Below are 85,162 nucleotides of genomic sequence, written 5' to 3'. Positions count from 1 at the left end.
GCCCGAGATATCCAGTTTGCCGATGATTTCATCTACGAGGAGCTGGAACGCCCCATGGACAAGCGTACGGTGCCCATTGTGCCACTACTACGCGACGAGGCGCTACACACCTTCCGACTGTGGACTGAGAAGACAGATAAGACGGAGTATTAGTTACGAGGAAGGAGGAAGGAGGAAGGACGAAGGAGGAAGGACGAAGGAGGAAGGACGAAGGAGGAAGGACGAAGGAGGAAGGACGAAGGAGGAAGGGAAACAAAAAAGAGACCTGCGTTGCAGATCTCTTTTTTTTGTGGGTGCTGATGGATTCGAACCACCGAAGTCGAAAGACAGCAGATTTACAGTCTGCCCCATTTGGCCACTCTGGAAAACACCCATCGCTCAAATGCGGGTGCAAAGGTACTAAGATTTTTTGAGCTGTGCAAATTTTAGGGCAAGAAATTTTAGAAATAATGCATAAAGAGCTAAAAAAACAAGAATGGAGAGCTTGCATAGACAAACTCTCCATTGTTTTTGTTAGGCGAAAAGAAGTTTTTTACTTCTTCTCAGCAGGAGTCTCAGCAGCGGGAGCCTCGGTAGCAGGAGCTGCAGGAGCAGCTGCGTCCTTCTGCTGACTGGCACCGAAACCAGGCAGGTTGTTAGGATTGGTAGCAGGAGCCTGATAGTTCTCCATCACAGAGGTGTCGCCACCAGCCTGTGGAGCTACATAAGCGCAACATACGCTAACGAGTACCATAAAACCAGCGAGGAACCAAGTGGCCTTCTCGATAAAGTCGGTAGTTTTACGAACACCGCCAATCTGGTTATAACCTGAGAACTGAGAAGCCAGACCGCCTCCCTTTGACTCCTGGATGAGCACAATGCCAATCATAAGCAGTGCTGCAACCACAATGAGAATTACAAATAATGTGTACATTTTTTTATTTATTTTTTTTGTTACTATTTACTATTAATTTCTCTAAGAAACGTATTTGATCTGCAAAGTAAGCATTTTTTTTCGGAATTTGCAAACTTAATCGCTGAATTATTTCTAAAGCTTTCGAATATCTACCCTGTTTGATATAAATTCGTGCCAGTGTTTCGGTAAAGTACTCACTTTCAACCCCATTTTCGTCCTCAGAAGGCTCTGGCTGGGGCTCAGGACGGTACTCAGGCACCTCACGCAACTGGAAGCCACCTTTGTCATCATTTATGAACGAATCGATCAGGTCCTGACCAAACATTTTTGGCATCTCGCCAGGCATCTCCTGACCGCCATCAGGCTCGATATCCATCAGGTAGGCCACATAATCCACAGCGGCATCGGCAGGCGTAGGCTTGCGCTTGGGCTTCTGTGTATCAGTCTTGGCCTCCTCGGGGATACTGTCCAGGAAGTTATCAATCAGCGAGATGGTACGATCTTCGGCAGGCTCAGCTGACTGCTGAACAGGTTTTGCTGCAGGTGCAGGCTTAGCCACAGGATGGTACTCGTAATGGCGTCCCTCGATCATCTGAAACAGCACGCGACGATCGGTGATATAGGCCGATGCGCGGCGCAGCTCCTCGTCGAATGTAGGATCGTGCAGCAGATACAGATTCTGCAGCATCAACAGGCGGGCCGTCTGGAAATAGGGATACAGAGCCAGCAGCGAACGCAGCTCGTAGAGCGTTTCGCGGTCCATCTGTTCTGGATGCTTAATGAGTTCTGTAATCTCCATTACGCTATTATCTTAACTTTAAATTACCAGTTGGCTACGGTACGGTTGAAGATCTGGTCGCAGAGGTCCTTGACCATGAGCGTTACCAGTTCCTCCTGCACGGCGTTCAGACTCTGTGTGGTCTCGTAGCTCTGCGAGGCAGTAAACTGCTGCTCAAAATCTTCGTTGTGGTTCTTGTTATTCGTAAATCGTACGTTCACAGTCATGGTGAGCTCGGTCATAGCCGAATAGCCCTCGGCGCTCACGCTCTTGTTACGCTGTTCGTAGCGTATAATCTCACCCTCAATCTTCAGGTCGCCATTACGTTTCACCTGCTCCAAACGGGTGTGGTTAGCAAACTGATCCTTGAGCTGATTGTTGAACATCGGGCCCATAGGTCCCCACACATAGCTACTGCGGATGGGGAACTCGGCAATGGTGATGGTCTTGGTCTGCGAATAGTCGATGCTGGCACCGTTGAACTTATAGCTCACGGAGCAGCTTGTTACAACTGCGATGGCAGCAACAAACACGATTATTTTTATCTTATTGATCCAAGCCATACTGTTTCAATCTGCGATAAAGGGTTCTATCACTAATACCCAGTTCCTGGGCGGCTTTCTTACGATTACCATGGTTGCGCTCCAAGGCCTTCTCAAGCATCTGCTTACCCATGTCGTTGAGGTTCAGACTCTCGAATTCCTTCTCGGGCTCGATATACTCCTCGGCGATGGCATCCTCTACAGAAGCCACGGGTGCTGGATGCTGGGTGATTGGTGTTGGGAATGTGGTGGCTGGCATATGCTCAACCTGAGGTGCAACAGGCGATGCTGTCTGCACATCGTCGAGCTGCTTTTTCAGCGCACTCATCTCGCGACGCATGTCGTTCACGTTACCACGAAGCTCGAACAGGATCTTATACAGAATCTCGCGTTCGTTCTCAAAGCTGTGATCGCCACTACCCTCGCGATGGATGGGGGCCAGCTGTGTGGTTTCGTGATCCTGAGGGATGAACTGACTGAGCACCTGGGCGGTGATGGTACGTTCGGGCGAGAGCACACTGATCTGCTCGGTGATATTCTTCAGCTGACGAACATTGCCTGGCCACTTATAGTGCAACAGTATCTGCTTGGCACCCTCGTCGAGTACCACGCGGTCCATCTTATATTTCTCGGCCATCTGCAAAGCAAACAAACGGAACAACAGGATGATATCCTCGCCACGCTCACGAAGAGGGGGCATCTGGATGGGTATCGAGTTGAGGCGATAGTAGAGGTCTTCGCGGAAGCGACCCTCACTGATAGCCTGACGGATATTCACATTGGTAGCAGCTACAATACGCACATCGGTTTTACGAATCTCGGTGCCTCCCACAGGGATATACTCACCTGTTTCGAGCACACGCAGCAATCGAGCCTGAGTGGCCAGAGGCAGTTCGCCTACCTCGTCGAGGAAGAGCGTACCCTTGTTGGCCACGCCAAAGTAACCTGGCGAATCGTTGATGGCACCCGTGTACGAACCCTTTACGTGTCCAAAGAGTTCAGAGTCGATGGTACCCTCGGGGATAGAGCCACAGTTAATGGCAAAATACTTTTCGCGTCGGCGTGGCGAGTTGTCGTGAATCACCCTTGGGATGATTTCCTTACCCACTCCACTCTCGCCTACGATAAGTACACTGAGGTCGGTGGGCGCAACCTGCAAGGCTACGTCGAGCACGTGGTTCAATGCGTCGCAATTGCCAACGATATTGTACCGCTGTTTGATGTTTTGAAGTTCGGAAGTCTTCATTGAGCTGACAAAATTACATATTTTTTCTGAAACATCTGCAATTTTGGCAGATTTTTAACGCTTATTACTTATCTTTCTTATCCAACTTGATTAAAAGCAGACCGATAGCCGTCCATATCAGTTCGCGCAGGCGCACCAGCAGGGCTACGAAAATACCTGCATTAGCCGTCATGCTCAAGCCCTCGGTACTCATCAGGAAGCCACCTTCGCGACCACCCAACTGCAGGGGCATGAAAAACAGCATATTGGCAAACAGCGTGGTGAAAGCGTAGATCAGGATACACTGTGGAATGGTTACCCCAGGCATGATTACCAGTAGGATAAAATAGATTTCGAACGTAGAGGCCAAACGGCACAGCAACTCGAGCACCACAGCCAGCTTAAACGTACGCGGGTTCTGGTTGTGCAGGGCAGCAATCTGCTGATCCACCTCGGCCAGTTTCTCACGGTTGCGCTCGATAAAGGGACCTGCCCACTTCTTGACCATGGGGAAATGACTCAGGATGGTCATACCCGTCATGGCGATGCCTCGCTTATAGCCACGCAGGAAGAACCAGATGGCCAACGAAGCCACACCTGCAATGATTGGCAGCAGGATGTAGGTCAGCGGCGTCATCTTCTGCGTGATAATATAAAGAGGTACGCTGAGCAACCAGAACCAGAAGTGACTATAGATATGCGTCATGACATAGAGTATGACTGACGATGAGGCACGCTGGGTGCCCACCTTGGGCGACAGCGACATGATGCGGTAGGGCTCGCCACCCATCAGTCCACCTGGGGTGGCATAATTCAAGGCAAAGGCCGAGATGGTGATCTTATAGAGCCACCAGAAGCCCACCTTGCACTTGCGGCACACACCCTGCTCATTACCGATGGTATTGATAATGAGATACCACGAGGCGGTGTTCATCATATACAGGAATGCCCAGAGCACCAGCACACCTACGAACCAGTAGCCCGCATGCTGTATGCCCTTCCAAGCCTGACGGAAGTCGAGCTGCGAGGCCATGATAATCAGTACCAATAATCCGAACAGGAAGAATCCGTTCTGATATTTTTTATTCATTTGTCTAGTTTCTTGTGAATTCATTTAAAGATATCCTTAGCACGAGGCATCTGGAAACGTGCCTTGTCGCCATCCTCACGCTTCTCGTGATACAGCTTTGGCAGCGGATTAGCCAATGGCTCATCGTACTCGGCACGATGGCGGAACATATCTACAGCCGTATAGATGGCATGGCGCAACGAGGTGGCATCGGCAATACCCTTACCGGCTATCTCGAACTCAGGACCGTGAACGGCAGTGGTGCAGATGGCCGTCATGCCAGCCTTCAGCTTAACGCCATACTCGGTGGCCAGCGCATTGAATGGCAGTGTGCCCTGATCGTCGTACATGGCCAGCACACCATCAAACTGCTCGTACTGGTTGTTGGCAAAGAACTCCTCGGCCGCATAAGGACCAAAGGCCATCATGTTCTGCTTCTCCAGTTCGGCAATGGCAGGAGCGATGATCTGCTCCTCCTCGATGCCTGGCTGTGGATTCAGTGCCAGCACGGCGATACGGGGATTGTTTACACGGAAATCACGCTTCAGACTCTTGAAGAAGATGGTGCCCTTCTCAACGATTTTCTCAACACTGATGCTCTGAGCCACCTCCTTGATAGGCAGATGGTTGGTAAGCAAGCCGATACGGATACGCTCGCTGAGCATGATGGTGAGCGGCTTTTCGTCGCGGTTGGGATTGGCATTTGGCACCACAGGGCCAAGCACCAGCACATCAAACAGGTGCTTCTGCATATCCTCTTTGACGCGCTGCATCACAGCCTTGGCAGCCTTATCCGACTCGTCGGTGGGCTGTCCGAACTCCACCTTCACCTCCTCGTCGTAGGCAGCCAGCAGGTTCACACGCCCGTCCTTGGCCTCGGCAGCGTCGTTAATAATGCTATACTGGGTTTCTATCTCCATAGCCTTACGATGGAAGGCTGCGGCTTTAGGCGAACCATAGATAACAGGGGTGCACATATCCAGCATCATGGGGTCTTCGAAAGCACGAAGAATCACCTCATAACCAATGCCGTTGGTGTCGCCATGCGTGATGGCCACGCGAATTTTCTTATCCATTTTCTTGTTGTTTTTTGGCGGTTGATAACAGGCCGCAAGCGGCAAAAATATCTTGTCCACGACTGGCGCGGATGGTGGTAAACACACCGTGGGCGGTGAGATAATCGCGCAGGGCTTCCATGCGCTTCTCGTCGGCACCAGGCAAATCCACACCAGGTATCTCGTGGAATCGAATCAAGTTCACACGACAGTCCAATCCACGCACCAGCTTCACAATCTCGCGGGCATGCATGGTGGTGTCGTTCAGTCCGGCAAAGCAGATGTACTCGAACGAACAACGGCGCTGGTGCGAGAAGTCGTACTGCTTCAGCAGATCGACCACCTCGGTAATCGACATCTGCTTCTCGGCAGGCATCAGCATCTGGCGCTGTTCGGGCAATGGCGAGTGCATGGATATTGCCACGTGACACTCGCTCTCGTCGAGGAAACGCTTCAGCTTGTTCTTCACGCCCACACTTGATACGGTGATGCGGCGCGGACTCCAGGCATAGCCCCAATCGGCAGTCAGCACCTGGGTGGCCTGCAGGATAGCATCGAGGTTATCCATGGGCTCGCCCTGACCCATAAACACAATATTGGTGAGTGTGTCGCGCTCGGGCAGCGCATATATCTGGTTCAGGATGTCAGCAGCCGTCAGACTGCCCTCGAAACCCTGTTTACCAGTCTGACAGAACAAGCAATTCATTTTACAACCCACCTGGCACGATACACACAGCGTGGCACGATCATGATCGGGAATATATACCGTCTCTACAAACTTACCACTACGGGTTGGGAACAGATATTTGATGGTTCCATCCACCGAACGCTGACAGTCGATGGGCGCCATATAGCCCACCTCGTACTGTTCGGACAGTTTTTCACGGTTTGCCTTCGACAGGTTGGTCATATCGGCAATGCTACCAACATGCTGCTGGTAGAGCCACTTGGCAATCTGTGCAGCCGTAAACTTGGGCATTCCCAGTTCGGTTACCACCTGCTGCAATTCGCCAGGCTGCATGCCTAATAATACCTTCTTTTCGTCGTACATCTTTACTTTTTGGGTGCAAAGGTAGAAAATTTTCTTGAATTATTTGGTTTTCTCGGAAAATATTACGAATTTTGCGCTTTATAAATCACTAATTACACGTAATGAGAGAAAAAATTGACTGTTTTTTGCCTTGCAATGACCTTGAGACAGCACGCCAATTGGTAGCGCAAATCAAGGGTAGCAAGACTATTCAACATATCTGTTTGCTGGTAAACCAACCCCTTGGGGCCACCGACGAGGCCCTGGGCGATTGCGAGCAAATAGTAGTTAACGACCTGACAAGCAGCACCACCCTACAGGCTATTTCAGAACACGCCAAGGCCGATTACGCCCTGTTGCAGATTCGTCCACGACAGATACAGATGCCTAAGGGCACACTCGATCGCATGCTGCGTATCGCATCTGATTCGGATGCTGCCATGATCTATGCCGACCACAACGACCTGATTGATGGCAAGCTGCAGCCACACCCTGTTATCGACTATCAGATAGGTAGTATCCGCGACGATTTTGATCTGGGCTCGCTCATCCTGGTTAAAACCAGTTTGCTGCACTGCTTTACCATGCAGTGCAACGAGCATCCCTACCAGTATGCCGCTGTTTATGCCCTGCGCCTGTTCCTGAGTCGTAAGGGTCGCATCTTCCACATTAACGAGAAGCTTTATACCGAGCAGGAGACCGACACCCGTGCCTCGGGCGAGAAGCAGTTCGACTATGTGAACCCACGCAATCGCGAAGTGCAGATTGAGATGGAACATGCAGCTACCGCCCACCTGGCTGCCATCGGCGCCAAGATCGACCCTACGTTCTATCGTCGTCCCGACTTCAATGAGCAGGAGTTTGATGTAGAGGCATCGGTGGTGATTCCTGTTTACAATCGCGAGAAAACCATCTGCGATGCCGTGAACAGCGCCCTGAGTCAGAAAACCAAGTTTAAGTATAATGTGATTGTGGTTGACAACCACTCTACCGATAAGACGACCGAATTGCTGCGTGGTTTCCACGACGAGCGACTCATCCATATCATCCCCGAGCGTAACGACCTGGGTATTGGAGGCTGCTGGAACACGGCTATCCACGACGACCGTTGCGGACGTTTTGCCGTGCAGCTGGATAGCGACGACCTGTACTCGTCGCCCAAAACCCTGCAGCAGATTGTAGATACCTTCTACAAGCAGAATGCCGCCATGGTGATTGGTTCGTATCGCATGTGCGACTTCGACCTGAACACCCTGCCACCAGGACTGATCGACCACGCCGAGTGGACGGATGAGAACGGTGCCAACAATGCGCTGCGTATCAATGGTCTGGGTGCGCCACGCGCCTTCTTTACCCCACTGCTGCGCCAGGTAGGATTCCCTAACACCTCGTATGGCGAGGATTATGCGTTGGGCCTGATTTTCTCGCGCCACTACCGTATCGGCCGTATCTTCAGCGAACTTTATCTCTGTCGCCGCTGGGGTGGCAACAGCGATGCTGCCCTCTCTATCGAAAAGGTAAATGCCAACAACCTGTATAAGGACCAGTTGCGCTCGTTAGAGATTATGGCGCGCCAGCAGATGCTGCAGGGCAAGCAGGAAATGCTGAACGACTCGCCATTGATGCGATTCTTCAATCGCCAGCTTGAGAAGTGGGACGATGCCCGCAGGCGCTATCACGACCTGCGCAATGTGAAGACCCGAGAGTTGTCGGTAGGCACCTCGACTATGAAGGTGCAGTATAACCCTGCCCGTATCGTATCTACAGGTGCAAAGATCGACAAGCAGACACTGGCCGAGCGCCCCTGTTTCCTGTGCGAGCAGAATCGCCCCAAGGAGCAGGTCAAGAAATCTATCGACGGACAGTTCGACCTGCTGGTCAACCCCTTCCCCATCCTGCCCATCCACTTTACCATCCCATCGGTTAAGCACGAGCCACAGCTGATTCGTAATGCCTATGGCGAGATTCATAAGCTGCTGACCGAGTACCCACAGATGATGGTATTCTATAACGGACCTAAGTGCGGTGCTTCGGCTCCCGATCACGCCCACTTCCAGGGTGGTACATCGGGCGTGTTACCCCTGCAGATGGCCTGGGGCCGATTGTCGCGCAGTTTGAAGCCCATCCTGAATCTGAATAACGAGGAGGGCATCTCGCTCATCGAGGAGTATCCCTGCCCAGCCTTGCTCATCCACAGCAAAACGCAGTATGGCGACGAACAGCTGTTCCGTCGTTTGTACGAGTCGCTGCCCATTAAGGAGGGCGAGCCCGAGCCTATGCTCAACATCGTCAGCTGGCGACACGATACCGACTACTATTCGGTAGTATTCCCACGCGAAAAGCATCGTCCCGACTGCTATTACAAGGAAGGCTGCGAGCAGTATATCATTTCGCCAGGCGCCCTGGATATGGCAGGTTTCATTGTTACCCCACGTAAGGAGGATTTCGATCGCCTTACCCCCGAGATAGCCCTGGGTATCTTGAACGAGGTATCGCTGCCGGCCGACCAGCTCCAGCAGGTGATCAATAAGCTGCAAGCCACCCAAAATTCAATGGTCAATGGTCAATGTTCAATGAAAAAGGAGCCAAACGTTACCGTGGGTATCGTCAGTGGCGAAAAGATATCGTTCAGCCTTAACAAGCCTTACATGGCCAAGGGCGAGGTGATTACCGGCGACCAGGTAGTTGAGTTCAGCGATGGCGGTATCCTGTGGCGTGGCAACCAGTATCGTAACCTCACGTTCACCCCACAAACCGACGATGCCTCGTTCTCGCTCAACGATGTAACTATTGGCGTTAACTTCCACTGGGAGCGCAAGGAAACACAGACCTTCGAGGGCACCCTGCGCATTGTGGTCGAGGCCGATAAGATTGTGGCCATCAACGAGTTGCCCGTAGAGAAATACCTTACCAGCGTGATTTCGAGCGAGATGAGCAGCACCTCGAGTGTAGAGTTCCTCAAGGCCCACGCTGTTATCTCGCGTTCATGGCTGTTGGCACAGATTGAGAAGCGCAAGCAGCACGAGAGCGGTGGCGACAACTTCTTCTCGTTCACCAAGAGCGATCAGGAGTTTATCCGCTGGTACGATCGCGAAGATCATACTATTTTTGATGTGTGTGCCGACGACCACTGCCAGCGCTATCAGGGCATTACCCGCGCCAACAACACCCATGTTGAGGAGGCTATCAGCCAGACTCGCGGACAGGTGCTGATGTATGGCGATGAGATTTGTGATGCCCGTTTCTCAAAGTGCTGCGGAGGCGAGACCGAGGAGTTCCAGTACTGCTGGGAGAACACCCCCAAGCCCTATCTGGTATCGTTCCACGATCCTTACTGTAACACCAACGATAAGCACATCCTCTCGCAGGTGCTCAACGATTTCGATCAGGAAACCCCCGATTTCTATCGTTGGACGGTAAGCTACACCCAGCAGGAACTGTCGGAGTTGGTAAACCGCAAGCTAAAGGACGACTTTGGTACTATTACCGACCTTATCCCCGTTGAGCGTGGCAAGAGCGGTCGTATCTGGAAACTCAAGATTGTAGGTACCAAGAAAACCCTCACCATCGGTAAGGAGTTGGAGATCCGCCGTGCCCTCAGCGAAAGCCACCTCTACTCATCAGCCTTTGATGTAGAGAAGGATGGTGATAAATTCATCTTACACGGCAAGGGCTGGGGCCACGGTGTTGGTCTGTGCCAGATAGGTGCCGCTGTAATGGGCGAGCAAGGCCACCCCTACGATGATATCCTACTGTTCTACTATCGCGGTGCCCAAATCAAGCGCCTCTACGATTAATGTTCAATGGTCAATGTTCAATGTTCAATGAAAAATGAAAAATAAGAATCCTTGGGCCTGGGTGCCCACCTTATATTTCGCAGAGGGCGTTCCCTACGTAGCAGTGATGACCATCTCGGTTATCATCTACAAGCGCCTTGGTTTGTCGAATACCGACATCACCCTGTACACCTCGTGGCTCTATCTGCCTTGGGTTATCAAGCCCCTTTGGAGCCCGTTTGTTGATATGCTACGCACCAAGCGTTGGTGGATACTGGCCATGCAGGTGCTGATAGCTGCCGCCTTGGCAGGTGTGGCATTCACCATCCCCGGTCCGCTGTGGCTGCAAGGCTCGCTCAGCTTCTTCTGGCTGTTGGCTTTTAGCAGCGCCACCCACGATATTGCTGCCGATGGTTTTTACATGCTGGGACTTGAGCAACACGAGCAGGCCTATTTTGTGGGCATTCGTTCCACGTTCTATCGTATAGCCACCATTTTCTCGTCGGGCTTACTTGTAGGTTTGGCAGGTGTGCTGCAGGTGCTCACCCGTAGCATCAGCTATGCCTGGAGCCTGGTGTTCTATCTCATTGCCGGCTTGTTCATCGCCCTGTGGCTCTACCACAGCTGGGCACTGCCCCGCCCCACCGAGGATGCCCATCGTGTACAGAAGACCGCTGCCGATATCATCAGCGAGTTTTGGAACACCCTGGTAACCTTCTTCCAGAAACCACAGGTATGGGTAGGCATCTGCTTCATGCTGTTCTACCGTATGCCAGAGGGACTGCTGGCCAAGGTATCGGCCCTGTTCCTGGTGGACAAGATGGCCAATGGCGGACTGGGCCTGAGCGATGTAGAGTTTGGTATGGTACAAGGCACCGTAGGTGTTATCGGTCTTACCTTGGGTGGTATCCTGGGCGGTATTGCTGCCAGTCGCGATGGTCTTAAGCGTTGGCTCTGGCCGATGGTGATGGCCATCACCATCCCCGATCTGGTTTACGTGTATCTCTCGTGCGCCCTGCCATCCAGTCTGCTCGTCATTAATATCTGTATTTTCTTAGAGCAGTTTGGTTATGGTTTTGGTTTCTCGGCCTATATGCTATACCTTATCTATTATAGTCAGGGCGAGCACAAAACGGCCCACTATGCGCTGTGTACCGCTTTCATGGCCCTGTCGATGATGATACCAGGCTTGTTTGCCGGCGCCCTGCAGGAGGCTGTAGGTTATCGAGCCTTCTTCGTAATAGTGGTCGTCTGCTGCGTGATGACCTACATCGTAGCCAGTCTGCTACAGATTGACCCTGACTTCGGAAAAAAGAAAAAAGAGAACGCCTAAGCGCTCTCTTTTTTTATATCCCGGCTCCATCCTGAAAAGCCACATCCACAGCTTTACTCTGCTGGATGCGCGAGTAAGGCGGCACGCTGTGAGTTACCCAGATGTTACCACCTATCACCGAATGATGGCCGATGGTGATACGTCCAAGGATCGAGGCATTCGAATATACCGTTACGTTGTCCTCCAGTATCGGGTGGCGAGGTATGTTCAGCATGTTTCCGTTCTCGTCGTACTTAAAACTCTTGGCACCCAGTGTTACACCCTGATACAGCGTTACGTGGTTGCCAATGATGGCTGTTTCGCCGATAACCACACCCGTACCATGGTCGATGGCAAAGTACTCGCCAATCGTGGCGCCTGGGTGAATGTCGATACCCGTTTTGCTGTGTGCCTGCTCGGTAATGATACGTGGGATGACAGGCACCTGCAGCTCGTGCAACTTATGTGCTATGCGATAGTGCGTCATCGTGTTCATCGATGGGTAGCAGAATATCACCTCGCCAAAGTTAGGTGCAGCAGGGTCGTTATCAAACATCGCCTGTATGTCGGTATAAAGCAGACGTTTAATCTCGGGCAGCGCATCAATAAATGCCAGTGTCTTCTCCTCGGCTATGCCATATACCTCGGCTTTGGTGCTGTTAGCCTCACAGTCCTCACAGAACTGCAGTCCGTGGGCAATCTGCTTGGTGAGCAGTGTTGTCAACTCCTCCATCCACACACCTATATGATAGGCGCGGATAGCCTCATCGGGCTGTCGCTTTTCAAAATAATCAGGAAAGATAATGCTCTTTACCAACGTTACGATACGCTTCACCTGCTCTACCGATGGCAGCGGTGCCACCGTGGCTGGCATCATACCCAGCTCTCTTTCCGATTGCTTCGACAGCAGCGCCACATTCCTGCGCAATGTCTCGTTTATCTTTGTCTTGTCCATACTATATATAAATATAATTATTTATGGTTTGCGGTGTAATCAAGGGCGGCGCCGATGGCGGTGCAGTACTGTGAGTACTTGGGGATGTGGAAACGGATGTTGTAAAGCGTTTCCAGGGCGGGGAACACCTCTTTACACTGGGGAAGCAGTGAGAGGTTGCCGATGAGCACAAAATCGCGTATATCGCTGCCAATAGAGGCGAGCCAGGCGGCTGAACCTATCGACTGCAGTACCATGTGAATCAAGCCTGCTGCAATATCCTCCTTTGACGCATCGCTCTGGGCGTTGGCAAAGTTACTGGCCGTGGTGTCCATCGTAAGTCCTGGCACAGGAATGGCACTGATATCGCCAATAGTCAAGTCGATATTACGAATATTGCCGTGCTTGGCCATGGTGGCCACCTGCTTGATATCGCTGGTGTTAAGCATAATGCGGGCTAAGCCTGCCAAGGTTCCACCACCCACACCAATACCGCCTATATGACGCATATCGTTGCCATCGCAGCGCACAAACGAGGTACCTGTACCCATTGACACCACAATGGTATGATCGAGCTTCGACTCGAAACGGGCACCCAGGCCATCGGCAACGAACTCCTGACTCTTGGCCGTGGGCAAGCCGTAGATGGGCTGATCGATATAAGCAGCACCTACGCCTGTGAGCATGACCTGATCGACATCCTGCAGATTGATATCATTATCGTGCAGATACTTGCCAAAGGCACCAAAAAGTGACGTGATAGGATCGGCAGCGGTGATACTGATTGGAGCTGACACCTTGCCATTCTTGATTCCAACAATCTTTGTAGTTGAAATACCAACATCGATACCAATTACAATTCCCATATTACATTGAAGATTGAAAATTGAACATTGACCATTAAATACGAAAAAACCCGGCTGCATTACTGCAAGACCGGGCTAATGAAAGGAGGAGTGGTACCTCCAGGAATCGAACCGGGGACACACGGATTTTCAGTCCGATGCTCTACCAACTGAGCTAAGGCACCAACATTTCAAATTCGTTTTGCAAACATCCTTTCGTTGTTTTGCGGGTGCAAAGGTACGACTATTTTTTGAACCCGCCAAACTTTTAAACACCTTTTAACAAATAAATTTGCTAAGATAACGGGTTCCAGCCTTGCGCTTTTAACGCAAACTCCTGATTATCACGGGTTACGAGAATTTGACCGAATTTTGCGTCGGTAATGTGACCAATGAGCTTAATGCCATCAATCTGCTGAATCTTCTCGTGATCGCCGATGGGCACGGTGAACAATAATTCGTAATCCTCGCCACCATTCATGGCGCAAGTAGTAACGTTCATGTTCATCTCTTCGGCCATAACGGCTGTCTGATAGTCGATAGGAATATTCTTTTCGTAGATACGGCAGCCTACCCCACTCTGCTTGCAGATGTGCATGAGCTCGCTTGAGAGGCCATCGCTGATATCCATCATAGCGGTAGGACGGATGCCTGCCTCGCGCAGCTTCTGGATGATATCGCCACGAGCCTCGGTCTGCAACTGGCGCTGCAACAGATACTCCTTACCGCTGAAATCGGGCTGGAAGTGCGACAGCTCTTCGAGAGCGCGCTTATCATTCTTTTTACGTGCCTCCTCTACCTGCTGGTAGTAAACGCTCTTTTCGCGCTCAAGGAGCTGCAGGCCCATATAGGCTGCGCCCAAATCGCCACTGACACACACCAGGTCGGTGTCCTTAGCGCCGTTGCGGTACACAATGTCCTCCTTGGCAGCCTCGCCAATACAGGTGATGCTGATGGCCATGCCGGTATACGACGAGGTGGTGTCGCCACCTACCACATCTACATTCCACTTTTCGCAAGCCAGGCGCAGACCGCTGTAGAACTCTTCGATATCCTCGACACTGAAACGCTTGCTGATGGCAAGCGAGACGGTGAGCTGACGGGGTGTGCCATTCATGGCGAAGATATCGCTGATGTTCACCATGGCCGACTTGTAGCCCAGGTGCTTGAGGTCGATATAAGTAAGGTCGAAGTGTACGCCCTCCATCAGCATATCGGTGGTAACGAGAACCTGCTTATCGGGGTAGCTGAGTACGGCGCAATCATCGCCAATACCTTTTACGGTGCTGGCGTTCTTGATTTCAATATCTTTTGTTAAACGGTCGATGAGACCGAATTCTCCTAATTTTGCTATTTCCATCCTTCAGTTGGGTGATCGGTATTAAACTTATCTTGGTTGTGAGCCTGGATACGCTCGGCTCGGATAATCATCTCGCGCATAATGGCAGTCATCTTAGGCTGTGCCATGTTGGCAGCCTCCTGCACCTCCTCGTGACTAACCTCGACAGGCACATCGAAGCCACCCAGGTCGGTGATGACCGAGATACCAAAGGTTTTAATGCCACAGTGGTGAGCCACAATCACCTCGGGTACGGTACTCATACCTACGGCGTCGCCACCAAAAATGCGATACATCTTATATTCGGCAGGGGTCTCGAAGGTAGGGCCCTGAACGCCTACATACACACCATGCTGCACGGGGATATCCAGATCCTTGGCGATACTGTCGGCCTCGGCAATGAGGTTGTGATCGTAGGTCTCGTGCATATCCGGGAATCGGGGACCTGTGGGGAAGTTCTTACCACGCAGCGGATGCTCGGGGAAGAGGTTGATATGATCGGTGATAATCATCAGGTCGCCAATCTTAAACTGGGGGTTCATACCGCCTGCTGCGTTTGACACATACAGGGTGGTGATGCCCAGCTCGTACATGACGCGAACGGGGAAGGTGACATCCTTCATAGAGTAGCCCTCGTAGAAGTGGAAACGGCCCTGCATGGCCATGATGTCAACACCGCCTAACTTACCAAAGATGAGCTTACCCTTGTGACCCTCGACGGTTGACACAGGGAAATTGGGAATATCTTGATAAGGAAACTCGTAAGTATCAGTTATTTCTGAAGCTAATTGTCCGAGGCCTGTCCCCAGTACTATCGCTGTTTTGGGACTTGTGGTCATCCTTTCTTTTAACCAGGATGCTGTTTCTTGAATTTTTGTATACATATCCTATTATTTTTTGATTAAACTCTTTCTGCTGGCCTTGCATGATAGCAATACGCAGCGGTAACGCATAAAGATGGCGCTTCACGTCGTCGGTAAGTCCATCAACCACCATCAGGCGCGTGGCATCCTTCTCGGTGGTGAGCACCAGTCGCGGTTCGGGCAGCTGGGCAAAGGCCTCGTTGATGGCCTGGATATCCTTACGTTTAAAGTCGTGATGATCGCCAAAGGTGAGAGGGGTAATCTGCGAGTGATACTGCTGCAGATCGTGCATCAACTGCTCGGGCGAGGCAATGCCTGTGAGGAGCAGAATATTTTTGCCTGCGAGCGCCTCTAAACTATCTACAGGAGCCATATTGGGCTCGTTGGTAAACACGGGGCGCGGGGCATCGTACTCTAAGGTTGAGAAGAACAGCTGCTGATAGGGATACAGATTCATAGCCTTGGTGATGACACGGAATTCCATGGGTTTGAGATCCTTGGGACACTTGGTGATAATCACGATATCGGCCCTATCCTTGGCCTTGACGGGTTCGCGCAAACGACCTGCAGGCAGCAGGCGATCGTAGATAACCAGGCGATGGTAGTCAACCAGCAGGATATTGATGCCGGGCTTGACATAACGGTGCTGGAAAGCATCGTCGAGCAGTACCACATCGATATCCAGCCCGCTCTCGTCGGCAGTGAGCTTGCTGATACCACGGGTGCGCTTGCGATCGACAGCCACAGTGATATCGGGGAACTTCTGTTTCATCTGGAATGGCTCGTCGCCAATCATGGGCATGGGGGTATCCTTATCGGAGAGCACAAACCCGCTGCTTTTACGCTTGTAGCCACGACTGAGCACAGCTACGTTATGTTTACCCTTAAGCAACCGGATGAGATACTCAACATGTGGGGTTTTTCCTGTGCCCCCCACAGTGATATTGCCCACAGAGATAACGGGGGTACTGAAGGAACGGCTCTTCAAGATGCCCATCTCGAACAGCAGATTCCTGATACCCACGCCCAGACCATAGAACCAAGCCAGGCCCAGCAGCTTATTATTGATTTTGATGAAATCGCCTTCCAAAACTATTTTTCTTTTTTACTTCACACGGATGTCGTCGAGCATACGTGCCTGCATACGACTATTGTTCTTGAGATCGTTGCGAATCTGCATGAGTGGCAGATAGGCATCGCCCAACAGCTCGCGGATCTGACCATCTAGGTAAGAACCCTTGCTTTCCTTGCTCATGAGCTTCTCGAACCAACCAGGCTCGGCAGGATAAGTGGCGGTGTGATACTCCTTGAGCTTAGCCAGCTCGGCTGCCTTCTTAACAGCATCGTCGAGGCTACCCAGCTTATCAACCAGCTTGATGCCAAGCGCATCGCTGGCCAACCATACACGTCCCTGAGCTATCTCGTTAACCTGCTCGGGCTTAAGACCACGACCCTCGGCTACGACATTCAGGAAGTCCTGATAACCGCGATTGATGTAGTTCTGCATCTGACGCATAATCTCCTGAGTATCCTTACCTGCTACCAACTCGGTTTCGTAACCGGCAAACTGGTGGGTCTTCACACCATCGAAGGTAACGCCTAACTTATCGGTAACCAGGCCGCTGAAATTAGGAATCAAGCCGAAGATACCAATGCTACCAGTGATAGTGGTAGGTTCAGCAAAGATATAGTTGGCGGGTGAGCTAATCCAGTAACCACCAGAGGCTGCGGCACCACCCATAGATACTACAACGGGTTTCTTGGCCTTGATGAGCTTAACGGCATGGCGGATATACTCGGAAGCCACAGCACTACCACCACCTGAGTTAACACGGAACACAACAGCCTTCACATCATCGTCGTCGGCCAGCTTGCGCAGGTCGTCGGCTACGGTCTTGCCTACAATGCAATGACCACCGCCATCGAGCATGTTCATGGCCTCGCTATCTACAATGCTACCATAGGCATAGTAAACAGCAATCTTCTCGCCATTCTCCTTCTGTGCACTCTTGACGTTGAGCATGTCGCTCAAGGTGAGCTGGTTAATCTCATCGTCCTTACCCAACTTGAGGCGGGTCTTAATCTCGGCCTTCATCTCCTCGGGGAAGAGCACCTTATCAACGAGCTTGCTCTTGATGAGCTGCTCGGCAGGTGTGAATGCCAGCAGGCTATCGTTAACCAGTTTGTCGAGCTCGTCGGCCTTTACCTTGCGGCCCTCGGCCATCTCCTTGAGCCAGTATTTCCAGATACCACCCAGGTAAGCCTGGCGCTGCTCGCGATCGTAATCGCTCATGCCAGTGAGGGTGTTGCTCTCGACATAGCTCTTATATTTTCCAACCTTGGCCACCTGGTACTTGATGCCAAGCTTATCGTACAATCCCTTATAATACTCGCTCTTACCACCCAGACCACGCAGATCGACCGAGCCCTGACCATTGAGATAGATCTTATCGGCAACGGTGGCTACATAATACGAAGCCTGCGAATAATTATTGGCATAAGCTACAATCCACTTGCCACTGGTCTTAAAGTCCTTGAGTGCATCGCGCAACTGCTGGGCTGTGGCAGGACTATCGAAACCAGCCGAACCACCCTGGATATAGATACCCTTGATATCATCGTTGTCCTTAGCCTTGCGGATGCTGGCAATGAGATCGTCGAGGCCCATAGAGCCTGTATCGCCCAAGCCTAAGAAATCGTCGAACGGTGTACCCTCTTCGGAACGCTCGTTGACAGAACCACTGAGTTTAAGCACAAACACAGAGTTTTCCTTTACCTTAGTTGCAGCCGAATCGCTGGCAACCATGCCTACCAAAGAAATAACGAAGAACAGTCCGGTAATCAGACTGAGGATAACAATACCACAGATAGTGGCCAGTGTCATTTTCAGGAATTGCTTCATAAAATGTCTTTTATTGGTTACGTAACAGTTTGCAAAGATAGCAACTTTTTTGCATACGGCCAACAAATAAACGAAAAATAACACAAAAAACCGGCTGTCATCACGACACCCGGTTCTCGAAAAACAAACTACTTAAAAACTAATCTACTAAAACAAATCAAAAAAATTATTATTTGCGGTTGCAAAATTAGCGTGTTTTTATGTAACCCGCAAAAGTTTTTGGATTAAAAACCGCATTTTTTGGCTAAAATAACTAAAAAAGAGGATGGATTGCAGAATCCATCCCCTAATTTGTTATGCTAAGTTTACAAAATTACATCATGCCACCCATGCCTGGGGCACCAGCCATTGGCATAGCGGGTTCCTTCTCGGGTTTGTCGCAAATAATGCACTCGGTTGTCAGGAACATACCGGCGATTGAAGCGGCATTCTCGAGTGCAACACGAGCCACCTTAGCAGGATCGATAACTCCTGCCTCGCGCAGATCCTCGTACTTGTCGAGACGGGCATTGTAACCGAAGTCGCCCTTACCCTCGCGAACCTTCTGAACTACTACGGCACCCTCGCCACCAGCGTTGGTAACAATCTGGCGCAGAGGCTCCTCGATAGCACGGCAGATGATGTTGATACCTGTCTGCTCGTCGGCATTGTCGCCCTTCACGTTCTTCAGAGCCTCCTGAGCGCGGATGTAGGTTGTACCACCACCAGCTACAACACCTTCCTCGATGGCAGCACGGGTAGCGCAGAGCGCATCATCAACGCGATCCTTCTTCTCCTTCATCTCAACCTCAGAGTTAGCACCTACGTAGAGTACTGCTACGCCACCAGCCAGCTTAGCCAGGCGCTCCTGCAGCTTCTCCTTGTCGTAAGATGAGGTAGTATTCTCAATCTCCTTCTTAATCTGAGCGATACGATCCTGAATGGCCTGCTTGTCGCCAGCACCGTTAACGATAGTGGTGTTATCCTTGCTTACAGTTACCTTATCGCAAGTACCCAGCATCTCGAGTGTAGCCTGCTCAAGTTTCAAGCCCTTCTCCTCGCTGATAACTACGCCACCAGTAAGTGTAGCGATATCCTCGAGCATAGCCTTACGGCGATCGCCAAAACCAGGAGCCTTAACAGCACAGATCTTCAGACCACCACGCAGACGGTTTACTACCAGTGTGGTAAGAGCCTCAGAATCAACATCCTCAGCGATTACCAACAAGGGGCGTCCGCTCTCGGCAGCTGGCTGCAGAATGGGCAGGAAATCCTTGATGTTTGAAATCTTCTTATCGTAAATCAGGATGTATGGGTTCTCCATTACGCACTCCATCTTCTCGCTATCGGTGATGAAGTAAGCTGAGAGGTAACCACGATCGAACTGCATACCCTCAACAACACCAATGTGTGTGTCGCGGCTCTTGCTCTCCTCGATAGTGATGACACCATCCTTAGATACCTTACGCATAGCCTCGGCCAGCAGCTCACCAATCTCCTTATCGTTGTTGGCAGATACGGTAGCTACCTGCTCGATCTTATCGTAGTTGTCGCCAACCTGCTCAGCGCTCTTAGCAATGTGCTCAGTAACAGCCTTAACAGCCTTGTCGATACCACGCTTCAGGTCCATGGGGTTAGCACCAGCGGTAACGTTCTTCAAGCCCTCTGATACGATAGCCTGAGCCAGGATGGTAGCTGTAGTTGTACCGTCACCAGCGTCGTCGCCAGTCTTTGAAGCTACGCTCTTAACGAGCTGAGCACCTGTGTTCTCGAACTTATCCTCAAGCTCAATCTCCTTAGCTACAGATACACCATCCTTAGTGATCTGAGGAGCACCGAACTTCTTCTCGATAACCACGTTGCGACCCTTAGGACCAAGTGTTACCTTTACTGCATTTGCCAACTGGTCCACACCCTGCTTCATAGCATCGCGGGCCTCAATATTGAATTTGATATCTTTTGCCATAATGTTTCAAAATTAAAAAATTAAATAATTAAAAAATGTAACAATTGATTTTTTACATTTTATCATTTTTACATTTTTGCATTTGCGATTATTTTTCAATAATCGCCAAGACGTCGCTCTGGCGCATCATCAGATACTTGGTTCCCTCGAACTCAAGCTCTGTGCCACTATACTTACCATAGAGTACCTCGTCGCCCTCTTTCAGAATCATAACCTCATCCTTTGTGCCCTGACCTACGGCCTTGATGGTTCCGTGGAGTGGCTTCTCTTTTGCGGTGTCGGGAATGATAATACCGCCAATCTTCTCTTCTGCAGGTGCTGGCAATACCAACACACGGTCTGCTAATGGTTTGATGTTCATAATACTACTTTATTTTTTATGTTATACTTTTTTATTTCTGCCATGATTGCTGCCAAAACCGTGCCAACTACGGGTAACGGCACGGGTAATGTGACACATTGGCAGAAAAGAACACCTATTTCTTGCGGCGAGAGCCGTCGAGGCTATTAATCTTCATGGCATAGGTGGCAATCTCGATGACACCACCATACTCGCTGACGGCATAGTAGAGGAACCAGAACACCAGCATGCCTCCACCTGACAGCAGCGTGTAAGGCCAAACCTGGGTAGGAAAGGCTGCTGTAATGGCGATACTGCCCAAACCAAAAATAACGATGAGAACGCAACCTGTGATAAACGAGTGGTGCTTGCTAAGCAAACGGCGTTTGGTTTCGGGCGTCCACCAAGTGGGAGCATTACCCTCAACAGTGGTCTGCTCAATGCTGTTCTGTGTTTTATAATAATTGCTCAGGAACATATACGACAGATACACGCCATGCAGGAAGAAGATGGCAAACGGCCACTCGCTATAGGGTCTGAGTAAAGGGATAACAATTGGCAGCCAATAGGTAATGATGCCAACGCCTAAGATACAGATGTCGCGAATGGCAATCCGGCGGGTAAGATAATTAGGGCACATCAACGGGGTGTGGCTCCAGCTGAACATAACGGCACCAACGTGAAAATACGACACGCTGAGGGCCGAGGCTGCTACCGGGTTCTGAAAACGCAACGTAAGATAGCCATGAATAAAGAAACCTATGGCAAAGTTGATATAGTTGATGGCTGTAATCTTACAACTACGATGATAGATATCGTACTTACGATACTCGTAGTTATTAAACAATAGCAAGAGTGCTAACAGAAAATTTACCAGGCATGCTGCGTAAAGTACAGTTTGATATAAAACCAAATCCATAAATTTACAGTTGAATGTATAGTTAATTGAAGAATCCCCGCCACAGATTGGCGAGGATTCGAAATCATATTTAATAATGTATTATTGCATATCGTAAACCACCTGCATGAGCTGCTTACCAAGGTCGTCGGCCTGCTCCATGGTCTGGGCCTCGCTATACACGCGGATGATAGGCTCGGTGTTAGACTTGCGCAGGTGTACCCAACGATCGGGGAAGTCGATCTTTACACCGTCGATATCGTTAACCACAGCGCTGCTGTCCTTAGCAAACATCTCCTTAACCTTAACCAGGATGGCATCAACATCTGTCTCAGGGGTCAGGTCGATGCGGTTCTTGGCAATCTGATAGTCGGGGAAGGTGGCACGAAGCTCGCTCACCTTGCAACCCTTCTGGGCCAGACTCGACAGGAACAGAGCGATACCCACGAGAGCATCACGACCGTAGTGACTCTCGGGATAGATAACTCCACCGTTACCCTCGCCACCAATCACGGCACCTACCTCTTTCATCTTGGTAGTTACATTCACCTCGCCTACAGCTGCAGCGGTGTACTGGCCACCATGCTGCTCGGTAACGTCGCGCAAAGCACGGGTTGAGCTGAGGTTAGAAACGGTATTTCCTACAGTGTGGCTCAGCACATAATCGGCTACTGATACAAGTGTGTACTCCTCGCCGAACATAGTGCCATCCTCGCAGATAAAGGCCAGACGGTCGACATCGGGATCAACTACGATACCCAGGTCGAAACCACCCTGCTTCATCTTATCCATGATACCATGCAGGTTCTTCTCCAATGGCTCGGGGTTGTGGGCAAAGTCGCCTGTGCACTCGCCATTCAGAATCTCGAAATCTACACCCAGCGCCTTAAACAGGTCGGGCAGGATAATACCACCTACAGAATTGATGGTATCTACACACACACGGAACTTGCGCTTGCTGATAGCCTCGCGATCAACCAACTTCAGTGCCAGCACTGAGTCGATATGACGCTGGTTGAAGCTATCGTCGATGGTGCAAGAACCTAACTTATCAACTTCGGCATAATCAAAATCCTCGGCCTCGGCCAGACGGAGCACCTCGGCGCCATCGGCAGCTGTAAGGAATTCGCCCTCGCTATTGAGCAGCTTCAGGGCATTCCACTGACGGGGATTATGCGATGCGGTAATGATAATACCACCATCGGCACCTGCCATACGTACAGCCAACTCGGTGGTTGGTGTAGTGGCATAACCAATATCGATGACGTCGTAGCCCATACCCATCAAGGTTCCAACTACTACGTTACGAACCATCAGGCCTGAAATACGACCATCGCGACCCACCACGATCTTCTTGCCACCAATAAACTGGGCATAAGCAGTGGTAAACTTTACTATGTCTAAAGGATTAAGCGTGTCACCTGTGCGTCCGCCGATTGTACCACGGATGCCGGAAATAGATTTGATTAATGTCATAATATGTTTATAATTCTCTTAAGATTCACGTTGGAATGTGAGCTCATAATAATAGGGCGTTACATAGCTCGAAGCTGTGGCATGGCCCTGAGAATGAGGCACAATCAAGCGCACCTTGGCACACTCATCAGTAAACGACTGAGGGCGACCCACCTTAATATACGTCAGGGGAACCAACCAGCCTGAAGGTACCGACGCACTCGAATAAGCCTTATACATTAGTCCGCTCTCAAACGATGCTGTGAAAGAGCTGCCTGAACGAGATACTGATATTATATCGGGCAACGTTGCCACTGAAATACCATTATAAGACAAACGAGGATTATTGTTACAGATAGTTGCGGTATCCTGAAGGATATCATACTCGGCGAAGCGGGCCACCAGACGAGTGCTCTCGCCATCCTGCAGCTGGGTGCCACAGCCCGAGCGAACAATCTGCATATACACACCACTCTTATCGAGCTTAACATACTGGTTGCTAAGCGTATCGGTGGTGTAGCCCTGCTGGTTAAACTGATCTTCGCTAATAACAACAATCGAGCGGTCGGAAATGAACTTTGCAATGGCATTACGTTCCTTTTCCTTCTTATCGCCGTAGGTCTCATAGTCGTTACAACTGCTGAGAACAGCGGCCATGGCTATCATGATAAACAGTATCTTCTTCATCTTATATTTACAATTGACGGTGCAAAAATACGAATATTTTCGTAAACACCAACAATATTAGGCTACTTTAACTTGTTTTCATAGGCAGAAATTGCCTTTTTGGTAATTTCTATCGCCTCATCGATGGTTCCTTCTACCTTTCCACCCGATGCATTCAGGTGTCCGCCACCATTAAAGAACTCCTCGGCCATCAGGTTGCAGGGGAAGTCATCCACAGAGCGCAGACTAACCCAAACGATGTTTTTCTCGGTATCCTCGCGCAACGAGATAGACAGTTTAAGCCCCTTAATCTGCTGGGGCATGTTTACCAAACCTTCGGTATCGCCCTTGATATAGTTGAAACGCTTCAACTCGTCGCGGGTCAACGAATAGTAGGCGGCATGATACTCGGGCATATAAACCAGCTTCTCGTACATCACATAGCCCATCAGACGGATGCGATCCTCGGAGTAGTTATGATAAACATTGCGATAGATACGGTCCTTATCGATGCGCTTGGTGAGCAGCTCGCTGATAATCTGGAAGATCTCGGGACGGGTGCTGTTGAAGGTAAAGCCACCAGTATCGGTCATCATTCCGCAATATACGGGCACAGCAAAGGCCTTATCGAGCTGGGCAAAAGCGCCCATCTGCCATACGATGCGGAACACCAATTCGCAAGTGCTCGAAGCCTCGGGCTGCGACACTACCAAGTCGGCAGGTACATCGGGGTTCAGGTGGTGATCGATGAGCACCTTCTTGGCCTTGCTGCTTACCAGGGCCTGTCCCATCTCATCGACACGACTTGGGGTATTGAAGTCGAGACAGAATACCAGGTCGGCAATCTTAAACAGCATATCGCACTTTTCGCGATGCTTATCGTAACGCACAATCTTATCAGTATTGGGCAACCACATCAGGAAGTCGGGATACTGATCGGGCACAATCACGGTAACATCCTTTCCGCGCAGGCGCATATACTCGGCCCATCCTAACGACGAGCCGATAGCATCGCCATCAGGACTCTTGTGGCAAACCACAAGTACCGTATTTGCATCAGAAATCAGCTGGTCCATCAGGGCCAGCTGATTAGTATCTAAAATGTTTATATTCATTTAGAACAATTTGTTAGGATATACACCCTCGTCGACCAGCTGCTTGATACGAGCAACAGTAGCGTCGCGATCGGCTGCATAGGTTACACCGAACCACTTGCTGGTGGTATCGAGTACCTCGACGGTAGCTGTACCCTCGTTGATGAGTTTGTTAACCATGAGGGGGATAAAGAACTCGGCCTTGAGGTTCTCGAGGTTCTTCGGATCGCTCAGGAACTCCTTGAAGTACTCCTCAGAATACTGGAAGTAATCGGGTGTAAAGCCCCACATATTCATTGATACTGGGGTGTTATCCTCGACAGCCACCCACTTGCCGTCTTCGTCCTTATAACGAACAGGCTCGCTAGCAGCACCAGCGTTTGAACCATCCTCAGCGCAACGTACAATCTCAGTGCGCTCTACTACGGTTGTGAGGTGTCCCTTTTCGTTCTTTGAACATACACCACGTGCTACAGTACCATTCTCAGAGAGGGTATTGCCTACACGGAAACCTACCATAGCATACTGGTTCTTAGCACCCTCGGGCAGATTTGCCAGATACTTACCAATAACCATGAAGGCATCGCGATTGTAGAAATCGTCGCAGTTAATTACACAGAAAGGCTCCTTGATGACGTCCTTACCCATGAGTACAGCGTGGTTGGTACCCCATGGCTTCTGACGACCTTCAGGAACGCTGAAGCCCTCGGGCAGTGCGTCGAGTGCCTGGAAACAGAGCTCGCACTTTACCTTACCCTCGTACTTAGCGAGAATCTGGGTGCGGAACTGCTCTTCGAAATCCTTACGGATAACCCATACAATTTTGCCAAAGCCAGCCTGGATGGCATCGTAAATACTATAATCCATAATGGTCTCGCCATTTGGGCCCAGACCGTCGAGCTGCTTCAAACCGCCGTAACGGCTACCCATACCAGCTGCGAGCAAAAACAAAGTCGGTTTCATTTTTTTCTTAAAATTTTTGAGTTATATCAATTTTCTGCGTGCAAAGGTACAAAATATTTTGGACTTAAGCACAAAAGAATCGAAAAAAAATGAGTTAGAACGGATAACCTACAGCAAAATGCAACGTATGGGCACCACCAAAGCTGGGCACATTAAAATAGCCCGACTTACCCGTATCGTACGGACAGTGGATGGCCAAGCCCCAGTCTAAGCGGATAACCAGGAAGCCCAGATCGTATCGCAAACCCACACCAGTGCCAAGGGCCGTGGTCTTTACCAACTGCTTGAGCGATGTGGGAAATTTGCCACCATCAACATACTCGTCGGTAAAGTCCCACACGTTACCAGCATCCAGGAACACGGCACCATTCAAATCGCCAAACAGTTTGGTGCGATACTCCAAGTTACCCACCAGCTTGGCCTCGCCATTCTGAATCAGATAGTCGAGCTGGCGACCTAACCCACGACCATCAAAGGAACCTGGACCAATGGAACGTACGCCAAAAGCACGGATGGTATTGGCACCACCCACATAGAAATACTCGCTATAAGGTGCCTCGCTACTATTACCATAGCAATAGATAACGCCACCATTGAAATGACCTATCAGCTGTGAGGTTGGTGTGAGATTCCACGTTTTTGAGAAATCGGCCTCTAAACGCAGGAACTGCGAATATGGGGTTTTGAAAAGCTCTTTATCCTTCTCGCTGAAAGAGCGCCCAAAAGCATAATCCCAAAGCGACACGAGATTACCCGACTCTTCGAGCGTTACCTCCCAACGGATGGGATGGCGCAACGACGACGGACTGGTGTACATATAGGTATAGCGCATCTTGGGTATAAAGCAATCCTCCATCGAGGCTGCCAGATAGGGATTCTCGACAATTACCGAGTCGAACTTATCGGTATGGCTGTTTACATACTGATACTTGAGCGTGAGGGGCGAGAACTCGTGACGACTATTGGCCGACGACTGCCAGCGATAGGTCCACTCGCCACTTACGATATGCATCTTATAATAATCCGGGCGACGAATCACATCGCTCGACACCTTGGCATAGGTGGTAGGTGTAGAATAGAAATGGCGGCGGATGACACGACCATTCTTATCGCGGCGCACACGATCGCTATGAATAAAAGGTGCAATGATACGTGGGAACTCTATCGACACATCGGCACCATACTGATAGCTGTTCATATCCGAGTCGGCCCCCTTCTGCCACTCGTAGGCACCATGCAGGTTCAAATCAAGCTTCTCGCCAGCATGGAAAGCATTACGACGGGTAAGACCGATTCGGGCCTGAGGACCATAACGACCACTGGTACGGCCGATGGCATTACACTCTATATAGAAATCATAGGGTTTATCGAAGGTGCAGTTCAAACGCAGGTCGAGGGTATCAGAATCGGGACGAGGCGTGAACTGGAAGTCGGTACTGCTGAACACACCTGTGGCATTGATCCTACTGGCCGACTCCATATACTTCTCGTAGCTGTACTCCTGACGTGGGCGCAGACTGAGGTTACGCAGCACCACGCGAGGCATGATGGGCGACTTTTTTCCATTAAAATGAATGGTAAGATAACGGCGCTGTACGGAGTCGGTAAGCACCTCGCGGGCCGACTTACGGAAGTTAACATCCAGCTTGCCGATATACCACTTGCGCAGGGCCACATCGGGCAGTCCGTGCGCCAGCTGGAATCGTAGCTGCGCCTTGTTATCCACAGCAAATGTATCAGCCAGGTACGAGGCATAGCTGGGACTGTAATAATAGTAGCCATTGTTACGCAGCAGTGTGCTGATACGTGTACGCTCGGCATCAAGGTTATTGATACTGAAAAGCGACTGACTCTTGATGAGACTCTCGTCGCGGGTTGAATCGATGAGTGCCTGAATGGGCGCTGGGAAGTTGACATAGCTCACTGAGTCGAGCGTAAACAGCGAGTCGAGATGGATGGTATAGCCAATCTTGCACTTCTTGGCATTCTTCTGTGGCACCAGCTCGTAAGTTACATCGCCACGGAAATAGCCGTTATTGCGCAATACTGAGCGTGCCACACTACTGCGAAGCTCGGGGTTGACCTGACTCATCAGCACAGGTGGCTTACCAAACGTCTTGGTCATCCAGCGTGCAAAGCCCGAGTCCTTACCCGCGTACTTATTATATACCCACAGATGCCACGACCAAGGCACGGTGTAATAGCTACTGCCAAACAGCGATCCGTTGGGCTCGGTAGCCAGGGCGGCCTCGAGCTCAACCTTGGTATTCTCCAAGTGGGTGTCGTAAGCCTCTACATCGTAATCCTTCGCATCTTCGTAGGCTATCTTGGTAAGTCCCGTAAAGAGCTGCTCGCCTTCAGGGATATTCTTTGTCATTGAGCACGAAGCCAGACAAAGCACTAGGGGTATATACTTGATATTACTGCGCATGACGTTCTGTGTTTATGGGTCTGACGCTTTCCTGACGTATAGTATCGCGAGGCGTGGTGGTTCGTGGCATCAGCAAGGGCTGCTCCTTCTTCCGGAAGTTAAACACATCCAGCAGCGAGTTCAGCTTCTTGCGCCAAACAAAACCTATACCATATTCGCCTGTGTAACCCTCCAGCCAATCGTAAACGTTCTGGCTATAGAACAGCTTCAGATTCTTGGTGGCATCCTGATTCAGGCGATACTCCATCGTGACATTATCGAAGAACGACTGGTTCTGCCCACCCATCGCATCGCTGGCGCCCGATGATACTTTTCCTCCCAATTCTATGCGCAGGCGATTGTTGAAGAATCGCTTGGCAAACTTAAACGAGTAGTCGGTATGCATCGCACCCGAGGCATCGGTAGTGTTATCGATACCCAAGCTCAGGTCGAGCGTCTTCAGGGCCGAACCTGCTATCGTGTTAATCTCGCTCTGCAGGAACGAACTCAAGGCAGAGTTCATCGAGAAGGCACTGGTGTTGGTATCAGCCAGATACATACCGGTGGTAAGCATCGCCACAGCCATTTTTCCACGTTCCTCCTTCGACATGGTGGTCAACTCGCCATTCACCGTCTGATCCTCAGGTGCCTCGATGATAAACTCCAGACCCATATCGTTCAGTGTCTTGGTAATAATCACACCACAATCAAACAGTACAGAACGGGTACCACCAGACTCGTTGGTTACATTTGCCTTGGTACGCTCGGTAGCCGTGATGTTCAGTTTAGGATTCATCGGATCGCCTGTAAACTCCACGTAGCTGCCCTCCTTAACGGTAAACGTCTTAAGTGGGATAACAGGCAACGAGTATTTCATCTCGCCACTCGACAGGGTATAACGACCCGTGAGGTTGATACCTTCGGCATTGTACTTCATACGCAGGTCGCCACCACCCATCAAATCTACGTAGTTGCTCTCATCTACATTCAGGGCGCAAACCACATGGGCACCTTGCGACACATTGATGGTAAGATCAACATTCAGGCCCGATGGTGTAGGACGGGTAACCACCGTAGTGGTAGAATCGCTGAAGTCGGTAAACTTAACCAGCTCGTCTAAACGGTTATCAGTTGAGAGTGGCGAATCGAGCAGCATATAGGTCATATCGGTAGAACCCAGCACATCCAGTCGACCACGCATGTTCAACGCTTCGAGCGGACCTTGCAAGCGACTCATAAAGTTAACGTATGCCTTACCCCATGCCACACTCTTGGCCTGACGCTTAGAGTTGATGAGCAGGAAATTATTGGCACGCATACGCATATCCATCATGATATGTTCGGTATCCGAGAAGTCGATGTTACCCATCAGGTTCAGCAGGTCGTTATTGCTCGAGTAGAGTCCGAAGTTCTCCAACATCAGCTTAGAACCCACGATACGTACGGGGTCGTTATCAAAACGCATGCGGATGCCATAAGGAATGCTGACCAGATAGGCCGAATCTACATACATCTCGCCATTCACCTCAGGATGAGTGGTGGTGCCACGAATGGTTACACTACCCTCGCCATAGCCCTCTAAGCCAACCAACTGGTCGGGCACAAATCCATTTACCAACGACAAAGGCAAGCGCGTCATCGTAAAGTTGGCATCGATAAAGCCTTCGCCCTGACTCTTGTAGATACCACTCAGCAGACCAAACTCCTCGTCGTCGAGCATCAGGCGAGCCTCAACGGCATGGGTATCGTCCTCCTTCATCAGATAAACCAACTCGGTACTGATATTACCGATGGGCGAACCCTCGTAGGTCATCTGGCGTACAGCCATATCGCTGGCCACCGAGATATTCTCGTTCTTATCCTGCAGGATATGATAATCGCCATTCAGCTTACCCGTAATGCGGGGCAGATATGGAATCACCGAGGTGAGCTCGCCCAAATCAAAGCTGTTCACACTCAGGGTGATGTCCTGCAGCATGGTGGAATCCTGATTCTCGGTATAGAGTTTGATACCCGTCTTATCGTCGGCAATCAGATCCACCTTAGCCTGCAGGCGTTTGTTGCGGCCCATAAACAGGAAGTTATCCTTGTTCAGGTTAAACTCCTTATAACCAATGGTGGGGCGCTCGGGCAACAGTTTAAAGCGGATGCCATCGCTCTCCATCTCGGCAGTAACGCCTAAGCGCAAGCCCATTTTATCGTGCTGGTCGAAAAAGCGCAAGCCTACCAATGCACCATGCTGGTGGACGGTACCATCAATCAGGGCATTGAAGATAAACTGCGGATTACGCTTGTTGTTGCGCACCTGACCCTGGTAGGTTAAGCGGTCGCCCTTCTGTGTGAGGTTCAAACGGATGGTATCGATACGGGTACTATCGTAAACCATCGAGTAGAGATAGCTTTGACCATTGATACCTGTTACAGGCGAGGTGTTCACATCCAGCATCAGCTCCTTGAACTGCACGTCGAGCGCCTTCAGCAAGCCAGCCAACGGGTTGTCGCGCTTACTCTCGACATGCAGTTTCATCTCGGGCAACAGACGCTTGATGGCAGGCTGGTCGATGATGCGCTTATCAATCTGCGCCATCGTCGAGTCGCCTAAGATGCTGAGTTTCTTCAACAGGCGCTCGTAGTTGCCCTGAGCATCCAGCTTCACAATAAAGTCGCCACTCTGAATACGGGCAATCACCGTATCAACAGTGGTATTGATATGCAGTCCGATAAAATCGGGGCGCAGGGTTTCGTTTTTACCTTTGATGTAGATTTCATCTACCAATCCTGTTACACGGTGCGTGAGCTTCATATCCGATACCACATCAACCGATCCGCACATACCTATGGCCAAAGGCATGTCTACCAGGCGCATACGGTACAAGTCGGCCTTATCCAGATCGGCACTGATGGTGGCCATTAGCTTTTTGGTATTCAGCATGGCGTCGACACCTATGGTGCCTTGCAGCAACTGGTTATGCCCCGTGATAGATGCCAGTGCATGTCCGTTAACCAAGGTGGCTTCGGCATTCATCTGCTTCAAGTCCCAACTGCCATACTGCAACTGGTGTATCTTGGCACTGGCTGTCAATTTGCTCTTGTTCGAGAGGAAATCGGTACCATATCCCTTGGCCTTCACATCGGCTGTGATGGTATAGATAGAGTCGCGTGGCATAAAATGGTGCAGATTCAGGCGGTTGATGCTCATATCGGCATCGTAGCTTATGCCAGCCATCAGCAAATCACCTTTAGCATTGGTTGGAATGCTGGCACTACCCTTCAGTTTTACTATGCCAGTACCCTCGCGCAGTGTCAGATTGGTGGCATAGCGGGTGCCATCGGCCTTCAGCTTACCATCTATCGCCATACCTGGCAAGCGATAATTACGCATCAAGGCAGGATCGGCCAAAGCCAAGGCAAAGTTCAGATTCTCGGTCTTGGCATTCAGGGCGATATCAGCCTTCAGCTTGGTGATATCAGTTACGTTATCAGCCGTACCGGTAGCTGTGATGCGGAAGGCGGTTGGCAGATGGATGTTAAGCCCCGTAAACGCCATGTGCTGCATATTTCCGTTTACCGAACCCTTGATGCTGATGGGATGATTAGGATAGTTGCGCACAAAGGCCTGTGGCATATCGCCGGCAAAGCGCATCACATCCTGCTTACCTATCTGCGCATTCAAACGCAGCTTCATCGCACCAGGCTGCTGGGTGTCGAAGGTGTTAAAGTCCATCGCCAGCTCGGTCTCGATATCTGTATCAGGCGTTTGCAATCTCAGTTGGGGGATGGTCAGTCGCTTGTCGTCCATCGTTACGCGGGCCGACAGGTGGTTTACCTGCAGACCGCTTTTCTCCTTCGCCCTCAGGTCTCTAATAATAAGAGAGGTGTTAGGCTCTACGTATTCAATCGAATCGATACGCAGATTGATATCCGTGAGTGCCAGATGATTATAATCCAGTCCGCTCACCTCTGGCTCGTAGCGGTTATCGTAGTTCAGGCGTCCCTGGTTCCAGTCCAGACTGCCCACTTTATAAATCTTGTTACCAAGGTCGGCCAGCACCTCGCGTGCCACTGCCCTACCCATATAGGCCTGGGCATTCAGCGTGTCGCCTGGCAGGTGGACCATGAAATTACTCTTCAGGATACTCACCGAATCGGCATTTACTATCCATTTCATTGTCGATTCTGTGGTGTCGACAGCCGCTGTATCGCTCAGGGCGATATCCAGTTGAGCTTCTGAGAGTCGGGCACCATTCACTTCTACGGTTTCCTGATCAAGGTCGATACCATTCGACGACAGCCAAAGCTCCTGCAGATTGCCTTTGATACGCAGGTCGCCAATAAAGCCATTGGTATTCAGTTTGGCATCAGTCAACGATAGCTCATCTATCACCACGCGCTTGCTAAACAAGGGGATCAAGCGCACATCGCACACCATCTTGCGCACATCGGCAATGGTGTCGGTCTGATCAGCTATCGAATCATTCTTAGACGAGCTAAGCGGCAAAGCCGAGCGTTGATGTAAAGCACGAAAGCCCTCGATGCCTAAGTCGAGCGGGAACTCCAGGCATACCCTTTCTACTGTGATGTCCATGCCCGTTTTCTCCGAGGCGATGGCGGCCACCTTCTTTACCGCCCAATTTTGCACAGGCGGCAAATAAAGTAGCGCGGTTAGAATCACAATAAGCAGTATGGGTGTCAAAACCGCTATCCCCAACCACTTCAGGACTTTCTTCATTTGTTTATTTGGTTGATGCAGCCTGCCACAACGGGTCGTTGGGCAACGGTGCCTCTACGATAATGGTTTCTTTCGAAACAGGATGCACGAACTCCACCCTACGCGACATGAGCGAGATACTGCCATCGGGATTGCTGCGAGGCGCACCATATTTCAAGTCGCCCTTAATGGGACAGCCCATGGCAGCCAACTGACAGCGTATCTGGTGATGACGACCCGTCATCAGGTTCACCTCAAGCACCGTATAGTTATCTGTCTGTCCTATCACACGATATTTCAACAGGGCTTTCTTGGCATTGGGGCGCTCCTTATCGTAGGCATAGCTCTTGTTCTGTTTCTCGTTACGCACCAGCCAGTTCTCGAGCGTTCCCTCGAGGGCCTTAGGACGATTTTTTACTATCGCCCAGTAGGTTTTATGCACCTGTCCCTCGGCAAACATCTTGTTCAGTCGGGTAAGCGCTTTCGAGGTTCGGGCAAACACCACCAGACCTGAAACAGGACGATCCAGGCGGTGCACCACACCCAGGAAAACGGCACCTGGCTTGGCGTACTTTTCTTTGATATAGTCTTTCACCAATTCAGAAAGGGGGCGATCGCCAGTCTTATCGCCCTGTACGATCTCCCCACTCTGTTTGTTGACTATGATGATATGGTTGTCTTCGTAAACGACCTCCATAATGTTCAATAATCAATGTTCAATGAACTACATGTTCATACCACCATCAACCTGGATAACCTGACCGCTTACATAGCTTGAGAGGTCAGAAGCCAGGAAGGTAGCAACATTAGCGATATCCTCAACCTGACCACCACGACGCAGAGGAATCTTGTTGATCCACTCCTTACGGATATCGTCGGGCAGAGCCTGAGTCATAGCTGTATCGATGAAACCAGGAGCGATGGCGTTAGCACGGATACCCTTAGGACCCATCTCCTGACCGATACTCTTAGCCAGAGCAATCAAACCAGCCTTTGAGGCAGCATAGTTAGCCTGACCAGCGTTACCATGAACACCTACTACTGATGCCATGTTGATGATAGAACCACCACGCTGACGCATCATAACGGGTACACAAGCGTGAATGAAGTTGAAGGCCGACTTCAGGTTTACTGCGATAACAGCATCCCACTGCTGCTCAGTCATACGCAGCATCAGTCCGTCCTTTGTGATACCAGCATTGTTAACCAGAATATCGATTGATCCGAACTCTTCCTTTACAGCCTTAACTACTTCCTCAGTCTGAGCAAAGTCGGCAGCGTTCGAAGCATAGCTCTTAGCCTTTACACCCAGAGCAGCAATTTCCTTTTCGGTCTCCTCGTTCACCTGCAGATCGGTGAATGCGATGTTACAGCCTTCAGAGGCATACTTCAGTGCGATAGCCTTTCCGATACCGCGTGCAGCACCTGTAATCAGCGCTGTCTTACCTTCTAATAATCCCATAATTGTTTTCTATTATTAATAATGTGTAATGTTTATCTTTTCTGAATTTTTCCCAACGCACCATAAACCACCTTGGCCACCTGGGGCTTGGTATCCTCCTCCTTCATACCATGGGCAATACGTCCATATATATAAGGAACTTCGAGGCCCTTGATACAATAGTGTGTAATATCAGCCACAAGATCCACGTTGTCGATATCAAACTCGCCATCGTCCTTTCCCTCGGCATAAACCTTACGGAACAGCTCAATCTCGGCATCATCGAAATGGCGACGCACTTTCTCTACCATCCAGATGTTACGGAAGAACTCAGCACGCAGGTTACCATTACGAACCACCGTTTCGCGAATCATACTGAGATGAGTATAGATCAGCTCGATAATCTTGTCCTGTGGACGGATTTTTCGGGCAGCCACCTCATCGAGTTTATCGCTCAATCGCTCCAACTCGCTCTCGATAACAGCATAGTAGATTTCCTCTTTCGACTTAAAATAGGTATATAGCGTACGGCGACCCTTACCCGATTGCAGGGCAATATCGTTCATCGTCGTATTCTCCAGTCCGTTCTTGGCGAACAGCTGGCGTGCTACATCTACCAGTTTCTGTCTTGTCTTGGATATAGACATGTCTGTTTCCTCCTAAAGTTTAAAATTGCACACTATTCTACGATGTGCAAAAGTAAGCCTTTTATTTGAAACTGACAAGAAAAACGAGGAAAAATATTACAAAAACAACAAATTTATAAAAAAATGGCCGAAAAATTTGGCGAATTCAAAAAATAGTCGTACCTTTGCACCCGCAAATCAGGAAACGCCCTGAAATGCAGCGAAAAAATAACATCGCGGAGTGGAGCAGTTGGTAGCTCGCCAGGCTCATAACCTGGAGGTCGCACGTTCGAATCCTGCCTCCGCAACTAAATAGGAGATGCAAGCTTTTCAGCTTGCATTTTTTTGTTTATCCTCCCACGCCAACTTACTGCAAGATTAAACTGCATACAAAAAAATGATCCGATCGTCAGGGCTAAGGCCCTCGACAATCGGATTATCAGATTTACTTTTTCATTCTTGCTATAACCTTTCGGTAGTAACTGTTAGTAGCTTTTACTCCGTAGCTCATACCACCATTCCAAGAACGTATAGCCTTCTCGACGTTGTTCTCCGGGTTAAAATAGCTTTGAATCAGAAGGAACATCTCTTTCGATTTTTCTACACTATAACGGTCGTCCAAAGTGTATCGTTTCTTACTCTTGCGTTTACTCAGGATGTTATTACATTCCTTAACGAGTACTGGAGTAATCTGCATCGCGCCAACTGAGTTTCCACTCACGGCCTTAGGATTTCCTTCGCTTTCCACTTTAATAATTGCATCCATTACTGGATTCCAGTCAAAGCCTAACGTTTTGTTGCTCCATGTACCGAAACCTTCGGCCGAAACCGACAGAGTTACCAAGAACAGAGCCATTAAGCTCAAAACTGTCTTCTTAATAAAACCAATCATAAATCTCTATACTTTAGGCGGAGGGTTCTCGCGAACAAACCGCGTTATCCTTTAGATAAATTCATTGAAATTGAGAGTCCGACTTCACGTCGGAAAAAGCGTTCATATTAGCGCTTAGTTTCGCTTAACCGGTGCAAAGATACGACGAATGACCCTATTGCCCAAAAATTTTTAGGATTTTTAAGCATTATTGGGAAGTTTCACGATATAAATCAAGTATTGTTTTTTTATTCTAAATCCACCACCGTTATGCCTGCGCCACCAAACTGCACATGCTCATCGCGGTAGTGCGAAACGTTAGGAATAGTACCCAAATACTGTCTGATTAACTGTCGCAGAATACCTGTTCCCGTACCATGCAGGATGCGCACTCTGCTCACACCTACCAGTATAGCATCGTCTATAAAATAGGTAATGGCATTAATAGCCTCATCGCCACGCATACCACGTACATCTATATCCTGTTTAAAGTTCAGTTTGCGATTATCAATCACATTACGGGTATCCTTCGATACCACACCATACGAGCCAGCAATATTGCTGTTACGTTCCTCGGCCTTGGTCAGCTGCTCCTTGGGTTTCTCAGCATGCTCCAGACGCTCCAAACGCATCTTGGTTTTCATGCCACCAAATACAACCACTGCCTTTCCGCCATCGATACTGTCGATAACACCCACACTGGTAAGTCCCTTGATGCGTACGGTATCGCCAACTGCCAATGGCGCCTGGATAGTGCTAGCATTACTAGAAATACTAGTATCTCTAGTGCTGGCCGCGGCCGATTCGGCCGCTTTACTAGATTTTTCCTGCTTACGCTTCTCTCTGCGCTCCTTACGTTCCAGAATCTGGCGCATTTTCTTGGCAATGGCCTCATCAGTAGCACGGGTATCAACCTGTGCCAACTCCTCCTTAAAGGTATCCAGCTCCTCGCGAATCTTGCGGGTGCGTTCCTTCTCGGCCTGAGCCTCACGTATCTCACGGATGGCGTTTTCAATCTTCTTATTACTCTCGCGCAAAAGCTCCTCGGCCTGCTCTCTGGCTTTACGCAGAATAGCTTTGCGCTCTGCTTCAATCTCCTCTACAGCAGCCTCCAGACGCTCGCCACTGGCCTGCAGTTTCTTCTCGTGCTGGTGAATGGTCTGTCGCTTACCCTCCCAGTAACGCTTATCGCGCACAATATCCTGCAGGTATTTATCGCTTTGGATATAATCCTGACCCACGATATCACTGGCATCCTTGATTACCTCTTCGGGAATACCCGTCTTGCGGGCAATCTCGATGGCAAAGCTCGAACCAGGCTGACCAATCGACAGCTGGAACAAGGCCTGCATCTCATGTCGGTCGTACAGCATGGCACCATTCACCACACCCTCGTGATCGTCGGCAAAATGCTTCAGGTTCTGATAGTGGGTGGTAATCACGCCAAAAGTACGTTTCTTCCAGAACTGCTTCAGCATGGCCTCGGCAATAGCACCACCAATGGCGGGCTCGGTACCGCTACCAAACTCATCAATCAGCAACAACGAGCGCTCGCCAGCCTGTTTCATCATCTGCTTCATATTCATCAGATGGCTCGAGTAGGTAGAGAGATCGTTCTCGATGCTCTGCTCATCGCCGATATCAATCATAATACTCTCGAAGATACCTGCGGTAGAGCGATCGCCGATAGGAACAGGCAAGCCGCACTGCAACATATACTGCAGCAAGCCAACCGTTTTCAAGCATACCGACTTACCACCAGCATTAGGTCCGCTGATAAGCAGCAGACGTTTTGCACGATTCAGCATAATATCCAGAGGTACCACATGCCCCCCCTTCTTCTCAAGCGAGAGCTGCAGCAAGGGATGGATGGCACGAATCCAGTCGATAACAGGTTCGGCCTTTACGGTTGGTTCGAAAGCCTGTGTCAGCTCAGCCCACTTGGCCTTGGCCTGAATCAGGTCGATCATAGCCAGCAGCTGATACGAGTCGATTATCTCGCGCACGTGCGGGCGTACCTCATCAGTAAATACCGTCAGAATACGAATCACCTCACGGCGTTCCTCAGCCTCCAGCTGTCGTACCTTATTGTTTGCCTCAACCACTTCGGTTGGCTCAATAAATACCGTTTTACCAGTGGCACTCTCATCGTGCACAATACCATTAATACGGCGCTTTACCTGTGGAGCCACCGGTATCACCAGTCGTCCGTCACGCATAGCGGGGGCAGCATCCTTATCTACCAACCCATCGCGCTGGGCCGCATGCAATATAGTATATAATGTACGCGAGATGCTACCTTGTGTTTTCTCTAAGTCGTGACGGATACCAGCCAGCGTCATCGAGGCCGAATCCTTTACCTTACCAAACTTATCCAGAATAGAGTCGATACGACGAATCATAGCGGGGAAGGTAGTCACGCCATCAGTTAAACGGTACAAGGCCGGATACGGATACACCACCTCGCCATTAGGTTTCTCGTCGCCATCGCGCTGTAAGAAGCGCACGATATTAGCGATTGTTTCCAGCGAGCGACGCAAATCCCACACCTCATCCTCTTCCAGATGGGTATTCTCCAATCGTATGCGCGCAACACTCTCGCGCACATCAAAGAAGTACTGCATGGGAAAATCATCGTGTTCGGCAGTCAACCTACGGAACTCGCGCACCTGCGTTAACCATTCATTTACTATATCGGCATCAACCGAGAAAGCCATTTCATCGACTTTCTCCTGCCCCAAGGTGCTCTGGCAACGTGCCTTCAGCAACCTACGAATCTCATCGAATCCGAGCTTACGCTCAAAGTTATTTGGATAAATCACGGGTGCAAAGGTAGTAAAAATGGAGCAAAAATGCGCAAAATCACAAATATTTTATAAAAAGTTGGCGAAAAATTTGTTTATTCCAAAAAATCTCCTTACCTTTGCACCCGCTTTCGAGACAGAAGAGCACTGGAGAGATGGTAGAGTGGTCGATTACAGTAGTCTTGAAAACTACCGTGCTGAGAGGCACCGGGGGTTCGAATCCCTCTCTCTCCGCTAAGAGCTTAGCTTAAACGCTGAGCTCTTTTTTTGTGTCCGAGCAGAAAACCCGATTTTCGCTTGCGGGTTTCGTTCTTTTTTTGTAACTTTGCGCCATAAAAATTAACTTAACGATGACAAAACTCTGTATCAGACTGATATTCATTACTTTAGCGCTGGTAACTCTTGGTAGTTGCGAGCAAAAGAAACAAAATAATAATTTTGAGTCAGCTGAAGGTTATGGGATAGCCGACTCGATTGTTTCGGCTATTAGCGACGAACGCGACTGGCCCAAATTCCTGGCTACCTGCGACAGTTTCCAGCAGACAGGCGATATTTCGAGGGTAAAAGCCATATTCTATAAAACCGTAGCGTTTAACCTGATGGGCAAATACCGTGCCTCGTTGAGTCTTTACAACCAGTTGGCCGATGTGAACGTGAGCGAGCTGATTACCGAGGCCGACCTCGAATCATATATCTACTCTAGTAAGGACTATATACGCATGCTGTGCGATATGCGTCGTTACGATCGTGCCCTGCGACAGGCTCGTAATGCCGACCGCAAACTCCGTGCTGCAGGCTATAATGCGTTTACCGACCATCAGGACATCGCCCAGATGATTGGCGAGTGCCAGCTCTGTCTAGGACAGAATGCCGATGCTATGCGCAACTTCGACAAGTCGCTGAAAGCCATTAAGGAACGCCTGAAGACCAACAACGGCGACCTGGACCTGCGCGAGTGCCAGAAAACCATGAATGCTATTGCCACCGTTTATATGCGTCGTGGTCATTTTAGCGAGGTTACTCCATGGATTCTGCGCCAGGACACCCTATATGCGCAAGCCTTGAAACTCCCCAAAGCCGACCCGGTTTATCTGGATGAGATGAAAGCCGAAATAAGCTACACCCGCGCCATGCAGGCGCATGCGATGGGACGTATCGACGATGCCGAAAAAGCGTTTGCCGACTACTCATCTACAGACACCTCAAAAAAGCCAAGCAGTCTGATTAACAGCTGCCGATACCTGATGGCCACCCACCGATACGAAGAGGCAGCCAACAATATGACTCAGCTTGATAAGTTTATGGCCGAAGGTGCTTACGAAGAGGCCGACCTTGAGAATATCGGCAGATTTATGATACCCAAATTCCATGTCAACCTGATGGCAGGTCATCGCGACTCTGCACTCCAAGTGGCCACCAAGATTGCTAATCTGTACGATTCGGCTCTGGTACGCCAGAAGATTATCGATGCCGATTTGCTTTCTACCGTTTACGATACCGAAGGCAAAGAGCGCGAGATAGCCGAGCAGCGTGCCAAACTGAGTCATCAGCGCATGCTTTGGGTAATTGGCGTAAGCCTGGTATTCATCATCCTGCTGCACCTGCATCTGGTACAGCGCCGCAAAGCCTTCAAGAAGCTGAGCGACACCAATAAGCAGCTCATCGAGGCCAACGAGCGTGCCGAAGAATCGGAGCGCATGAAGAGTAAATTTATCCATCAGATATCACACGAGGTTCGCACACCGCTTAATGTACTTTCGGGCTTTACGCAGGTACTGGCAGCACCCGATATCGAGATCAGTGCCGACGAACTGCAGTCGATCAGCAAGAAGATTGTAGAAAACAGCGAGCGCATCACCCGTTTGGTTGACAAGATGCTTGATTTGAGTATGGTTAACGCTCATACCTGTGCCGAGTGTAACGATAAGGTATGTCCTGCCGATATAGCCTATCAGGCTGCACAGCAGGCAGGCATTACGCAGGCCACACACCTCGACTTTAATCTTAAGCTTGGCGCACGCACCAGTCAGATTATCATGACCACCCATCTCAAGTCGGCTGTCAAGGCCTTGGCCCTGCTGCTCGACAATGCGCAGAAGTTTACCCAGCCCATTGCTTTTAAGGGCAAGGCGCCCAAAGGCAAGGCCAGTGTAGTGCTCAATGTAAACATCGACGGACAGAACGTGATTTTCAGCATAGAAGATACAGGTATTGGTGTGCCAGCTGATCAGGCCGAGAATATCTTTACCGAGTTTGTACAGCTTGATGAGTACACCGATGGTACAGGTATCGGTCTTTCGATAGCACGCTCACTGGCCAGACATTTAAAAGGTGATATCAAACTTGATACCACCTATACTGCCGGCGCACGATTTATCATGCAGCTGCCGATTTAATAATCAAATATTGTTTTAATCGTATACCTCTATCTCAATGCGATAAAAGTCGCCTTCCTTTGTTATTGGGTACACGGCAAACTGTGTTTCATAATTGCCGTCGCCCCAAGGGTTGGTAATATACAGGCGCTTATCGTCGGGCTTGGTAATCACGTTAAAAGTCTTACCGTTAAACTGCACCGTTTTCTCCTGAGCAATACGTGCCAGGAAACGTTCGGCATCGCCCTTGTCTACGTAATAAAGACCTGCTGTTACTGACGAATCGAATGTCATGCAGAAGAAATAGGCATGAGGCGATGAGGTAGTAATCTCGTAGCCCACATCTTTCTTGTCGCCCTTCTTCACGCCGTGACCATAAACCACTTCGGCATAGTGTTTGTCGCCTTCCTGTACATCGTCTCTACAGATAAACTGCAGAGGTGTATTAGGCCTCCTGCCTGTGCCCTCGTAGTTGTACAGCAAGTCGAGCAGATTGGTAAGAGAAATCTCCTGTCCCGTGTCATCCGACGATGACGATAGCGAGAAAACGCCCGCTGCTATAACAGCCAGAACCACGATTGTTGTTATAACCTTTTTCATTTTACCTTTTGACTTGTTAATTGGTTTTATTGAATTGCGGCACAAAAGTACTAAATTAAACTTAATCTACCAACATTTTTGGTATTTATATGCTTAAATTATTTTTTTTTAGTACCTTTGCACCGCATTTGGCAACACATGCACCCGTAGTTTAAAGGATAGAATAACGGATTCCGGTTCCGTTGGTCACGGTTCGATTCCGTGCGGGTGTACTGGTTTATCAAGCACAATGCTAATTAATGCTACCGCAAACATTCCAAGCAGTAACACATATCCAATCAGATGCACTATCACCCCTAAAATCTGTTTCATTTTGTTTTTTGTTTATTTGTTTAATTACGCTGCAAAAGTAAAACAACTTATTATTTTACCCAAATAAATTCAGCCAACTGGCTTTTTTAATCAACAAAATGCTACGCACAAAAAAAAACAACATAAGTTCTAAACTTTCCTAATATTCGCTGAAAAGGCACGTTTTATCGTAGAATTATGAGTATCTTTGCCCCTGATTTTAATATGTTATGTAATATGATGAAGAAGATTATTTTTGCGTTGCTGGCTGGAATATTGGTTTGCCAGCCCGCCGATGCACAGTTTTTGAAGAAAATTTTCAAGAAGAAGGCCAAGACCGAGAAAAAGGCCAAGAAGAGTGCCGATGGAATCGATGACGCAGCACAGATTGCTATGGCCGATATAGCCACACTGACCGATAACACAAATAATCGCAATGCTTTTATGGGCATCCCCTTGGGCATCAAGGCCAGCCTGTTCGAGAGGCAGCTGCTTGAGAAAGAATTTACCGAGCGCGCACTCGAAGGCAAGCACACTGCCAAGTCGTATATCTACGATGGCCAGGTGTATGGTGCCAAGTGTACCGTTACACTGGCCGTATCCGACGAGACCGACCGCGTATATGCCGTTGATGTTACCGAAGATACCATCTACCCCTCGTTAAAAGAGGTAAAGGCACGATTTGCCAAAGTAAAGGCCGAACTGGTTAAGGTTTATGGTCGTGGCTTTGTAGATAATCAGGGCGAGGCCTACACCATTCAGACCCAGTTAGGCACCGTTAGCCTACATTACGAGCGTGGTTCGCTCACCAGCAGCTACACCTTCGGTTTTGCACTCGACGATGCCAAGGCCTACCAGATGGCCTATAACGAGATGGACGACAAGGAGTACGAAACAGCTCCACGCACCATCGCCAGTGGACTGGCCTCAGCCTGCAACCATACCGACTTGGTTGGTTTGGGCGTGCTGCTGTATCAGAACCGCACCCTGAAAGGCGTGCAGTCAGTACTCTCCAGCTACGATTACACCGTAGGCAAGGCCACAGCCAAAGTGCTGCCTGCCTCGTTTAAGATGGATGGCTATCAGGCCACAGCCTCGCTCGCCCGTCGCAAGCAGGCCATCACCGCCATCACCCTCACCGCTACCGACGATGCCGAAGCCCTTTGCAAAGACCTCAAAACCTACGGCTTCACTAGCACCGATCAGAAAAACTGGCGTCAGGGCAAGATGACAGCCATCGTAACCACCAACACCCAGGGTCAAGTAGTGCTTACATTTAAATAATTCAATATATTTTTAAAACTAAAAACTAAGCGGATATGAAAAAATTAATGATCTGCCTGATGGCAATGATGGGCACACTCGCCCTTTCAGCACAGAAAGTGTATGATTTCAAGGTTACCGACGATGCCGGCAAAGAGGTATCGCTGTCGCAGTACAAAGGCAAGGTGCTGCTGATTGTAAACACCGCTACCCGTTGCGGATTCACCCCGCAGTACAAAGAGCTCGAAGAGCTGTACCAAAAGTACCAGGCCGAAGGCTTGGAGATTCTTGATTTCCCCTGCAACCAGTTTGGCCAGCAGGCCCCTGGCACCATTCAGGAAATCAAGCAGTTCTGCACTGCCAACTTCGGCATCCAGTTCCCACAGTTCGACAAGATCGAGGTGAATGGCGCAGACGAACATCCCCTTTACACCTATCTCAAGTCGCAGAAACCATTCGGCGGTTTCGACCTCAACGACAATCTTGGCAAACTGCTCGACGACATGCTGCGTAAACGCGATGCCAACTACGATAAGAATGCCGACATCAAATGGAACTTCACCAAATTCCTCGTTAGTCGCGATGGACGTGTGGTAAAGCGTTACGAGCCCACCGATAAGATGCCCGATATCGACATTGATGTGCAGCTGGAGCTCAACCCCACCCTCGCAACACGGAAAAGGTAAAGTTTATTAAGTAATACCCACATAAATTTGATATAATGCGCGTAAAAAGATTATTAGATTTCCTGGATGCTTCGCCAGTAAACTTCCTGGCAGCACAAAATATCGCCACCGAACTTGAAAAGGCTGGCTATCGTAAACTCGACCCTCGCGAGCCGATAGGTAACGTGAAGGCAGGCGACAGACTGTATGTAACCAAGAACGATTCGTCGGTCTATGCCTTCCATATCGGCCGTAAGCCTATGGCCGAGGCTGGGTTCCGCATGATCTGTGCCCACTGCGACTCGCCCACCTTCCGCATCAAGCCCAACGCCGAGATGCTGTGCGAGGGTGGCATCGTAAAGCTGAACACCGAGGTGTATGGTGGTCCCATTATGTCAACCTGGTTCGACCGTCCGCTCACCATCGCAGGTCGTGTGATTGTGCGTGGCAGCGATGCCCTCAACCCCACCACACTGCTGCTGCACGTAAAACGTCCGCTGCTGCAAATCAGTAATCTCGCCATCCATTTCAACCGTCAGGTAAACGATGGTGTGAAGCTCAGCAAGCAAAAGGATATGCTCCCCATCCTGGGCATCATCAACGATGAACTCGAAAAGGGCAATCTGCTGATGAATATCATCTGCGGCGAACTCAGCATCAAGCCCGAGGAGGTACTCGATTTCGACCTGTATCTGGCCGACGCCACCCCAGCCTGCACGTTTGGTGTACACGATGAGTTCCTGTCGTCGGGGCGCTTAGACGATCTGTCGATGTGCTTTGCCGGACTCGAGGCCATGATTGATACCGATACAGCCGATGCCACCAAGGTGCTGGCCATTTTCGACAACGAGGAAACAGGCTCGCAAACCAAGCAGGGTGCAGGCAGTCCGTTCCTGGCCATGATGCTACAGCGCATCGCCCAGGCCCAGAGCGGTAGTGCCGAAGCCTGGTACCAGGCCATCGAGCGGGCCTTTATGATCTCGGCCGACAATGCCCACGCCTGGCATCCCAACTACAGCGAGAAGTACGACCCCACCAACCATCCCGTGCTGGGTGGTGGACCGGTTATCAAGTTTAATGCCGCACAGAAGTATGCCAGCGATGCCGTTTCGGCAGCCGTGTTTGCCGAGATTTGTCGCGGGGCCGGCGTGCCCTGTCAGCGCTTTGTAAACCACTCCGAAGTGGCAGGTGGCAGCACGCTGGGAAACATCTTAGCCTCGTCTATCCCTCTGCGAGGTGTAGATATGGGTAATGCCATTCTGGCCATGCACAGTTGTCGCGAAACAGGCAGCGTGGCCGATCACCTTTATACGGTTAAGGCCTTTACGCAGTTTTTTAAGTAACCCGATACAATGAAGAAGATAATAGTTGTGGCAGTAGCAGCGATGATGGCCATCATAGTGCCATCATCGTGCAGCCGCAAGCCTCAAGCAAGTGCTACGGCAGACATCAGCCAGCAGCAGCTCATGGAGCGCGCTGCCGAGTTGTGCCAATACATCCCCGACCACCAGTTGCGCGAGGGGGCACAAGCCTATCTCACACACGATTTCTATGCCGTGCTCGACACCATGTTCAATCATCTGCCCGAGCACGAGGCCATGGATCACGAGTGGCTGTACTACTTTGTAACAGGCAATGGCGGCACCATAGCCGACTACGAGGTGGCAAGCATAGATATCACCGATGCCACCCACGCCACAGCCACCATCAAAGTACGTCAGAAGTGGGAGGACGGTAGTTTCGATGAAACAACCGACATCGAAGAGCACCAGCTGATGATGGAGCTTGTAGATAACCAATGGCTGTTAGCCGACTTCGACAATCACAAGGCCGACTGCATACGCCACATCGCCGAGCCCCGCTAATAGGCGTACACCAGTCCGTACATCCCTGTCGCAGTTCACAAATACTATCTCAGGATCGTTACCCAGAAACTTCTTACAATACAGTATAACGCGAACCCCACTGCTGGATATATATTTCAGTTTGCCGACAGGTTGTTGGTCACATATTGCTTCATCAGATCTATCACCTTATAGGCATCGTACAGTTCAAATAATATCTTCTCGTAAGCCACCTCGGTCTTCAGGTCGATATTGTCCTACACGTTACTCATCGTTCTTCGATACGACACCACAAACTGCACCGCCATACATGCGATGAAAAACAAAGCTGCTGCTATATGGATGTACAGATATTTCATCTACCTTATTTCGAAAAAGTTGATGAATCCTGTTATTGTAAAAACTTCCTTAATGTAGTCGTTAGGTTTAAGCATAATCACCTTAAACCCCTCGCTCCTTGCTTTTTTTAGAATGAATAGTATTACACGCAAACCACCTGATGCTATATACAACAGATTCTCGCAATCTATATATACATCTTTTCCTTGACCTGTATATATGGGTTGCAGAGTTCTTTCAACTTCAGGACATGCTGCCGAGTCGATTTTCCCTTCAAGCGTTACGAGGAACCTATCTTCAAACTCTTCGAATGCAATATTCATAGTCGTATGGTATTTATGTCTGCAAATATACAGATTTCTTTGCTTTATTGCAAAAAAAAGAAAAAAAAATTGCAAGTTTATTGTTTATTAACAAATAATACTGTATATTTGCATCAGAAACAATGACTAGGATCTATTAAATGACAAGCCTACACTTTCAGCCCATTAAGGGCAAAGCCCCAGAGATTATAGATGCCATACTCGGTACCGGTGAGGTGGCAGGGGTAGAAAGTGAGAACAAATTTATTAATATGGTGGTAGAAGAAATAGTGGTAAATGTTGTTAGCTATGCCTATCCCGATAATCCCGATGGATATCTGGATGTAGTAACTACACGCAACAAGAACCTGATCACATTCCGATTCAGCGACGGGGGAATACCATTCAATCCGCTGCAGAGAGAGCCACCCGACATTACCCTGCCACTAGAACAGTGGAAAATAGGCGGACTGGGCATTATGATGGTTATCAAAAAAGCAGAAGCAATCAATTACGAATATACCAATGGTGAGAACATACTTACCGTATCACTACCGACCCATAACAATAGCAAGCAATGAAAGCCCGATTCAAATCATTCTCACAACGACTCACACAGCGCATACTGATAGTGATCATCACTACGATAACAATCGTATCGATTATTGTAGTGTGGATTACCACCAGTTTGCTTGAGACTATGACCATAGGCTATCATATGAGCGAATTGCAAATAGCCAACGAATCGGTAGAAAGAAAGCTTGATGCTGTAGAAGTAGCCTCGGAAACGTCGATACGAGAGATAACTCGCAGTGTAGATTCACCCGAAGGTGTGTATCGCGCTCTGAAGAATGAACTGGAGCCCAACGACAATCGTGTGCTGGGATTTTATGTGGCCTACGAGCCCAACTATTTTGCCCATCAGGGCAAATGGTTCGAGCCATACGTATATCGCCAGAATGATACCATCAAGCAGATGCAGGTAGGTTCGCCTTATCACGACTACTTTAATAAAGAATGGTATAAAAAAGCACTTAAAGCAGAAAAAGGATATTGGTCGGATCCGTATTTCGACGACGTGGCTACCCTGGTGCTTATGTGCTCGTACACTAAACCTATTACCGATAGAAAGGGGCGCAAGATAGGCGTGTTCGGAGCCGACTACTCACTTGACTGGCTATACAAGTATATGCAGAAAAATGATAAGAAAACAAATAAGTACAACCCGCTGCACCTGTTGGTAAATAACAAAAGAAGCCAAAAGACAAAGGCTTACAATATCATCTTCGACAGTAAGGGCACATACATATATCATCCCGACAAAAAACGCATCATAAAAGACAACTTCTACAAGAATATACAACAAACGCCTGACAGTTTACGCAAGCTGCTGGAAAAGGGACTGGCCGCTAAACGAAAGGACTATCAGAGGATAAATATCGATGGCGTGGAGTGCTATATATTCTACACCAAGATACACCACACCAACTGGACTAACTGCATTATCCTGCCCGAAAGCAGAATGACCATGCCGATTTACATTATAGGACTACTTCTACTGGCATTAAGTGGTATAGTGTCGCTAATGGCTTACAAGATTATCAGCATATCCATACGTCGTGCCACCATGCCGCTGCACATACTGGCACTAAGCGCCGACGAGATAGCCAAAGGCAACTTTGATGCGCTGCTGCCCGAAATGCAGCAAAACGACGAGATACACTATCTGCGCGACTCGTTTGTAAATATGCAGCAGTCGCTTACGCAGTATATCGCCCAACTAAAGATTACCACCACGCAGAAAGCCGCTATCGAGAGCGAGATAGCTATTGCCAGAGACATACAGCTATCAAGCGTACCTACAGACTTCCCCAAGCGCGACGACATTGATATATACGCAAGTCTGACACCTGCCAAAGCGGTAGGAGGCGATTTGTACGACTTCTTTATCAAAGACGGCAAACTATACTTCTGCATAGGCGACGTGAGCGGAAAGGGCATTCCTGCTGCGCTATTTATGATGGAAACCAAAAGTCTGTTCAGAGCATATACATCAGACAAAGCATTGCCTAACCATATAGTTTCGCGAATGAATAACGTGCTGTGCGAGAACAACGACAAAGGCATGTTTGTTACACTATTTGTAGGCATACTCAATATCTCGACAGGACAACTTGACTACTGCAATGCGGGGCACGAGCCTCCCATCGTCATCACACAGAATGCTGCCGAGATGTATGTCAAACCCATCATCCCCGTAGGTGCGCTAGCCGACACCCAATATCAGATGCAAACTACAGTATTGCAACCCCAATCCACGGTATTGCTTTATACCGACGGACTGAGCGAAGCCATGGATGCAGATGGTAATATGTTTGGAAGAGAGCGCATATACAGCGAGATACGATTTGCTATAAAAGAAGGCAAAACACATCCAAAAGACTTGATAACCAATATGATAGAGGCTGTACACATTCATGTAGGAGAAACAGAACAAAGCGACGATCTGACGCTGTTTTGTATCAGGTATAAATAAGAAAAAAACTACCAAAAGTTAAAAAAAACATTATTTTATTTGGTGAATTAATATTTTTTCGTATATTTGCCAACAAATAACAATAACTAACATCCTAAAATAGTCATGGAAATACAATCTATCGCTAACTCATTTGCAGAGGAATATTGCAGCGATGCAATCTATCCAGCACACCTTTTCAAAGCTGTGTTACATAAAGAGATGGGCTTGGTAAGTTTCATCGAGAAAGATCTTGATAAAGATTACTATTACCTGCAGGACTGGGCCGACGTGCAAATGCAACTTGCACCACGCAGCGCAAAACCTATGCGCGACCTGGAGTATTCTGACGAATCACTGGCTGTGATGGAAGAGGCTGATAACTACAAGCTGAAATTCGGACTTGATGAGACGACTCCTGTATGCATACTTGCCTCGCTGGTTACACCTGGTGTAGGCTTCACCTTCGATCAGCTTAAGACACTCCCCCTGACACCATCGGACATCAGCGCAAAGATGGCCAATGGCGCAAATGTGGAAGCTCCATACATGGAAGGTGCCGAGTTGACCAAGAAAACCCCATCGGGCAAAGGTAGTATTGGCAAGTATTGCATTGACAAGACTGCCGAGGCACGTGCCGGAAAACTGGGCACTGTAATAGGTCTGGAAAGCGAGCTGGATGTTATCTTCGAGATTCTGGGCCGTAAGACCAAGTCGAACCTGCTGATAACCGGCGAGGCTGGCGTAGGTAAGACATCGCTTATCAACGGATTCCTGAACAGATTGGCCGAGGATAAGGTGCCTAGCTTTATCAGCGGTGCTGTGGCCTACGAGCTGGATACTGCTGCATTGGGTAGCGACGCCCAGTATAAAGGTGAGGTAGAAGACCGATTCAAGAGTGTTATCAACGAGGTTGAAGCATTGCCTAATGCCGTGCTAATCATCGAGAAGATAGACAAGCTGTTTGACAAGCAGGGCACTCTGTTCGGCACATCGGCTCTGCTTAAGAACGAGCTGAACAAGGGTCGCCTGCAGTTGCTCTGCACATCAAGCATCGATGGCTATACCAAGAATATCGAGACCGACAAGGAAATGACATCGGTGCTGGAGAAAATTAGCATAGATGAGCCATCAGCCGACGACACCCTGGCTATACTGCAAGGTGTGATACCATCATTCGAGGAGTATCACGGACTGACCACCACCGAAGCTGTACTCACAGAGTCGATCCGACTGGCCAAACGTTATCTCACAGAGAAGTGCCTGCCTGCATCGGCTATCGACCTGCTCGACCGCACCATGTCGCACGTTAAGATAGCTAACGACATGACAGAGGAAAAGCATACCGAACTAACAAGCGAGGATATGAGCGAGGTTGTGGCCAAGCTTACGGGCATACCTCTTGGTAAGGTTCAGACATCGGAGCGCGACCGTCTGCTGGGCGCCGAGGAGACACTGAAGAAACGCGTAGTAGGTCAGGATCACGCCGTAAAGAAGGTGCTGGATGCTGTGTACGAGGCACGTTCAGGTTTGAACAAGAAGGGACAGCCCATGGGCTCGTTCTTCTTCCTTGGTCCTACCGGTACTGGTAAGACCGAGTTGTCGAAAGCACTTGCCGAGTTCCTGTTTGGCGACGAGAGCGCGCTGTTGCGTTTCGACATGTCGGAGTTTAAGGAAGAGCACTCGGTAGCACTACTGTACGGAGCACCTCCGGGATACGTAGGATATGAAGAGGGCGGACTGCTGGTAAATAAGATTCGCCAGAACCCCTACTCTGTTGTGCTGTTTGATGAGATTGAGAAGGCTCACAAGTCGGTATTCGACCTGTTCCTGCAGATATTGGACGAGGGTAAGCTACACGACCGACTGGGACGCGTGGGCGACTTCTCGAATGCCCTCATCCTGTTCACATCAAATATCGGCGCCCAGACCATCGTTGAGAAGTTCAATAGTGGTGTAATACCCGAGAACAACGAGCTGATGGACATCATGCAGGGTTACTTCCGTCCGGAGTTTCTGGCACGTCTCACAGAGATCGTTCCATTCTCGCCAATCACCGACAAGACCGTATCGCTGATATTCGACATCCACATGAAGGGTCTGCACAAGCTTCTGGCCGAGCAAGACATCACACTGGAACTTACTCCAGAGGCTCGCGAAACCATATCGCTACGCGGCTACAATCAGCAGTATGGTGCACGACCGGTGCTTGGTATCATCCGTAAGGAACTGCGTCATCCTATATCTAAGATGATGATAGCAGGCAAGATAAAGCCAGGCGACCACATCATAGTAGGACTTGACAAGGATGGTAATCCTGATATAAAGTTGAAAGAATAAGCAAGATAGCTAAAGATAAAAGTATTATTAACACCTAAAAACATAATAGTTATGGCAATGAAAGAAAATTTCATTTCGATGGCTCCCGATGAAGAGAGCAGTGCGAAAGTCAGTTTGATTGATCAGAACAAGACGCTGATGATTGACCAGTACACAAACGACGTTGAAGCTGGTGCCCCAGAGTTTGTGGAGGACATCCACAATATTAACGACGCCTTTGAGCATTTTAAGCCAAAGGTTGGTGTAACATTTACCGACGAAGAAGGCGGTGCTGTGGAAGAAACGTTGAAGTTTGGCGAACTGCGCGACTTCGAAGCCAATGGCGGTAAAGGTCGTTTGGTTGAGAACAGCCCATTCCTTTCTGGTGTAAAAATGAAGATCGAGACCAACCAGAAGATTCGCAAGAGCATTGAGCAGAACCGCAAGTTGCGCGACATTCTGAAGGAGGCCGGCAGCCGCGAAGAGCTGAAAGAGGTGCTGCAGTCTATGTTGGACGAGCTGAAAGCAGCAGAATAATTAAATAGGTAAATGTAAAATTAGAAACTGAAACTATATTATTATGGCAGATACTGAAATGAAAAAAGCTCAGGCCGCCGAACAAGCTGGTGCCGAGTTACAGGAAAAAGGAAAAGACGTCAGCAAATTGCTGTCACAGTTTGGAGGCTTTAACGCTATTCGAGGCTTTATGCCCGATGCTGATAATATGAACCCTAGCCGCAAGGCCGCTAAGGACGTATTCCTGAAGGACAAGCGCTTTAAGGACAAGAGAGAGAATCTGGCTCGCGAAATTAGTCGCTGGTTGGAGCTGCTCGACCAAGAAGGCATTGAAGGTGCTACTGGTTACGTAGATGCCTGCAAGCAGGAGGAAGAGAAGTTTAATGGTGTGCTTAAGCAGGGTATCACCGATGCACTCTATGCCACACAGAACCTAGAACGTTCATACCGTGAGCTCGACTCGTTCTTCAAGACATGTGGTACCGACAAGGTAAACAACCTGCGTATTATCAACGTACTCAAGGACGATATCGCTGATGCAGATTCTGGTTTTGCTCAGGATGTAGAGAACATTCTGCGTAACGGTTTCGACCGTCTTAGCCTTAAGGATGCCTACAGCTTGGTATGTGTACCTGGTGCCGTATTTAATGATAAGGCTGACCTGTTGCAGTGGGCCAAGATGGCATTCAAGTATAAGGTAATGCTGCTGACCGACCATGCCGATGAGTACTCATTCGACGACCTGCAGGCAAATACCGAGGGTTATCGCGACAGCGATCAGGAACTGATGAATGTAGTGATGTGTGCCAACTGGATTGTTGGTCGTGAGGCCGAGAAACTCTCAAGCGACGAGGAAGATGCCAAGGCATTCTACATTGCTCCATCAGCAGCCTTGTGTGGAAAACTCTACAACGAAACAGCCAACATGGCTCAGGGTGCAGGCGGTAAGAAATATGGTACTCTCGACGGAGTGAAAGGCGTGAAGAGCGACCTGCTTAAGTCGGAGATTGCTGCTCTGATGGACAATCAGGTTATTCCTATGGTATATAGCGAGGGCCGCGTAATGGCATTCAACAATACCACTCTCTACAATGGCGATCTCGATGCCATGAAGGAGTATCCTATCGTCCGCGTATTCGACTGGGTTAAGAAAGTACTCATGAACTTTGTACACGAGGTTGCTCTTGAGAACTGGGATCCATACAACAGCCCGAAGAACCTGAAGGCCAAGATTCAGGAGTTCCTGAACCAGTATAAGGGCTATGGCAATCTGTTCCAGAATTATGAGATTGGCGAACCACGCCAGGATCCTGTTACCAAGCAGATTACCTGCGACATTACTCTTACCCCGTTCTATGCAGCCAAGAACTTTATTATTAAGGTTGCAGCCGACAAGAAGGACAAGGAGGCTGCTCTGGCAGGAGCATAGTAACATGACAAATAACTAAAGGCAAAAGTTATAATTATCTAGTTTATTAACATTTTAAAACACAAACAATTATGGCAAAGACTCCAGTATCAATGACCATTGATGGTTACAAAGAGAGAGAAGTCCTGATGGTTACCTATGAGTTCACTCAGGAAACAGATGTAGAAGGACAGATGGCAGGTATCCCTCGTGGTGGAAAACTTCGTGTTCGCGTAAAAGCTCTGAACGACGGCACCCCCGACCTGCTGGCATGGATGACGGAGCGCAGTCTGCCAAAGAACGGCGAAATCAAGTTCTTGGAGACCAAGACCAACAAGGAGATGAAGAGCATTAAGTTTACCAACGGCTACTGCGTAAGCTTCGAGGAGAAGTGGGAGGACAAGATGGGTCACTTCGAGGAAATCGAAATCACCTGTAAGGCCATCGAGTTCGGTAACGTGAAGTACGAGAACGACTGGGCATAATCCCTAAGATATAATTAAGTAAGTATTAAAGTTAAGTTGAACCATACTAAAACGTAAATATTATGGCAGAGAATGTAAACCCAGTAGTACTTGAAATCAAGGATTTTGAGCCTCGTGAGGTAATAATGGTAGACTATAAGTTTGATCAGGCTACCGATCGTGAAGGACAGATTGCAGGTATCCCCCGCGGTGGTAGATTAAAGATTCGTGTAAAGGCTATGAACGACGGCAACAACCAGCTGATTGCCTGGATGCTCGACCCAACTAGCCCTAAGGATTTCTCAGTGAAGTTTGTGAACACCGTTGACGGTGCTGCAATGAAGGAGTTAAAAGGCACCAACTGCTACTGCGTGAACTACGTAGAGAAGTGGGAGGATGGCCAGCAGCACTACGAGGAGATAGAGATTGTATGCCAGAAGCTGGAGAACGGTCCTGTAGCATTCGAAAATCCTTGGAAGTAATATTTCGTAAACTCTATAAATCAATTACCCAGGTTGCAATACACTTGGATAATTGATTTGAATTGTATTAATATAATAAGGTATATATGGGAAATTTTGTTTGTCAAGGAGCCACTCTCCAATGCTCATTCGGTTTGTCCCCCTCAACACTGATGATAACAGTGCCTGCGCGTCCCAAATGTGGCAACATGCTAATGGGAACCATTATGGACTATATACCGATGACAAATATTTTATCTTTTGGTATGTGTCAAAGCATGCTGAACCCAGCAGTAGCTTCAGCCACATCAGCGGCTATGGGCGTACTAACTCCCCAGCCATGTACACCACTTATTACAGCTCCATGGGCCCCTGGCGGACAAGTAAAAGTAATGGGGCAGCCCGCTCTCATTAACAATGCAAAATGTATGTGCAACTGGGGAGGACAGATATCGGTAGCAACCCCCAGCGGCAGCATGATGACAGAAGGTAAATGAAAAGATTTCTGTACATATGGCTCAGTTGTTGGCTTGCACTTACCATGCAAGCCCAGCAGATGCGTATCCTGCAGTTTGAAAAACTGAAGAAGGGACCTCTGAACATGCGCCATGTGGTAACCGACAAACAGCAAGCGATTATCGACCTGACTACCAGCGAGAGTGGTTTTACCTTCTTGGCCAATGGTAAAACAGAGATTGCAGCCGAAGAAGGCGATGGTATGCTAACACTTAAATCACCACACAAAACAACTCACATTGTGGTAAAGCACCCGGAATACGGACAACTGACATGGAAAGTGCCAGGCAGAAAGGGTTTGCTTAAAAAGAAACACTATACGGCCGTATTACAAACTGCCAAACCCGATGAGGAGTACAAACTTCAGAAACAATGGGTAGTATTCGAACTGAAACCCAGTCATGCTATTTTTACCGTAGATAGCACAACCAGCATCGTTAACCAAAGTAAAACACAAATGTACCTGCCTTTAGGTAAACATACCTACAAAGCAGAAGCACCTTTCTATACAGAGGTAGAAGACAGTTTTGAACTGACAGATCAAGAGCAGCAGAACATCACAGTAGCGCTGCAACCCATATACTCATATATCACCGTTAAAACGCCCATGGAGGGAGCCGATATCCTGATAGACGGCGTACATATTGGCTACACTCAAGGCACCAGCGGTCACCTGAACGAGGGTCCACACCAAGTGGTGATTATGAAAGGCGATCAGAAGTATTACGACCAGATAGTGAACATTGGTTGGCAGGAAAAGAAGGTCATCAAGCTAAAATCTACCGACCTGAAACCGATTGCTACCCCTACCCCAGTGCAACAGGATCTGGCACAATTACTGCCATCGGCAGCCAGATCAACAGCCAGCAAAGAAACCGCTGATAAGAAAACTGCCGGGAAAAACAAGAAGGCCTCAAAATCCACTTACAAGTCGATACCATTTGCCACGCAGTATGCAATTGAGGAGGTGAACGACACCATAGCACAGATTCCGTTTAGAGAAACAACCAATTACGGTATGCTGAACGTTCACGCCAACGAGATAGGTGCCCAGGTGTATATAGACGGAAAACTGAGCGGTACCACCCCATGCATAGTAAAACAACTGCCCGCAGGAAAGACCTGCAAAGTACGACTGGTTAAAGCAGGATTTCGCGACACCGAAAAGGTGGTGAAGGTTGAAGGCAACAATCTTGCCGAAGTAAATTTAAAACTGAAGAAGAAATAAAAGGATATGAGTAACATGTTGAACCAGAATCAGATAAGCTCTGCCAATATCATGGTTGTTGGCTGCGGTGCCTTGGGAAACGAGGTGCTGAAGAATCTGGTGCTCATGGGTGTTACTCACATAACAGTAGTTGACTTCGACATCGTAGAAACCGGCAATCTGAGCCGTAGCATACTCTTTACTAAAGCCGATGCCGAGCAGCGCCGACTGAAGATAGATGTTGTAGCCGAACGACTCAAGCAGTTGAACCCTGATATCGACATGACAACCATCTGTGGCGACATAGCCTACAATGTGGGATTAGGCTTAATCAAACAGATGGATGTAATTATAGGTTGTGTTGACAGCCGTTGGGCCCGCTTCTGCATCAACCGCTTGGCCATGAGGGCAGGAAAGCCATGGGTTGATGGCGGTATTGACGGCTTAGAAGGTACAGCCCGCGTATTCATGCCAGGCAAGAATTGCTATGCTTGCAACTTAGGTCCGGAAGGGCTGAAAGATCTGGCTCGCCGTATGCCTTGCTCGGGTATCATCCGCCGACAGGAGCAAGCAGGCTCAGCCCCGACAACATCTATAGTAGCCTCGGTTATCGGCGCCATCCAGGTGCAAGAGGCACTTAAGCTGATACAGCCAGAGTTTGGCACATCGCTGTGTGGTCGGATGTTCTACTACGAGGGTCAGCATATGGAAGTACATACAGCCCAATACGAGGCCTACGACGACGATTGTGCAGAGCACGAGTGCTGGCACCCCATCAGCCACACCAAAGCCGATGTAGATACGTGCGTGCAGCAGGCATTACATATATGGGAACAGGAATTAGGAGCCGACGAGGTTGAACTCTGCCTGGCCAACGACTGCTTTGTTGACTATGTATCACGACGTGATAACGATGAGCGCACCATGGTGATGTGTCCAGGGCACAAGGTTGAGGAGATGGTTGAGCACAATAATACCTTATGTGGTTTATCATCTGCAGCACTCTATCAGAACGAATACAAGCATATAACAGCCGCATTCCCCTACCCCGACCTGACGCTCCAGCAACTCGGCATTCCATCAAACGATGTGGTGCATGTGGTGGCCAACGGAAAGGATTACTATTTAGCATTAAGCAAATGAAGATTCAGAACAGAATACCCGAAATCCGAGCAGAAATGCTGCTTAACTACCTCTATCCAGAGGTGGGCGACAAGTGGTGTGTGCAGAACGAGGGTACGTTCTACCGCAACTATAACAGCGACCTGCTGTACATTGACGATGCAAAGAACGTGGCCCAGACGGCGCGCGACAGTTTCCTTAAGCTGCTGCCGCAGGGGGTGCTCACCGATGATAACGACCTGAAAGGTGAAGGCGCTGGCGAGAAATTCAAGCAGTTGAAGATACGCTTACGCCTGCTTCGCGAAGCATTCAAGCCTATCGACACCTTCCACTTCCGCAACAGTCTGTATATTGAGCAGCAGGCCGACAGTTTGCTACAAACCAAATTGCAGTATATTCTGTCAACCTACTTCGATGTAAACATTGACGACATAGAAAACCGTTATGTACGAGAGGTAGCCGTACTGCTCCCCTACGTCAGCAAACGTCGTGGCGACTTTGGTTTTGTAGCCGAACTGCTTAAGATATTGTTCAAGTGCGAGGTAACAATGACTATCGACCGCTACAGTCATAGCGATTCTACCCGTCGCTGGCTACCTATGGCCAAATACGAGTTACTGATACCAGGACTGAAGCCTGAAGCCTATCGCGCCATGATGGCTGATCTACAACCTTTGCACGATTTTATCAGCGAATGGTTTATGCCTGTGGATGTATGGTGCCAGATAAACATCAGAGAGCACCATGTAGAACAGAGAACTAACAACAGGATTACCCTGGGTTATAATACCGAATTATAAAAGAGAAAGGAATACGATATGGATATCAATGCGAGAATCAACTGGATGCCAGGAATGGAACTGACGGCCGACACCTTTAACGAGGTGTTCGAGAAATGGGATTTCCGTCAGCGCCTTGCCATACGGGCTGCTTTGGGTTGCAACCATATGGGACTAGTACCAGGTGCGCCCTTTAGTTGCAATGGCACATTCGTCAAGAATCGCTACGAGGTAACCAACATGCAATGTATGGCTTTGTTGCCTTCGGGACGCATCGTAAATGCCGAGGAAGATGTGCAGGTGCCCATACCTATGCTTTTTGGCGACAAGTACTATCTGACGATAGGTTTTGCCAACGAACAGACTGAGTTCGAGAAGAAAGGCATACCGTTTGTACGTCCGCGCTATGCCTATGCTATCCACACCATCGAGGAGGTTGAATCGGCCGATGTATTCCCATTGTCACGATTCAGCGTAAACGAAGGCGTATTCTCTATCGATACGGATTATATACCGCCCTGCCTGCTTCTCGAGGACGAACCACGATTCAAGACTTATATCGACCAGTATACCGAGTTGATGAACACGCTGGCCATACATGCCAACATGGCCGATGGCGAAGGTAAACGCGCCTTGTTACGTTATGTATTCCAGCTTAAGAGCTTCAGTTTACAGAGCACCATGCAGGACTTTATACTGTTAACACAGGAAATGGCTCAAGCCATCGACTATTATATCATGACGCCCAACAACCAATCCAAGGAGATTCCTGCGCCGCACCATGCCGACATTCAGGCTTGGTTAGGCTGGGTGGTGAGCTATATGCAGGGAGCTGCCGTCATACTCGATGGCGTGGTACTCGACAATACCGTTATCGACTACGAAGCACTGCTGGCACAAGCCAAGGCCGAATTATACGAGAAGCTACATCCTGAGCTGATAGAAAAGCTACTGGCCGATTTGAAGGCCGAGCTACAGGCTGAAATGCGACAGCAAACCGAGCAGCTCACAACCTATATCAACGAGAATCTGAAGAACGCCATCCTTGAGGAGCTCAAGAACGAGATGGACGACCGCACCGGCAAGATGAGCCAGATGCTCACCGAGAAGTTCGAGGAGTTCAGAAAGGATACTTACGACCAGCTGTACGACAAGCTATACTTCGCGCTGTTCGACAGTCTGTTCAATGCGCTCTATGTGCCTGAGCCAGAAGAACTTAAGTTTGTGCCACAAATATAGTAAGCTATGATTAGTATCCGCATACCACTACAACTGAAGCAGAAAGGCTTGAGCCGATACGAGAAGCAGAAGTTCTCGGTAGATGCTGTGATTCGCCTCATTATCTCCACCGAGCGATTCAGCTGTCCTGCCGACCCACAGTTCGGTTTCGTATTCAATAACCTGCGCTTCGAGATGTTTAACGAGAACGAGGGTGTGGTTTACGATTCGGGCGAAACAAACTCTATGAGTAATCTTCAGAATATCTACGACAAGAAGATTTCGGGCTCATCAAAGAGTATTAATACGTTTGCCGCCGAACTGAAGGGGATGATAGAGGAATACGAGAAGAGGCTTGAAAACATAGCCGTTTCGATGACGTACATCCGCGAAGAACGCCAGATTTACATTACCGTAAAAGCCAACTTTGTGGACACTAAGGAAGAATATGTATATAACCAGAACATCAAAGTCTGGAACTAAATAGAGATGTGAATGAAACAGACCATATTTGAAACCAAGCAAAGGGCAGAGGAGTTGCTGCATGAGGCCATCAATATCTGGCGTCATAGCGACGATAACGACAAGCTGGAGGGATTGGAGAACGATCCTATCATGAAACTCATGATTACAGCCCTTGCCTATCAGGCCAACGAGAACATCAGCGATCTGGAAGTGATGAAAGCTGAAGTGCTCGAGGAATATGCCCAGTTGCTTACCCCCTACGAAGTTGGCCATGCTGTGCCTGCTACAGCTGTTGTTTCTACAATGCCGCAAGACACGCTGACAGAGATTGAGTTAAACAGCCAAAGCACATTTACGCTTAATGGCACCAACCACCAGTTTTTACCATTGCTCAGCACACGCATACTGAATGCCAGAATCAGTCATCTTACAAGAATAGACGGCCGACGTTGGAAACTGTCGATAACACTTAATGCGCCAGTGAAAGATATTGCAGGCTTTGCCTTTGCTATCAAGAATCAGAACTATTACGAACTGAAAGTCAGTCTCAACAAGCAGACACTTCCAACTATAAAACCCTGGGAGTACTCTGAGCTGCCACTTAACGATTGTTTCGGCCTCGACACCGTGCTCTATACCAAGGCCCAGACCTTCGAAGCCTCGGTAACATGTCTCGACTTGTTTGCCCGACAGAACATGCGTACCTACATTGTACGCCCCTGCAAGCAGGCCAGCTTTGAGATGGAAACCGACACGTTCGACCTGATTTTAGAATTTCAAGGTATAGGCGATAAGTTTACATGCAGCAGGGAGAATATCGTACTGAATCCTGTTATTCTGGTTAATGCCGAACTGCATAGCACCACATTGTCGGCACAAACACCTATCACACGCATCGACAATCAGTTCCTGCATGCCATCCGCCCATCCGAAGAACAGATGTATGGTAGCAGTATGATTGAGGTACGCAGGGTAGCAGCCGACAGATTTAATCAAGGAAGACTGATAAAACTGCTGAATGCCGTTATCGCCCGATACCACTCCGACTATTACGCATTCCAGGATATAAAGGGCATTTCGGGCGACAAGATGATGCAGATGCTGCAGGAAATCCTGTTGAAACTGGTAGAAAGCGCCAAGAAAGACGAACTGAAACGCGTACCAGGTACCTATATTTTATTACGCGACAACCAGTTGTTACATACAAAGGATGCCAGCGTAGAAATAGGTTATCTTACCACATCGGGCTCGGCTGTAAACTCCCAGCTCAATGCCGATAGTACCTTTATCGTTCCATCGGGGTTGAATTCAGCCGAAACCCACCAGGTAGCCAATCCGGTAATGGGTAGCGACGAGATTACCGATGAGAGTGCGTTAGCAGGTATGTCGCGTTATTACATCGCCACCAACGACCGCATTGTAACACCTGCCGACATCAAACTCTTCTGTTACAAAGAGCTGCTTACCCGCTATGGTATTGTGCGCGATATGGTAAAACAGCTGAGTGTGAGCAGGCGACACCAGATGGAGACCAGAGGTCCCGGCTACGAGATCGTAGTAGAGATACGGCTGGCCGACAACCCGTTTATCAAACGCAGTTTGTCTGAAAAGATACCGCTGGTAGAGATCTTGCTACAAAAAATGATCGAAGTAAGGAGTACAAATATATACCCAGTAGTAGTAATGATTAAAATTGAAGATTAAAATATGGAAGACTTCTTTTTAGATATTGGTTACAAGAACAAAACAGTACGCTTTAAGGTGGTAAACCCCGAGGCACCACTTAGTACGCTGATGACCAACCTGCGCCACGCTATCGGCGAGGACGGCAAGTTGATATTCGACTTCCCCTCGATTGATGATACGGGTGCCCCACTCGACTATTTCTTTGGTCGTGAGGATCCCGAGGTACACGAGATACGTGTGTTGCGCCCCAGGATTGGTCGTAATGACATGACGCTGCTCGACTATAATGTGCAGAGCGGCGATAAGGTTTTCTTAATGCCCGACCCATTCCCAGGATGAAAGAGAGCTGCCGATACGAGATGAGCCAGTTTAGCGGACGCAACCGCCGTTTGCTTTACGAGTGGCAACAGCTGGAGAAACAGCTGGAAGGTCGGCATGACGTTACCTGCAAGGTGATTCGCCAGAATACCGCAGGCATGCCAACAGCCTACCTGATCAGCTACCAGCTTAAGAGTATCTGTGGTGTAACCGATATGGAACACTTTGGCCAACCAGGCACACAGAACCTGCCCATCTTTGCTACCGGCTTCAAGATGCGTATCGACCTGCCCGACGGCTACCCGTCTATTGACGCACAGCCCGCCTTCAGATTCCTGACACACGACGAGAACGGGAACCCCATCCCCCATCCGTGGCATCCTAACATCCGCTACTTTGGCGACTTTGCCGGACGCGTATGTATCAATATGGTCGACACCTATACAGACTTGGCATGGGGCGTGCAGCGTGTGGCGCAATACCTACGCTACGACCTGTACCACGCCATATCAGAGCCACCCTTCCCCGAGGATCTGAAAGTGGCATCCTGGGTGATACGTCAGGGCGAACCCAACGAATGGATTTATTTTGATCAAACTAACGATGATATACCATCATGAATAAACGAAGAAATACGATATACGGAACACTCCTCCTTGCCTGTTGCTTTGCCGCACAGAGTGCCTGGGGCCAGAAGGTCTTCAGGGACATTACGGTGAGCGCCGACAAGCCGCATGCCGACCATATTAATCTTGACCGGCATGCTACCGATAAGGATATTATGGTAAAATTCAGCTTCGACGAGGCAGCCAACCAGTTAACGGTAAGCATGATCTCGAACCGAATGCTATTTGTATTCTGGGACGATGTACGTTACAAGCCCATGACCAAAGGTCGCACCATCCGTCCCGAGCTGCTGCCATATTTCGTAACATACGATAAGAAAGACAAGTTCCGTTTCTCGAAACTCTTTAAGAGTTCGTTGCCTCAGCCCAGAAAAAAGTATGTGTTCTATCGCTGGCTTGAGTACGATAAAATACAGCCCGTACCCCAGGATTACGCTATGGTAAACGATTACATTACCCAAACCTTCGAAATCCCGAAGAAAGGTACCGAGGCTGTGATACAACTGCGCGACGTGATGCTGATGGACGACGTGAGCAAGCATCCCAACAAGCGCAAGTACGAGATTTCGTTTGGTGTCGATCTCGACATTTTCTACCGTGTTAAGATAGAGCGCAACCCATGTTTCGGACTGGATGAAGACATGCAGTCGGCCCAGGCAGCTCTCGATGGTATCCGTAAGAGCTATTCAAACCTGAAAAAGAAGTTTGGCAGGAATGCGAACGTAAGCGAGGACGGCAAGGCTGTGTTCGAAGAGCTCAAGGAAACGCTGCTGAAACAATTCCCACGCCGGGAATCAAAAACCGAGTGCCCTGAGCTGCAGGCAATTCTGGATGACTATAATACCTATACCGACTCGATTGCCCGCATGGACGTGAAGGTAACATTCGACGCCAATGCCGCCAAAGGCATGCTTGGCCAAGGTATCAACGAGCGCCAGCTCTTATCAAGAGCACGCCAGATTGATACTGCCGTTTCGCGCTGGCTCATATCGAATGATCAGATAGAACGTCGCGACATTATCCTGAATATTGAAGATATTATTAAGAGTGTGAATGCGGCCGTAACCCAACAAGGAGTTTACACCGCCGAACAGCGCCAGGCCTTATCGGTTTTCCGCGAGGCCGAGCGTTACTTTAGAAACAACTGTAGTAGGTGATGAAGATAATAGGAAAACTGCTCATTGCAATACTTCTTTGTTCTGTCCTGCCATCGGCAGTATGGGCACAGGAGGACGAGATGACTGTTGAAGAAGAGCTCGACTCTACCTACACAGACATCCACGCGAGGATGGTGCAGTTTCAGGGAGAACTGCTACAACTGGGCGCGTTGAGCCGCTTCCGTATGGATATCGATATGGAGATGCCGCTTACCGAACCGTTGCTGGATGTAATGGGCAACCGACTGAAAACGCTCACGATAGCAGTCAACTCGTTCACCTCGCGCTGGGATGCTTACTCGCAGGCACAGCAGGTGTACATAGCCGATAACGACAGTCTGCTAAGTAAACTGGCCGAGGTACAGCAGATGAAACAGATGGTGACCGACACCTTGGCATCGCGACAACTGCAATACGACCAGCTATCGGCATTTGCCAAAGCCGAAGTGTTTATCTGGAGTCAGGACAAGATTTACCAGAAGCTATACAAGCAGGCCGTGCAGTACTCGTTATCAGGCAAGCTTGCAGCCAAGCTCGAAAAGGTTAAGGCCGCCGAACAGGCCGAATTTGCCGATGTAACCAAACACTACGAGCAAGCCAAAGCAGCTGCCGACGCGTTTCCAGGTCTGAAGATCAGAATGAAGGGAATAGACGAAAAGTACTTTCAACTGCAGACTGTTTCGACCAAGATACAAGAGATGGCCTACAAGCCGTTTATACAGCGTATCAAGGATTACCTGATGGGGTTAGCGGCAGTAGCTATCGTACTGATGTTCCTGAACATGGTGCGCTCTAAGCTGAAAGCGCTGAAGGTAGCACGCGAACAGGCTCAGAAAATGAAAGATATGATGAACGGACAGCATAACTATCCTACCATATAAGAAATATGAAGTGTATGAAAACAGTATATAAATGGCTCATAAGCACAGCAGTAGTTTTTGGACTATCAGCCTGTGACGAGGTGCAGACGCCCGATATCGACGAGATGCTCACATCCGACGAATCGGCTGATAATGCAGGGGACGCCTTGCAGATATCGGATATTAAATTCTCCGACGACAATAAGGAAATGTATCTGTCGGCACGCTTGCTGCACGATATAGGCGACTACGACATCATGGATTCAACCCATGTTGTCATCAAACCGCACCAACAGATACAGATGTTGCCTGGTAAGTTTGGCGACGAAATCCAGCCGGTCATCACCAAGATAAAGAACCCCAGCAGAGAGGTTCTGAAGAATATGGATCTCAAGCTGCTCATCATGGTCGACCTGAGTTTGCCACAGCATCAGGTTGATGCTGAGCTTCATGCAGTCAGGGATATCAATACACTCTTAGGTCAGCAGGGCGTGTATATCGCCTTTATGCAGGGCGAAAACGTCAGCGAAACCTACGAGGCTAGTGATTACGTTATCGATCACTACTTTGTACACCACGATCCCTCGTACACCTATCTGTATCGTTCTATCCTGACCAAGCTGGATGAGTTTATGGACCCGCAAACCACTATAGGCAATGCCCATCGCAAGGTGCTTGTAGTGATGTCGGGCGGAAAAACCTATGAGAACGATTTACCTGTTGATCCACAGCACTTTGCCATACAACAACAGCTTACCAACAAAACTACCGAACTAAAGAATAAGCTTTGCGCCTATTATGTAAACTTCTCGGCCAACACTCAGAGCGACAACGATTTGATGGCTCTGACCGAAGATACTGACGATTCGAACATCATGCAGTTTTTCTGTAAGGATCTTGGTGGTATCTATCAGCCAACATTCAACTGGCAGGAGATGGAGACCGACATGATGAGCGACTTTAATATTGATCCAGCGAAATACGAGATAACCTTAGAGAACCCCGACGGCAAGATTTATCGAGGCACGTTACACAAGCTCGAAATAGGGTTATATGACAAGAAGACCAACGACTTGGTAGCCAAAGGTACCACCACCTTCACGCTTGGCACCATTTATAACCCTGTGATTATCCACGACGAAACCATGATTCAGATTATCACAGGCGGCATTGTATTGCTTATCATTGTATTCTTGCTGGCATGGTTAATACTGCAGTTCATCGAGCCGTTTATCCGCTATCAGCTATTCAAGCGTAAGCATGTTATCAGCTACTCAGGCAGCAAGATGAGCGTTAACGGACTCGAGGTTGCCGAATCGTGCTATCTGTGTAAGGCTCCTTTCGAAACAGGCGATGAGATAGTGGTAAAATGTAAGCACACCATGCACAAAGCCTGTTGGGATGAAAACGAATATCATTGTCCTGAACACGGACGCCATTGCAAGGAAGGTTCACATTATTATAATAAGCATAATCTGCTTGATGGCAGCAACCCATTATACCTTATGAAGTGGGTACTGGTTGCTATCATTTCAGCTTTTGTAGCCTGGTGCGTATTCATTAATCAGGATTATGCCCAATCAAAGTCTCTCATCCAGAGTATCCACTCCTTCTATCACGAGCTCACCTCAACAACCGATGAGAAGGGCAGCCTCTCGTTTGTTTATGGCTCATATCTGAGCGATCTGCCCGCCTTTGGCCAAACGGTAGGATTCATGATTACGTTCTTCCTCTCATTCTTTACCGTTCGTCGCCGCAAGTGGCTGTTACGCCTTAGCGAGATGGTGCTTCGCGCATTCCTAGCCGGTCTGGCTGGCTGTCTGAGCTGCCTGTTTGGCTGCATGGTTGCTGTCATACTCCACATTGAAACCAATACGTTCCTCATCGACTGGATTCCCTGGTTGCTGCTTAGCATTGTTATCATGCTGGCCGTTACCATCAAGACGCGCACGCCTATCCGTCGTACGTTCTTTGTTGCCTCGTGCAGCATCGCTCTCCTATCCATGCTTATGTGGGGATTCATATTCTTCAACAACACGTTGAACTATCGCCTCTCGCTGTTGATTGGCTTTATTGTCTATGCAGTTGCCATTGCCATCTGTATAGCCAGAGAAACGCCCCGTTCAGAGCGTTACTTCCTGCATGTTGAGGGCGCTATCAAGGAGATGGATATCGCTTTATACAAGTGGCTGCGCAACGAAACCGACCGTGTGGTAACCATCGGTAAGTCGGTTGACTGCAGTATCCAGCTGTCGTGGGATATTAACGGAAAAGCAGCTCCTGTTCAGGCCGAAATCAAGAAATATAAGAACAGCTTACGCCTCACAGCTCTGGAAGAAGGTGTGATTGTAAACAACAAACCGCTTGAGCCCGGCAAGGAGACATGGCTGTATCATGGTAAGAAATTTACCATCGGCAATACTACTTTCACCTACATCGAAAAAGATATATCGTAATCTATAACATTGCATCAATAACTAAAAATTTACGAATATGGCACTAACAGCAGTATTAGAATTTGGCGACAACAGCATCAAGCGTTACTCAAAGCAGTACCTGGTTGCTGACTGTCAGTTAGTATTCAATCGTCCGCGTAATGCCTTTAGTCCTGGAGGTGCGGCCCGTTGCGAAAGGGTTGACCTTGAAGTGATAGCTCCAGGTAAGGACGACCTTGGTTTGTTTGAGTGGTATTCAACGCAAAGCGTACAGAATGGCCGTCTGGTAATCAGCTTTATCGGTAACGGGTTGAACGATGCCGACTCACAGATATTATATTTCGAAGAAGCCAAATGCTTCTCACTCTCAGAGGATTACGACATTAACTCCTCGCGCCGCCGTACCCTGAAGCTCAGTATCTGTGCCGAAGAAATAAATATTGAAGACGTACAATTTAAATCTATATAATTGCTTATGGCTACACTCTATTCAAATGAACTAAAAGCCGTTGTAATAGCCGAAGACTTCAAGGAGAGTCCAAAGAATATACTGAAGGAGAGATGCCTTACTGTTCAGCATTTTTCCTACCAATGCGAGCACAAGCGCAACAGTCAGGGCGAATATTATGGCGCACAAGAGCCGGTTATACTTAATTTCAGAGTACGTATCGGTTCTATACACCAGGCACATACCTTTTATCAGAACCTGGCAAGCAACGGGTATTACTCATACTCATTCCTGTTCAACCCAACATTCAATCAAAACCAGCGTCTGGCCGATTACGAAGACGGCATGGTAGTAGAAGGCTATGTGATTAATGTGGTTGAGACCTTTAACTCGAGCAAGAGCCAGGCTGGCGAAGACGAGCAAGTGATGCTCGATGTTCAGCTACTGGTGCGCGAGATTACCTATGTAGGTCGTGAAAACCAAAACAATCTTAGAACAATATTCATTCAATAAAAACTATTAAGCTTATGGCAATCCTCGAACTTAATTTCCACGACATTAATATTTATGTGGATGGAAAAGACACTGTAAAAGCTGGCACACTTAAACTTCTGTCGAACCAGCAGGATGCAGGTGTGGTAGACTTTGAGACTTCAAAAAGTGCCATATATATTAAAGGAAAAAACGACAAGGTAAACCGCTACGAGTTCTACATCGAGAAGCTCGACTTTACCAAACAGATTTATAATCCTACCGTGATTTCAACCGAAATCTTCGTGTACCCGCTCACCACCACGCAGGGCCCCGAGGAATGGGTACCCATCATGAAAGACGAACTGGAAAAGCTGTTTTACAACCATCGTGTATCACTCTATTCGGTTGATGGCAGCAACAGTAGAGAGATTGGCGGCGACTATTTCGTAGGCGAGATTGAGCCACATTACAAAAAACTGTCGATGTCTATCACATTCAATATATACAGTCTCGACAAGAAACTCGATATCTCGCAGAACAGCCGCTCCTTTGTGGCTCAGAAACTCTGCGATGACATTCTTAAAAGCCAGCTTAAGGATTTTACCGATCCTTACGACCCTACCAAGAAACTGAGTATTGAGTGGAAAAATAACATGCACATTCTTGCTTATAAGAATAAGAAAGATGAAAGAACCGAGCATATATTCCCGTTCCTGGTTCAGTACAACGAGAGTTTTCACAAAATGCTGGTACGCACCACTAACCGCTGGGGCGAGTTCTTGTACTACGAGAACGGTTGCCTGAACATCGGCTACGAAAATAAGGTGTGCACTGAAGCTGATGAACGTGACGACTGGAGCGAACTGAACTACGGCGACATTGATGATGGCCTTGATGTAGAAATGGCCGATAAGTTTACTGCCGAGGCTGCCTACGACGAGCACATCATTGATAGTAAACTGAAAAAAAGCCCTAACGAAATCCAGGGAGTCTTTGGTTGTGGACCTAAGAATGGCTTAGACTTATGGATGATGAAACAGTTCCCCAAGTTTTTCTCGAACACCGAAAGCATTCCTAAGTTTTTTGGAAACCTGATATTCGATAATCTCTATGATAGTCTTGTAGCCGAACATAACAAGAGCTATCTTGATGAAAAGTTCAACGAGAAATACTTCAGCACAAACAAACCCGTAGAGCAGTATGGTTGTGAAGACGAGCCCGACACATTCAATCAGTTTAGCGAACTGAAATCGACATATACCGATAAGAAATACCTGGGTGTTCTTAACAAAGAACTGCAAGCCAGTAAGAATGCAGTTTTCCTGAATTACGATACCACCTACCCCAACATGAAGGTAGGCGATATCATCAGGATATACAAAGAGGATTATATGGTGATTCTGGTTGAATGTAAAACCAAGCCCAAGCGCCTGATTGTAGTGCATAATGTAGATGTGGTTGAGGCCAGCGAATTACCACAGTTGGCATTCAGGGTTGTAGCCATTCCAAAAAACGAAGATGGCGTGTTCTACCCAGCCATATCACCTCAAGGTCATACCCGTTTCTCAGGTCCGCAGCTAGCCACGGTTACCGATGCCAACGACCCCGCCAACCAGAACCGTGTACGTATCATGTTCAACGGATGGCAGATAGATCCCAAGGACGAAAATGGCAACCCCATTAAAATTACCGATAGCATGCGGGCAGCATCATCGCCCTGGGTAGTTTATGCCACCAGTTCGGCCAGTCAGGGTAACGGTATCTTTGGTAGGCATTATGAGGGCGACCAGGTTATCGTGGATTTTGCCCACGGCAATGTGGAGCGCCCGTATATCGTAGGAGGTCTTTCGATGAAAGGTAACAAGGTTCCTGGTGGATTGCACGAGCGTGATATCGTGCTCACATCGCCTGGCGGCCATGCCCTTCGTATCGAAGATGGCACGGGTGCCGGCCTCACAGCCTTCCTATCTGGTATTTTCGCGCCTGGTTACGACCTGCTCACAACCATTTTCCCTGATCTGTCGGGCAAGGATATATTTACCGATGCCTCTTGGCTGAACACCAACAAGAACTCAAAGAACTTCGAGGGTGGATTCCAGCTTACCGACAAGTACGGCATTTATAACATCTCGGGCTCTACCGATGGCCGCAACGTATCTGTCAAGTCGCCTTGGGGCGATATCAACTTGAATGCCTTTACAGGCATCACTATTTCGGCTCCCAATGGCGACGTAACCATCAAGGGTAAGAACGTAAAGATTCAGGCTGGTAACAACCTCGAACTGGTATCAGGAACCAACGTATCGCGTAAACTGGTACAATCAAAAGATACCATGCCAGGCAATTTAACCACCTTCATGGCAGATATGGCTCTTCAGGTAGCCAAGAAATTTGCCGAGAAGGTTGAATTTGTTGATCTCTCGTTTGTAAGAGCAACCGCCGAAGTGATATTCTACCCTGTAGAAGGTGCGCTCACCGTCAAGTCGAACCGCTTCCTGAAGCTCGAAGCCGGTAAGGGCAAGTGCGATTATCCAGCCACAGCCTACAAGGATCAGGCCACTATCGACAAGATGAATGATAAGATTGAAGAAGACGACCTGCGACCAGGTCTGCGCCTGAGGGCTGGAGTTGTTCAGCTTATACAGAAGGTTGGTTCTATAGCCACCGAAATTGACAGAGAATATAAGAATCTTTATAACGCATGCGTACAGTTACATACTGGTAATAGTGGACTTAAGTCTATGATTAGCAGAAATCGCAGATACCGGAATAAAGCAGACAAACGGGAATATTGCAAAAATGCAGACAAAATTATTGAAACGATATGGCAGAATCCTGACACCGAACTGCAGGAAAACGATATATTTGTTGCCGGCGAATTCGATGCGAATGACATAAACGATGTTTCTAATTTCGCCGTAAACAATTATGGTTTGAACTTACATGGAACGGATGCGGAAAAGAAGCAATTAGTCGTCAACTTAAGAAAGAGGGTTAGAGCCGAAATCACCCAAAAGGCCAATGAGCTTCGAAAAGCTATAGCCAAATTAGCAGCATTCATTGATAAGTCGTATACACGATTGGAGATGACCGAGAAGATCGGACGAGTAGACACATCGTATATGCCAGCTAATTACAAGGACGTTATGACGGCAGCCTTCTCGAAGGACAAGCTGGGCGACACCTTCTACCACAAGGCGAAAGCAGGCAACCGTAGCGCTCTTAATGCCGTATTAGGCGACAATGATCTGGCTGACGAGCTGAAGGCACTTAAGCGCAAGGCAGCCATTCTGTTATTAGAGGGATTGGGCTTTAGAGACGATTGGCGCTCAAAGACTGTTTCGATAGTAAATGCACGTTATGATGCCAACGTTCGACCACCAATGGCCCAGCGTGTTGATGTGGAGGCGCCACGTGTATTTAACGAAAGCGACGTTATTAATCCGCTTAAGTGGTCGTACTATGTACGTTCCATCACAAGCGTGCCCAAGCTCTCGCCTATCGAATCCAAGACAGCCAAGCTCAAAGAGGCAGCACTTGATGAACTGAAAAGAGCTGTGGATTGGGAGGACATGCAGTTCTTGGCCCATCCACGCGAAGACAACTGGTCGTGGGGCGAAGCCAAACAGGGTGGCATCTTGTTTAATTACAAGGGCAACACCTATAACCTGAAGAACGATATTGCCAAGATAGAGGGTGCATCGAAGGAGAATCTGACAACTACCGACGATGGCGACGCATTGAATGGTGAGGTTAATCAGTTCCTTACCGAGATCAGGGCCACAATCATGGCATTAACAGCTCCCCCACAACCCTAATTGAATAACCCAAAAACAATACAACTATGGGATATATTTTTGACGACTGGAAGAAAATCCTAGATACGTACCAGGAGTGCGTTGAGAAAGAGCTCGAGGAAATTCATCAGCAAAAAGCTGAGGTTCAGCAGATAAAGGCGGATATCTTTAACCGCCTCGACAGCGGACTCTATTATCATAGCAACGAGCGTATCGTTATCTCGGCTCCTGAGATAGTGATAGGAAATGTAGATAAGAGCGGCGACCTTAGTGGCGGTATGGGCCGCGTAGTGATTAAAGGCAGCGACATCAAGCTCGAGGGTGTTGGCGAGTCGGGCAGTATTACCTCACGCGCCCCCAGCATCCGTCAGGTGGCTGTTAACCCTGGTACCGACGGTATGGAGAATGTGGTTTGCGACACCTCCGAGATTGTGTCGCAGGCTTGTAACATTGTGATGCATAGCAGCGATAGCAAGGATGTGTTCTCGCAGAAGGCAGAAAGTGCCGGTCGTGGCGGAATCTGGATTCATGCCGACCAGGACTTGAATATCGAGGCGGCTCTAACTAACGACAAACGAAAAGAGACTATCGAGGCTCAGGTATCAATACTCACCGAACAGGCCACCAACCTGAAGAATCAGTTGAAAGCCTGCAAGGACGATGTGGATACCGTTTTCAAGCAGATGAACGCCCTGCTTACGATCGAGGATGAGAAGAATGGTGCCAAGGACTATGCGCTGCATGTAAACATGGTTGACTTAGACGAACTGCATCAGCAAATGGACGAAACGCTCCCATCTCTTTATCAGTCAACCATGATGTTTATCCGTACAGTATCGCAGCTGGCCGAGGTTAACCGCAAGAAGAAGGCACTTGAGGAGGAAAAGAAAGCCCTGAAGAGTACCGACGACTTTAAGCAGAAGACCACAGGTGCCCAGATGAACATCTCGGCCGAGAAAATCATCATGGCAACCAACGATGGTGATGGCAACATACATACCAACGACGAGGCAGGCATTGTTATCAATACCCCACGTATGAATATGAACATGACCGACGAGAATGGTAAACTGGTTGAAAAAGGCGGTCTGGGCATCACGGCTCAGAATGTGACCATCTCTACCCTTAACCCTTCCGACGACAATATGGAACTTACCGCCACAGGTAGCGTGAATATCCAGTCGAAGGACATCAGTTTCGAGGCTATGGACCTGAAGCGCAGCGATGTTTCTATTCAGGAAAAGCAGCTTACCGATGACGGCATCATCAGCATGACGGCCAAAACCATCGAGGTATCAACTGCCAACCCGCAGAATGTGGAGCGCGACAAAGATGGCAAGCTTACCAAGGGCGACTTTGTGGGCACAGGCGATGTGATTATCAAGTCGAAGACTGTTACCTTAGAGAGTCTCGACTACGAGGTGGCTGATGGCAACCTGAAGACCAAGGCACTTACCAAGGATAGCAAACTGTCAGTACGTACAGAGAAAACCGATATCCTGTCGGCCGATGCCGAGGGCAAGGCTACGGGTAGCTTCAGCGTTAACGCCAAGGCCGTCAGCGTTAAGTCGATGGATGTAGATAAGGAGAAGCTTACCGATAGCGCACTCGCTGCAGGCAGCACCATGACGCTGGTATCCGAGAAGATGTACGTAGGCTCTAAGTCGAAGGACATTAAGAGTAAGAAGATTCAGGCTCAGACCGAAGAGCTTGGACTGTTTGCCGATAAGACGCTCGAGGCCCAGCAGGGCGAAGCCAAGGCCGTACTGCAGCTGGCCGATGGCAATGCCGCCCTTTCAGGCAGCAAGACGCAGGTTTATGGCGATACCACCATCAACGCCAAGACCGAGGTTAAGGGCGAGCTTAAAGCACCCAAGCTATCAGGCGACAGCATCGAGGCTAAGAGTGCCTTCAAGTCGCCAAACATCAGCGATGGTATGGCCGCAGGTGGTGGCGGTGGCGGTGGCAGTCTGAGCGCCAAGCTTAAAACCGAGGATGCCCCTAAAGAATAGTTAATTACAAACCACGTAATTTTATAGATATGAGAAGATCAGCACTTAATGAGTTCGACAAGTTGGGACAACAGCTCTCAACCCAGGTCACTTTAATGAAATATCGTTTCATGAACCTCTGTATCACATCCGATCCGGTGGCCCTGCTGCCCATCCAGGTGTTTATAGAGGGCGAGCCGAAACATCTTGAGGATTGTGCCACCATCGGCAAGAGCGACGATTACCATTTCGAAATCCTGCCCAAGTACGATGAGGATATGAAGAGCATTATGCAGGCATTTTTGCGCGCCCACCCCGAGTTTAAGCAGGAGATGAAAAACATGGAGGTTGAAAGCCGCGATGCTAACGGCAATCCTCAGAATATTGATGTGCACTATCTGCAGCTTACGATGCCCGAGGTTAACGACGACCGTTACGATGCGTTAAATCAGGGCGTAAAGGCTGTGTACGATGTATGCAAAGCCCAGATGGAAGCCATTAACACCACAGCAAAGCCCAAGTTTGCCGAAATGTTACAGGTGGAGAGCGAGGCTGACCAGAAAAAGATGAACGACGCTCTTGACCATCAGAAGAAGCAATGGGACGATCAGCGCGAGAAACTCTATCAGGAAAAGCTGAAAGAGATTGACGATGCCCACAACAAGTGGCTGACCGATCAGATGACCAGCAGTCAGGAACGCCAGGAGCACGAGGATGCACAAGGCGAAGAGGCTGCCCTCTCTATGCGTATGACGCCCGAATAGAATTTAATCTACAACTAAAACAATAAGTGATATGAAAAAGTCTATTAAAATTTTGATTGGTATCATGACATTCATGACCATGATGGGTAGTTGCAAGAAGGATTTGTACGATCCTTCTACATCCGACCCTGTTGAGATTTACAAGCAAAAGTTCAAGCAGTATGTAGGTGGCGAGATCAGTAGCAAGCAGCGCTGGGGTTTCGAGCGTAATCCTGTAGTAGCCAAAACGCGTGCTGCCGAAAAGGCTACTGTAGTGTATAACGAAACGTACACCAACGAGTTCTACGATAGCTACTTCCAGACGGTCATGGCGTATTTCCCTGAGGGTCAGGCTTTAAATCAGCCAGATTATAGCAGCTACGAGTTCCACGAGCGTGCCACCTGGAGTAATGTGCAGCTGATTTACACCAACACCAGTGCCGACGACGAGATTGGATTGTACTATTACGATCCTACTACCGAGACCTTTAATGACACCACCAGGATTGTGATGATAGATGGTATACAGAACAAGGTTTCTACATACTATGAATACACCTTCTGGGAAGATGGCAGCCGATGGGTTAAAAACGATACTGCCTATCTCGGCTACGATTATTGGACCCACCGTGGTGCCAAGCGCATGAAGGCGCACACATTCACCATCACGATGAATCCCAATTACTACTTTGGTTTCTACGTCAAGAATCGCACCACAGGCAAGACCTACCACACTAATAAGTTCCTGAACGAGAACGAGGCTGAGGCAGGTGGATTGGTTGATGAGAAAGGCAACATTACCAATGGCTACGTGTTTGGTTTGAGCGACGACGACCAGCCTGGCTGCGAGATTCTGCTTTCGATGATGAAGGTGGGCGAAGGCGGCATGTATCCAGTGCCCATCGGGCCCGAGAAGCCCACCCTGCCTTACCAGCGCATTATCTGCGAGGATTTGAACGTAACGGTTGGCAATGCCAACAGCGATACCGACTTCGACTTCAACGACATTGTGATTGATATCGCGCTAACCGACGAGGGCGTGTCGTGCATTCTGCAGGCCGCTGGTGCCACGCTGCCCATACGTATCAATGGCGACAACGAGCTTGAAGTACACAAGCTGTTTGGCGTATCCAACAACATCATGGTTAACACCGATGCCGAGAAACATGGCCAGAGTGGTGCTACCAAGGATCCTGTAGCTTTTGATATCAAGGGCAACTTCAGCTCGATAGATAAAGTAAAGATCGAGGTGTTCAAGAACAACATGTGGATTGAGCTTACAGCACCTCCAGGCGATGCTGCCAGTAAGATTGCCGTAGGTACCGACTTTGAGTGGCCTTACGAGCGACAGAGCCTGAAGGAGAAGTACCCCGACTTCCCCAAATACGCCACCGACTATGAGAACGTGGACGACTGGTGGAAACACCATACCAACTAAAAAATACGATTTAAGACAATATGAAAAAGTATTCGCTCATGCTGATTATTGTAGCCGCCATACTGCTCGAGGTAATGGGGGCTACACAGTATTTCCTGACCCAGCGTGGTACCAGGGATGAACTCTTAGTAAAGGCCCAGCGCGATATGGACCAGAGCCAGCGCGTGGCCATGGTAAAAGCCGAGGTAGAGAGTGCCGTAAGGAACATTCATGTCGAAGCCGAAAGAGCCATTGGCGATCCTAACCGCTACTACGTGATTGCTACCCAGATGGTAAAAAACAATCCGCACATTGTGGGTGCTGGTATCGCCTTCCGTCCTTATTACTACAAGGACAGGGGCAACGACGGACTGTTTGCGCCGTACTGTTACGACGAGCAACCCGACGTGACGCTGAAGAAAAAGAAAACGGGCGCACCACAAACCAGAGCCACACTCCTTCCCTTCGACTATACCGATCGCGAATGGTTCAACAAGCCCTTGGCCGATGGCAAAAGCCTGTGGACAGCGCCATACGTGGATCAAGGCGGTACGCACATTATCATGTGTACCTACGTGATGCCAATTCGCGACAAGAAGGGTGAAGCAGTGGGCGTATTCTTTGCCGATGTGCCGATGGAGGACGTATCGCTACTCTCGATAAACATCCAGGAGGGTCTCACCCAAAGCAGGGTGATACTCTTCGCCATCCAGATAGCCAGTCTGTTTATTATCGGCATCATCGTATGGCTGGCCTTTAAAGCCTTCAGTAAATACAAAGAGCAGGTGGTGGATCCAGAGAAAGAGCAGCTGGTTAAACATAACGAGAAGCTACGCCATGTCAATCGTCGACTCACCGAACGTAACTTAGACTTGGCAAAGAAGCTGGAAGCCCTGCGCTCCCAGCTCCCCGACGCCAATGTATGATTGTAACCACCATTTACAGCTAGCACCCTGCCTCGGATATTTCACGAAGCAGGGTGCTTTTTTATGCTTGGATAAACGCAACCTTGCGGCGATTATCCTTCGGTCTCACTGCAAAATGTACCCACACGGCGCCATAGCGATTCTTTTCTATCAGCAGTTCGTCATAATCCTGTGCTGATTCCTTGGCATAATTAATCAGTATCGCCGCATATTCTATCGCCTGTTCCATACCATTGGTGCGGATATCCACCGCACAACCTGTAAGATGATTACTGGTAGCCACACCTCCAATCACATTATTAACCGCCTCCGAACGGAATCCACTGTTGATGATAATGGGGTCATTACCCTCTCCATATCGTCGGTTCCACTCACTTCGCAGCATCTCCAGCCAACTGCAAAGGCGCTTCAGGTTCTCAACTTGTACCTCATTAGGCACGTTCTTGTACTTCACACTTGTTTTGCACATCTCACCAAGAGTGAAATGTTCACTCAGTTTGATACTTGAATTATTCATATTCTTTTCTTTTTGTTTACGTTAATCGGTGTACTATGGGGGAAAGCCTCGCTGTAGGCGGCATCGAGAACTTTCAGATTTATTTTCCAAAAGCTGATGCCTGTACGTACAGCTACAATGGCGCGCAGCAGTTCGCGGTGCTTGCGCGGATAGAGACTGGGCAGAGGCAACTCGTTCCAACCTTCCTGCTCGCACAGGTGGCATACCTCCCAAATCATATCATCGGTAGCCTCGCCACCGAACCACGCCTTCAATACGTTTCGGATGCAGAAACGCTTACACTGACCTCCGAAGAGGCGCCTTGTGCGCTCCAGCCTAAGCCAGAGCTGCACAAAGCATTCTTGGTTGTTTTCGATTTTGACCATTTTGACCTTGATATTTTCAATATCGAGACTGCTCACACTCGGCAATTGATGCAAGCATCATTGCTCTCGCTTAATCGCAGCCTTGACCATTATGACACTTTTCTATAGTTACCGTCCTGATCCAGCACCACAAGCCCCTGCTTGCGCCAGTTTTTCAGCATCTGGCGAACGGTGTTGTGGGTCACATTGGAACCTTTCACCGCTACCGAGTGCTGCATAGCTTGCTGGAAGGTGAACTGGATGTCCAGTCGCTCAAAAATAGAGTCGTTCTTGCCGCGCTTCTGTCGTTCACCGTTCAGGCCGCCTGCATAGTCGCGACTTTGGAAAGCGTTCTCTATGCGATCACGGAAGAAGTAGAGGGCGTTCTCTAGTAGCGAGTCGGCTATCACGTCGTAGGCCTCCAGCATCGTTGGGGTCTGTGCTTTCAGCAGCAGTTCCCTCCACAGCCCAGGCTTCTGTTTTAGCTGCGCCTCGGCACCGCTCAATCCGTGCTTCTGAATCAACCCCTCGCACACCTTGCACAGCATCAGGCAACACACCATTCGTTGTGCTGTTACGCACACGCGGAAGCGCTGACGGGCACGGGTGCGGTCGTCGTTCTTCATCGTCTCCAAGCGGATGCGCTCTACCCATGCCCTACCCTTTGCCTCTAGCTTAGGCAGCACCACCTCGCCGTACATCAGCGGTAGCAGGTGGGCCACCTGCTGTATGCGGTCGCGCTGGCGGTCGGTAAGCACGTAGGGCTTATCCTCAAGCGGTGCAAAGGTATTGTCGGGCGTGCGGGCTACCGCTATACGACTCTGAAATCCATCTGTGTAGTTGTTTACCACACGATACAGCGCATCGGGTGTGCCGCACATCGTAACGTTCCATAGCAGGTGCTCTATATGTACGTTTACCGCATCGGCACTGCGGGCCTCGCGCTCAAACTTGCTGCCGTCGTAACTCTGTCGCAGCATTACAGAGAAGTCACACATAGTCGATTTCCACTTCTGTGCCACCGTATCAGCCTCAGGCGTAAACGAAAAACCGTGTTTACCCTCGGTGTTAGCCAGGCGCTCAGCCAGGTTGGCCACAGTATTGTTCAGCGTTAGCCAGCGTACGGGAAGCTTTGGTTCCTCGGGCTGATTCTTCTGGTTCTTGGCGGCACGCTTTTTGGCGCGCCACTCCTCTTCCTGCTGCTGGTACATCTTGTCAAGCGCAGCAACCTCGCTCATCCAAGCTTCCACTACGGGGTCGATACCGCCCTTGCCCGATGCAAAATCACCGGCTATGTACGATATCAGGTTCAGACCGCGCTTGGTGCCATGTACATCCAGCTGCACACCCGTAGCCAGCGCACCGATACAAGGACAAATGGCCGTAACCACTGGCATGGCCAGCGATGGGCCTACGGCATCGATGCTATCACGAACGCCCATGGGAAGCCTCCCCCTTACCCCCTCCAAAAAGAGGGGGGATTCGTTAGTATCAGGTTCTTCACTCCCCTCGCCTTTTGGAGAGGGGCCGGGGGAGAGGCTTAGCGCATTCAGCACATTCCTTAATCGCATCGGGAAACCGTTGTACTCCGAACTCAGCGCGCTTTTAATTTTAGCGCGTTTCTCTTCTATCGGGAATCCGTTATAGCAAGGTATCACCTGATCCAACCAATCGGCATTCTTGGCACAGATGTGGCGCAGGTCGCAAGCCAACTGATAAGTCAACGTATCACGGTCGCCAATAGTAGGTTCAAACCCGTGATTGTTCAACTCCCAGTACTTTGCGATAATGTCCGTAAATGGTATGCCGTGATAGTGCGTAGGGAAGAGCCTCCCCCTATCCCCCTCCAAAGGGAGGGGAGATTCGTTACCATCGCGCTCATCACTCCCCTTTCCCTTTGGAAAGGCTACGGGTAGGCGCGTCAGCGGGAATGAGGGGCTGGGGGTGAGGCTTCCTTCTTTCACACTCGCGTTCACACTCTCCTCAAACAGTCGCTTGTCGGGGCCATAAAGCACGTAGCTTCTCGGTACCGCGAACGAGCCGCGAGCCAGGTCTTTGGTTTTCGAATCATCGGTTACACCCAATTTGGCAGCCAGCCACTGTTTCGACTGGTCAATACGCTCCGTTGGCTTCAGAATGTCGAACTGACTGGGGATGATATATACAATGCGTAACCCCCTGCCCGAACAACTCACGTGTGCCAATACTATCAGATGCTCCAGCTCTAGCATGATGAGCAACTGCACCAGTCGTTTCCATACCTCGCGAGGGTCTTCACCGTTAAGCTCGTCCAGATCCAAATAGGCCATACCTGTAGGTACAGCACTCTTAGCGTGTCGGTGCCCGTCGGTATAATTAGCCATAAACATCAGCAGCGGCAACCCCTGTTTCAGCACCTTTGCCTCGTCGCTATCGTGGTCAACCCCGGTTAGCTTTTGGCATACCTCAGCCACCTCGGGCGAATCGAATATTTCGTTAAGCGTTTCTTGAGGGCAAGCCAGCACTTGTGCCGACTTGCCATTCTTGCAGTAAGATATCATAAACTGTATCCTCCTTTCATCAATTCACGAATCACCTTTCGCGCTATGGCGCTGGCCTGATCCATTAGCTTTTGGGGCAACAGCCTTACCTCATCCTCATCCAGCGAGAACACAAAATAGTAGCGGCCGTTACGTCCGTGCGACAACGAACAATTATCCTCGCGAAACAGCGGCTTGTTCTTTGGTCGTTTAGGCAACTCGCTCATATATACGTTACCATCGCGCATGCCCTGCACCTTGAAGCGTCCGTTAAAAGCCTCGGCCGCCACATCCTCGCAGCACTCAAAATCCAGAGTGCGCTGTCCTGTTTCCAACTTGCCGAAGGTCATCAAACCTTCAACCATTACCTGTTCTCCTAAGATATTACTTTTTCTAGTTTTCATATTATTTCTAAGTTATTAAGCGAGAAGAAGTTTCGGATTCCTTGGCCATTTACTCGAGAAAATCCTCCTCGGCTTCAACTCAGAAATTACTGTTGGTTGTTAACTCTCTTAATGGAAAAGCGATTTGATAAATTCCTTACCTTGCTTGGTCCACACCAGATAGGGGCGCTGTTTGCGGGCGCCGTCCAAGGCGTGATAGTGAAATTTGCGCTCCTCGGCATAGCCGCAATCGGCATACTTGGCAGTAAGCTTGTATCTGCCGTAACTCCAGTACATCACACCCTTATCTACCAGGAAGTGGTTCAGCACCTTTACATCCACCTCTAAGCTCTCTGCCACCTGGGTAGCCGTAAAGCAGTCGTCGGCAGGCAGATTGCTGCGAGCAATCGTTCGTGCCACAATGCGGTTGGCAGCCTCAACCATCTCGCTCTCGGTCATCACTTCGCCCGTACGTAGGTTTCTGGTTGGTATGTAACCGCCCGTCTGTCGAATCTGCGGCAGCACCTCGGCTGTTACCCAGCGCTTAAACTCCTTAGCCTGCGGCAGCTTAGAGCTGAGCACCAAAGAATAAAGACCGCTCTCGTTGATAAACAACGTGTTAGTCTTGTAGTTAGAACCAGATACCTGAATCAGGTATGAGGTTTTGTCCTCCGAATCTACGTGTGCCTGAAGTGCGTTAGATGGATTCTTATACCCAAGTGCACTAGCCACATCCTTACCTACAAAGAAAGTCTCACCGTTCTCGTTTGTGAGTGTTCGAACCTCGCCGAACATCTCATGCTTAAAAATCTGAATGTCTTTTGCCATAATAATGTTTAATGTTTAATGTTTAATCTTCACCACGTCTGTCGCTAAGATTTCCTGGAACGTTTGTCCCTGATACTCGTGTGTAGAGAAACGAAGCGTGGCTGCCACCACATCACCTTCGTAGAACCTGCACGCCGCCAGATTGCCCAGCATGGCGCACACATACTCGTTTTCGAACTTCCCGCCACCCATCTCGCGCAGCACAATGTTACACTTCTGAATGGTACCGTTGTCACTCTTTGATGACTGTACGCTAAAGGCCTCGCCCTGGCGTACCACTTTTAAGATTTTTGCATCCATTATTTATTACTTATTTAACGTCGCGTCCTTAGTGCGACCTTTAGAAATCTCATATAAAACTGCCGTGCTATCGCAGCAGGGCAGGCTTTGGCAGTCCACCGACCACCCAATGTTACAAACAAAAACAATTATGAGTAAAACCTAAAACTTTATGGAAAAAGAAATGTTTCGCAAAGCAAAACCTATTTCGTATGTAAGCATGTCAAACAACGATTGTGAACTGAATCACGCTGCAAAAGTATGGCAAATAATTCGATGAAAAAAATGAAAGAAAGTTGGCTGCAACCTTCATTCGCTCGTAACACATTGATACAAAACAAGTTGAGCCCTCTTTTACGAGAGCCCAACTTTCATGATTCTTTCAGAAAACTATCCAAAAATATGTTGTTTTAGGTATTTGTCAACCGATTTTCTTATTTCATTTTCGGGCGATTCGCCCAATTTCTGTCGCACAGGGTGATCGCCACCCTTACTTGGCTCCAGATATTGCGCCATATTCACCGTGTTGGCAGTGGGCACAAAAATGGTTGCGGCCATTTGGTGTATGATTTGTGCCACAAGATTGCGATTAAACGTTGTGTCTTGTTGCTTACCGCTGTCGTACACATGCATTTTCACCTCCTTCAGTTCCAGAATCCCCATCCACAACTGGTCATAACAATCCACATAGCTTTCGCGCACCATGGGCTTCAGCCTGCCCACATAGTCCATTATTGCGTCTTTTGTATGATGGCTATTGCTGGTTGTCTTGTTGTCATTTGGCTGATTACAGGAATAGCTTATGGTTGCTCCCTCCTCAAGTATCAGGTTTATCTGTGCGTGTTCCAGATTAGCTCCTTGTAGCAGACCCGTCATCAGCTCCTTCTTCTCTTGGTTTGTCATAGTCGTCAGTGTTTGTAAAACAGATGTTGGTATCCTTCTCCAGAATAAAATTAAACTGATTATTCTGAATAATAAATAATAGATTAACCTCTCGGTTCGCCAGCAAGCATATTGGATTTTGGTCCAAAGTTTCAGTCTTAGTTGCCTGCTGGCATCGCGCTAACTTTAGCGCTTCCACTGCACGTAGCAGTAATGATAATAGTTTCGTCATAAATTCATTTGTTTTTTTGTTTAGTTATTATTATGCGCTCAATTTATAGAATCGCGGTCACAAAGATATAACAAAATAGCCAGAACGAAGCATCTTTTTTAATCTTTTTATTGCACGATTTTTACCCAAAAACTTGGTGTTTCAGATTATTTGGTTATTTTATAAACAGCGATTGCTGCCAATGCAGCAACCGCCATTATTTAGTAGTTTATTTTCAACACAAACTTTTTTTCTCAAAAACGCCTCTCTACAAATCAAACATAGATTTTGGGCGTTTATTCGCTATAAGAAGAGGTTGGATTACCAATAAGAGCCAGCTCTATAATTCTATTCATTACCAGATCAAGAAATTAAAATCTCATCTATTTCTTTCATTAAACCAATTGTATTTTCTATAGAATAAAGGATGTTCTGATAGTGTACAATCTCGTTATATGATATATCAGTGTTTATTCGGTCTTTCAACCATTTGTCTGCTACCTGATAACCACCTATATAGAAATCCCAAACGTTTTTGGGCACATCATCAAAGTATTGTGTATCGTTGAAATAAATTTTTCCATTCTCCCATCTGCGGTATTCTAATGTGTCACTACCTTCACCCATACATGGGAATCGGTGACGAGCATTCCATTTACCGCAGTCTTTCATCAAGTGGAACTCACGCAATTTCTTGCCTGCTAAAACTAGCTTATCAAACGTAGTTGTATCTTTCGGATATGGTATGCGTGGGAAGTCACGCTTTAAGAATTCTTTATATCGCTCTCTATACCATGGACTATAAAGTACGGCATAAATGTAATCAAACAAATCTTCGGGTGACGGCCGTTCGCCAAGATTCATTTCGATTACTCGCATTATTCTTTCATTGAGGTTTGGGACAATACAGTCTTTTCCTTCGCTAAATTCTTGTGAAGAAGAGTCACCATATGTAGTTTCCTTTTTCGTGTTGACATATAAAGGATAGACATAACCTCCACCGCGATAAAACACATTGAGGTCAGTTATTGTATTGGTGACAAATGCCAAATTCCATGGAATATCACCAACTACATTACCACATTGACCGATTATTAATCCCAAGTTTTTCTTTGAATCAGCATGCGCAAGATGGCGCATTATTTCATATACAGGGCGGGCCAAGAAGCCTTTAGACTTATTAGAGAAGTATGTGTATTTGTTATCAAATGGACGGTACAAGGCACGTTTGTAGAATTCGTCTTTCAAACCGAAGTCTTTTATATGCTTTATCGCATTTGAAATCTTTGAATCATCACTTTCTTTCTTTATGTCATACTTACTTTTAATTTCAGACTCACTAAGAGAAACCAAGTCTGTCGTAACCTGCCTTATACTTTCCTCAGTGTCCCTAAATGCGATTTTGTCTCTCTTCGAACACATTCCAACACCACCAATAGTGAAAAGTTCGTCAGGAGAGAAACCTTCATAGAACTCTTCTTCGTACGAGAAGTTTATGGGTACGAGGAAATACATAGGAGCATGCAATTCTAATTTATTAAATTCCAATGTACTAACATCATTCTCATTGAGCAATGCCAATTTTTTCTTTTTACTGCCATATACATTTGTGTAATACACTTCTGCCATATGATCATCTGCTCTAACTTCATCTTCTGCCAACTGCTTCTTTACGAACAAATTAATGCATACACCCGGTTGAATCTGAAAGACATTCTCTTCCTTCTCTCCGCGGAGAGATGTCTCTCGGGTTTTTGAATCACCATGCAAATTTATAATATAAATCTCATCGAACTCTTTAAGTAGTTGATAACGCATACCTCGGAATGTGAGACTTTCCAGATAACTATTGGCATTGATATAGCCTATTATGCCACCATTGTTCTCGTGAATAAATTGCTGGGCAAGACCGATAAACTTAACATAGTCGTTGTTTACCCATTTCGCATCTGGAATTGTGAGGTCATTCCTACCAGGTTCCAACTTATAAGCAGAAACCAGTTTTTCTATTTCTTTACCCTTGTTCTTGCTTTCACCATTATATGGTGGGTTTCCTATCATTACCATAATAGGACATTGTGCTTTGATGCGGTTGGCTTCTTCTTGTTCCCTTGAAATCCAATAACCAGTATTTGAATCGCCTTTCCCCATATTTCTACGCAGAGAATCTGTTAGGCAGATGCCGAAATGGTCAGAATCCTTAATTTTATATTTTGTTCGCCGTAAAACCATGTCAACTTTGATGTGTGCTACTGTATAGCTGGCCATTTGTATTTCAAAGCCATAGAGTCTTTTAAGCAAGTTTTCGTGAACAAACTTCTGCCACAGCATAGAACCATTTCCGTATTCTTCACTAACCAGATTAATCACTTCAGCCAGGAATGTACCGGTGCCTGTAGCAGGATCGAGTGTCTGTACTTTAGGCACCAACTCGTTCCCTTCAACAGTTCGATTTGGTACCAATTCACTATTAGCCAAACCATCTACAACATCCATTTTGTTTCTTAATAACACATCAACAGACTTTACGATAAACCTGACTATCTCAATAGGCGTGTACCATACGCCACGATTCTTTTTGTCTTCAGGATCAAAGGCCGTTAGGAAATCTTCATAAAAGTGAACAAGTGGGTCGCGGTCTTTTTTTATTTCCTTTTCGAACATCTTCATTAATTCCGTTTTACTGAACATGTTCACTAAATCATCTACTATCCATGATATATTTTCATGGATATTATTGCCTGCGAGATTATTAAAGATACCTCTCAATAATCTATTGGTCTTTGGTATCAGGTCTGCCGCTTCAGCACGAGAGAAATCATTTGGAGTGGTATCGTTAAGCCTGGCAGCAAACAAGCCATAAGCA

General features: G+C 48.6%; 71 protein-coding genes and 5 tRNA genes (1 of these 76 cut by a window edge). 36 read left to right on the top strand and 40 right to left on the bottom strand.

The window, feature by feature from the left end; all coding sequences use genetic code 11:
• Window positions 1-290: 290 nt before the first annotated feature.
• From BLU97_RS13840 to rlmN, 8 genes are all read right to left on the bottom strand, one after another.
• Window positions 291-373, bottom strand: a tRNA-Tyr gene (locus BLU97_RS13840).
• 159 nt (window positions 374-532) lie between these two features.
• The gene (gene secG, locus BLU97_RS13835; protein WP_074762065.1) at window positions 533-913 is read right to left on the bottom strand and encodes a preprotein translocase subunit SecG; all 381 of its coding nucleotides are present in this window, start codon (window positions 911-913) and stop codon (window positions 533-535) included.
• A 4-nt stretch (window positions 914-917) separates the two neighbouring features.
• Window positions 918-1,694: a tetratricopeptide repeat protein gene (locus BLU97_RS13830; RefSeq protein WP_074762064.1), complete on the bottom strand. Its 777-nt coding sequence runs from the start codon at window positions 1,692-1,694 to the stop codon at window positions 918-920.
• Window positions 1,695-1,717: 23 nt separating this feature from the next.
• Complete coding sequence (gene lptE / locus BLU97_RS13825; protein ID WP_074762063.1) at window positions 1,718-2,236, bottom strand: LptE family protein; 519 nt, start codon at window positions 2,234-2,236, stop codon at window positions 1,718-1,720.
• Entirely contained in the window at window positions 2,220-3,461 is a 1,242-nt protein-coding gene (locus BLU97_RS13820; RefSeq protein ID WP_074762062.1) for a sigma-54 interaction domain-containing protein, read from the bottom strand. Before BLU97_RS13820 ends, lptE begins: the two co-directional genes overlap by 17 nt.
• Before the next feature lie 64 nt (window positions 3,462-3,525).
• Entirely contained in the window at window positions 3,526-4,530 is a 1,005-nt protein-coding gene (locus BLU97_RS13815; RefSeq protein ID WP_074762061.1) for a lysylphosphatidylglycerol synthase transmembrane domain-containing protein, read from the bottom strand.
• Window positions 4,531-4,550: 20 nt separating this feature from the next.
• The gene (locus BLU97_RS13810; protein ID WP_074762060.1) at window positions 4,551-5,585 is read right to left on the bottom strand and encodes a PdxA family protein; all 1,035 of its coding nucleotides are present in this window, start codon (window positions 5,583-5,585) and stop codon (window positions 4,551-4,553) included.
• Window positions 5,578-6,615: a 23S rRNA (adenine(2503)-C(2))-methyltransferase RlmN gene (gene rlmN / locus BLU97_RS13805; RefSeq protein ID WP_074762059.1), complete on the bottom strand. Its 1,038-nt coding sequence runs from the start codon at window positions 6,613-6,615 to the stop codon at window positions 5,578-5,580. The genes BLU97_RS13810 and rlmN overlap by 8 nt, the downstream gene beginning before the upstream one ends.
• 101 nt (window positions 6,616-6,716) lie before the next feature.
• On the opposite strand from rlmN, the gene BLU97_RS13800 reads away from it, so the two are divergent.
• Window positions 6,717-10,391 carry a DUF4922 domain-containing protein gene (locus tag BLU97_RS13800; RefSeq protein ID WP_074762058.1) on the top strand — a complete coding sequence of 1,225 codons (3,675 nt, stop codon included), beginning with the start codon at window positions 6,717-6,719 and terminating at the stop codon, window positions 10,389-10,391.
• A gap of 34 nt (window positions 10,392-10,425) precedes the next feature.
• Window positions 10,426-11,703 (top strand): MFS transporter, encoded by a 1,278-nt coding sequence (locus BLU97_RS13795; protein ID WP_074762057.1) that lies wholly within the window; start codon window positions 10,426-10,428, stop codon window positions 11,701-11,703.
• A 13-nt stretch (window positions 11,704-11,716) separates the two neighbouring features.
• On the opposite strand, the gene epsC is transcribed toward BLU97_RS13795, so the two are convergent.
• The 19 genes from epsC to BLU97_RS13700 form a co-directional block, all read right to left on the bottom strand.
• Window positions 11,717-12,637, bottom strand: coding sequence for a serine O-acetyltransferase EpsC (gene epsC / locus BLU97_RS13790; RefSeq protein ID WP_074762056.1), 921 nt, complete (start codon window positions 12,635-12,637; stop codon window positions 11,717-11,719).
• A gap of 17 nt (window positions 12,638-12,654) precedes the next feature.
• Window positions 12,655-13,482 carry a type II pantothenate kinase gene (coaW, locus tag BLU97_RS13785; protein WP_013064480.1) on the bottom strand — a complete coding sequence of 276 codons (828 nt, stop codon included), beginning with the start codon at window positions 13,480-13,482 and terminating at the stop codon, window positions 12,655-12,657.
• A 91-nt stretch (window positions 13,483-13,573) separates the two neighbouring features.
• A tRNA-Phe gene (locus tag BLU97_RS13780) sits at window positions 13,574-13,646 on the bottom strand.
• 110 nt (window positions 13,647-13,756) lie between these two features.
• Entirely contained in the window at window positions 13,757-14,821 is a 1,065-nt protein-coding gene (gene thiL / locus BLU97_RS13775) for a thiamine-phosphate kinase (protein ID WP_074762055.1), read from the bottom strand.
• Window positions 14,812-15,684 (bottom strand): purine-nucleoside phosphorylase, encoded by an 873-nt coding sequence (locus BLU97_RS13770; protein WP_051611907.1) that lies wholly within the window; start codon window positions 15,682-15,684, stop codon window positions 14,812-14,814. Before BLU97_RS13770 ends, thiL begins: the two co-directional genes overlap by 10 nt.
• Window positions 15,569-16,759 carry a tetraacyldisaccharide 4'-kinase gene (gene lpxK / locus BLU97_RS13765; RefSeq protein ID WP_139209043.1) on the bottom strand — a complete coding sequence of 397 codons (1,191 nt, stop codon included), beginning with the start codon at window positions 16,757-16,759 and terminating at the stop codon, window positions 15,569-15,571. The genes BLU97_RS13770 and lpxK overlap by 116 nt, the downstream gene beginning before the upstream one ends.
• Before the next feature lie 9 nt (window positions 16,760-16,768).
• The gene (sppA, locus tag BLU97_RS13760) at window positions 16,769-18,565 is read right to left on the bottom strand and encodes a signal peptide peptidase SppA (protein WP_074762053.1); all 1,797 of its coding nucleotides are present in this window, start codon (window positions 18,563-18,565) and stop codon (window positions 16,769-16,771) included.
• A 313-nt stretch (window positions 18,566-18,878) separates the two neighbouring features.
• Entirely contained in the window at window positions 18,879-20,510 is a 1,632-nt protein-coding gene (gene groL, locus BLU97_RS13755; RefSeq protein ID WP_013065434.1) for a chaperonin GroEL, read from the bottom strand.
• An 88-nt stretch (window positions 20,511-20,598) separates the two neighbouring features.
• Window positions 20,599-20,871, bottom strand: a complete 273-nt coding sequence (locus BLU97_RS13750) for a co-chaperone GroES (protein WP_074762052.1) — start codon at window positions 20,869-20,871, stop codon at window positions 20,599-20,601.
• Window positions 20,872-20,986: 115 nt separating this feature from the next.
• Window positions 20,987-21,769 carry a hypothetical protein gene (locus tag BLU97_RS13745; RefSeq protein WP_139209042.1) on the bottom strand — a complete coding sequence of 261 codons (783 nt, stop codon included), beginning with the start codon at window positions 21,767-21,769 and terminating at the stop codon, window positions 20,987-20,989.
• A gap of 81 nt (window positions 21,770-21,850) precedes the next feature.
• Window positions 21,851-23,224, bottom strand: coding sequence for a phosphoglucosamine mutase (gene glmM, locus BLU97_RS13740; RefSeq protein ID WP_074762050.1), 1,374 nt, complete (start codon window positions 23,222-23,224; stop codon window positions 21,851-21,853).
• 18 nt (window positions 23,225-23,242) lie between these two features.
• Window positions 23,243-23,890: a DUF4827 domain-containing protein gene (locus tag BLU97_RS13735; RefSeq protein WP_074762049.1), complete on the bottom strand. Its 648-nt coding sequence runs from the start codon at window positions 23,888-23,890 to the stop codon at window positions 23,243-23,245.
• Between the two features lie 62 nt (window positions 23,891-23,952).
• The gene (locus tag BLU97_RS13730) at window positions 23,953-24,984 is read right to left on the bottom strand and encodes a DHH family phosphoesterase (RefSeq protein ID WP_074762048.1); all 1,032 of its coding nucleotides are present in this window, start codon (window positions 24,982-24,984) and stop codon (window positions 23,953-23,955) included.
• Entirely contained in the window at window positions 24,985-25,926 is a 942-nt protein-coding gene (locus tag BLU97_RS13725; RefSeq protein WP_074762047.1) for a nucleotidyltransferase, read from the bottom strand. It lies immediately after the preceding gene.
• A 94-nt stretch (window positions 25,927-26,020) separates the two neighbouring features.
• Entirely contained in the window at window positions 26,021-28,303 is a 2,283-nt protein-coding gene (locus BLU97_RS13720) for a BamA/TamA family outer membrane protein (protein ID WP_254771730.1), read from the bottom strand.
• Window positions 28,304-28,346: 43 nt separating this feature from the next.
• On the bottom strand, window positions 28,347-33,065 hold the full coding sequence (locus BLU97_RS13715) for a translocation/assembly module TamB domain-containing protein (RefSeq protein ID WP_074762045.1): 4,719 nt from the start codon (window positions 33,063-33,065) through the stop codon (window positions 28,347-28,349).
• Window positions 33,066-33,069: 4 nt separating this feature from the next.
• Complete coding sequence (locus BLU97_RS13710) at window positions 33,070-33,741, bottom strand: RluA family pseudouridine synthase (RefSeq protein WP_074762044.1); 672 nt, start codon at window positions 33,739-33,741, stop codon at window positions 33,070-33,072.
• Window positions 33,742-33,768: 27 nt separating this feature from the next.
• Window positions 33,769-34,506 (bottom strand): 3-oxoacyl-[acyl-carrier-protein] reductase, encoded by a 738-nt coding sequence (gene fabG / locus BLU97_RS13705; RefSeq protein WP_033151428.1) that lies wholly within the window; start codon window positions 34,504-34,506, stop codon window positions 33,769-33,771.
• A 32-nt stretch (window positions 34,507-34,538) separates the two neighbouring features.
• Window positions 34,539-35,132: a TetR/AcrR family transcriptional regulator gene (locus BLU97_RS13700; RefSeq protein WP_013065131.1), complete on the bottom strand. Its 594-nt coding sequence runs from the start codon at window positions 35,130-35,132 to the stop codon at window positions 34,539-34,541.
• Window positions 35,133-35,346: 214 nt separating this feature from the next.
• Here BLU97_RS13700 and BLU97_RS13695 point away from each other — a divergent pair.
• Window positions 35,347-35,419, top strand: a tRNA-Met gene (locus BLU97_RS13695).
• Window positions 35,420-35,556: 137 nt separating this feature from the next.
• Here the strand turns inward: BLU97_RS13695 and BLU97_RS13690 are convergent.
• Complete coding sequence (locus BLU97_RS13690) at window positions 35,557-36,003, bottom strand: lytic transglycosylase domain-containing protein (RefSeq protein ID WP_081353041.1); 447 nt, start codon at window positions 36,001-36,003, stop codon at window positions 35,557-35,559.
• Between the two features lie 227 nt (window positions 36,004-36,230).
• Entirely contained in the window at window positions 36,231-38,804 is a 2,574-nt protein-coding gene (locus tag BLU97_RS13685; RefSeq protein ID WP_074762043.1) for an endonuclease MutS2, read from the bottom strand.
• 131 nt (window positions 38,805-38,935) lie between these two features.
• On the opposite strand from BLU97_RS13685, the gene BLU97_RS13680 reads away from it, so the two are divergent.
• Window positions 38,936-39,020 (top strand) — tRNA-Ser (locus BLU97_RS13680).
• Window positions 39,021-39,136: 116 nt separating this feature from the next.
• Window positions 39,137-41,182, top strand: a complete 2,046-nt coding sequence (locus BLU97_RS13675) for a sensor histidine kinase (RefSeq protein WP_074762042.1) — start codon at window positions 39,137-39,139, stop codon at window positions 41,180-41,182.
• A 15-nt stretch (window positions 41,183-41,197) separates the two neighbouring features.
• On the opposite strand, the gene BLU97_RS13670 is transcribed toward BLU97_RS13675, so the two are convergent.
• A complete protein-coding gene (locus BLU97_RS13670; RefSeq protein WP_074762041.1) occupies window positions 41,198-41,761 on the bottom strand; it encodes a hypothetical protein in 564 nt (187 codons plus the stop codon).
• 140 nt (window positions 41,762-41,901) lie between these two features.
• Between BLU97_RS13670 and BLU97_RS13665 the strand changes: the two genes are divergently transcribed.
• A tRNA-Arg gene (locus BLU97_RS13665) sits at window positions 41,902-41,973 on the top strand.
• On the opposite strand, the gene BLU97_RS16335 is transcribed toward BLU97_RS13665, so the two are convergent.
• Window positions 41,948-42,073 (bottom strand): hypothetical protein, encoded by a 126-nt coding sequence (locus BLU97_RS16335; protein ID WP_262503171.1) that lies wholly within the window; start codon window positions 42,071-42,073, stop codon window positions 41,948-41,950. The genes BLU97_RS13665 and BLU97_RS16335 overlap by 26 nt on opposite strands.
• A 216-nt stretch (window positions 42,074-42,289) precedes the next feature.
• On the opposite strand from BLU97_RS16335, the gene BLU97_RS13660 reads away from it, so the two are divergent.
• From BLU97_RS13660 to BLU97_RS13645, 4 genes are read left to right on the top strand one after another with little or no spacing between them, the layout of a single operon-like run.
• Window positions 42,290-43,336: a hypothetical protein gene (locus tag BLU97_RS13660; protein ID WP_074762040.1), complete on the top strand. Its 1,047-nt coding sequence runs from the start codon at window positions 42,290-42,292 to the stop codon at window positions 43,334-43,336.
• 35 nt (window positions 43,337-43,371) lie between these two features.
• The gene (locus BLU97_RS13655) at window positions 43,372-44,001 is read left to right on the top strand and encodes a glutathione peroxidase (protein ID WP_074762039.1); all 630 of its coding nucleotides are present in this window, start codon (window positions 43,372-43,374) and stop codon (window positions 43,999-44,001) included.
• Between the two features lie 35 nt (window positions 44,002-44,036).
• Window positions 44,037-45,323: a M18 family aminopeptidase gene (locus BLU97_RS13650; RefSeq protein WP_074762038.1), complete on the top strand. Its 1,287-nt coding sequence runs from the start codon at window positions 44,037-44,039 to the stop codon at window positions 45,321-45,323.
• Between the two features lie 9 nt (window positions 45,324-45,332).
• Complete coding sequence (locus BLU97_RS13645; RefSeq protein WP_074762037.1) at window positions 45,333-45,845, top strand: hypothetical protein; 513 nt, start codon at window positions 45,333-45,335, stop codon at window positions 45,843-45,845.
• A gap of 338 nt (window positions 45,846-46,183) precedes the next feature.
• Here BLU97_RS13645 and BLU97_RS13640 read toward each other — a convergent pair whose 3' ends face one another.
• Window positions 46,184-46,486 carry an STAS domain-containing protein gene (locus BLU97_RS13640; RefSeq protein WP_081353040.1) on the bottom strand — a complete coding sequence of 101 codons (303 nt, stop codon included), beginning with the start codon at window positions 46,484-46,486 and terminating at the stop codon, window positions 46,184-46,186.
• Window positions 46,487-46,626: 140 nt separating this feature from the next.
• Between BLU97_RS13640 and BLU97_RS13635 the strand changes: the two genes are divergently transcribed.
• The 26 genes from BLU97_RS13635 (at window position 46,627) to BLU97_RS13510 (ending at window position 76,333) form a co-directional block, all read left to right on the top strand.
• Entirely contained in the window at window positions 46,627-47,046 is a 420-nt protein-coding gene (locus BLU97_RS13635) for an ATP-binding protein (RefSeq protein WP_074762035.1), read from the top strand.
• Window positions 47,043-49,001, top strand: a complete 1,959-nt coding sequence (locus BLU97_RS13630; protein ID WP_074762034.1) for a SpoIIE family protein phosphatase — start codon at window positions 47,043-47,045, stop codon at window positions 48,999-49,001. The genes BLU97_RS13635 and BLU97_RS13630 overlap by 4 nt, the downstream gene beginning before the upstream one ends.
• Window positions 49,002-49,187: 186 nt before the next feature.
• Entirely contained in the window at window positions 49,188-51,320 is a 2,133-nt protein-coding gene (locus BLU97_RS13625) for an AAA family ATPase (protein ID WP_254771729.1), read from the top strand.
• A gap of 51 nt (window positions 51,321-51,371) precedes the next feature.
• Window positions 51,372-51,836 (top strand): hypothetical protein, encoded by a 465-nt coding sequence (locus BLU97_RS13620; RefSeq protein ID WP_139209041.1) that lies wholly within the window; start codon window positions 51,372-51,374, stop codon window positions 51,834-51,836.
• 43 nt (window positions 51,837-51,879) lie between these two features.
• Window positions 51,880-53,244, top strand: coding sequence for a hypothetical protein (locus BLU97_RS13615; RefSeq protein WP_074762031.1), 1,365 nt, complete (start codon window positions 51,880-51,882; stop codon window positions 53,242-53,244).
• A gap of 71 nt (window positions 53,245-53,315) precedes the next feature.
• Window positions 53,316-53,708: a type VI secretion system tube protein TssD gene (gene tssD / locus BLU97_RS13610; protein ID WP_139209040.1), complete on the top strand. Its 393-nt coding sequence runs from the start codon at window positions 53,316-53,318 to the stop codon at window positions 53,706-53,708.
• A gap of 62 nt (window positions 53,709-53,770) precedes the next feature.
• The gene (tssD, locus tag BLU97_RS13605; protein WP_074762029.1) at window positions 53,771-54,169 is read left to right on the top strand and encodes a type VI secretion system tube protein TssD; all 399 of its coding nucleotides are present in this window, start codon (window positions 53,771-53,773) and stop codon (window positions 54,167-54,169) included.
• A gap of 86 nt (window positions 54,170-54,255) precedes the next feature.
• Complete coding sequence (locus BLU97_RS13600; RefSeq protein WP_074762028.1) at window positions 54,256-54,645, top strand: DUF4280 domain-containing protein; 390 nt, start codon at window positions 54,256-54,258, stop codon at window positions 54,643-54,645.
• A complete protein-coding gene (locus BLU97_RS13595) occupies window positions 54,642-55,892 on the top strand; it encodes a PEGA domain-containing protein (protein ID WP_081353039.1) in 1,251 nt (416 codons plus the stop codon). Before BLU97_RS13600 ends, BLU97_RS13595 begins: the two co-directional genes overlap by 4 nt.
• Before the next feature lie 6 nt (window positions 55,893-55,898).
• Window positions 55,899-57,014, top strand: a complete 1,116-nt coding sequence (locus tag BLU97_RS13590) for a HesA/MoeB/ThiF family protein (protein WP_074762026.1) — start codon at window positions 55,899-55,901, stop codon at window positions 57,012-57,014.
• Window positions 57,011-57,793, top strand: a complete 783-nt coding sequence (locus BLU97_RS13585) for a hypothetical protein (protein ID WP_074762025.1) — start codon at window positions 57,011-57,013, stop codon at window positions 57,791-57,793. Before BLU97_RS13590 ends, BLU97_RS13585 begins: the two co-directional genes overlap by 4 nt.
• A gap of 18 nt (window positions 57,794-57,811) precedes the next feature.
• On the top strand, window positions 57,812-59,011 hold the full coding sequence (locus tag BLU97_RS13580) for a hypothetical protein (protein ID WP_074762024.1): 1,200 nt from the start codon (window positions 57,812-57,814) through the stop codon (window positions 59,009-59,011).
• A 6-nt stretch (window positions 59,012-59,017) separates the two neighbouring features.
• The gene (locus BLU97_RS13575) at window positions 59,018-59,473 is read left to right on the top strand and encodes a hypothetical protein (RefSeq protein WP_074762023.1); all 456 of its coding nucleotides are present in this window, start codon (window positions 59,018-59,020) and stop codon (window positions 59,471-59,473) included.
• Between the two features lie 12 nt (window positions 59,474-59,485).
• Window positions 59,486-61,159 carry a hypothetical protein gene (locus BLU97_RS13570; RefSeq protein WP_139209039.1) on the top strand — a complete coding sequence of 558 codons (1,674 nt, stop codon included), beginning with the start codon at window positions 59,486-59,488 and terminating at the stop codon, window positions 61,157-61,159.
• Between the two features lie 3 nt (window positions 61,160-61,162).
• Window positions 61,163-61,480 (top strand): hypothetical protein, encoded by a 318-nt coding sequence (locus tag BLU97_RS13565; protein ID WP_074762021.1) that lies wholly within the window; start codon window positions 61,163-61,165, stop codon window positions 61,478-61,480.
• Window positions 61,477-62,079, top strand: a complete 603-nt coding sequence (locus BLU97_RS13560; protein WP_074762020.1) for a hypothetical protein — start codon at window positions 61,477-61,479, stop codon at window positions 62,077-62,079. Before BLU97_RS13565 ends, BLU97_RS13560 begins: the two co-directional genes overlap by 4 nt.
• The gene (locus BLU97_RS13555) at window positions 62,076-63,242 is read left to right on the top strand and encodes a hypothetical protein (protein ID WP_074762019.1); all 1,167 of its coding nucleotides are present in this window, start codon (window positions 62,076-62,078) and stop codon (window positions 63,240-63,242) included. Before BLU97_RS13560 ends, BLU97_RS13555 begins: the two co-directional genes overlap by 4 nt.
• On the top strand, window positions 63,242-64,123 hold the full coding sequence (locus BLU97_RS13550; protein WP_074762018.1) for a hypothetical protein: 882 nt from the start codon (window positions 63,242-63,244) through the stop codon (window positions 64,121-64,123). Before BLU97_RS13555 ends, BLU97_RS13550 begins: the two co-directional genes overlap by 1 nt.
• 14 nt (window positions 64,124-64,137) lie before the next feature.
• Window positions 64,138-66,558 (top strand): FHA domain-containing protein, encoded by a 2,421-nt coding sequence (locus tag BLU97_RS13545; RefSeq protein ID WP_074762017.1) that lies wholly within the window; start codon window positions 64,138-64,140, stop codon window positions 66,556-66,558.
• A gap of 37 nt (window positions 66,559-66,595) precedes the next feature.
• Entirely contained in the window at window positions 66,596-67,006 is a 411-nt protein-coding gene (gene tssD, locus BLU97_RS13540; protein WP_074762016.1) for a type VI secretion system tube protein TssD, read from the top strand.
• A 6-nt stretch (window positions 67,007-67,012) separates the two neighbouring features.
• On the top strand, window positions 67,013-67,498 hold the full coding sequence (locus BLU97_RS13535) for a hypothetical protein (protein WP_074762015.1): 486 nt from the start codon (window positions 67,013-67,015) through the stop codon (window positions 67,496-67,498).
• Between the two features lie 14 nt (window positions 67,499-67,512).
• Window positions 67,513-71,277 (top strand): phage baseplate assembly protein V, encoded by a 3,765-nt coding sequence (locus tag BLU97_RS13530; RefSeq protein ID WP_074762014.1) that lies wholly within the window; start codon window positions 67,513-67,515, stop codon window positions 71,275-71,277.
• A gap of 26 nt (window positions 71,278-71,303) precedes the next feature.
• A complete protein-coding gene (locus BLU97_RS13525; RefSeq protein WP_074762013.1) occupies window positions 71,304-73,268 on the top strand; it encodes a hypothetical protein in 1,965 nt (654 codons plus the stop codon).
• Between the two features lie 29 nt (window positions 73,269-73,297).
• Window positions 73,298-74,011, top strand: coding sequence for a ribosome recycling factor (locus tag BLU97_RS13520; protein ID WP_074762012.1), 714 nt, complete (start codon window positions 73,298-73,300; stop codon window positions 74,009-74,011).
• Between the two features lie 31 nt (window positions 74,012-74,042).
• Window positions 74,043-75,428, top strand: coding sequence for a hypothetical protein (locus BLU97_RS13515; RefSeq protein WP_074762011.1), 1,386 nt, complete (start codon window positions 74,043-74,045; stop codon window positions 75,426-75,428).
• A gap of 20 nt (window positions 75,429-75,448) precedes the next feature.
• Window positions 75,449-76,333 (top strand): cache domain-containing protein, encoded by an 885-nt coding sequence (locus BLU97_RS13510; protein ID WP_074762010.1) that lies wholly within the window; start codon window positions 75,449-75,451, stop codon window positions 76,331-76,333.
• A 61-nt stretch (window positions 76,334-76,394) separates the two neighbouring features.
• Here BLU97_RS13510 and BLU97_RS13505 read toward each other — a convergent pair whose 3' ends face one another.
• The 8 genes from BLU97_RS13505 to BLU97_RS13465 all read right to left on the bottom strand — a co-directional run.
• Window positions 76,395-76,850 carry a D-Ala-D-Ala carboxypeptidase family metallohydrolase gene (locus BLU97_RS13505; protein WP_074762009.1) on the bottom strand — a complete coding sequence of 152 codons (456 nt, stop codon included), beginning with the start codon at window positions 76,848-76,850 and terminating at the stop codon, window positions 76,395-76,397.
• Window positions 76,847-77,215, bottom strand: a complete 369-nt coding sequence (locus BLU97_RS13500) for a hypothetical protein (RefSeq protein WP_074762008.1) — start codon at window positions 77,213-77,215, stop codon at window positions 76,847-76,849. Before BLU97_RS13500 ends, BLU97_RS13505 begins: the two co-directional genes overlap by 4 nt.
• A gap of 89 nt (window positions 77,216-77,304) precedes the next feature.
• A complete protein-coding gene (locus BLU97_RS13495; protein ID WP_081353038.1) occupies window positions 77,305-79,734 on the bottom strand; it encodes a DUF3987 domain-containing protein in 2,430 nt (809 codons plus the stop codon).
• Window positions 79,731-80,117 (bottom strand): hypothetical protein, encoded by a 387-nt coding sequence (locus BLU97_RS13485; protein ID WP_139209037.1) that lies wholly within the window; start codon window positions 80,115-80,117, stop codon window positions 79,731-79,733. The genes BLU97_RS13495 and BLU97_RS13485 overlap by 4 nt, the downstream gene beginning before the upstream one ends.
• Window positions 80,118-80,225: 108 nt before the next feature.
• Entirely contained in the window at window positions 80,226-80,924 is a 699-nt protein-coding gene (locus BLU97_RS13480; protein WP_074762006.1) for a BRO family protein, read from the bottom strand.
• Window positions 80,925-80,939: 15 nt separating this feature from the next.
• Window positions 80,940-81,224, bottom strand: a complete 285-nt coding sequence (locus tag BLU97_RS13475) for a hypothetical protein (RefSeq protein ID WP_074762005.1) — start codon at window positions 81,222-81,224, stop codon at window positions 80,940-80,942.
• 369 nt (window positions 81,225-81,593) lie between these two features.
• Window positions 81,594-82,106: a hypothetical protein gene (locus BLU97_RS13470; RefSeq protein ID WP_074762004.1), complete on the bottom strand. Its 513-nt coding sequence runs from the start codon at window positions 82,104-82,106 to the stop codon at window positions 81,594-81,596.
• A gap of 553 nt (window positions 82,107-82,659) precedes the next feature.
• On the bottom strand, window positions 82,660-85,162 hold the 3' portion of the coding sequence (locus tag BLU97_RS13465) for a type ISP restriction/modification enzyme (protein ID WP_074762003.1). Its footprint extends 671 nt past the window's final position; the window shows 2,503 of its 3,174 coding nt (coding positions 672-3,174); its start codon lies off the right edge, out of view; the stop codon is at window positions 82,660-82,662.

The organism is Xylanibacter ruminicola (assembly GCF_900107775.1).
In the GTDB taxonomy this organism is placed as follows: Bacteria; Bacteroidota; Bacteroidia; order Bacteroidales; family Bacteroidaceae; genus Prevotella; species Prevotella ruminicola_C.
This window is presented reverse-complemented; position numbering and strand designations above follow the sequence as displayed.

Bases quoted from the DNA above. Each gene is read 5' to 3' on its own strand.
- secG (WP_074762065.1), bottom strand. From the start codon at position 913: ATGTACACATTATTTGTAATTCTCATTGTGGTTGCAGCACTGCTTATG.
- BLU97_RS13830 (WP_074762064.1), bottom strand. From the start codon at position 1,694: ATGGAGATTACAGAACTCATTAAGCATCCAGAACAGATGGACCGCGAA.
- lptE (WP_074762063.1), bottom strand. From the start codon at position 2,236: ATGGCTTGGATCAATAAGATAAAAATAATCGTGTTTGTTGCTGCCATC.
- BLU97_RS13820 (WP_074762062.1), bottom strand. From the start codon at position 3,461: ATGAAGACTTCCGAACTTCAAAACATCAAACAGCGGTACAATATCGTT.
- BLU97_RS13815 (WP_074762061.1), bottom strand. From the start codon at position 4,530: ATGAATAAAAAATATCAGAACGGATTCTTCCTGTTCGGATTATTGGTA.
- BLU97_RS13810 (WP_074762060.1), bottom strand. From the start codon at position 5,585: ATGGATAAGAAAATTCGCGTGGCCATCACGCATGGCGACACCAACGGC.
- rlmN (WP_074762059.1), bottom strand. From the start codon at position 6,615: ATGTACGACGAAAAGAAGGTATTATTAGGCATGCAGCCTGGCGAATTG.
- BLU97_RS13800 (WP_074762058.1), top strand. From the start codon at position 6,717: ATGAGAGAAAAAATTGACTGTTTTTTGCCTTGCAATGACCTTGAGACA.
- BLU97_RS13795 (WP_074762057.1), top strand. From the start codon at position 10,426: ATGAAAAATAAGAATCCTTGGGCCTGGGTGCCCACCTTATATTTCGCA.
- epsC (WP_074762056.1), bottom strand. From the start codon at position 12,637: ATGGACAAGACAAAGATAAACGAGACATTGCGCAGGAATGTGGCGCTG.
- coaW (WP_013064480.1), bottom strand. From the start codon at position 13,482: ATGGGAATTGTAATTGGTATCGATGTTGGTATTTCAACTACAAAGATT.
- thiL (WP_074762055.1), bottom strand. From the start codon at position 14,821: ATGGAAATAGCAAAATTAGGAGAATTCGGTCTCATCGACCGTTTAACA.
- BLU97_RS13770 (WP_051611907.1), bottom strand. From the start codon at position 15,684: ATGTATACAAAAATTCAAGAAACAGCATCCTGGTTAAAAGAAAGGATG.
- sppA (WP_074762053.1), bottom strand. From the start codon at position 18,565: ATGAAGCAATTCCTGAAAATGACACTGGCCACTATCTGTGGTATTGTT.
- groL (WP_013065434.1), bottom strand. From the start codon at position 20,510: ATGGCAAAAGATATCAAATTCAATATTGAGGCCCGCGATGCTATGAAG.
- BLU97_RS13750 (WP_074762052.1), bottom strand. From the start codon at position 20,871: ATGAACATCAAACCATTAGCAGACCGTGTGTTGGTATTGCCAGCACCT.
- BLU97_RS13745 (WP_139209042.1), bottom strand. From the start codon at position 21,769: ATGGATTTGGTTTTATATCAAACTGTACTTTACGCAGCATGCCTGGTA.
- glmM (WP_074762050.1), bottom strand. From the start codon at position 23,224: ATGACATTAATCAAATCTATTTCCGGCATCCGTGGTACAATCGGCGGA.
- BLU97_RS13735 (WP_074762049.1), bottom strand. From the start codon at position 23,890: ATGAAGAAGATACTGTTTATCATGATAGCCATGGCCGCTGTTCTCAGC.
- BLU97_RS13730 (WP_074762048.1), bottom strand. From the start codon at position 24,984: ATGAATATAAACATTTTAGATACTAATCAGCTGGCCCTGATGGACCAG.
- BLU97_RS13725 (WP_074762047.1), bottom strand. From the start codon at position 25,926: ATGAAACCGACTTTGTTTTTGCTCGCAGCTGGTATGGGTAGCCGTTAC.
- BLU97_RS13720 (WP_254771730.1), bottom strand. From the start codon at position 28,303: ATGACAAAGAATATCCCTGAAGGCGAGCAGCTCTTTACGGGACTTACC.
- BLU97_RS13715 (WP_074762045.1), bottom strand. From the start codon at position 33,065: ATGAAGAAAGTCCTGAAGTGGTTGGGGATAGCGGTTTTGACACCCATA.
- BLU97_RS13710 (WP_074762044.1), bottom strand. From the start codon at position 33,741: ATGGAGGTCGTTTACGAAGACAACCATATCATCATAGTCAACAAACAG.
- fabG (WP_033151428.1), bottom strand. From the start codon at position 34,506: ATGGGATTATTAGAAGGTAAGACAGCGCTGATTACAGGTGCTGCACGC.
- BLU97_RS13700 (WP_013065131.1), bottom strand. From the start codon at position 35,132: ATGTCTATATCCAAGACAAGACAGAAACTGGTAGATGTAGCACGCCAG.
- BLU97_RS13690 (WP_081353041.1), bottom strand. From the start codon at position 36,003: ATGATTGGTTTTATTAAGAAGACAGTTTTGAGCTTAATGGCTCTGTTC.
- BLU97_RS13675 (WP_074762042.1), top strand. From the start codon at position 39,137: ATGACAAAACTCTGTATCAGACTGATATTCATTACTTTAGCGCTGGTA.
- BLU97_RS13670 (WP_074762041.1), bottom strand. From the start codon at position 41,761: ATGAAAAAGGTTATAACAACAATCGTGGTTCTGGCTGTTATAGCAGCG.
- BLU97_RS16335 (WP_262503171.1), bottom strand. From the start codon at position 42,073: ATGAAACAGATTTTAGGGGTGATAGTGCATCTGATTGGATATGTGTTA.
- BLU97_RS13660 (WP_074762040.1), top strand. From the start codon at position 42,290: ATGATGAAGAAGATTATTTTTGCGTTGCTGGCTGGAATATTGGTTTGC.
- BLU97_RS13655 (WP_074762039.1), top strand. From the start codon at position 43,372: ATGAAAAAATTAATGATCTGCCTGATGGCAATGATGGGCACACTCGCC.
- BLU97_RS13650 (WP_074762038.1), top strand. From the start codon at position 44,037: ATGCGCGTAAAAAGATTATTAGATTTCCTGGATGCTTCGCCAGTAAAC.
- BLU97_RS13645 (WP_074762037.1), top strand. From the start codon at position 45,333: ATGAAGAAGATAATAGTTGTGGCAGTAGCAGCGATGATGGCCATCATA.
- BLU97_RS13640 (WP_081353040.1), bottom strand. From the start codon at position 46,486: ATGAATATTGCATTCGAAGAGTTTGAAGATAGGTTCCTCGTAACGCTT.
- BLU97_RS13635 (WP_074762035.1), top strand. From the start codon at position 46,627: ATGACAAGCCTACACTTTCAGCCCATTAAGGGCAAAGCCCCAGAGATT.
- BLU97_RS13630 (WP_074762034.1), top strand. From the start codon at position 47,043: ATGAAAGCCCGATTCAAATCATTCTCACAACGACTCACACAGCGCATA.
- BLU97_RS13620 (WP_139209041.1), top strand. From the start codon at position 51,372: ATGGCAATGAAAGAAAATTTCATTTCGATGGCTCCCGATGAAGAGAGC.
- BLU97_RS13615 (WP_074762031.1), top strand. From the start codon at position 51,880: ATGGCAGATACTGAAATGAAAAAAGCTCAGGCCGCCGAACAAGCTGGT.
- tssD (WP_139209040.1), top strand. From the start codon at position 53,316: ATGGCAAAGACTCCAGTATCAATGACCATTGATGGTTACAAAGAGAGA.
- tssD (WP_074762029.1), top strand. From the start codon at position 53,771: ATGGCAGAGAATGTAAACCCAGTAGTACTTGAAATCAAGGATTTTGAG.
- BLU97_RS13600 (WP_074762028.1), top strand. From the start codon at position 54,256: ATGGGAAATTTTGTTTGTCAAGGAGCCACTCTCCAATGCTCATTCGGT.
- BLU97_RS13595 (WP_081353039.1), top strand. From the start codon at position 54,642: ATGAAAAGATTTCTGTACATATGGCTCAGTTGTTGGCTTGCACTTACC.
- BLU97_RS13590 (WP_074762026.1), top strand. From the start codon at position 55,899: ATGAGTAACATGTTGAACCAGAATCAGATAAGCTCTGCCAATATCATG.
- BLU97_RS13585 (WP_074762025.1), top strand. From the start codon at position 57,011: ATGAAGATTCAGAACAGAATACCCGAAATCCGAGCAGAAATGCTGCTT.
- BLU97_RS13580 (WP_074762024.1), top strand. From the start codon at position 57,812: ATGGATATCAATGCGAGAATCAACTGGATGCCAGGAATGGAACTGACG.
- BLU97_RS13575 (WP_074762023.1), top strand. From the start codon at position 59,018: ATGATTAGTATCCGCATACCACTACAACTGAAGCAGAAAGGCTTGAGC.
- BLU97_RS13570 (WP_139209039.1), top strand. From the start codon at position 59,486: ATGAAACAGACCATATTTGAAACCAAGCAAAGGGCAGAGGAGTTGCTG.
- BLU97_RS13565 (WP_074762021.1), top strand. From the start codon at position 61,163: ATGGAAGACTTCTTTTTAGATATTGGTTACAAGAACAAAACAGTACGC.
- BLU97_RS13560 (WP_074762020.1), top strand. From the start codon at position 61,477: ATGAAAGAGAGCTGCCGATACGAGATGAGCCAGTTTAGCGGACGCAAC.
- BLU97_RS13555 (WP_074762019.1), top strand. From the start codon at position 62,076: ATGAATAAACGAAGAAATACGATATACGGAACACTCCTCCTTGCCTGT.
- BLU97_RS13550 (WP_074762018.1), top strand. From the start codon at position 63,242: ATGAAGATAATAGGAAAACTGCTCATTGCAATACTTCTTTGTTCTGTC.
- BLU97_RS13545 (WP_074762017.1), top strand. From the start codon at position 64,138: ATGAAAACAGTATATAAATGGCTCATAAGCACAGCAGTAGTTTTTGGA.
- tssD (WP_074762016.1), top strand. From the start codon at position 66,596: ATGGCACTAACAGCAGTATTAGAATTTGGCGACAACAGCATCAAGCGT.
- BLU97_RS13535 (WP_074762015.1), top strand. From the start codon at position 67,013: ATGGCTACACTCTATTCAAATGAACTAAAAGCCGTTGTAATAGCCGAA.
- BLU97_RS13530 (WP_074762014.1), top strand. From the start codon at position 67,513: ATGGCAATCCTCGAACTTAATTTCCACGACATTAATATTTATGTGGAT.
- BLU97_RS13525 (WP_074762013.1), top strand. From the start codon at position 71,304: ATGGGATATATTTTTGACGACTGGAAGAAAATCCTAGATACGTACCAG.
- BLU97_RS13520 (WP_074762012.1), top strand. From the start codon at position 73,298: ATGAGAAGATCAGCACTTAATGAGTTCGACAAGTTGGGACAACAGCTC.
- BLU97_RS13515 (WP_074762011.1), top strand. From the start codon at position 74,043: ATGAAAAAGTCTATTAAAATTTTGATTGGTATCATGACATTCATGACC.
- BLU97_RS13510 (WP_074762010.1), top strand. From the start codon at position 75,449: ATGAAAAAGTATTCGCTCATGCTGATTATTGTAGCCGCCATACTGCTC.
- BLU97_RS13505 (WP_074762009.1), bottom strand. From the start codon at position 76,850: ATGAATAATTCAAGTATCAAACTGAGTGAACATTTCACTCTTGGTGAG.
- BLU97_RS13500 (WP_074762008.1), bottom strand. From the start codon at position 77,215: ATGGTCAAAATCGAAAACAACCAAGAATGCTTTGTGCAGCTCTGGCTT.
- BLU97_RS13495 (WP_081353038.1), bottom strand. From the start codon at position 79,734: ATGATATCTTACTGCAAGAATGGCAAGTCGGCACAAGTGCTGGCTTGC.
- BLU97_RS13485 (WP_139209037.1), bottom strand. From the start codon at position 80,117: ATGAAAACTAGAAAAAGTAATATCTTAGGAGAACAGGTAATGGTTGAA.
- BLU97_RS13480 (WP_074762006.1), bottom strand. From the start codon at position 80,924: ATGGCAAAAGACATTCAGATTTTTAAGCATGAGATGTTCGGCGAGGTT.
- BLU97_RS13475 (WP_074762005.1), bottom strand. From the start codon at position 81,224: ATGGATGCAAAAATCTTAAAAGTGGTACGCCAGGGCGAGGCCTTTAGC.
- BLU97_RS13470 (WP_074762004.1), bottom strand. From the start codon at position 82,106: ATGACAAACCAAGAGAAGAAGGAGCTGATGACGGGTCTGCTACAAGGA.